This window comes from Humiphilus diazotrophicus (genome assembly GCF_059726315.1).
Window position 1 is genome coordinate 5921957 of sequence record NZ_AP040870.1, and the last position, 115343, is coordinate 6037299.

At 50.7% G+C, this 115343-nt stretch carries 76 protein-coding genes and 1 riboswitch (2 of these 77 running past the window's edge); of the genes, 41 read left to right on the plus strand and 35 right to left on the minus strand.

What is annotated here, in order from left to right; translation table 11 throughout:
• Both AC6I7T_RS24305 and AC6I7T_RS24310 read left to right on the plus strand, forming a co-directional pair.
• On the plus strand, positions 1–405 hold the 3' portion of the coding sequence (locus tag AC6I7T_RS24305; RefSeq protein WP_497790349.1) for a metallophosphatase domain-containing protein. Its footprint begins 240 nt before the window's first position; only the last 405 of its 645 coding nucleotides appear in the window; its start codon lies off the left edge, out of view; the stop codon is at positions 403–405.
• A 341-nt stretch (positions 406–746) separates the two neighbouring features.
• Positions 747–4361, plus strand: coding sequence for a carboxypeptidase-like regulatory domain-containing protein (locus AC6I7T_RS24310; RefSeq protein ID WP_497790350.1), 3615 nt, complete (start codon positions 747–749; stop codon positions 4359–4361).
• Positions 4362–4446: 85 nt separating this feature from the next.
• Here the strand turns inward: AC6I7T_RS24310 and AC6I7T_RS24315 are convergent, their stop codons facing one another.
• Both AC6I7T_RS24315 and AC6I7T_RS24320 read right to left on the minus strand, forming a co-directional pair.
• Complete coding sequence (locus tag AC6I7T_RS24315) at positions 4447–6174, minus strand: alpha-amylase family protein (protein WP_497790351.1); 1728 nt, start codon at positions 6172–6174, stop codon at positions 4447–4449.
• Positions 6175–6177: 3 nt separating this feature from the next.
• Positions 6178–7647, minus strand: coding sequence for a glycoside hydrolase family 125 protein (locus AC6I7T_RS24320; RefSeq protein ID WP_497790352.1), 1470 nt, complete (start codon positions 7645–7647; stop codon positions 6178–6180).
• A 297-nt stretch (positions 7648–7944) separates the two neighbouring features.
• Between AC6I7T_RS24320 and AC6I7T_RS24325 the strand changes: the two genes are divergently transcribed.
• The 5 genes from AC6I7T_RS24325 to AC6I7T_RS24345 all read left to right on the plus strand — a co-directional run bounded on the left by AC6I7T_RS24325 (position 7945) and on the right by AC6I7T_RS24345 (position 16490).
• Positions 7945–9090 carry a glycoside hydrolase family 76 protein gene (locus tag AC6I7T_RS24325; RefSeq protein WP_497790353.1) on the plus strand — a complete coding sequence of 382 codons (1146 nt, stop codon included), beginning with the start codon at positions 7945–7947 and terminating at the stop codon, positions 9088–9090.
• A 62-nt stretch (positions 9091–9152) separates the two neighbouring features.
• The gene (locus AC6I7T_RS24330; RefSeq protein ID WP_497790354.1) at positions 9153–10538 is read left to right on the plus strand and encodes a sugar porter family MFS transporter; all 1386 of its coding nucleotides are present in this window, start codon (positions 9153–9155) and stop codon (positions 10536–10538) included.
• Between the two features lie 29 nt (positions 10539–10567).
• Positions 10568–11581, plus strand: a complete 1014-nt coding sequence (locus AC6I7T_RS24335; protein WP_497790355.1) for a LacI family DNA-binding transcriptional regulator — start codon at positions 10568–10570, stop codon at positions 11579–11581.
• A gap of 1304 nt (positions 11582–12885) precedes the next feature.
• Positions 12886–15201: a TonB-dependent receptor gene (locus tag AC6I7T_RS24340; RefSeq protein ID WP_497790356.1), complete on the plus strand. Its 2316-nt coding sequence runs from the start codon at positions 12886–12888 to the stop codon at positions 15199–15201.
• A gap of 719 nt (positions 15202–15920) precedes the next feature.
• Positions 15921–16490, plus strand: a complete 570-nt coding sequence (locus tag AC6I7T_RS24345; RefSeq protein ID WP_497790357.1) for a hypothetical protein — start codon at positions 15921–15923, stop codon at positions 16488–16490.
• A 366-nt stretch (positions 16491–16856) separates the two neighbouring features.
• On the opposite strand, the gene AC6I7T_RS24350 is transcribed toward AC6I7T_RS24345, so the two are convergent.
• Together AC6I7T_RS24350 and AC6I7T_RS24355 are read right to left on the minus strand one after the other, a co-directional pair.
• Positions 16857–17030 (minus strand): hypothetical protein, encoded by a 174-nt coding sequence (locus AC6I7T_RS24350; protein WP_497790358.1) that lies wholly within the window; start codon positions 17028–17030, stop codon positions 16857–16859.
• Positions 17031–17211: 181 nt separating this feature from the next.
• Positions 17212–17619 carry a DUF8485 domain-containing protein gene (locus AC6I7T_RS24355; protein ID WP_497790359.1) on the minus strand — a complete coding sequence of 136 codons (408 nt, stop codon included), beginning with the start codon at positions 17617–17619 and terminating at the stop codon, positions 17212–17214.
• 292 nt (positions 17620–17911) lie between these two features.
• Between AC6I7T_RS24355 and AC6I7T_RS24360 the strand changes: the two genes are divergently transcribed.
• The 8 genes from AC6I7T_RS24360 to AC6I7T_RS24395 all read left to right on the plus strand — a co-directional run bounded on the left by AC6I7T_RS24360 (position 17912) and on the right by AC6I7T_RS24395 (position 33958).
• Positions 17912–18958, plus strand: coding sequence for a ComEC/Rec2 family competence protein (locus AC6I7T_RS24360; RefSeq protein WP_497790360.1), 1047 nt, complete (start codon positions 17912–17914; stop codon positions 18956–18958).
• A 431-nt stretch (positions 18959–19389) separates the two neighbouring features.
• The gene (locus tag AC6I7T_RS24365; protein WP_497790361.1) at positions 19390–20919 is read left to right on the plus strand and encodes an FAD-binding oxidoreductase; all 1530 of its coding nucleotides are present in this window, start codon (positions 19390–19392) and stop codon (positions 20917–20919) included.
• 18 nt (positions 20920–20937) lie between these two features.
• Positions 20938–22113 carry a lactonase family protein gene (locus AC6I7T_RS24370; RefSeq protein WP_497790362.1) on the plus strand — a complete coding sequence of 392 codons (1176 nt, stop codon included), beginning with the start codon at positions 20938–20940 and terminating at the stop codon, positions 22111–22113.
• A gap of 30 nt (positions 22114–22143) precedes the next feature.
• Complete coding sequence (locus AC6I7T_RS24375) at positions 22144–23160, plus strand: hypothetical protein (RefSeq protein ID WP_497790363.1); 1017 nt, start codon at positions 22144–22146, stop codon at positions 23158–23160.
• A gap of 387 nt (positions 23161–23547) precedes the next feature.
• Entirely contained in the window at positions 23548–29919 is a 6372-nt protein-coding gene (locus AC6I7T_RS24380; protein ID WP_497790364.1) for a HAMP domain-containing protein, read from the plus strand.
• A 59-nt stretch (positions 29920–29978) separates the two neighbouring features.
• Positions 29979–31523, plus strand: a complete 1545-nt coding sequence (locus AC6I7T_RS24385; protein ID WP_497790365.1) for a sensor histidine kinase — start codon at positions 29979–29981, stop codon at positions 31521–31523.
• Positions 31513–31962, plus strand: coding sequence for a response regulator (locus tag AC6I7T_RS24390; protein WP_497790366.1), 450 nt, complete (start codon positions 31513–31515; stop codon positions 31960–31962). The genes AC6I7T_RS24385 and AC6I7T_RS24390 overlap by 11 nt, the downstream gene beginning before the upstream one ends.
• Before the next feature lies 1 nt (position 31963).
• Positions 31964–33958, plus strand: coding sequence for a PAS domain S-box protein (locus AC6I7T_RS24395; RefSeq protein WP_497790367.1), 1995 nt, complete (start codon positions 31964–31966; stop codon positions 33956–33958).
• 87 nt (positions 33959–34045) lie between these two features.
• On the opposite strand, the gene AC6I7T_RS24400 is transcribed toward AC6I7T_RS24395, so the two are convergent.
• Complete coding sequence (locus AC6I7T_RS24400) at positions 34046–35257, minus strand: threonine synthase (protein WP_497790368.1); 1212 nt, start codon at positions 35255–35257, stop codon at positions 34046–34048.
• 216 nt (positions 35258–35473) lie between these two features.
• On the opposite strand from AC6I7T_RS24400, the gene AC6I7T_RS24405 reads away from it, so the two are divergent.
• From AC6I7T_RS24405 to AC6I7T_RS24420, 4 genes are all read left to right on the plus strand, one after another.
• Positions 35474–36604 carry a trans-sulfuration enzyme family protein gene (locus AC6I7T_RS24405; RefSeq protein ID WP_497790369.1) on the plus strand — a complete coding sequence of 377 codons (1131 nt, stop codon included), beginning with the start codon at positions 35474–35476 and terminating at the stop codon, positions 36602–36604.
• 170 nt (positions 36605–36774) lie between these two features.
• Positions 36775–39405: an MGH1-like glycoside hydrolase domain-containing protein gene (locus tag AC6I7T_RS24410; RefSeq protein ID WP_497790370.1), complete on the plus strand. Its 2631-nt coding sequence runs from the start codon at positions 36775–36777 to the stop codon at positions 39403–39405.
• Entirely contained in the window at positions 39360–41387 is a 2028-nt protein-coding gene (locus AC6I7T_RS24415; RefSeq protein ID WP_497790371.1) for an amylo-alpha-1,6-glucosidase, read from the plus strand. Before AC6I7T_RS24410 ends, AC6I7T_RS24415 begins: the two co-directional genes overlap by 46 nt.
• Positions 41388–41413: 26 nt before the next feature.
• Positions 41414–41917, plus strand: a complete 504-nt coding sequence (locus AC6I7T_RS24420) for an O-acetyl-ADP-ribose deacetylase (protein WP_497790372.1) — start codon at positions 41414–41416, stop codon at positions 41915–41917.
• A gap of 72 nt (positions 41918–41989) precedes the next feature.
• Here the strand turns inward: AC6I7T_RS24420 and AC6I7T_RS24425 are convergent, their stop codons facing one another.
• On the minus strand, positions 41990–42478 hold the full coding sequence (locus AC6I7T_RS24425) for a hypothetical protein (RefSeq protein WP_497790373.1): 489 nt from the start codon (positions 42476–42478) through the stop codon (positions 41990–41992).
• A gap of 357 nt (positions 42479–42835) precedes the next feature.
• Here AC6I7T_RS24425 and AC6I7T_RS24430 point away from each other — a divergent pair, with 357 nt between their 5' ends.
• Positions 42836–43930 (plus strand): glycoside hydrolase family 88/105 protein, encoded by a 1095-nt coding sequence (locus tag AC6I7T_RS24430; RefSeq protein ID WP_497790374.1) that lies wholly within the window; start codon positions 42836–42838, stop codon positions 43928–43930.
• Between the two features lie 200 nt (positions 43931–44130).
• Here AC6I7T_RS24430 and AC6I7T_RS24435 read toward each other — a convergent pair whose 3' ends face one another.
• A complete protein-coding gene (locus AC6I7T_RS24435) occupies positions 44131–45384 on the minus strand; it encodes an allantoate amidohydrolase (RefSeq protein ID WP_497790375.1) in 1254 nt (417 codons plus the stop codon).
• A 506-nt stretch (positions 45385–45890) separates the two neighbouring features.
• On the opposite strand from AC6I7T_RS24435, the gene AC6I7T_RS24440 reads away from it, so the two are divergent.
• Both AC6I7T_RS24440 and lepB read left to right on the plus strand, forming a co-directional pair.
• Positions 45891–46364, plus strand: a complete 474-nt coding sequence (locus tag AC6I7T_RS24440) for a nucleoside deaminase (RefSeq protein ID WP_497790376.1) — start codon at positions 45891–45893, stop codon at positions 46362–46364.
• Between the two features lie 41 nt (positions 46365–46405).
• Positions 46406–47161 (plus strand): signal peptidase I, encoded by a 756-nt coding sequence (gene lepB / locus AC6I7T_RS24445; protein WP_497790377.1) that lies wholly within the window; start codon positions 46406–46408, stop codon positions 47159–47161.
• Positions 47162–47165: 4 nt separating this feature from the next.
• On the opposite strand, the gene AC6I7T_RS24450 is transcribed toward lepB, so the two are convergent.
• Positions 47166–47477: a hypothetical protein gene (locus AC6I7T_RS24450; RefSeq protein WP_497790378.1), complete on the minus strand. Its 312-nt coding sequence runs from the start codon at positions 47475–47477 to the stop codon at positions 47166–47168.
• A 426-nt stretch (positions 47478–47903) separates the two neighbouring features.
• On the opposite strand from AC6I7T_RS24450, the gene AC6I7T_RS24455 reads away from it, so the two are divergent.
• Entirely contained in the window at positions 47904–49661 is a 1758-nt protein-coding gene (locus tag AC6I7T_RS24455; protein WP_497790379.1) for a M28 family peptidase, read from the plus strand.
• Between the two features lie 73 nt (positions 49662–49734).
• Here the strand turns inward: AC6I7T_RS24455 and AC6I7T_RS24460 are convergent, their stop codons facing one another.
• The 3 genes from AC6I7T_RS24460 to AC6I7T_RS24470 all read right to left on the minus strand — a co-directional run bounded on the left by AC6I7T_RS24460 (position 49735) and on the right by AC6I7T_RS24470 (position 54146).
• Entirely contained in the window at positions 49735–52200 is a 2466-nt protein-coding gene (locus AC6I7T_RS24460) for an ABC transporter permease (protein WP_497790380.1), read from the minus strand.
• A gap of 261 nt (positions 52201–52461) precedes the next feature.
• Positions 52462–53115, minus strand: coding sequence for a DJ-1/PfpI family protein (locus AC6I7T_RS24465; RefSeq protein WP_497790381.1), 654 nt, complete (start codon positions 53113–53115; stop codon positions 52462–52464).
• Between the two features lie 122 nt (positions 53116–53237).
• Positions 53238–54146 (minus strand): dihydrodipicolinate synthase family protein, encoded by a 909-nt coding sequence (locus AC6I7T_RS24470; RefSeq protein WP_497790382.1) that lies wholly within the window; start codon positions 54144–54146, stop codon positions 53238–53240.
• Between the two features lie 247 nt (positions 54147–54393).
• Here AC6I7T_RS24470 and AC6I7T_RS24475 point away from each other — a divergent pair, with 247 nt between their 5' ends.
• Together AC6I7T_RS24475 and AC6I7T_RS24480 are read left to right on the plus strand one after the other, a co-directional pair.
• The gene (locus AC6I7T_RS24475) at positions 54394–55176 is read left to right on the plus strand and encodes a GntR family transcriptional regulator (protein WP_497790383.1); all 783 of its coding nucleotides are present in this window, start codon (positions 54394–54396) and stop codon (positions 55174–55176) included.
• Positions 55173–56453 carry an MFS transporter gene (locus tag AC6I7T_RS24480; RefSeq protein WP_497790384.1) on the plus strand — a complete coding sequence of 427 codons (1281 nt, stop codon included), beginning with the start codon at positions 55173–55175 and terminating at the stop codon, positions 56451–56453. Before AC6I7T_RS24475 ends, AC6I7T_RS24480 begins: the two co-directional genes overlap by 4 nt.
• A 131-nt stretch (positions 56454–56584) precedes the next feature.
• Here the strand turns inward: AC6I7T_RS24480 and AC6I7T_RS24485 are convergent, their stop codons facing one another.
• Complete coding sequence (locus tag AC6I7T_RS24485) at positions 56585–58759, minus strand: hypothetical protein (protein ID WP_497790385.1); 2175 nt, start codon at positions 58757–58759, stop codon at positions 56585–56587.
• Between the two features lie 589 nt (positions 58760–59348).
• On the opposite strand from AC6I7T_RS24485, the gene AC6I7T_RS24490 reads away from it, so the two are divergent.
• The 6 genes from AC6I7T_RS24490 to AC6I7T_RS24515 all read left to right on the plus strand — a co-directional run bounded on the left by AC6I7T_RS24490 (position 59349) and on the right by AC6I7T_RS24515 (position 68497).
• The gene (locus AC6I7T_RS24490; protein ID WP_497790386.1) at positions 59349–62747 is read left to right on the plus strand and encodes a TonB-dependent receptor; all 3399 of its coding nucleotides are present in this window, start codon (positions 59349–59351) and stop codon (positions 62745–62747) included.
• 208 nt (positions 62748–62955) lie between these two features.
• Positions 62956–63339: a BlaI/MecI/CopY family transcriptional regulator gene (locus AC6I7T_RS24495; protein ID WP_497790387.1), complete on the plus strand. Its 384-nt coding sequence runs from the start codon at positions 62956–62958 to the stop codon at positions 63337–63339.
• 13 nt (positions 63340–63352) lie between these two features.
• Positions 63353–64714 carry a M56 family metallopeptidase gene (locus AC6I7T_RS24500; protein WP_497790388.1) on the plus strand — a complete coding sequence of 454 codons (1362 nt, stop codon included), beginning with the start codon at positions 63353–63355 and terminating at the stop codon, positions 64712–64714.
• A 34-nt stretch (positions 64715–64748) separates the two neighbouring features.
• Positions 64749–66275, plus strand: coding sequence for a Do family serine endopeptidase (locus AC6I7T_RS24505; RefSeq protein ID WP_497790389.1), 1527 nt, complete (start codon positions 64749–64751; stop codon positions 66273–66275).
• A gap of 170 nt (positions 66276–66445) precedes the next feature.
• Positions 66446–67075 carry a hypothetical protein gene (locus AC6I7T_RS24510; RefSeq protein ID WP_497790390.1) on the plus strand — a complete coding sequence of 210 codons (630 nt, stop codon included), beginning with the start codon at positions 66446–66448 and terminating at the stop codon, positions 67073–67075.
• A 450-nt stretch (positions 67076–67525) separates the two neighbouring features.
• Positions 67526–68497: an aldo/keto reductase gene (locus AC6I7T_RS24515; protein ID WP_497790391.1), complete on the plus strand. Its 972-nt coding sequence runs from the start codon at positions 67526–67528 to the stop codon at positions 68495–68497.
• A gap of 91 nt (positions 68498–68588) precedes the next feature.
• Here AC6I7T_RS24515 and AC6I7T_RS24520 read toward each other — a convergent pair whose 3' ends face one another.
• A complete protein-coding gene (locus AC6I7T_RS24520) occupies positions 68589–69791 on the minus strand; it encodes a hypothetical protein (RefSeq protein WP_497790392.1) in 1203 nt (400 codons plus the stop codon).
• Between the two features lie 535 nt (positions 69792–70326).
• Between AC6I7T_RS24520 and AC6I7T_RS24525 the strand changes: the two genes are divergently transcribed.
• The 4 genes from AC6I7T_RS24525 to AC6I7T_RS24540 all read left to right on the plus strand — a co-directional run bounded on the left by AC6I7T_RS24525 (position 70327) and on the right by AC6I7T_RS24540 (position 76252).
• On the plus strand, positions 70327–73695 hold the full coding sequence (locus AC6I7T_RS24525; RefSeq protein WP_497790393.1) for an outer membrane beta-barrel protein: 3369 nt from the start codon (positions 70327–70329) through the stop codon (positions 73693–73695).
• A gap of 151 nt (positions 73696–73846) precedes the next feature.
• Positions 73847–74986, plus strand: coding sequence for a phosphatidylinositol-specific phospholipase C1-like protein (locus AC6I7T_RS24530; protein WP_497790394.1), 1140 nt, complete (start codon positions 73847–73849; stop codon positions 74984–74986).
• A gap of 435 nt (positions 74987–75421) precedes the next feature.
• On the plus strand, positions 75422–75844 hold the full coding sequence (locus tag AC6I7T_RS24535) for a DUF3788 family protein (protein WP_497790395.1): 423 nt from the start codon (positions 75422–75424) through the stop codon (positions 75842–75844).
• Between the two features lie 96 nt (positions 75845–75940).
• Positions 75941–76252, plus strand: a complete 312-nt coding sequence (locus AC6I7T_RS24540; RefSeq protein ID WP_497790396.1) for a hypothetical protein — start codon at positions 75941–75943, stop codon at positions 76250–76252.
• A 163-nt stretch (positions 76253–76415) separates the two neighbouring features.
• Here the strand turns inward: AC6I7T_RS24540 and AC6I7T_RS24545 are convergent, their stop codons facing one another.
• Positions 76416–78179, minus strand: a complete 1764-nt coding sequence (locus tag AC6I7T_RS24545; RefSeq protein WP_497790397.1) for a secretin GspD/PilQ domain-containing protein — start codon at positions 78177–78179, stop codon at positions 76416–76418.
• 356 nt (positions 78180–78535) lie between these two features.
• On the opposite strand from AC6I7T_RS24545, the gene AC6I7T_RS24550 reads away from it, so the two are divergent.
• Complete coding sequence (locus AC6I7T_RS24550) at positions 78536–80053, plus strand: type II secretion system protein GspD (protein ID WP_497790398.1); 1518 nt, start codon at positions 78536–78538, stop codon at positions 80051–80053.
• 24 nt (positions 80054–80077) lie between these two features.
• On the opposite strand, the gene AC6I7T_RS24555 is transcribed toward AC6I7T_RS24550, so the two are convergent.
• The 11 genes from AC6I7T_RS24555 to AC6I7T_RS24605 all read right to left on the minus strand — a co-directional run bounded on the left by AC6I7T_RS24555 (position 80078) and on the right by AC6I7T_RS24605 (position 92962).
• Positions 80078–82000 (minus strand): tetratricopeptide repeat protein, encoded by a 1923-nt coding sequence (locus AC6I7T_RS24555; protein ID WP_497790399.1) that lies wholly within the window; start codon positions 81998–82000, stop codon positions 80078–80080.
• A gap of 70 nt (positions 82001–82070) precedes the next feature.
• Positions 82071–82532 (minus strand): methylmalonyl-CoA epimerase, encoded by a 462-nt coding sequence (gene mce, locus AC6I7T_RS24560; protein WP_497790400.1) that lies wholly within the window; start codon positions 82530–82532, stop codon positions 82071–82073.
• Positions 82533–82540: 8 nt separating this feature from the next.
• Entirely contained in the window at positions 82541–83134 is a 594-nt protein-coding gene (locus tag AC6I7T_RS24565; RefSeq protein ID WP_497790401.1) for a YceI family protein, read from the minus strand.
• A gap of 14 nt (positions 83135–83148) precedes the next feature.
• Positions 83149–84234 (minus strand): NAD(P)/FAD-dependent oxidoreductase, encoded by a 1086-nt coding sequence (locus tag AC6I7T_RS24570; protein WP_497790402.1) that lies wholly within the window; start codon positions 84232–84234, stop codon positions 83149–83151.
• Positions 84235–84249: 15 nt separating this feature from the next.
• A complete protein-coding gene (locus AC6I7T_RS24575) occupies positions 84250–85299 on the minus strand; it encodes a type III polyketide synthase (RefSeq protein WP_497790403.1) in 1050 nt (349 codons plus the stop codon).
• Between the two features lie 112 nt (positions 85300–85411).
• Positions 85412–86278: a hypothetical protein gene (locus AC6I7T_RS24580; protein WP_497790404.1), complete on the minus strand. Its 867-nt coding sequence runs from the start codon at positions 86276–86278 to the stop codon at positions 85412–85414.
• A complete protein-coding gene (locus tag AC6I7T_RS24585) occupies positions 86268–87740 on the minus strand; it encodes a HAMP domain-containing sensor histidine kinase (protein ID WP_497790405.1) in 1473 nt (490 codons plus the stop codon). Before AC6I7T_RS24585 ends, AC6I7T_RS24580 begins: the two co-directional genes overlap by 11 nt.
• The gene (locus AC6I7T_RS24590) at positions 87721–88398 is read right to left on the minus strand and encodes a winged helix-turn-helix domain-containing protein (RefSeq protein WP_497790406.1); all 678 of its coding nucleotides are present in this window, start codon (positions 88396–88398) and stop codon (positions 87721–87723) included. The genes AC6I7T_RS24585 and AC6I7T_RS24590 overlap by 20 nt, the downstream gene beginning before the upstream one ends.
• A gap of 23 nt (positions 88399–88421) precedes the next feature.
• Complete coding sequence (locus tag AC6I7T_RS24595; RefSeq protein WP_497790407.1) at positions 88422–89789, minus strand: aspartate aminotransferase family protein; 1368 nt, start codon at positions 89787–89789, stop codon at positions 88422–88424.
• A gap of 132 nt (positions 89790–89921) precedes the next feature.
• Positions 89922–90431 carry a DUF3455 domain-containing protein gene (locus AC6I7T_RS24600; RefSeq protein ID WP_497790408.1) on the minus strand — a complete coding sequence of 170 codons (510 nt, stop codon included), beginning with the start codon at positions 90429–90431 and terminating at the stop codon, positions 89922–89924.
• Positions 90432–90514: 83 nt separating this feature from the next.
• Positions 90515–92962 (minus strand): M1 family aminopeptidase, encoded by a 2448-nt coding sequence (locus AC6I7T_RS24605; protein ID WP_497790409.1) that lies wholly within the window; start codon positions 92960–92962, stop codon positions 90515–90517.
• A 766-nt stretch (positions 92963–93728) separates the two neighbouring features.
• Here AC6I7T_RS24605 and AC6I7T_RS24610 point away from each other — a divergent pair.
• Both AC6I7T_RS24610 and AC6I7T_RS24615 read left to right on the plus strand, forming a co-directional pair.
• Positions 93729–94463 carry a response regulator transcription factor gene (locus tag AC6I7T_RS24610; RefSeq protein WP_497790410.1) on the plus strand — a complete coding sequence of 245 codons (735 nt, stop codon included), beginning with the start codon at positions 93729–93731 and terminating at the stop codon, positions 94461–94463.
• On the plus strand, positions 94460–95920 hold the full coding sequence (locus tag AC6I7T_RS24615; protein ID WP_497790411.1) for a sensor histidine kinase: 1461 nt from the start codon (positions 94460–94462) through the stop codon (positions 95918–95920). The genes AC6I7T_RS24610 and AC6I7T_RS24615 overlap by 4 nt, the downstream gene beginning before the upstream one ends.
• 24 nt (positions 95921–95944) lie before the next feature.
• Here AC6I7T_RS24615 and AC6I7T_RS24620 read toward each other — a convergent pair whose 3' ends face one another.
• The 3 genes from AC6I7T_RS24620 to AC6I7T_RS24630 are packed head-to-tail and all read right to left on the minus strand — an operon-like array spanning position 95945 to position 101814.
• Entirely contained in the window at positions 95945–99124 is a 3180-nt protein-coding gene (locus AC6I7T_RS24620; RefSeq protein WP_497790412.1) for an efflux RND transporter permease subunit, read from the minus strand.
• On the minus strand, positions 99121–100410 hold the full coding sequence (locus AC6I7T_RS24625) for an efflux RND transporter periplasmic adaptor subunit (protein ID WP_497790413.1): 1290 nt from the start codon (positions 100408–100410) through the stop codon (positions 99121–99123). The genes AC6I7T_RS24620 and AC6I7T_RS24625 overlap by 4 nt, the downstream gene beginning before the upstream one ends.
• A 6-nt stretch (positions 100411–100416) precedes the next feature.
• The gene (locus AC6I7T_RS24630) at positions 100417–101814 is read right to left on the minus strand and encodes a TolC family protein (protein ID WP_497790414.1); all 1398 of its coding nucleotides are present in this window, start codon (positions 101812–101814) and stop codon (positions 100417–100419) included.
• A 124-nt stretch (positions 101815–101938) separates the two neighbouring features.
• Here AC6I7T_RS24630 and AC6I7T_RS24635 point away from each other — a divergent pair, with 124 nt between their 5' ends.
• Complete coding sequence (locus tag AC6I7T_RS24635) at positions 101939–102691, plus strand: TIGR00266 family protein (protein WP_497790415.1); 753 nt, start codon at positions 101939–101941, stop codon at positions 102689–102691.
• Between the two features lie 62 nt (positions 102692–102753).
• Here the strand turns inward: AC6I7T_RS24635 and AC6I7T_RS24640 are convergent, their stop codons facing one another.
• The 3 genes from AC6I7T_RS24640 to AC6I7T_RS24650 are packed head-to-tail and all read right to left on the minus strand — an operon-like array spanning position 102754 to position 108573.
• The gene (locus AC6I7T_RS24640) at positions 102754–103935 is read right to left on the minus strand and encodes an efflux RND transporter periplasmic adaptor subunit (RefSeq protein ID WP_497790416.1); all 1182 of its coding nucleotides are present in this window, start codon (positions 103933–103935) and stop codon (positions 102754–102756) included.
• A 3-nt stretch (positions 103936–103938) separates the two neighbouring features.
• Positions 103939–107106: an efflux RND transporter permease subunit gene (locus AC6I7T_RS24645; protein ID WP_497790417.1), complete on the minus strand. Its 3168-nt coding sequence runs from the start codon at positions 107104–107106 to the stop codon at positions 103939–103941.
• Between the two features lie 3 nt (positions 107107–107109).
• Positions 107110–108573, minus strand: a complete 1464-nt coding sequence (locus AC6I7T_RS24650; protein WP_497790418.1) for a TolC family protein — start codon at positions 108571–108573, stop codon at positions 107110–107112.
• A gap of 116 nt (positions 108574–108689) precedes the next feature.
• Between AC6I7T_RS24650 and AC6I7T_RS24655 the strand changes: the two genes are divergently transcribed.
• Positions 108690–109583, plus strand: a complete 894-nt coding sequence (locus AC6I7T_RS24655) for a chromate resistance protein ChrB domain-containing protein (protein WP_497790419.1) — start codon at positions 108690–108692, stop codon at positions 109581–109583.
• Between the two features lie 41 nt (positions 109584–109624).
• Here the strand turns inward: AC6I7T_RS24655 and AC6I7T_RS24660 are convergent, their stop codons facing one another.
• The 4 genes from AC6I7T_RS24660 to AC6I7T_RS24675 all read right to left on the minus strand — a co-directional run bounded on the left by AC6I7T_RS24660 (position 109625) and on the right by AC6I7T_RS24675 (position 112537).
• On the minus strand, positions 109625–109969 hold the full coding sequence (locus tag AC6I7T_RS24660; RefSeq protein ID WP_497790420.1) for a DUF190 domain-containing protein: 345 nt from the start codon (positions 109967–109969) through the stop codon (positions 109625–109627).
• 30 nt (positions 109970–109999) lie between these two features.
• A complete protein-coding gene (locus AC6I7T_RS24665) occupies positions 110000–110725 on the minus strand; it encodes a DUF190 domain-containing protein (RefSeq protein ID WP_497790421.1) in 726 nt (241 codons plus the stop codon).
• A gap of 219 nt (positions 110726–110944) precedes the next feature.
• The gene (gene crcB, locus AC6I7T_RS24670) at positions 110945–111319 is read right to left on the minus strand and encodes a fluoride efflux transporter CrcB (protein ID WP_497790422.1); all 375 of its coding nucleotides are present in this window, start codon (positions 111317–111319) and stop codon (positions 110945–110947) included.
• Positions 111320–111436: 117 nt separating this feature from the next.
• Positions 111437–111531, minus strand: a riboswitch (Fluoride riboswitch).
• Positions 111532–111586: 55 nt separating this feature from the next.
• Complete coding sequence (locus AC6I7T_RS24675; RefSeq protein ID WP_497790423.1) at positions 111587–112537, minus strand: LysR substrate-binding domain-containing protein; 951 nt, start codon at positions 112535–112537, stop codon at positions 111587–111589.
• A gap of 135 nt (positions 112538–112672) precedes the next feature.
• Between AC6I7T_RS24675 and AC6I7T_RS24680 the strand changes: the two genes are divergently transcribed.
• On the plus strand, positions 112673–115343 hold the 5' portion of the coding sequence (locus tag AC6I7T_RS24680) for an efflux RND transporter permease subunit (protein WP_497790424.1). Its footprint extends 509 nt past the window's final position; the window shows 2671 of its 3180 coding nt (coding positions 1–2671); its start codon is at positions 112673–112675; the stop codon falls past the right edge of the window.

Sequence of the window (115343 nt, forward strand, 5' to 3'; positions counted from 1 at the left end):
TCCAACGCCATTTATCTGGAGAACTCTGGTATCGAATTGGATGGACTGAGGATCTGGGGCTCTCCGATGCAGCCGCAGGCTATGGGCTGGTCTTTCTTCGCGGAACGCGGTGCTGCGATACGTCCTTATTGGAATCGTATGCCTGCAAATATCGATATCCTGGTGACGCACACACCTCCCTTTGGAACCCTGGACCAGGCGTACGTTATTACCCCACATCTGGGGTGCGAAGAGCTTATTAAAGCTGTTATTCGCGTAAAGCCGAAGCTCCACATCTTTGGCCATGTTCATGGTGGGTATGGTCAGGTTGCCGGAATGAATCGTACCGTTTTTGTGAACGGTGCTGTTGTGGATGAGGATTACAAACTGGCGAATGATCCCTGGCTAATCGAGCTTGATCTATAAGTACCTGCTGCAATTGCATTTGTGTGCAGCAAGCATAGCCAGTCCGATGACATCTGCATGCACAGATAGGGTCGCTTCCGTTTGAGCTTAGGCCTGAAAACGATGAACGATTCTTCGCGAAATCCGCAAGTGCTTTCGTGCCTATAAGTTTGGTCTGAATCGCAAATCCCGAACTTCTTCTCCAGGATTTTTTATTGACAACGACATTGCAGCCAGACTAATCTGCGTGGCGCTGTTGAGTGTAGACAACGTTGTCATTATGAAATTCGCCAACCTTACCCAAATCCCCGGAAGGCGAGAGAAAACGTGAATCCACAGTATGCCCAGATTGGAGAGTCCAAGTGAACCATCATCGGATTGCTGTTCTGCAAGTACGAGGAGGCCGCAAGAGTCATGTGTATGTACTTCTGGCTCTGTTCTGTATTCTGGCTGTTATATACCCAACACTTCTTTCCGCACAAGAATTTCGTGGCACGATCTCCGGACAGGTCGCTGATTCGAAGGGAGCGGTAGTTCCCAGCGCCAATGTAGAGGCTGTCGGGCCACAACAGACTTACAAAACTACAACCAGTTCCAAAGGCGATTTCACCATTCCGCTTGTTCAACCCGGCACCTACCAATTGTCGGTTGAAGCTCCAGGTTTTAAGAAGATTTTTCAATCAGGCGTTGTCGTAAATATTTCGGATAAGTTGAATCTTACCTTTGTGTTGGAGGTGGGATCGGTTACTCAGACTGTTTCTGTTTCTGCAGATCAGGCACAATTGAATACCGCAGATGCCTCCGGTGGCACGGTGATTGATCCTAAGCAGATTCAAAACTTGCCGATGAATGGCCGCCAGATGTATTCGTTGCTCTCGCTGACGCCGGGTGTAAAGACCCCTACTCTAGGCAACTCGGCGCGCGCCTGGGATGAGTCCAATGCGTATTCCATCAATGGTCAATGGGGAAACTACAATCAGTTCTCACTGAATGGAGCCCCTGTTTCTCAACAGAATGGAGGCGCTTCCGGTACCTGGAATATCTCTCCCGCAGTCGATGCGGTCGAGGAATTTAAAGTAATGACCAACACCTACGACGCCCAGTATGGGCGCACGAATGGTGGAACGGTCAACACCATTCTGAAGAGCGGAACCTCGGAATTTCATGGGACCGTTTTCGATTTCTGGCGCAACTCCGTTCTCGATGCCAATCGTTACGACCTGAACCAGTCAGGGACCAGAAAGCCGTTTCACAATCAACATCAATTTGGAGGAACGGTTGGCGGTCCGGTACTTGGGCTAAAGAAGAATACCTTTTTCTTTTTCAGCTTTGAAGGCTGGCGGGAAGTTCAACCCAACAGCGTTACAACTACCACCATCACTCCCGATATTCTGCCCGGTACGGATGGCAGCGTAAATTTGACGAACTATCTGCAGGGAATGGGGAAGACTGCGATTTACGACCCAGCAACGACACGCTGTGCTGTTACCGGGCAGAATCCGTGCGAGCAGTATCTTCGCGACCCCTTTCCGGGGAACATTATTTCTGCGAATCAGATCAGCAAGATCGGCGTAAATCTGCTTAAGCTGTTGCCGTTAGCCAACCAGCCGGGATATCGAAACAACTATGTGACTAATAACCCTGGTCGATATCACTATAATCAGCCAATTGTGCGCATCGATCATGCCTTTAGCGATGCTACTCGCGTTTATGGAATGTTTGCCTGGTGGTCCGGGTTGGAATACAACAACACCTCCGGATTTCCAGGTGCTGCAGCCAGAGGAAATATCAATCATTACAAATCAAGTCTTACTCAGGTGATCGATATTACTCATGCCTTTCGGCCGAGTCTCTTTGCCGATGTTCGGCTCTCTTACAACCGTGCATACAACATGTCTCCGAACGGGGCACAGTCAGCAGGGCTTTCCGATGTCACGGCTTCGAGTATTGGCTTGTCGATGCCGTCTCTTCCCACCACGACGCACAATTATCTTCCCGAAATACATACGGACGATGGAGTTTTGCCGGATTATGTGGGCAACGTAGTAGATCCTTCAGTCTTTGAGACCTATGACATTGCTCCGTCCGTGACTCATGTTCTTGGCAAACACAATCTGCATTATGGAGCGGAAATTTCCTGGTACCACGATGTTGCTAACGGTGTAAGAAGGCCAAACGGTGGCTTCAACTTCGGGCCGGACTTTACACAGCAAGATCCCAAGGTGAACAACAACGATGGTTCCAGTATTGCCGGTTTCTTGCTGGGATATCCCACGTGGGGCGGTGTCGAGTACAACTACCCGACCTACGAGTCATACCAGTACTATGCGGCGTATCTGCAGGATGATTGGAAGGTCACTCATCGTCTGGCTTTGAACCTCGGCCTTCGTTATGAGAATGAGCTTTCACCAACGGATCGTTGGAGACGCTTACAGGCGGGATTGTGTTTAACTTGCCAAAATCCGATTAGCAGTGGCGTCAATTTTGGACTGTTTCCAGGAAATAAACTGCCCAACGGAACTTCGATTGCCAATCCGATCATTGGCGGCATGATGTTTCAGAAAGATCGCTCTCCATACGAGAATACTTGGGGCATTCTGTTACCCAAGATTGGTGCTTCTTTCAGCATTACGAACAGGTTGGTTATGCGTGGCGGTTGGGGTATAAGCCGTGCTCTGGGGTTTGAGCTTGGTGGTACTTCTACTTGGGATGCGACGACCAGTTATGTGACGTCTCTGGATGATGGGCTGACGCCGACCCAGACCTTCCGCGGCGGTACTCCATTTCCGAATGGAGTTACAGTTCCCGCAGGCGATTCTCAGGGCCTGATGTCCGGTGTCGGAGATGGTATCTGGTACGACGGCTGGAATCGCAAGATTCCATACACTCACCAGTTTTCTTTCGGCTTCCAGGGTGAGGCTCCGGGACATATTATCTGGGATATTGAGTATGTTGGTGCCCGTACGAAAGACCTTCGTGCAGGAATGCAGCATAATCATTTGGCCCCAGGACAATTTGCTCAAGGACACGCTACTCCAGCGTATTTGAACCAGATGGTGCAGAATCCCTTCTATGGTGTTCAAGGGATTCCGGCGTCATCATACCTCGGCTCCTATAGCACGTTGCCGATTCGGGATTTGATGGTTCCGTATCCGCAATACATAACCGATTCAGGCCCGCAGGTCTGGGAATGGAATACTCCTCAGGGCTATAGTCATTACGACTCCTTAATCGCCAAAGCGGAAAAGCGAATCACTGGAGGAGGGCTTCTCAGCAATGGCCTGAGCTTTACAACGGCTTTTACCTGGTCGAAGGCAATGACGGCTACCGATCGTTTGAACAACGGCCTGCTGACCGATTCTGAGCCGTTCTATGGTATAGACAGCAGTGATCGTTCTTTTCTATTTAGTTTTGCCGGCGTATACCAACTTCCTTTGGGGAAAGGTGGAATTGTTGCGAAAGATGCGCACGGACTCCTTGGCCAGGTGGTGAACGATTGGCAGCTAAATTGGATTGTGAGCGATCAGAGCGGAAATCCCGTCAAGTACCCCAATCAATATCTGTACACGTGCGGTGGTTCTTTCAATGTCCGCCCGGCTCATAAAAGCTGGGGCAGCTATTTGAATAACACTAGTCCTAACTGTTTCTCTGGATTTCCGGAGTACACTGCCGTAACCCGGAGACCGTATACGATTGCGGTTCGCACTCCTTGGGCTGAGCAATCGCAGGTTGCGATGCAAAAACAGTTTGCGATTCGCGAACAGACAAAACTGCAGTTCAGGGTAGAGGCCTTCAATCTGACCAATACTCCCATCTTCAATGGTCCCGATACGGATAGCAGTCCCAATTCGCCGATTCAGCGTCATAGCAATATATCGATTGATCAGCCAGGGGCCTACACCGGCTATGGGACCATTGGACCTTCAACGCAGAACAGTCCTAGACAATTACAGTTGTCGCTGAAGATTTTGTTCTAGGGCATAACAATAACTGGGGATACTTCATCAGAGTATCCCCAGTTGCTTTTCTCTCAAATCGTACTGGCCTTTGCTCTTTGCCCGTCTAGATATCAAATGGCCAGGACCCGGATTGTCCATACCAGTCGTACTTCTTTTCTCTTCCGTTGAACTTCCAATGACTGGGAGTAGTGTCCTGAAGCCAATCCACAGCCTCGGCTTCTATTGCTCCTGTGGCTGCAATCGAAAAGGCTTCCGTAATGGCTGCTTTCTGATTCCTGCCTATGGATGAAGGTTCCGGAGAGATCAATAAGGCTGTTCCACTACGGGCTACGAGATCAAGCCACTGTTTGGTGTTTTCCCACGGGATGTCTTGAGTTATCGGAACGCAATCGGCGTCTTGCACGAAGAAGCTGCGGTTCTGCGGGAGCCGATAGGCAAGAGTGTTGATGCCCATGCGCCGCGTTCTTTCCCACGATCTTCCGCTTACATCATCTCCTGTGCGCTGTGCTTCGAAGAGTCCGGCTGAAAGATGTCCAATCGTGTTGCAGCCGATAACAAGTGTCTTTTCGCCTGCTTCTTTTCGGATTGCCTTATAGAGGCCAAAAATGATTTCCGCCGTGGTCCTGCTTTGATCGTGGAAGTGCCAGCCTGGAGCCGTCGGTTGCGCACTCATCTCCGAACCCCAGCGCCCCAGTAACTCGTAGGTGGTGAAGTCATGCTTCACCAGATCGTACCCCCAATCGACCACTTGCCGGACCTTGGCTAACGCTGCTTCCAGTCCTTCCGGTGTTGTCGGATCGTATGCTCTCTCGTTATAGCGGCTTGTTTCCCGTCCATAGCGGGTGGAAGGCAATAGGCAATTCGAATTGATATCGGCAGAGGACTGCAAAGGTCGTATCCATATTCCGGGTCTGACATTGCGATCTCGTATCTGTTCAGCCAACCTCTGCATGTCAGGAAAGGCTGCTTTGCGTTTCCAGCCATCATCTATGACTGTGAAAGGGCGGGGGGCCTGTGCGGGAGAGCACGCAGCTATCAAATCGGCGTCACGCAAAGTTTGTTCTGCAGAGTTCTGTCCATAGGCGTAATACCAATCATTACTGCCATAGATAGCGGTTGCAGGCAATTTAGGCTTTTCGCACATGCGAGAACAGAACTGGCGGGCAGCGGAGAGGAACGGTTCTCCTTTTTCTCCCCTTCTGCTTACTACTGTTGCAGCCAGCAGCCGCCTGCTTCCGAGTGCTACGCCTTCTCCCCCATTGGCTACGTTGAGCCATAGAGAAACGCCATTAGGATCAATCTGCCAGAAGCAGAGTGCTCCAGCGCCGGTCTTTACTCCATATCCGTGGATAGAGCTGTTATCGAAGGTGAGAAAGTACCAGGGCAATACCCGTTCCGGAGTGATAGATCGCCAGCAGAGATCTCCGTAACTGCGCTCCCAATGGTCTCCCAGGATCTTTATCTGCCCGCTCACCGGAACCTGCCAGCGGATGCGTAGATGTGTCAGGCGGGTCGTGGGTGCCGAAAGATAGAGTGCAACATTATCGATATGAGCCGATGTTTCGAGATGGATATCATTGTCCGTCCACTCGGAGCCGGAACGCTGAAGATGTATCGGTCTTCTGAGATCCGCAAAAGCATCGATACTGTCCGGTACACGAAGAAGATCCAGAAACGTCGATGCTTCGCGATGCGTGCCGCTCTTAGGCGGACGAAAGCTTTCTGCTGCCCGGGTATACGTGCTTGCACAGGCCAGCGAAGCGGCGCTTCCGAGAAGAAGTTGTCTCCTCGTCCAGGCGCGCTCCGGTGTGGACTTCGGGCCATCTTTCATGAACTAGGCCTTTCTCATATCTGCAAAGGTAGTCTGTAACAGCTTCGGACGCTCAGCATCGATTTTCAGCAATAGCTCGCCGAAAAGCGTATTCGCCCAGGCGAACCATGACCGGGTAAAGTTCTTGGGATCGTTGACGTTGAAAGATTCGTGCATGAAGCCGGTGCCTCCTGTTGTATTGCGAAGCAGCGTCAAGCAGGCAAGAATCTCCTTATCGTCGGTCGATGTGAATGCTCGCATGATGATGGACATAGGCCATACATAGCCTAAGCCGATATGCGGTCCGCCAACACCTTCTCCTGCCGGTCCCTGAAAGAAATAAGGATTGTCCTTGCTTAGTACAAATGAGCGTGTTCTCCGGTAGAGCGGATCATTCATACTGCAACACTCAAGATAGGGCAGGCTCAGAAGACTGGGAGCATTGGCATCATCCATGCACAGCGAATTGCCGTATCCATCGATCTCGTAGGGCAGAATTTCGCCATATACCGAATGGTTGACCTTACAGTATGCCTTGAGTGCGGCTGTCACCTCTCCGGCCAAGGCACGGCACTCTCCAGCCAGATTTTGATCCGAAAAGATCTGTGCTGCCATCTGTTCCAATTGACCGAGTGCTGTTACGGCAAAAAGGTTCGCCGGGACGAACAATGGGTAAATACACGAATCGTCCGAAGGCCGAAACATTGAAAAGATCATTCCATTCGGACGAGCCGGATTACCGTAACCACTCAAAGGCAGAGAATCGGTCGGAGCAAGACTGGCTCGTTGGAAGTGGTACGGGCCGCTGGAGTTCTTCCTTTGCTGTTCGCGGAAGGTTCGGACGATTCGTACTGCGGCGGCATGCCATTGATCGTCAAAGGGGCTAGTACTTCCGGTGGTCTTCCAATAACCGTGGGCCAGCCGGACGGGGTAGCAGAGTGAATCGATCTCCCACTTCCGCTCGGCAACACTTGGCCTCATATCGGTCTTGTCCTCTTCGGCCCAACCGGGCTTCCGGCCGTCTTTTGAGCGTAGAAAGGCATTGGCATAAGGATCGAGCAGGATCTGGCTTGCTTGCCTGCGAATGACTCCTTCAATCAGGCGATTGAGCTTCGGATCTTCTTTGGCGAAGGGCAAATATGGCCATACTTGTGCCGAGGAATCGCGTAGCCACATGGCGTCAATATCCCCGGTGATGACAAAGGTATCTGGCTTGCCATCTCTTTCTCCGGGGAAGACCGTTGTATCCAGCGTGTTGGGGAAACACTGTTCGAACATGGCTCCCAGTTTCGGATCGGCAATGCTCCGCTTCATGCGCAGGATTGTTGCCTCAATTGCTGGACTGGAGAACTTGCGTGCGGAAAGACTTGGACGTTCGTGCATCGCCTCCGGTTTCGGTGCTGCATGAACGTGTTTTTCTAGTGCTAGCCAACCGCAGAGCATCGCGCTGCTCTGAAGGAAATTACGCCGGCTTACCCCTATACTCTGTTTCATCTGGTCCCATCTTTGTGTTTGAAGGTGGTATTTGCCCTTTATGTCTCACCGATGTTTCCGGAGTCGGAATGGCGGCGAATGAGTTATCTCGGCGTCCGGTTTGCATTAAGGTGTGACTCCTGCTTTGACAACGTTGTCTTTAAGAGATTAAAAGTATTTCGACACTTCAGCAAGGATTCCTGATAGGAATACGTCATTGAGCGAGTCAAAAAGAACGGGCCTCCTACGAGGGTGTGCTGTCCGAACCCCCTCTGCCTCAAAAGCAGTACTATGGCCGTTCAAGGAAGAGGAGCGAGTATGCGGCAGGGAAGAAGGCACCACGCCATTCAATTTGTTGGATTTGGCTTAGTTTTCGTCTTTGGATTGATTGGGGCGGTTTCTGCAAAAGGTGAGGCCAGGGAGGATAATGTGCCGGAGAAGGCGGATTACACCCGGCAGGCCAAACTGGGAATCGCGACGCTACAGGGGTGGTATGACCAGGGTTCCGGCCTATATAAAACCACTGGATGGTGGAATTCTGCCAACGCCGTTACTGTTCTGGGGGATTACTCGAAGATTACAGGATCGCGAGAGTATGATGCTGCCTTTGATAACACCTTTCAGGCTGCCCAGAAGACATTTCAGGGATTTGTCAATCAATACTATGACGATGAAGGCTGGTGGGCCTTGGCCTGGATCGGCGCCTATGATCTCAGCCGGGATCCCCGCTATCTGAGTGTGGCCAAATCGCTCTTTACCGATATGGCTGGGGGCTGGGACGATACCTGCGGCGGTGGTGTCTGGTGGAGCAAAGAGAAGAAGGACAAGAACGCCATCGAGAATGAGCTTTTCCTCTCTGTTGCGGCACATCTAGCCGCCCGTTCAGATTCCGCCAAGGAGAAGGCCCAATATCTCTCTTGGGCAGACAAGGAATGGCAATGGTTCCTCCACTCAGGCATGATCAATTCCGAGAACCTTATCAACGATGGGTTGGACATGGGCTCCTGCAAAAATAATGGCAAGACAACCTGGACCTATAACCAGGGCGTGATTGTCGGAGCCTTAGCAGAGCTCTATCGTGTCGAGCATCACTCAAACCTTTTAGCAAAGGCGAATCTCATTGCAGGTGCCGCTGTGGAAAAGCTGGTTGATAAGCAGGGAATTCTCCATGACACCTGCGAACCAGATTGCGGCGCGGATGGTATTCAATTCAAGGGAATCTTCGTCCGGAATTTGAGAGCTCTTGAGGAAACGGCTCCGAATCCTCGCTATGAGCAGTTCATCTTCAGGAATGCCGATAGCATTTGGAATAACGATCGAGGACCGGATAATCAATTAGGAACGGTCTGGTCGGGTCCCTATGCCCCTACAAATGCCGGCAGCCAGACGTCAGCCATCGACGCGCTGCTTGCTGCCGCTCGGATCCAACAGCAGCAAAAGCACAATAAAACAGCCAGGCATTGATTGCGGTGAGACCATCTTGGGGACGGAAACGTACTGCTCGATATAGCAGAACTCTATAAAGGGTGGTTTCCGTCTCCATTCTTACCTATAATCGCCCGGTGCTTCTTAATAAAACCCTGGTAAAAGCAACCTCTTTCAGTGCGTTGGGAGGTTTGCTCTTTGGTTTCGATACCGTTGTGATTGCCGGTACGACCCACTCTCTCACTCTGGAGTACGGGTTGTCGGCTGCTGCTTTAGGTTTTACCGTTTCGATTGCTCTTTGGGGAACGGTCGTCGGAGCTCTTGTAGCTGGCGCTTTTGGTCAAAAGATCGATCGCCGGTACGTTTTGCGGCTGATCGCCCTCTTGTATGTTGTCTCCTCACTGGGATGTTTCTTTGCCTGGAACTGGGGGGCACTCATCTTTTTCCGCTTTGTCGCTGGCTTGGCCATTGGCGGCTCTTCTGTACTTGTCCCTGTATATCTTGCGGAGATTGCTCCCAGCGCCTGGAGGGGACGGCTAGTTACCTTTTTTCAGGTGAACATCGGAGTCGGGGTTCTATTGGCCTTTACCGCCATCTTTGCCCTCGACTACTTCTCGGTTCCGAACACCTATCTCTGGCGGTGGGAACTGGGGTTGGCGGCGGCTCCCGCAACACTATTTCTGCTTTTGCTCTTCTTTATTCCTCCTAGTGCCCGCTGGCTTGCTTCTCAAGGGCGTTTGGAAGAAGCACAGGAGGCGTTACGTAAAATCGGCGCCTACGATCAACACTCGCAGGAGGCTGAAATCGGAATGATTGTCCGGTCCGGGACAGCAGATGGAGCAAAGTCCGAGCGCCTCTTCTCCAGGAAATACCTCAAGCCGATTCTTCTGGCTGTGGGCATTGCTGCTTTCAACCAACTCTCCGGGATCAATGCCATTCTTTACTACCTGAATGACATTTTTGTGGCCTCTGGCTTAAGCCGGAATAGCGGGAATCTGCATGCAATCCTTGTGGGGGCAACAAACCTTATGTTCAGCCTCGGATCGATGGCCTTGATCGATACTGTCGGGAGGCGCGTACTTCTGATGGCCGGCTCCTGGGGGATGATTGCCTGCCTGATTGGGATGGCCGTGGGGCTGTCCGGTCAACAGCATACCGGGTTGCTTTTTGTCTCCATTGTGGCCTTTAACTTCTTTTTCTCTGCTTCCCAGGGGGCGATACTTTGGGTCTATATGAGTGAGATCTTCCCTACAAGTATTCGCGTCAAAGGACAGAGCCTGGGGAGTACTGTTCACTGGATTATGAACGCACTTATTGCAGCAGGCTTTCCGATTGTAGTAAAACGATCTACCATGTATCCCTTTGCTTTTTTTGCCACAATGATGCTGGCTCAGTTCTTTCTGGTGTGGCTTGTATATCCTGAGACAAAGGGCGTCAGCCTGGAATGGCTGGAACATAAGTTGGTTCGCAGCTCAGGGCGAGAATGACTATGATTCTGGTGAAAGCGAGAGAATAGGTGTTACGCAAAACCGGCAGTCCCACACTCGTTGATGTTGCCCGCGAGGCAGGTGTTTCCCTCAAAACAGCTTCCCGGGTTTTGAATTCATCTCCTCAACTTTCCGCGGAAACGGAAAAACGTGTTCGTGCCGTAATGACGCGTCTGGGATACCAGCCCAACGAGATGGCTCGAGGGTTGAAGGTACGACGGTCTGCCACTATTGGTATGGTCGTTCCCAACCTGGCTGATCCTTTCACTGCCTCCTCAATCAAAGCAGTTCAGGATGTTGCCAGGGCACATGAGCATGTGGTGATTCTGGCCAGTTCCGGTGGTGATGAGGGGCTTGAACGTGAGGAAGTCGAAATTCTCATGCGCCGCCAGGTAGACGGCCTTATTCTGGCGCCTGCTGACGGCAGGAAGAATACACTGCAATCGATTATTCCTGAGCGGGTGCCGGTAGTTACCTTTGACCAGCCTATGCGTGGTTCTTCCTGGGATTGCATCCTGGTTCCGAACCGTGAAGCTGCCAAAGAGGCAACGGAGCATCTTATAGGGCATGGCTACAAGAACATTCTTGCAATAGGAGCCCGTCCCTATCTCTACACCTGCGCCGAGCGTGTTGCTGGTTATCGTGAAGCGGTAACTCGTGCCAGATTAAAGGAGCAGACACTCCTTGTGGATCACGAAAACGAGCTTACAGCGGAAACCCTCAAGAAGGCGCTCAGCGGTCCGAAGCCGATACAGGCAATCTTTACCCTGAATTGGGTAACAACAATGCTCGTTTTGCATGCATTGCGGGATCTGAAGAAGAAAATTGTCAAAGATGTGGCTTTGATTTCTTTTGATGACTTCGATTTAGCCGACATTTTGACACCCAGCTTGACTGTGGTTCGGCAGCCTCCGAGTGAGCTTGGCCGTCAAGCTGCAGAATTGCTGTTTCAACGGATGGCTGGCAATCAGGCTAAAAAGAGGAAGACGATTTCGCTGCCAACTATATTCGAGGTGCGTGAATCCTGCGGATGCAAGAGATAGCAAAAGAGTTCTGAAGCATTTTCCGCACAGATGCAGATCGAGTCACAGAAGCTTACGCGGCTTTCCGCCAAAGAAAGCCGCTTCGCTGTCTTCAGCGGTCTATATCTATGCGGGATATGCTCTTTCACTCGCATCCACAAGCGATAAGTTAGCCAGTTATTTGCTTGCGTTGTAGCAGGCTTGATCGCGTCGGCGGTTTCCTTTAGCTCATAAATGGCGTTTGTGTCCAGTTCGTAGAGAGTAGAGCTACTCGCGTTGGAAACCATTACTGCTTTTGAGATAGAAAATCTCTCGTTATGCTTATCGTCGTTGGTGTATATCTGGGCGGGAATGCTCTGGAGCAAAACCAGCGTTACTATGTCTTATCCAAATTCGGCGATGTGCAGGTTTTCTCGACGGAAAACCTGCGTAGGGAGTTGTGGTTCGGGATACACCTACGCTGGTTTTGCTCTAACTTGTGTGCCCAACACGATTTACCCTGTGCTGGTCAAACCGTTTGGGGATCCCACTTTGGATCCTGTTATATCTTCTCCGGATTACATGCTATCGCTTGAAATCGCACTGCCTTTCCCGAGTTATTTACGGCTGTAGTACTAACCCAAGTTCGTCATGATAGTACTTGGCTTGCTATCCGTCTTAGTCGATATGAATTTCATTTGTTGAAGGTTGTTAGCAGCAACCATGATTCATATCTAGGCGAAGATTGTGCAGTCACTCGTATGCTAAAAATTTGACTCGTATGCAATTCGCTGTACATGCTTCATTCGAAATCTGGCTTGTAAGAAGAATCCGATTAGGTTTCCTGTTTTGAAGAGGTGGCACTATAAATCTGGTAGTGGGAAAAAGCGCCGCTTTCAGCAGATACAGAGTGCATTCTGTTGATTGGCTGGATTTGAGAAGCCAGACAAAACAAGGAACCTGCATGTCCAAAATTGGACAAAGATGCTCGTAGCAATCTCTTCAGAGAGATGAATAAAAAGATGTTCAGTCCTCATTCAATCAAGAAGGCTTATCTCAAATATCCCGCATCGAATTTACAGAGTAGAACGATAGAGTTCCAGGCGGAGATCCTGGGAAAGTTTGCCCATAGGGGAAAAGCCGCCAAAGCAAACACCCTCCGGTGATTAAAGACGATTACCGGCTACGGGAGAGTTTTGTCGCTCCCTATCTCTCATAAAAATTAATTGTCTGTGTAATTTGGATAGCTGCGTTTCTTCGTGGGGACCTTCGTTGCAGTATGCGGTAGATGTAAAATGGCAACATTCTGTCAGCATGTCAGCAGAGTTTAGTTCTTAGGGGTAATCATGGTTAGAAGAGGATACGTTCCCTTTGTACTAGTATGCGCATCAGCCATAAGCCTTCCAGCCCAGCAGTCCTACCAGAGTGCATCCTTAGGCGGAAGGGTAACCGACCCAACAGGAGAGGGAATAGCCGGAGCGACAGTTACATTATTTCAGCGCTCAACGTTTACCTCTCAATCTGCTTCCAGTGATTCAAATGGAATGTATCGCTTTACCCACCTGGCAAATGGTCAATATGAATTGACCGTACAGAAACCCGATTTTAGAGCAACGACACGAAGTATAACGCTGCATTCGGATGAGACTGCAGACCTTTCAGTTTCGCTGTCGAATGAAGAGAAGAAGTCGGCAAGGCTTCAGCAGAACCTAATCTTCGAAGCTCCAAGCATCTCTGCAACTCCCACCCTTTCGATCTCAAAGCTTTCTCCATCTCCAGCTACATCGGAGGATGCTGACGAGCCTGCTGCCGTACTGGAAGGATTGAGCGGGATACAGCAGTTCCGGATTTTGAACAATCAGCCAAGTTCCTCGGGATGGATGCAGGTTCCTGACCCCACCGGCTTGAGTGCCGTTCACGGAACGCTTTATGGAATGCTAGGCAGTCAGTTGATTGGGTATAACCGCCTGCAATCACCATTTCAGCTGCCGCTGATGACGTATGGTGCTTCTTTGGGCGGTTCTTTCAATAACAACCGAACTGCGTACTCCATCGGCTTTGATCGAGACTCTTTGGACCAACGTAGGCTTCTCGCCATGTTTCCTTCCAGTCTGCATCAGGTAGGAAGCGCTGACGGAGCTTCTGCTCTTCGAGATCCTGTAGGAAGTTCAGTTACCTCGAGCCAATTTCTTGCTCGGTTGAGCCACCGCCTGGACAATCGCAATTCGATGGACATCGCCTATAAGGGCTCGGAAATGGCAGGGAACTCTCTGCAGAACAACGGGATGAGGCCGTCGCTAGGGCTGAACACATCTCACCAGAGCGGCAGTGTGAGCGATACCTTTACGGTCTCACCGAATACGCTGAATGAGGTACGTGGACAATTCACTTCAGGGAGTGTACAGGTGCCGGCAGGGCAGAGTGGCGATGCAATTCAGGCCGATGCCGCCACCATGAGGCGATTCAGAGTGTACGAAGCTGCCGACAATGTTTATCACCAGATGGGCAAGCAGATCTTCCGTGCAGGCGGTAACTTTTTGTACAACCAGATGAGCGTCTCTTTCCTTGAGGGGCGCTGGGGAAATCCTCAATTAGGTCAATCATCCCGCGGTGCGGGTGGCTATGTTCTGAATCAATGGAAGGTGACTCCTGATCTCGTGTTTACGGCTGGGGCCCGGTATGACCTTCAACTCCTCAAGAAGGTCCGAACAGACACGAATAATTTCGGACCTCAAGTGGGATTCGCATGGTCCCCGGCTGGTTCGCGGAGCACCGTGATTCGTGGAGGGTATGGCGTGATCTATGAACGGATTCCGCTGCCCGCCATCTCTGGTGCCTTTGATTCCGGAAGCGCGGCGGTTAATTTGCTGGGTTCGGCCAGCTTTACTCCCGGACTGAATTCCTCCTCTCTCCACACTCTGGGGAGTTCTTCGACGATCAGTCCTTCTATGCAGAACTCCTACATGGAAGATGCAAGCCTGGAAATTGAACAGCAAATAGGATCCCGAAGCTCGGTTACGGCAGCCTTCCAGCACGTCAATGGAGTACAGCTAGCCAGGCCGACTTCTATCGGCGCTGATCTTTGTGCCGGTACCAATGCAAATGGCGGGTGCGATGTGACTTCCGTATTCCAGGGCGGGCTGGAGTATGACTCGGGAGCACATTCCTCCTATGACGGTTTCTCTCTGGCCTTTGCGCAACATCCAGTACGCTGGGGCGACTATCGGATTGCCTATACCTATGCAACTGCCAGAAGTTCAATGGGGCAATCGTACGAGTCTATGGCTGGGGATCAAATGAAGCGAGTGTCGGGGGGCGGCAGTCTCCATACTTCCATGGAGCCGGGAGCGAACTTGTGGCAGCATTTCAGCCGCGGCATTTCCTTTACGGGTTACGGCGATATCATTCGTCGTAATGACCTTCCAGGACTGGATCTCATCAATTTGCGCGCCCGTCTGGTGAAGAACTATCAACTCGGTGCACGGACACACCTTGAATGCTTTGCGGAGACTTTCAATATGCTGAAACGCCGCAACTACTCACTCAGCCAAGCCAGAGAAGATCTGGGCGAGTACGGTGCGACGATTCTGCAATCCTACGAACGCTTCGCAACACTCACAAATCCTAGCGGAAGCCAGCTTGGCCTCCGTCTGAAGTTCTAGATTGGTGCGAGCGGTTTAGAATCCGGAAACTACAACAGGAGAAGGGAACGGCTTCCTGCTTGTGTTCCCATAGAACAACGAGACCGATGATCCATTCCAGGATCATCGGTCTCATTGTTTTGTGATATTTCAATTCACATTTTGTGAAATGTCTCTCAATTGTCTCGCAGTGTCCGGTTTCTTGATAACATCAAAATGTCACAATCTGGTGAAGGGGCTGAATGGCGTTGATTATCCTTTCCACTGTGTAATCAGCTTCCTGGGGCTGCCAGAAGAATGCTTGTGATTCATTTGTTCGGGTAGAAGATTTATTTTTTCCAGAGTCCATTTATGGAATGGATAACCCTCTGACTTGTCTACCAAAAGATAAGTTTGAAACGTTCTTTTATCTGCTTACGAATTCAAGCGGGCATTGTCTGTTATTAGTGTTGCCTGAAAAAGCACACCTTCGTGGGATGTGAATACCCCCAGATGGTGCCGAGGGGAGAGTAATATTTTCCTCTGGAATTTCGGAAGGCGGCGCCGATATTAGAGAAAGAGGGCTTTTCTCGATCAGTTCTCAACGCGTTGCATCCGTAACACGGGTGCTCAGATTTACTTTTGATGCCATGTTCCAAAATTGCAAAACTGGCATCTCAGTAGGAAATAAGTGCTCCTTCCTTAGCTACTCTATGCGATAAGCTCAAGGAAGGTTATAATGTAAGGTAAAATAAAACAAAATGTCTGTCGCAGATATTATTTCTCTGATTGATGCCCAGATATTGCGCCTCCAGCAGGCCCGCAGTATCCTCGTCGATGCACCGGCGCCTGCCAAACGGCATGGTGAACGGAGAACTTCACAAAAGGCAAAGCCTGTAAAGAAGGCTGCGCCGGCTCCAGCGCCAGTTCAAGCTAAGCCAGTTGAAACTGCGCAGGTAGCGCCAGCTCCGGCCCCCATTACCAAAAAGAGAGCTTTATCTCCTGAAGGACGGAGGCGGATACAAGAGGCACAGCGCCAACGTTGGGCCGAACGGCGGAAAGAAGCTGTTCCGTCCGCGCCTCCCAAGCCTGTTGCGCCTACTCCCACAGCACTTAGTGGTGCTGTCCCCAATGGACCTGTGGCTGTTTCAGCCGAGGAGGTTCGCAAAGCGGAAGCTCGTCGAGCTCAAGCTGAATCTGCTCATCACGTTGAAACTCTTGCTTCTGATTGGGTTGTTCCTAAGCCGGCTCCGGAACTTACGATTGACATGCTCTTTAAAGACTTGTCCGATAATCCTAAGCCCGCTGAAGAAACCACTAATGTGAATTAACTGCAGGTTACTTTAGTTTTAAGTATCCTCATAAGTAACCCGCGACAAGAACTCTGGTTGTATTACCTTACTGTGATCTTGCAATAAGCCACAGAAGCGAGAGCGCGATCTGTGGCTTATTTGCCTGTTTCCCAGTTCTTTTGTTTTACAATAATTGCACTAACGTATTCTGAGCTGGGTAAGCGGCTACAACAAAAAGCTCACAGGCAGGATCAATGTTGGTGTGTCTTCCTGGAGGCTAACTGAGCATTTCTTCTCGCAGCTTGGGGTACTCTCCTAATTACGAGACAATTGGACATTTAATCCAGAAGGTGCTTCGAATCCTATAGCTCCGCATGGAACTAAAAGTAACTTTTGCTGGAAGATTCACGATCGATCTGTTCCCGCACGAACAGAGGCTTGAGCTGTGCCGTATTCTTTTCCTTTTGCAGGTCTGTCCGGGCGAATCGTATATGCTCCAACAGCGGCCGGTACGATAAAAGTTTCGGCATAGTGAATTTCCATTGGACCAAAGGCGTTTGTCAGGCTTTCCACTCTCACCTGCTCTCCCTTCTACTAAATTGAGCACATGCATGCCACCATCGGTATTATGCGGTACCGTGGATGTGAACCAATGTCTGCGAGTTTCAAAGAATTCCAGCTTGTGGAGTCCGGTACTCTCTTCTCTCCACTCGTCGCCTGCAGGTATCAGAAATGGTCATGCTTCTTTGCCACGAAAGAGCTATGATCGGGAGCTCCGTTCAAAGGAAGATTGCAGACTATTTCCATCCAGTGCCCTCCCACGGACCAGGAACGAGGAGCGGAACAACACGGAACGCACCTTCAGGTGGTTCTGTACTGCGGTTTGTGCCTCCTTCAGTTTTTCCCGAGTCAGGAAATTGGAGATCTCGATAGAACTCATCTCCGCAAAGACCGGATCGTCTCCTGGATAGGGAGCAAGCATGCGATCAATCTTTTCTGATGATGTCTTGATCGCTTCCTGCATATCGAGAACGGAAGAGAGGGATGGAGCTCGATGTGCAGATTCCTTTTGATGTCGGAATTGAATGTTTCCGGATCGCATTCCAGGCAGAGGACAGTGTGATCTGCACGCAGAGAATTCCGGAGCTCTCTTGCGATTGCGGTCCATCTTACGACACATTCCGAATCGGACCCGACAGGAATGTAAGGGAATCTCTCGTACATGGGATAGTCTTCCTGTGATCAAGGGACTGGACTCCAAGCAGAGCACTTTTCTCAATCAAGGTGTCTTGCACGGTTCCAAATAGTATTTACCTGCAGAAGCCGTCATTTGAAGTGACGATGATTTTCCGAGCGGAAGTTTAAAGCCGAGGTACACAGACACGGCAAAAATGCTCTAAAGTAAGGGGGCTGGCTCCAGTACGATCTTCTCATGCCTGAATCCGAGGTGATTCATCAAGATGCGCTCCGCTTCCACTCTCGCTCTCTTTGTCTTGGCAAGTTTATTCAGTTTTCTTCCCGTCGCAAAGTCAGAGAACTTGTCTGTACTGCAGATTTATTTCATTGATGTGGAGGGAGGGCAAGCGACTCTCTTTGTGACCCCCGAGCACCAGTCTCTGCTTATTGATACAGGATGGCCGGGCAATCCCAAAGAGAATGATACGAGCGCAGCCCGCATCGCTTCGGTTGCTCATCAGGCAGGTTTAAGCAAGATTGACTATGTCCTGGTGACTCATTATCACGTCGATCATGTTGGCGGGGTGCCTTCGCTCCTGGAGCGTATTCCCGTCGGAGCCTTCATTGATCATGGTCCGAATCGAGAGAACGATCCAGTAACGCAGAAAGGCTTTGAGGCGTATCAGAAGATACTTGCATCAGGCTCCTATGGTCACATTACAGCTAAGGCCGGTGATTCGCTGCCTCTGCGTGGTATTGAAAGCAAGGTCATCAGTGCAGATGGACGGCTGATCGAATCCTCATTAAACGGTGCCGGTAAAGCCAATTCCTTGTGCGCCGCTGCTCCTAAAATCACAGCGGATCAAACTGAAAACGCGCGCTCTTTAGGGGTTCTTTTCACTTTCGACAAATTACGCATTCTCGATTTGGGGGATCTCACTTCCGATAAGGAACTGGAGCTAGCGTGTCCGGTCAACAAGCTGGGGAAAGTCGATATCTATATTGTTTCGCATCACGGCTGGTATCAGAGTAATAGCGCACCTTTCGTTCAGGCTATTGCTCCACGTGTGGCAATCATGGACAACGGCGCCAAAAAGGGTGGCTCTCCCTCGGCTTGGCAGAACATCCATGACACTTCCGGACTGGAAGACCTTTGGCAGCTCCATTATTCAGATGAGGGTGGACGTCAGCATAATGTAGCGGACAACTTGATAGCTAATCTTCCTGGAGCCGATGCGGGGAATTGGATTCGATTGACGGCACATCCGGACGGAAGCTTCGATGTCTTCAATTCGCGAACACAATCCAGTAAGCACTATTCGTCGAAATAGGTATAGGGATCGGTCGCAACGCTTTTGGGGAGGAGCGGTCTTTCTGTACATTCTCTACAGCAGCCTTCAGCGGATGATGCAACAATCGAATTGACCAGCGAAATTGGCCATTGTCACAAGACCTTAGGGCAATTGTCTTAGCGTAATTGCCTTTACTTCTGCTATTGTTGCGGACAATTCAGTGTAGAATCCGAGTCCTGTCGTGAAGACATACGACGGGTAGACCAATTGTATTTATTGTCCTCCTTTTCACGGATGCCCCGGGGAGAGGCTTCTATTTTGCCGTAAGCAAGGCGTAATGAGAGCATTCTTACTTTCGAATTGAGACGAGAATCTAGCTCCCTATGATGATTCGTTTTGCAAAGCGAAAGTACAAGAACTCTAGCAGGTTTGCGCCAGCTGTCTGATGACCCTCGAAATCGGAGAGCAACATGGCGGTTACTGTTACACAGCAAGACCCACGTTACAAGACTCTTTGCCGAGGCCATAATCTGCGATGGCCCAGATCTGAGGCCGATGCCGTTCAACAGATCGAATTATGCGAAACAGCAGAAGAAGTAGCCGAGACTCTTCAGCGGATTGTGAATGCCGGCATGCGCCCAACGATTCGTAGTGGCGGACATTGCTATGAAGACTTTGTCTCAAATAATCCTGGCGGATCTTTGTTGGACTTGAGTCTCCTGACCGCACCGCGTTTGAGTGGAGACGGGCGGAGATATCGGATCAGCGCGGGGCAACAACTCGGGGAAGTTTACCTCAATCTTTATCGGCGCTATGGCGTTACGATTCCAGCGGGTTCCTGCTACAGCGTTGGGGCTGGTGGTCATATCAGCGGTGGAGGCTACGGTCTTCTTTCTCGCCTCCATGGATTAACCGTCGATTGGCTCTCGGCGGTTGACATCCTTACAGTGGATGGCGCGGGGAAGGTGGCTCTTCGGCGTGTCGATGCGAGCCACGATCCTGATTTGTTCCGTGCTTGTCGTGGTGCAGGCGGAGGAACTTTTGGCGTGATTACCGGATTCCTTTTCGATAAGCTGCCTCCGGCTCCACAAGAAGTTGCTCATGCCCTCCTTTCCTTCGACTGGAAGACGATGACCGAGGATCGTTTTGCCACAATTGTGAAAACATTCGGCAACTATTGGGAGACGAGAGGAAAAGATCCTGAGACTTGGGGCCTTTTCGCAGTAATGGGGCTTTCTCATTCATCCACCCAACACTTCGGCATTTCTCTGCAGTTCTGTAATCCCGACGGTACGGTAAAAGATCTGACCGTATTGAATGAGTTTCTCGATCTCTTCCATCTTTGTAGCCCCAGTTATCAATCCGTGCCCGTACCGGGAGAGCGAAGATTTCCGCATCGCGATACCGATCAGCAAGTGTGTTTAGGGCAGCACCAGATTGTCATGAGGCCTTGGCTGGATATGACGGTCGCGGGTGGGGGCAGTGGCGGTGGAATTCGAGCAAAATACAAATCCGCATACATGAAGCACAACTTTACTACTGCTGAAGTAAAGTGCCTGTACAAGTTCCTTACTCAAGAGCCAGCAGGAGCCGATCTGAAAGGATTGGTAGTGCTTGTCGATTCCTATGGCGGAGCGATTAATAAAGCCCCGTTGGCCGATGCAACTGCAATCTGGCAGCGTAGCTCCATCATGAAACTCCAGTACATCTCAAATTGGACGAGACCTGAAGAAGACACTGAGCGGGTGAAATGGCTGGGAGAATTCTATCGGGAGATGTACTCCAATCCTGACGATAATCCTTTGCATGCGGCGACTCCATATCCCGGAGAGCAATACGAGGGATGCTATATCAACTACCCTGACTGCGATATGTTGGCCTATTCCTTCTGGCCTCAGCTTTATTACGGTGAGAATGGTCTTTATCCCTTTCTGCAGAGCGTGAAGCGCAGATACGATCCCCATAACATCTTTCATCACGCGATGTCAGTTCGTGTATAGATATCGCTGGAGCGAGATATGACGAAACATACTCAGTTCAGCCGCCGTCGATTTGTTCAGGGAATTGGATATGCAACGGCACTCAGCTCCTGGAGAGGTGTTGTTCCTTTGGCTGGTGCCTTGTCATCGGGTGCGCAGTTGCGCTACGCCTACGTGGGATCTACCTCCAATGGAAAGCATGGTCTTTACACCTTTGCGGTGGATGGGAATAGATGGGAGCAGGTGCAGTTTCTTTCCAGCCCCTCTCCTTTCCACCTGGTATTACATCCGAGTCGAAATCTCCTGTACGTCTCGAATGAAATAAGTGAGCATGAAGGGCTTCCGGCAGGGACCATTGAAAGCTATTCGGTCGATCCGGACAAGGGAACTTTGACTCTTCTGCATACACAAAGATTGTCTCTCTCTGCCGTTGGTCCGCGCCGTTTTGCTCTCTCTCCTGATAGCCGCTATCTTGTCGTTGCAGTATACGGAGGAGGGGCTTATAACCTTTTGCCTCTTGGGGATGATGGATTGCCAAAGGGTGTATCTGGAATCCTGAAAGAGATTGGCCAGGGTAATTGCCGTTTGCAATTATCAGCAAATCCGAGTTCGTTGTGTTTCGATCCCGTGAATGGGCATGTGCTGAGTGCCGATCTTGGCGCAAACCGTTTGAATGTTCTTGCTGTCGGGAATGGACGGCTTGTTCGCAAACAGCAGTTCTCCGTCGCCGAAGGTGCGGGCCCAGGACAGGTTGCGCTGCATCCTTCCGGAAATTTCCTGTATGTAACAAATGATCTTGAAGGGACAATCTCTTGCTATCGCTATTCGTCTCACTCCGGATGGATTGAAGATCGAATCCACCAGGTTGAAGGAACGGGCTGTGATCGTGACGTTAACGAAGTGTTTCAAAGTTCTTTGGGCGTTCATCACTCAGGGCGTCTTCTTTATTCTTCCTTTTGGATGGATTCTAGGAATGAAGAGAGAAAAAGTATCCGGGCCTGGAGGGTGGATCCGTATTCCGGAGAATTGACGCATATTTCATATCTGGAGGGGCAAATGGCTGTGCTCACTCCCTCAGAGGACAAGCTGTATGTCCTCGATCAGAGGACTTCCTCTGTGAGTGCCTATGCGATCGATTCAACTACTGGAAGTCCATTGCGCCCCAATTACCTGGCGCAGATTGAATCTCCAAAATGTATAGCATTGAAATATTAGGCATGTAGGGCGATCATTTGGAAGAAGACAATGGATTTCAAGTTTCTGCGCAATCTACTACCTGTTTGTGCTCTTGGCTTGGCGACAATGCCGATGTTTGGGGCCTCTTCCAGCTGCCATGACATTTCTCATGCAGATCATCCCAAGGCCGTCCTCTCAAAGGATCATCTAGAGCTGGTAGCTTTTCTTCCTGATCCTCAGAACGGCTATTATCGTGGGCCGAGGTTTGACTGGTCAGGCGTTGTTGGATGTTTATCGTATCGGGGGCACACCTTCTGGGGTGAATGGTTCCAAAAATACGATCCATTGCTGCATGATTCCATTACCGGGCCCGTCGAAGAGTTTCGCTCTGAAGGCGGAGCCCTTGGATACGCGGATGCTCGACCCGGCGATCTATTTGTGAAAATCGGAGTTGGCGTACTTCGCAAGTTGGACGAATCGGTCTACAACTTCGGCACGTCCTATCCGTTGGTTGATTCTGGGAAGTGGAAGGTTAGTACGCGGCGAGACGCTATTGTCTTTCAACAAGTTCTGAAATCTTCACTTGGAATTAATTACCGCTATACAAAGACGTTGCGGATCGATGGTCGGGGAGATGCTATTGTCCTTGAGCATCGCTTGGAGAACTTAGGTCCCAAGCCCATAGAGACCGATGTTTATGACCATGACTTCTTGATGCTTGATAATCGTCCCACGGGGCCTGGCATGCAGATCCGCCTGGACTTTGCTCCCAAAGCCAGCGAGGCTTTCGATCCTGAGGTTGTGAAGATAGAGGGGAAGGAAATTACCTATCTCAAGGAATTGCAACCCCGGCAAACAGCAGCTGGCTACATAACGGGATATTCCGACAAACTATCTGACTATGACATTCAGGTAATAGATCATGCTTCCGGAATCGGTGTAGAGCAGACTGCGGACAGACCAATCTCGAAATTCTACCTTTGGTCAATTCGGAGCACTATATCCCCTGAGGCCTATATTCACTTGAATATCAAGCCGGGTGAAACCCAAGCCTGGAACATTCGATATCGTTTTTGGGTTGAATAAACTATCAGGATTCGACGAACAGAATGGCCGTTTCTGGACACCATTCCATGGCGGCCCCTGTTTGGGATTATTTTTTGAAGGCACCTTCTGCAGTGTTTCCGGCAAATCCCTTCTTGCCAATATTCGAATTGTAAAGATAACCTTGATACTCTCAAGTCCAATAGCTGCATTCTGTGAATGCTATGAATGCGAATGCTACTATTGGACGGACATTTGGATTGTCATGTTTGGGGCCAGGTCTTTGCAAGGAAAGCCTTTCCCCTGGGATAGGCTCAACTCTAGAGCGCAATATTTAAAAAAATAAAATCTAAAGCAGCGCGGAAGCAGTATGACCAAGATGCCATTAGAGCATCTATCTAAAAGACTTTACTGCCTCCAGGAGTATTCATGCGTCAGCAGGTATCCCCCGACGTGCTTGATACGACCCAGCTCCTCTCGACGTTGATCGCCTTCAAAAAAGGCGATTTTTCTGTGCGTCTTCCAGAGGATCAGACCGGGGTGGTCGGAAAGATCTACGACACACTGAACGATGTCTTTGAACAAAATGAGCTATTGGTTCAAGAGTTTTCCCGAGTTAGTAGAGCGGTCGGTAAAGACGGCCGAATTAATCACCGCGCAACCTTGAAGGTCGGCGGTGCTTATGCGGAATGCATTGAGTCGGTTAACAGTTTGATCAGCGATCTTGTGCAACCTTCTACCGAAGTTGCGCGCGTCATCGGTGCTGTGGCCAAAGGCGACCTCACCCAGAGAATGGCACTTGAGGTCGATGGGCGCTCCCTAAAGGGCGAGTTCATGCATACTGCCGTCGTGGTGAACACGATGGTAGACCGGCTAAACACCTTTGCCGGAGAAGTGACCCGTGTTGCTCGCGAGGTCGGGACAGAAGGCAAGCTTGGCGGTCAGGCGGATGTGAAAGGCGTAGCTGGTACCTGGAAAGACTTGACTGATTCGGTCAACAACATGGCCAGCAACCTGACGAATCAGGTCCGCAATATTGCCGGAGTGACCACTGCAGTAGCTCGAGGCGACTTAACAACCAAGATCACGGTCGATGCCCGAGGGGAAATTCTTGAACTTAAAAACACCATTAACACAATGGTGGACCAGCTATCGTCATTTGCATCCGAGGTAACCCGCGTGGCGCGCGAGGTCGGAACCGAGGGCAAGCTTGGCGGTCAGGCGGATGTGAAGGGTGTGGCGGGTGTTTGGAAGGATCTCACCGACTCCGTAAATTCAATGGCAGGCAACCTGACTGCCCAGGTCAGAAATATTGCTGAAGTAACGACCGCTGTTGCAAATGGGGATTTGAGCCGCAAGATCACCGTAGATGTTCGTGGAGAAATTCTTGAGCTAAAAAACACCATGAATACCATGGTGGACCAACTCAATGCTTTTGCGTCTGAGGTAACCCGCGTGGCACGCGAGGTTGGAACCGAAGGCAAGCTTGGCGGACAAGCAGATGTAAAGGGTGTTGGCGGAGTTTGGAAAGATCTGACCGAATCGGTCAACTCGATGACCGGCAACCTCACAGCCCAGGTCAGAAACATTGCTGAAGTTACCACTGCTGTTGCCCGTGGAGATCTTGGCCGCAAGATCACGGTAGATGTCCGCGGTGAGATTCTGGAGCTAAAGAACACGATCAACACGATGGTGGATCAGCTGAACGCTTTTGGTTCGGAGGTGACCCGTGTTGCGCGTGAAGTTGGAACCGAAGGCAGGCTCGGTGGCCAAGCGGATGTGAAGGGAGTTGCCGGAGTCTGGAAAGATCTGACCGATTCGGTGAACTTTATGGCTGGTAACCTGACCAGTCAGGTCAGAAATATCGCCGATGTTGCAACCGCGGTGGCTCGTGGTGATCTGAGCCGCAAGATCACGGTGGATGTTCGTGGCGAGATTCTGGAGCTAAAGAACACGATTAACACGATGGTGGATCAGCTGAATGCCTTCGGTTCGGAGGTAACTCGTGTTGCCCGTGAAGTAGGAACAGAGGGAAAGCTTGGTGGCCAAGCCGATGTGAAAGGTGTCGGTGGAGTCTGGAAAGATCTTACAGAGTCGGTCAACTCAATGGCCGGAAACCTGACGGCCCAGGTAAGAAATATTGCAGAAGTAACGACTGCTGTAGCTCGTGGCGACCTGGGACGCAAAATTACAGTAGACGTGCGTGGCGAGATTCTGGAGCTGAAAAACACCATGAACACAATGGTGGATCAGCTGAACGCCTTCGCTTCGGAAGTCACCCGTGTTGCGCGTGAAGTTGGAACTGAAGGAAAACTTGGCGGCCAGGCAGAGGTAAAGGGTGTTGCCGGAGTCTGGAAGGATCTGACCGAATCGGTCAATTCCATGGCTGGCAACCTGACAGCCCAGGTGAGAAATATTGCCGAGGTTACTACAGCAGTCGCTAATGGTGACCTGAGTCGCAAGATTACGGTCGATGTACGCGGCGAAATTCTGGAACTGAAGAACACGATCAACACAATGGTGGATCAGCTGAATGCCTTTGCTTCGGAAGTCACCCGTGTTGCTCGTGAGGTAGGAACCGAAGGGAAACTCGGCGGGCAGGCGGTTGTAAGAGGTGTCGGTGGTACCTGGAAGGATCTGACGGAGTCAGTGAATTCAATGGCAGGGAACCTCACCAGTCAGGTGAGAAACATTGCTCAAGTTACTACCGCTGTTGCTAAGGGCGACCTTTCAACAAAGATTACCGTTGATGCTCGCGGTGAGATTCAAGAGCTAAAGAACACGATTAACACGATGGTGGATCAGCTGAATTCTTTTGGTTCGGAAGTTACGCGCGTTGCGCGTGAAGTAGGAACCGAAGGGAAACTCGGCGGCCAGGCAGAGGTAAAGGGAGTTGCCGGAGTCTGGAAAGATCTGACCGAATCGGTCAACTCCATGGCTGGCAACCTGACAGCCCAGGTGAGGAATATTGCCGAGGTTACGACGGCCGTTGCACGTGGTGATCTTGGCCGCAAAATCACGGTCGATGTACGCGGCGAGATTCTGGAGCTGAAGAACACGATCAACACAATGGTGGATCAGCTGAACGCCTTCGCCTCGGAAGTCACCCGTGTTGCTCGTGAGGTAGGAACTGAAGGGAAGCTCGGTGGACAGGCGGTTGTAAGAGGTGTCGGAGGTACTTGGAAGGACCTGACGGAATCGGTCAACTCCATGGCCAGCAATTTGACGGCTCAGGTTCGAAATATTGCTCAGGTGACCACGGCTGTTGCGAATGGAGATTTGAGTCGCAAGATTACTGTCGATGTTCGGGGCGAGATTCTGGAGCTGAAGAACACCATCAACACGATGGTGGATCAGCTGAACGCCTTTGCCTCGGAAGTCACGCGTGTTGCTCGTGAGGTAGGAACTGAAGGGAAGCTCGGCGGGCAGGCGGAAGTTCGGGGCGTAGCCGGTACATGGAAGGATCTTACCGACAACGTGAACCTGATGGCTGCAAACCTGACTACCCAGGTTCGCGGTATCGCTAAGGTGGTGACTGCCGTAGCGAATGGCGATCTTAAGAGAAAGCTGGTGCTGGAAACCAAAGGTGAGATTGCGGAGCTGGCCGACACCATCAACGCCATGATCGACACCTTAGCTGTTTTTGCTGACCAGGTGACCTCGGTAGCTCGCGAGGTAGGAATCGAAGGGAAACTCGGCGGTCAGGCTCGCGTGCCGGGTGCTGCTGGTATCTGGCGCGATCTCACGGACAATGTGAATCAGCTTGCAGCTAATCTGACGACCCAGGTGCGAGCGATTGCCGATGTCGCGATTGCTGTCACCAAAGGCGATTTGACTCGTTCGATTGCCGTAGAGGCCCAGGGAGAAGTTGAAACGCTCAAGGACACGATCAACCAGATGATTGCCAATCTTGCTGAGACGACGCGCAAGAATACCGATCAGGACTGGTTGAAGACCAACATCGCAAAATTTACTGGGATGATGCAGGGGCAGCGCGACCTGCTTGCTGTCGCTAAGTTGTTGCTCTCGGAACTCACTCCCCTGGTTGGTGCACAGCGAGGTGCCTTTTATCTGGCCGATAGTGTCGAGAGCGATTCAACGACGCTGAAATTTCTCTCCGGGTATGCCATTAGCGAGCAAGAAGAAATTCGGCGACAATTCAGGGTCGGAGAAGGACTAGTTGGCCAATGCGCATTCGAGAAACAGCGCATCGTGGTGAAAGAAGTACCAAAAGACTATATCCGCATTGAGTCGAGTCTGGGAGGATCGGCACCCGCAAGCATCGTTGTTCTGCCTGTGCTCTTTGAAGGAGAAGCGAAAGCTGTTATTGAGCTGGCATCTTTCTATCAGTTCAGCGAAGTTCATCTGGCCTTCCTCGATCTGCTGACAGAATCCATCGGTATTGTGTTGAACACGATTGCCGCAACGATGAGGACTGAAGAGCTCCTGAAGCAATCGCAAGCTTTGGCTGAAGAATTACAGAGCCAGCAGTTGCAATTGCAAAAGACGAATGCGGAGCTGCAAGAGAAGGCCCAATTGCTTGCCGAACAGAAGACGGAAGTTGAAACCAAGAATCGTGAAGTGGAGCAGGCAAAGGCGCAGCTTGAAGAGAAGGCTGAGCAACTGGCCCTTACTTCGAAGTACAAGAGCGAGTTTCTGGCAAATATGAGTCATGAACTCCGCACTCCGCTGAACAATCTTCTGATTTTGGCGAAGATGCTTGCCGAGAATTCGGAGAAGAATCTTCTGCCCAAGCAAGTGAAATTTGCCGAGACTATTCATTCCTCCGGTACGGACCTGCTTGCCCTTATTAACGACATCCTCGATCTTTCAAAGATCGAGTCCGGAAAGATGGACGTTGAGCTTGGTCCGGTTCGTTTTGCTGAATTGCAGGATTATTGCTCCCGTACCTTCCGTCATGTTGCGGATGGTAAGGGGCTCGACTTTACCATTGAGCTTGATGCCACGCTCGGCGATAGTATGCATACCGATACGAAGCGTTTGCAGCAGGTTCTCAAGAATCTGATCTCCAACGCTCTGAAGTTTACCGAGCACGGATCCGTTAATCTCTCGATTGGAAGACCTGATTTGAAGTGGCGTCCGGAGAATCCGGTACTCAGCCGGATGAAGAGTGTCATTGCATTTTCGGTAACAGATACCGGTATAGGCATTCCACAGGACAAGCAGAAGATCATCTTCGAAGCCTTCCAGCAGGCAGATGGCACCACCAGCAGAAAATACGGTGGCACCGGACTTGGGTTATCTATCAGCCGTGAACTGGCCCGTCTGCTTGGCGGAGAGATTCGTCTGGAGAGTATTCCCGGTGTGGGGAGTACGTTCACTCTTTATTTGCCGCAGATGTATGCCCCCGCTGTTCTTCCTCCAGGAGGCGAATCTTCCCGTTTCGCGGTTTTCCCCGCGTTAGCGTCTGCAGAGAACGCCGAAACGGCAACAACAATCATGGCGCCAATACGGACGAATCTACCCGAGTCCCTGGTAGAAGATCTTGTGGTGGAGGACGATCGTAATGTCATTCATCCCGGAGATCAGGTGGTCCTGATTGTTGAAGACGATGTAACCTTTGCGCGAATTTTAGTAGATATGGCACACGAACAGGGACTGAAATCCTTGGTCGCACTGCGCGGTGCTACTGCACTATCGTTGGCTCGGGAATTCATTCCAGGCGCAGTGACACTGGATATCTCTCTTCCGGATATGGTGGGCTGGACCTTCCTTGATCGCCTGAAACACGATCCGCAAATTCGCCATATCCCAGTGCACATTATCAGCGGAGATGAAAACCGTCGTCGTGGACTTGCTTTGGGCGCAATGACTTATCTTCAGAAGACTGTCGGCAAGGAATTGCTGGAGCAGGCCTTTGGACACATCCACAAATCGATGCAGCCTCGTATCAAGAAGTTACTGCTTGTAACCTCGAGTGCCGAGACACAGCGAATTTGCGAAATGATTGGAGGCCCTGATCTAGAGATATTTGCAGCTTCTACAGGCGGTGAGGCCTTGGCTATCGTTGGTGAGCAGTATTTGGATGCCATCGTAGTGGATTCTCAATTATCCGATATTGCCGCGCCACATTTCGTAGAAGAGGTGCATGCACATATTGCTCCTGAGGTGCCACCGATTTTGTTGTTGGGAACCCAGCCGGAGAGTGATGAGAACAATCTTGGTCTGCTTTTTCAATCCACGGTGATCCGGTATGTGCCATCGGTTGAGCGTCTGTTGGATCAAACGGTTCTTCTGCTTCATCGCAGCGAAACAGTGCTTTCCGAGACACAACGGGAAATTCTTTTTGAAGTACGCCAGAGTGACGCAACTCTGACAGGCAAGAAGGTCCTGGTGATCGATGATGATCTGAGAAACATCTTTGCCTTGACTAGTCTGCTGGAGCATCACGATATTGAAGTCTTGCACGCAGAAAACGGTCGTGCCGGAATTGAGTTACTGCGGAAGACTCCCGATGTAGATGTGATTCTAATGGACATTATGATGCCGGAGATGGATGGGTATCAGACGACACAGGCCATCCGCCGGATACCGCAGTTTCATAATCTTCCGATTATTGCTCTTACCGCGAAGGCTATGAAAGGGGATCGCGATAAGTGCCTGGAGGCTGGGGCCACAGACTATGTAACCAAGCCTGTGGATCTGGAGCAGCTTTTTTCTGTCATGCGAGTTTGGCTTTCCAGACGAAATGAAACAGGGATTCATTCAAGTATTGCTGTACACAAAAATGGTAGTTCCATGGACAGTCATTTCTATTCCGATGCCAGTGTTCAGGATTGAGTCGGATTTGTATTGCTAATCATCAGCGGTCTAGCAGCAAACGGGGACGAAAGATAAAGATGAGTTATGCACCACACTTGTCGACGAAGGGATTCGGACAAGAGGTTTCTGTCGCGTCCGCACGAGGCACAAAGGTGCCAGAAGAGCGGGTCAAGCTTCTCCTTGTGGATGACAATGCCGATAATCTTCTCTCGCTGGCTGCTGCACTCGAGTCATTAAATCAAGAGCTGGTTCTTGCCCGCTCCGGACGTGAGGCGTTGCGCCATCTGCTGGATAATGATTTTGCTGCAGTTCTGCTCGATGTAAAGATGCCGGATATGGATGGCTTTGAGACTGCTGAACTGATCCGCTCCAGAAAACGGAGTGCTCATACTCCTATCCTGTTCCTGACCGGGTATCGCAATGAGGAGCATCTCTTCCGGGGATATCATCTTGGAGCCGTAGACTTTTTGTTTAAGCCAATTGTCCCCGAGGTGCTTCGCTCCAAGGTGGGGGTTTTTGTCGAGTTGAGCCGTAGCGCCCGGCGGCAACAGCTTCACTCGGAGGTTCTGGCAAAGGCCGAGCAGAAGTTTCGTTCTCTGTTGGAGGCTGCTCCAGATGCCATTCTCATTACCAACGAAGATGGTTTCATTACGCTTGCGAATTCCAGAACCGATTCTTTATTCGGATATAGCAGGCAGGAGTTGCTCGGTCACAATGTTCGCGAGTTGTTGCCGGAATGGAGTTTTGTTGAAGGCAACGATGTTCGGGAGTGCGTTGCCCAACGTCGTAATGGAATACAGTTCCCATCTGAGGTCAGCTTCAGCCCTCTGCAAACGCAGGAAGGGCTGCTTCTATCTTGTGCGATTCGAGATATCTCGGAGAGAAAACGCGCCGAAGAGAGAATCTCTGAGAGAAATACCGAGCTGGCCTCTTTGAATCGCGAGCTTGAAGCCTTTAGTTACTCTGTTTCTCATGACTTGCGAGCTCCTCTTCGGACGATCGAGGGTTTTGCTAGGATTTTACTGCGGGACTATTCGGGAAAGACACTTGACGGTACGGCTGTAGAACATCTCGAACGTATGCGTGCTGCTTCTAGCCGCATGTCTCAATTAATAGAAGATCTGCTTGAACTGTCACGTGTTTCCAGAGCTGAGATTCGCGTTGAGCCTGTGGACTTAAGCGCGATTGCAGAAGAGATTATTCGGGATCTGAGGAATCGCGATCCTGAGAGAAAAGTGGAAATACACTTACAGACTGGGATGTGCGACAATGGCGATCCTCGCTTGCTTGGTGTGGTGTTAAGCAACCTGCTAAGCAATGCTTGGAAATTTACAGGGAAACAGCCTTCGCCGAAAATTGAGTTTTGCAGAGAGGTGAAGGATGGGATTCCGGTTTACACCGTTCTCGATAATGGTGCTGGCTTCGATTCTCAATATGCCGACAAGCTCTTTGCACCTTTTCAACGATTGCATCGTGCCAGCGAGTTTGAAGGTACAGGTGTAGGTCTGGCAATTGTTCAACGGGTTATTCACAGGCACAATGGAAGTATTTGGGCTGAAAGCGCGGTAGGCGAGGGCGCAACTTTTCACTTTACTCTTGGAGGGATGGTAAGTGAAAGATAGAGTCGGTAGGCCGATTATCCTTGTCGAGGACAACGAAGACGATGAATTATTGACGGTCGATGCCGTGCGTGCCAGCGGCGTTCAAAATGACGTTATCGTAGCGCGCGATGGCGCAGAAGCTTTGGATTTGCTGTTTGGGACAGGTAAGTATAAAGACCGAAGGACGGGATTTGGGCCGGATCTGGTGTTGCTGGATCTCAAGTTGCCGAAGGTAAGCGGGCTTGAGATTCTAACTCGTGTACGGCAGGACCCTAGGACACGCTATATCCCCATTGTCGTCTTGAGCTCATCGAACCGGGAGGAAGATATTGTGACCAGCTATGAGTCGGGTGCAAACAGTTATGTCCGTAAGGCAATGGATTTCTCCAGATATATGGAAGTCATGCGTTGCCTATCTCAATACTGGCTGAATTGCAATGAATCGGGCAGACGAGGATAAAGTGGAAAGCGCAAGCCGCAAGTTGCACGTATTGCTATCGGAAGACCGCGAGGATGATGCTTTACTCATCATCGATGAGTTGCGCCAATGCGGCTACTCTGTTGAGTGGAGTAGAGTAGAAACTCCTGAAGAGATGCGCGAGTATCTCTCTCAAAAGCCCTGCGATCTTATCATCGCCGACTATGATCTTCCCCGTTTCAGCGCAATGGGCGCGTTGAAGCTTTTGAAGGAGAGTGGGCGTGATATCCCTTTCCTTATCGTATCTGGTGCGATGCGTGAAATAGACGCAGTAGAAGGTATGCGCGCCGGAGTACACGATTATCTATCGAAGGACAACTTGACTCGCTTGGGGGCGGTTGTTGAGCGTGAACTGAGGGAAGCCGTGGTCCGTGCTGAGCGACGCAATGCGGAACTCCTGTTACGACGTCAAGCCCAAGTTCTAGATCAAGTTCATGATGCCGTAATCCAGATGGACCTGGCTGGAAATATCCTGAAGTGGAATGCCGGTGCGAGCCGGCTGTTCGGCTATAGCGAGTCCGAGATTCTTGGCAAATCAATAGGATTCTTGTATCCGGAAATGGATTCCCAGGCGATTATCTCCAGCATCTTCCATGAAGTGCATTCCTCCGGGCGTTTTGAAGGTGAATTGCAGAGCGCTCATCGTTCTGGAAAAGAGTGCTGGACTCGTCTCTCTCTCTCTTTATTACGCGATGAAGATGGTAAGCCCTATGGCGTGGTTGGCTATGCGCAGGATATAACCGAGCGACGCAGTGCCGAAATTGCTTTACGTGAAAGTGAGGAGCGCTATCGCCGTCTCATGGAATCTGTGCCGCAAATGATATGGGTGGCACGCAGAGAAGGGGATGGGCTCAGGATTGAATTCTGCAACAAAAGAGTGCTCGAATATCTGGGGATCTCGATGGAGCAGCTCTATAACGGACTTTGGCGATCTCTTATTCATCCGGATGATAGAGAGAAGGTCTCACACGCTATGCAGGAGGCTTTCATTTCAAATTCGTCTTTCGAGGTTCAGTACAGATTGCAGAGATCGTCGGATCGAAGCTGGCGTTGGCATCTGGCTCGTTACATGCCGTTTTGGGAGTCCGAACATGAGCAATCGTGGATTAGCACCGTTATAGATATTGAAGACAAAACTCGTGCTGAGGATGCCATGCGTAAGGCGGAAAAGCTTGCAGTTGTAGGACGCTTGGCATCGAGCATTGCACATGAGATCAACAATCCTCTAGAAGCTGTAGTGAATCTGGTTTATCTGCTGCAGTCGACACCTCTCTCAGCGGTGCAGGAAGAGTATCTCAGAATGGCGGCTGGGGAGTTGGCCCGGGTAAGTCACATTGCCAATCACACGCTCCGCTTCCATCGTCAATCCAGTTACGCTTCGGACGTAAATATGGCCGAGGTCATGGAGTCGGTACTCGCCTTATATCGTGCCCGGATGTCAAACTCTGGGATTACGGTTTATCAGCAATACGATTCTGCGCCTTGCATCATAACGGGTTATTCAAGTGAGTTGAGGCAGGTTTTTGCGAATTTGCTGAGCAACGCTTTCGATGCTACGCGCAATGGCGGCCAGATCCGGATCAGTATTAGGCAGTCGCGGCATAGAAGGACCGAGTCGGAAGGTGTGCGAGTGTGTGTTTCCGATAATGGACACGGGATGGACAGAGAGGTGCGGCAACGTATGTTCGAACCTTTCTTTACGACTAAGGGAATTAACGGCACGGGGCTCGGTATGTGGGTCAGTTCGGAAATTGTCGAGAAGCATGGGGGAAGCTTCCACATTCGTAGTAGCTGTAGCTCCGTCCATCGGGGAACGACTATTAGTATCTTTTTCCCGAAGAAGATTCCAAATGACCTTTCGGTAATCAACGGTTCCGGGAAGTTGCATGAGGGGATTGCGAATACCCGCCAACCCCTCTGGCAACATGATGTGCAGGAATCGGCGCATACCGAGGGCAGAACATCGTTCCATGCATAGATCCAGAGGTGATGAGGCGTGACCCTCCCCTAAGCGGATGGGTCACGCGGATTCCGGCCTTTTCGTCTGCACCGGTACTGAGCGCTCCTAGATCTCGGATGGAGAAGCGTCCTGTGTGGGACGTGCCAGCTTCATCGCTTCCGCAATCATGTCAGTGTATTTCAGCCCTGAGCCGGTATTAAAGAGGACAACCCGGTCCTGAGAGCGCAAAAAACCCGTTTGCAGTAGATGGTCATAGGCTGCTGTCGCTGCAGCTCCTTCGGGGGAGAGAAGAATGCCTTCATGGCGCGACCAGTCAAGAAGCGATTTCAGAATGACATTATCCGACACATCGACCACGGTTCCCCCCGAGGAGCGTACCGCGTCGAGAATGATGTAGTCCCCATAAGGTTTAGGTACCCGTAATCCGGCAGCAAAGGTGGAAGCGTTTTTGACCGCCTGCGAGGTCTCGGCTCCTTCCCGGTACGCCTGTGCAATCGGTGCGCAGCCTGAGGCTTGAACCGCGATCATCTTGGGACGCTTGCCAGGAGCCACCCAGCCGAGCTGTTCGAGCTCTTCAAATGCCTTCCACATGCCAATGAGTCCGACTCCACCACCAGTTGGATAGAAGACCGCATCCGGATACTCCCAACCCAGTTGCTCGACAAGCTCGTAGCCCATCGTCTTTTTCCCTTCTATGCGAAAGGGCTCTTTCAGCGTCGAGATGTCGAACCATCCCTCCTGAGCTTTGCGTTCGTTCACGATGCGGGCACAGTCGGAAATAAGGCCGTCAACGAGGGTGACATTGGCGCCGTAGGCCACTCCCTCGAGATAATTGGCAAAGGGCACATCTTTGGGCATAAAGATGTGAGCTTCGATCTGCGCTGCAGCGGCATAAGCGGCGAGAGCCCCTGCAGCGTTACCGGCGGAGGGGACAGCCAATTTCTTGATTCCGTAGTGCCGGGCTAACGATACCGCCATGGAAAGGCCGCGTGCTTTGAATGTTCCTGTTGGATTGGCCGCTTCTTCCTTGAGGAAGAGGTTCGGATGGCGGCGGCTGCGCAGCATCGGAGTAAATCCTTCTCCGAGCGTTACCGGCTCGACCTCAGGAAGAACCTCTGCGTATCGCCACATCCCAAGGCTAGTCGGTGAAGTTTCTGCTCGCCTGGCAATGTTTTCACGATTGGCCGACGCCTTAATGGCGTTCATATCGTAGCGGACGTAAAGTGCGCCAGCACAATTGGGGCATACCGTCGATGGTTTCTCGGCAGAAAGCTTGCTCCCACAGCGGGAGCATTCAAGATGAGCAATTTTCGGCATAAGGATAAAGATATCGGAAAGCTTCAGGAATTTTGGAACGATTGCATAGCCTGCTTAGCTGGCAGTTCCAAATATAGAAATTCTTTTTAAAGGTGGCTCGCAATTCGCTCCAAGGACGGAAGCCTCGCGTAACGTTGAGGTTTCGGATGCAGTGCGAAAAGGTATGTAATTTGAAAATGCTCTAGAATGCGACTGATAACGTCATGTGAGGTCCGGATGACGAAGAATATTGAAACCTTGGCGGTACATGCCGGTCGTAAGATTGATCCCGTTACTGGTGCCGTGGTTGCACCTATTCATCTTTCAACCACATTCGAGCGGGATATTGATGGAGAGTACCGCCGCGGGTATTCCTATTCACGGGAGCTAAACCCGACAAGACAGTCGCTAGAAGCTTGTTTGGCGGCTTTGGAAGGTGGAAAGGCCGCGTTAGCTTTTTCTTCTGGATTGGCGGCGGCTACGGCTGTAGTTCATACCCTCTCTCCTGGCGATCACATCATTGCTCCCGATGACATGTATCACGGCTTTCGCAGGCTGCTGAACGGAGTCTTCTCGAACTGGGGAATCTTTGTCGATTATGTCGATATGACGAATCCGGAGATTCTTCGTAAAGTGCTGCGGAAATCGACGCGTCTTGTCTGGACCGAGACACCCTCCAATCCATTGCTGAAGATCACTGATCTGGCGGGGATTGCAGCGATTACAAAAGAAGCCGGGGTGCTCCTAGCGTGTGACTCGACCTTTGCAACTCCTGTTTTGCAGAATCCATTTGATTGGGGCGCGGATCTTGTACTTCATTCCACGACGAAGTACATTTCCGGGCACAGTGATGTTACCGGTGGTGCGCTAGTTTTGCGGGAACCGGATGAGCTTTATCAGAGTCTAAGGCATGTGCAAAGTTCAACCGGTGCCGTTCCCTCTCCCTTCGATTGTTTCATGACACTTCGTGGAATTGAGACCCTGCCGTGCCGAGTACGTTCGTTGAGTACGACGGCATCGCTCATCGCCGATTTCCTGACGAAGCATCGCAATGTAGTTAAGGTCCTATATCCCGGGCTTTCCGATCATCCCGGGCATGAAATAGCCAAGCGTCAAATGTCTGGTTTTGGAGGCATGCTCTCATTTGAGGTGAAAGGGGGAGCTCCCGAGGCCATGCGCGTTGCTGCAGGGATGCAACTCTTTACACGCGCTACGAGTTTGGGAGGTACACATAGCCTGGTCGAACATCGTGCGTCAATCGAAGGACCTGAAAGCCAAACTCCTCAGAATCTCTTGCGCCTTTCAGTCGGGTTGGAGCATCCCAACGATCTCATTTCAGACCTTGATCAAAGTCTGAACCGACTTTAGACTTACAGATTCCTTTGCAGAGATGCGATCTTTCCAAAATCGATTCGTAAAGAACTCCCCTATGTGTATGAAGCATAGACGATTGATATCGCATCTCTTATATGTCAACAGAGTGTGCTTGCATATGTGCACACTCAACTTTCGATAAGATCGGGCATAGGAGGCCTTTGATGACCGCCGAAGAACGCCGTCTTGAAGATTCGAAAGACCGTAAATCTCATTGGAAGCGTTGGGGCCCTTATCTCAGCGAACGCTCTTGGGGCACGGTACGTGAAGACTATAGCGGTGATGGGACAGCTTGGGAGTATTTCCCTCATGATGCTGCCCGTTCCAGAGCCTACCGATGGACTGAAGACGGTATTGCCGGAATCTGCGATCGGCACCAGAAGATATGTTTTTCTGTTGCTCTCTGGAACGGCAAAGATTCTATCCTGAAAGAGCGGCTCTTTGGGCTTACGGGAAATGAAGGTAACCACGGAGAAGATGTAAAAGAGTGCTACTACTACTTGGACAATACTCCGACGCACTCGTACATGAAGTATCTATACAAGTATCCGCAGGCTGCTTTCCCTTATACCCAGCTGGTAGAAGAAAATCGTAGGCGTGGCCGTTACGATTATGAATTCGAGCTCACGGATACCGGCATCTTCGAAGAGAATCGCTATTTCGATGTCTTTGTGGAGTACGCGAAGCAGTCCCCGGAAGACATTCTAGTTCGCATCACGATTGAAAATCGTGGACCGGAAACGGCAGAGCTTCATGTCCTGCCGACGGTGTGGTTTCGCAACACCTGGGCTTGGGGCAGGGAAGAGATCCGTCCGGAGCTTAGAGCTGCTTCTCCTTGTTCCATTGAGCTTGATGAACCTTATTACGGGAAGCGCTGGTTATCGACTCCTGGACCGTGTACGGTTCTCTACACCGAGAATGAAACAAACTTCCGCAGACTCTATGGAGGAAGCAATCCAACACGCTTCGCGAAAGATGGGATAAACAACTATGTTGTCGAGAGTGAGCATAATGCGGTTAATCCCGGCAATCGTGGAACAAAGGCCGCGATGCATTACCAGTTGCAGGTCGAGCCCGGAAAAGCTGCAGTCCTTCGTCTTCGCTTAAGCGACATTGCCCCCTCGGGAAATTCCTTCGGGGCAGAATTTGACGATATCTTTGCACAGCGAATTGCAGAGGCCGATGTCTTCTATTCACAGGTCATTCCTTCGAAGCTTGGTGACGATGCGAAGAATGTGATGCGACAATCTTTTGCCGGGCTGTTGTGGTCAAAGCAGTTCTATCACTACATCGTGAAGGATTGGCTGGAAGGCGATCCTAATTATTATCCTCCTCCTTCTTCTCGCAAAAACGGCAGAAACCATGACTGGCAGCACTTGTATAACGCAGATGTTATTTCGATGCCGGACAAGTGGGAGTATCCATGGTATGCCGCTTGGGATTTAGCCTTCCACTGTGTGCCTCTCGCCCTTGTAGATCCAGATTATGCGAAAGAGCAACTCGTTTTGATGACGCGTGAGTGGTATCAACATCCGAATGGACAACTGCCTGCCTACGAATGGGCTTTGGGAGATGTAAATCCGCCTGTGCAGGCCTGGGCGACTTGGCGTGTCTACAAAATCGAGAAGAAACGATGCGGAGTAGGAGATATAGCCTTTCTCGAACGCATGTTTCACAAGCTCATGTTGAACTTTACCTGGTGGGTGAATCGCAAAGACCCCGAAGGCCACAATGTCTTCCAAGGCGGATTCCTGGGGCTCGACAATATCGGCGTCTTTAATCGCGATGCTCCTTTGCCCACAGGCGGTTTTCTCGGACAAGCCGATGGTACCGGGTGGATGGGAATGTTCAGCCTGAACCTGTTAGCCATCGCGCTCGAACTGGCGAATGCCGATCCGGCTTATGAAGATGTTGCAAGTAAGTTCTGGGAACACTTCCTCTATATTGCGAATGCGATTACCCACCTCGGTAACGATGGGGCTTGCATGTGGAGTGAAGAGGATGGATTTTTCTATGACGTGTTGCTTCGGGTCGATGGTTCGCGAGAGCAATTGAGAGTCCGCTCCATCGTTGGTTTAATTCCGCTCTTTGCCGTGCAGACGCTTGAGCCGTCAATGGTAGATCGTTTTCCTGGTTTCAAACGCCGGCTGGAATGGTTTATCGAGAATCGTAAAGATCTTGCCGCTAATGTGGCGTGCATGAGGACTCCCGGTGAAGGAGAGCGGCGTTTGATGGCTATTGTCGACAGGGATCGACTACGCCGGGTTCTGCGTTATCTTTTCGATGAAAAGGAATTTCTTTCTCCGTATGGAATTCGAGCTTTGTCACGAATGCACCATGAACACCCCTTTGTTATGAGCGTCGATGGCACAGACTATCGTGTCGACTATGAGCCTGCAGATTCTCGAAGTGGAATCTTCGGCGGTAATTCGAACTGGCGCGGTCCTATATGGTTTCCGGTGAATTACCTGATCATTGAATCTTTGCAAAAGTTCCATCATTACTTCGGCTCCTGCTATACCGTGGAATATCCGACAGGCTCGGGGAACTATCTGCCGCTTTGCGATATTGCCGCGGATCTGTCACGTCGCCTGACCAGCCTCTTCCTTCGCGATCCATCCGGGGCGCGGCCGTCGAATGGATCGGATAAGGCCTATCAATTCGATCCACATTGGAAAGATCTAGTCTTGTTCTACGAGTTTTTTGATGGTGATAGCGGAAAAGGACATGGAGCAAGCCACCAGACCGGATGGACAGGATTGCTCTCGAAGCTCATGCAGCAGAGTGGAGTGTAGGGATGTGTCTGATCCGATGCGGTCGCGAGCGTCTCTCCGATCCAGACCAGTCTCTTTCTTTGGAGTGGCTGGAGACAAATGGCTTGGGCGGTTTTGCTTCTTCGACTGTTATTGGTGGAAACACGCGACGGTATCATGGCCTTCTCGTTGCAGCGACCGCCCCTCCTGTGGGGCGAATGGTCTTGCTCTCGAAGTTTGAAGAGATAGCTACCATAGCAGGGCAAAAATATGAGCTATCTGTAAATCGATATCCGGGGGTAATTCATCCTCGGGGCTATCAATACCTTCGTGAGTTTCGCATCGATCCTTTTCCGACGTTTGTTTATGAGCTCGAGGGTCTTCTTTTGGAAAAGAAGATCTTCATGGTGCATGGGGAAAATACCACGGTTGTGGAATACAAAATAAACCAGGGAGAATGTGAACTCGAACTTCGTCCACTGATAGCCTTTCGTGATTACCATGCGACCACTCACAGAAATAGTGCTTTGAATCCGACGTATGTAGCCTGCGAGGGGATAATCTCTATATCACCTTATTCGGATTTGCCGACTCTGTATCTTTCCCATAATGCCGATTCCGTTGGAGATGGTTTTGGCTGGTATCTCGATTTTGAGTTTGATCGGGAAAGAGAGCGCGGCTTGGATTACCGGGAGGATCTGTTTCAGCCCTTTTCCTTGAATTTCAAACTGACAGTGGATCGCCCTGCAACAACGCTGGCCTCTAGCGAAGCTCATAAAGTATCGGACGTTGCATCCTTATGTGAAGCGGAAGTGCATCGAAGGCAATCTATTCTAGCTTCGGTGCCGGTTGATGATGAGTTAGTGAGACGGCTTACGGTGGCAGCAGATCAGTTTCTTGTTCGTCGCGACAGCTATAAGAGTGTCATTGCCGGGTATCACTGGTTCAGTGATTGGGGACGGGATACGATGATCTCTTTCCCTGGCCTTGTACTCGTTCCGGGCCGCTTTTCTGAGGCTCGCGAAATTTTGCGGGCATTTGCTGCGAATCTGAGCGAAGGAATGCTTCCTAATCGCTTTCCCGACAGAGGAGAAAAACCCGAGTACAACACTGTCGATGCAACGTTGTGGTTTTTTGAGGCGATACGGAAATATCTTGTCTACACCAATGACTTTGAATTTGTTCGTGAACACCTCTATCAGCATTTAAAAGAATCGATTGAATGGCATGTACGAGGTACACGCTATGGTATCCATGTTGATGATGATGGGTTGCTGTCGTGTGGAGTCGAGGGCGTTCAGCTAACGTGGATGGATGCAAAGGTAGGAGATTATGTTGTTACGCCTCGAATTGGCAAGCCTGTAGAGATCCAGGCCCTTTGGTATAACGCTTTGCAGGTGATGAGCGATTTGGCAGATTCCTTTGAGGAGACAGACTTTGCCGCTTCTCTTCGATGTAGAGCCGCCCTTGCGAAGAAGAGCTTCAATAAGCTGTTTTGGAATGAAGCAGCGGGCTGCCTTTACGATGTGGTAGACGGTGAGTCCCTGGATTCATCGATTCGCCCGAACCAGATTTTTGCGGTGAGCCTGCATCATGGAATGCTCGACTATAGCCGTGCGAAACAGGTAGTCGAGGTTGTGGATCGCGAGCTCTGTACTTCGGTTGGATTAAGAACTCTTTCACGATGGGATCCAAGATATCAGCCCACATATGACGGAGATTTTCGCTCCCGCGATATGGCTTATCATCAAGGTACTGTCTGGCCGTGGCTGATGGGCCCATTCCTTTCTGCATATGTGAAGGTACACAATGGCGAAAAGGAAGCTCTGGCCGAGGCCAAACGAAGGTTGAGAGCTTTTCTCGATCAGACGGAAGTAGCCTGTTTGGGCCAGATCCCCGAAATTGCCGATGGAGACACGCCTCATCTTCCCCGAGGTGCTGTGGCTCAGGCATGGAGTGTGGCTGAATTGCTGCGGGCCACCGTAGAAGATGTTTATGGAATAACGCCGCAGCGCCGGAAGTGATTTGTATAACAGGTTTGGAGGGGAAGATGCATTTAGAGGCAATCCGTGGAGATATAACAAAGCTGCAGGTAGATGCAATTGTGAATGCAGCAAATACATCGCTGCTTGGCGGTGGCGGGGTCGATGGAGCAATTCACCGCGCAGCCGGTCCGGAGCTACTGGAGGCGTGCCGCAAACTCCATGGTTGTTCGACTGGAGATGCTAAGGCGACGCCAGGTTTCCGTCTGCCTGCAAAATGGGTCTTTCATGCAGTTGGTCCTGTGTGGCATGGAGGAAATCATCAGGAAGACGAACTGCTTGCCGGCTGTTACCGTCGCGGCCTTGAGTTGGCAAAAGAACATCGAGTGAAGTCTATTGCCTTTCCGGCGATCAGTACGGGTATCTATGGATTCCCTTCAGAAAGGGCTGCGAAGATTGCTGTTGAAACGGTCCGTAAGCATTTAGCTGAGACTGGAGTAGAAGAGGTCTCGTTTGTGTGCTTCGATGAGCACACCTATTCGCTTTACCAACAACTACTCCAGACATCCTAAGTGCATTTCCCGAAAAGATGTAGATCGAAAGAAATGCTTTAAGTGCTTTGCTCTTTTGGCCCGGGCAAAGCATTACATAGGAGGAGGTGGCCCGCCAGCCCCGTCCGGCGGCGGCGGTGGCGGGCCGTTCTGGTCCTCTCCTTGCTGGTTACGTGCCTCCATCTTCGCCTGATCTTGCTCAAACTTTTCAAATTGCTCTTTGGTCAATATCTCGGCAATCCTGGCACTGGTTTCTTGATGCGTAAGCTTGATCCTCTTTTTGCGCTCGGTAAGTGCAAGAGCCGTGTCCTGCTGGAGGGCTGAGATCTTGTTCCACTCGTCGATCAGCACGGGTTTCAATAGCGTTTGCTGCTCGGCAGTTAGCTTGTATCTCTTGGACATTTGCGAGATAACGTGGTCTACGTCGGGTCTCTTGGATGATGTCGTACCCTCCGATTGCGGTGGCGGTCCGTCAGGAGGAGGTGGTGGCCCTTCTTCCTGTGAATGGGCAAGTGTCCCGGCTAGTAAGACCAGAAGACAGCCAGTTTTGAGTGCGGCTTTTGTAAAGCTAAGGACTTGCATCGAGTAGATCTCTCCTTATTTCAACCGATATAGACGATCACCGGAGAAATCCGATTACGCAGGTACAGCTCATTCGGGAATAGAAATAAGGATCAAAAGGCCAATGGCATGTAAGGATCGCTGTACCACTCCGTGAAACCTGCTCTTTTCAATTGACATTGAAATCGTTTACAGCTTAAAAATTGGTGGACTCAGACAGACTCCTAAGGGCGCTGAGACCGCTGTTCTTTTGGGCTTCACTGATCCCATGATCGCGTATTTTGTTAAATCTACCGGTTGGGAGTGTTTGCAGCATTGATGGAATATTGTTGCCCGCTTTTACAAAGGACGGGAGTTGGGGAGATGGAAGTGAGGAAAATGCAGACATATTTCAGAAAAGCAGTTTGTCTTTTGGCGATAGGAATTTCATTCCTGGCTCTGGATCGCCAGAGTACGGCACAGATTAAGGATTTCACCAACTGGCCTCCAGGAACTTCGCCCGTGGAAGTGGGGAAACGTGTCGCCGAACATTTCGTCGGTAGCCCGCATCAGTCGATGAAGCAGATTATTTATCCCGAAGTGTGCACCTGGTATGGGTCTTTGACCTTTGCACGACTGACGAACGATAAGGAGCTAGAACAAGAATTGGTCAAGCGTTTCGATCCTCTCCTCTCCGGCGGGACTGAAACGAAACTTGTTCCTGTACCGAACCACGTCGACAACTCTGTTTTTGGAGCAATCCCGTTCGAACTTTATATCCATACAAAAGACAAGAAATATTTGGATATGGCGAAAGAGATAGCCGATCACCAGTGGGAGAATCCCACTCCCGAGGGTCTGACGAATCAAACCCGCTTCTGGATCGATGACATGTATATGATCACGATTCTGCAGGTTCAGGCCTATCGTGCTACCGGAGATAGCAAGTATCTCGATCGGGCTGCAGTCGAGATGGCTGCTTATTTGGACAAGCTGCAACAACCGAATGGGCTGTTCTATCACGCTCCGGATGTTCCGTTTTATTGGGGGCGTGGTGATGGCTGGGTGGCTGTCGGCATGGCTGAATTGCTTTCCTCTTTGCCGAAGGATCATCCCAAGCGGGCGCGCATCATGGACGGCTACAAGAAGATGATGAAGGCTCTACTTGAATACCAGGGCAAAGATGGGATGTGGAGACAGCTGATCGATCATCCCGAGGCCTGGCCGGAGACTTCCTCCACCGGAATGTTCACCTTTGCCATGATTACCGGTGTAAAGAACGGATGGCTGGATGAAAGCACCTATGCACCAGCAGCACGTAAAGGCTGGATAGGGCTGGTTGGCTATGTCGACCAGAATGCAAATGTAACCAGCATCTGCGAGGGAACAAACAAGAAAAACGATCTCGACTATTACCTTCGCCGGCCAAGACGTACAGGTGACTTCCACGGACAAGCACCGGTCCTGTGGTGTGCCTCGGCATTACTACGTTAGCCACAAAGGGTAAGAAGAATACAGATCTGAATGAGTACAAAAGCGGAGCTTGAGAGCTCCGCTTTTATCTGTCTACGTCGCTGGAGTATTTCTCGCACAGATGTATGTCGAAGCACAAAGGTAATAGCAGCTTTCCGCTAAAGGAAGCTGCGCTTCACCACTCTTGGCGAGTGTATACCTATGCGGAAAATGCCCTAGTGCTAAAACTGTGCAGGGTCGAGAGCCCTGAGGAATCGAAGGCCAACCGCAAGCGCAGCTTGTACATCGAGTACCTGAACGGTCTCTTCCGGTTGATGACTAATGCCTCCCGGACTGCGTACAAATAGCATCGCAGATGGAACCTTACTTGCCATCGCCATAGCATCGTGTCCGGCACCGCTCGTAACGGGTACGAGGGGAAATCCTTCTGCGATAACGGCTGCTCCCAACTGACGAATGAGACTCTGATTCATAGGGACTGCCGGTTGGTCGAGACGGTGCGCATAATCAAAGCTCACACCCCGCTCGGCGGCAATACGTAGGGCCTCGTCGACGAGTGCTTTTGTAGTGGAATGACGAATTGCATCCTTTGCGTGGCGAAGGTCCAAGCTGAATAGAACTTCATCGGGAATAACATTGGATGCACCTGGAGAAACCTGCATCTTGCCTACAGTAGCTACGAGCCCGACAGTATTGCGTGCAGTCTTTTCTATTGTGGTGATTAGTTCTGCTGCGGCAGCGAGGGCATCTTTGCGAAGAAACATCGGGGTTGTTCCGGCATGGTTGGCCTTCCCCCGAAAGGTGCATTCCAGCCGTGTTTGTCCAACGATGGTTTCTACTACTCCCAAGGCTGCACCGATTTGATCCAGGATAGGTCCTTGTTCAATATGAAACTCGAGGTAACCGAGTGCTTCTTCGCCCAGAATAGCTTCCTTAAGACGGGCCGGATCGAGTCCGAAATTACGTATTGCTTGTTCTACTGAGATACCCTCGGCATCTTTTCTAGACAGTAGTTCGGAATCGAGTGTGCCAACCAAAGCACGGCTGCCCAGACACGGTACTCCAAATCGCACACCCTCCTCTTCGATGAAAGCGACGATTTGAATGGCATAGGGAAGCCGTCGGCCCTGCAATGCCTCAATCAGCGCTATTCCTAGTGCAACCCCTAGAACCCCGTCGAAAGCTCCAGCGTTTGGAACTGTATCGATGTGCGACCCGATCAGGAGATGACGAGTAGCACCACTCTCTCCTGCATAGATTCCATGCAGATTCCCGACCGCATCTATGTGGACCTGCATCCCAAGTTGTTCCATCCAGATGCATAGCTGATGATGAACATCTTTCGTAGATGGAGAAAGGCAGGGACGCGTGGTTGCGTTGCTTCGCTCGCTATAGCGAGCTATTTGATAGCAGAACTCAACGATACGTTCCGCTAATCGTTGGTGAAGAAACTTTCCTCCCTCGATGAGCTTCATCGCTGAAATTCCTCTCTCGTCTGGCTATTCGATGCTTTGCTTTGCCCTGACAATCTTTCTCGATCTATGAAAGGAAAGGGAGCAATCGAAAAGGTTATGAGTCCGCAGATGAAGGTTATCGAAATAACATATTCCGGCATTGAACAGATCCCTATACAGAGGTTGAACGGGATGCGTGCGGACTCCTGCTTTCGGCTTGGAAGTGTATTTGCGTAAAGTGTTGCTCGCCGGGGTACTTTTTCGGTTGGGGGAGAAGAAACAGGCTTTACATAATTGAAAGAGGAGCGCTTTGGGCGATTTCCAGTGAGTTGGTCCAAAATTGTGGTTGCGGACCGTTCCCTTCCTTGGATGCCCTGAGCAAAAGGAGTATGGCAACACATGAGGATCTGGAAGTTCATAAAGAGTAGATCACTTAAGGTACAACGGAAACAGCCGGATAGAATACCTATATCCGGTTATTTTTTCTGGAACCGAATACTTTCAGATGTCGTACTACAGGATTGCCGATGCCCATTGACGCTGCTTTTATGGATTTAGCTATTCAGCTTGCAACGGAAAACGTACTCAGCGGGGCTGGTGGCCCATTTGGAGCTGTGATCGTTCGTAACGGTGAAGTTATTGCGACCGGTGCAAACTCCGTAACCGAATCATGTGATCCCACCGCACATGCCGAAGTTCTGGCCATTCGAAATGCTTGCAGGGAATTGAAGAGTTTTCAGCTCAAAGATTGCGAAATCTATACAAGTTGTGAACCGTGCCCCATGTGCATGGGAGCTATCTATTGGGCACGACTGTCTGCTGTCTATTATGCAAATACCAAAACCGATGCGGCAGAAGCAGGCTTTGACGACGCTTTTATCTACCGGGAATTTGCCGTATCTCCTGAACAACGTAGTTTGGCCATGATTCATCTGCCTCGTACAAATGCTACTCAGAGCTTCGAGTGCTGGAAGCAGAGCGGCAACAAGACCGATTACTAGAAACGGGTTGGTAGTGTCTACCCATGGAGGGGAGGAGCAATTTGTCAGAAGAGATAAGAGACCAGGATAAAGAAACGCCGCTGGAGTTTCTGTCCTCTACCTGCGCGCTCTTTGTGGTCTGGGTATTCCTCATAACTTTTCTTGTTCAGAACTTCGAGATACCCTCGGGATCCATGATGCAGACCCTCCTTATCGGGGACCACGTTATCGTTGACAAAACTGGGTTCGCTCCTCATTCCTCCCAGTTTCACCTTCTCCCCTATCGGGCAGTGAGCCGTGGAGACGTCGTCGTTTTTATCAAGCCCCGCGAAACAGACACAATTCTGGTGAAGCGGGTCATCGGTATCCCGGGAGATCGTATTCATCTTCATGAAGGAGTGGTGTATCGAAACGGCCAAAAATTGCAGGAACCGCAGGCAGCAATGCCGACCTTGGCCAACTATCAGCCCTATCGGGATGAGTTTCCAATGATTCCTGCTTCGGAAGAGAGTCGTGCTACTGCAATGTGGGCCATTGAGATGCCCACTCATATAGATGGGCAGGATTTGGTTGTCCCGCCGGGTAAGTACTTTGTGATGGGTGATAACCGGACAAACAGCTTGGATAGCCGATTCTGGGGATTCGTTCCTCAGGAGAATATTCTCGGCTATCCGCTAGTTGTCTACTGGTCTTTCAATACGCCTGCGGATCAAATCTACAAGACACAGGTGAATGATCGCATCGCTTTTGGAGTTCATACCGCGTTACATTTTTTTGACCAGACGCGCTGGAGGCGAACTCTGTTGCCTATTCGTTAACCTTTCACTTGGCTTGGCTGCTCTGATTTGCACTGGAGGCTACTAGAGCAGCTAATTCCTGAGTGAGGTCTTCGCCTAAGTAACTTTGTACTTCTTTTACTGTGATACCGAGTTGACTGGAAATTTCCTTGGTGCTGTAGCCCTGCTGATTCATCTGATGGACTTGAGCTCCCGTGGAAAGCTTTACTGTGTCGCTCTGGTCACCTTTGGAACCTACCGTGTAATCGGAGCCTTTAGGCGTTCCTGGCGGGACTGCACCTTGGGTTTGTGTTTGACTAACGTCTTGCCAGCTGATGCTGTCGACAGAGCTGCTCATCTCTTACTTGCTCCTCCTTTGAACATGCACCTCTATATACATTCATCGGAAGAACGGACTCATTCTTGAGCCTTGAAATTGCGGTTTCGCCAATTTGGGAATCACAAAAGTACTAGAATTTTTTCGTATAGCTGTAAACCAAAACTCGGAAACTGGAGCGCTTTTCCATGGAACCGGTACGCCCGGAGCATTTTTCTCATAAGTTTTGAAAAGATGCTCCAGTGACAGCTGCTGAAGATCGAGAAGAACCACTTTTCCCGTGAATGTAGATAAGGAGATTAATACGGCTTATATTGATCTTTTGAAGAAGCGATATCGCCTCAGCGCTCAGTAACTGCATTCATCGAATGCATGGACCAAGGCTTACCACTCCCAGGATTGCTGTTGTCCAGTACAAATTTTGCCTATGTGAGGTCAAAATCCACCGTGTTTGGAAAAATTCCGATCGCAATATGCCTTAGCGTTGCTCTGACACCGGTTCTGCTGCCAGCCGCAGACAAGAGCAAAACTCAAGAAGCGCCACCATCTTCCTATGAACAGCCTCAGCCGGAACGAGAAGCGCTCGATCTGACAATGTATCAACGGATTCGCGAGGAAGGTCTTTACCACTCCCACATCATGGAATATGCCTCGGCGCTGATGGATGATATTGGTCCACGCCTGACGGGCTCTCCGAATATGGCCAAAGCGAACGCCTGGACAAGGGATCAGCTGACGGCCATGGGCTGCAAGAACGCACACCTCGAAAGCTGGGGCGAGTTCGGCATGGGATGGCAGCAACTCAATGCCTGGTTGCGAATGACTGCTCCGGATACTGCTGTCTTTATCGCTCAAGCACTTCCCTGGTCACCTGCAAGCAGTGGGCCCATCAAGGCCCAAGCCATGTGGATCGATGTCAAAAATGAAAAAGACCTGGAGCAATACAAGGGCAAAGTCTCAGGCAAGATTGTTTTGCTGGGAGCGATGCGCGGAGTTGGCGTTGTCGACGAAGGGCTCTTTCGCCGCTACGATAATAAGGCCCTCGACAACATCGAGACCTATCCTCTTGACGATCCCAGTGCAAATTTTGATAAGGAAGTAAAAGAATTTATCGGTGAGATTTCACTTCGAGGCAAGATTGGTAAATTTTTGGCTGACGAGCATGCTGCAGCCATGATCCTGCCGAGTCGCGATGGCTCGATTCATGGCGGCTCCGGTGGGACGATCTTCGACGATACCGGTGCTGGTTTGGCCTGGGACGCGTACCGACGCGATCATATCGCTCCGTTGCCGATAGCCGTGGCTGCCATCGAAAATTATGGTCGAGTTTATCGACTGCTGAAGGCAAATGTCCCTGTCACCTTGGAACTTAATATCGAAACAAAGTTCATCGGAGATCACGAACAGGGCTACAACACGATTGCAGAGATTCCGGGGACCGATCCTAGGCTGAAGGACGAGGTCGTCATGGTTGGCGGGCATCTCGACTCCTGGGCCTCTGGTACAGGTGCTACAGATAATGGCGCGGGATCGATTGTCGCGATGGAAGTAATGCGCATTCTGAACAGCCTGGAAGTCAAACCCCGCAGAACAATTCGCATTGGGTTGTGGAGCGGGGAAGAGCAGGGCATATTCGGCTCCATAGGATATGCAAAGCAGCACCTCGGTTCTTATCCGTTGTCTACGGCTGAGGATCAGAAGGATCTGCCTGAATTTTTGCGGAAGCCCGTCGGTCCGGTGACGATTAAACCGGAACAAAAGCTGATTTCAGCGTATTTCAATGTCGACAATGGGAGTGGCAAGATTCGCGGTATCTACCTGCAGGGAAATGCCGCTATCGCGCCAATCTTTGCTCAGTGGATCGCTCCGCTGAAGGATCTAGGTGTCACGACAATTACAAACCGAAATACCGGCGGAACGGACCATTTGTCGTTCGATGCTGTCGGTGTTCCCGGCTTCCAATTTATTCAGGATCCTCTGGACTATGGAACTCGTACCCATCATTCAAATATGGATACGTATGAGCGCTTGCAGGAAGATGATCTAAAGCAAGCCGCGGTGGTGGAGGCCATCTTTGCTTACAACGCTGCGATGCGCGATCAGATGCTGCCACGTAAGCCATTCCCTCATCCTGAATTGGAAGATAAGAAGAAAGCTCCGCTCTCCGGCGTAATGCCCGATGCTGTGGCAACTCCCACGAAGTAGCTATGTATGAAGAACAGTTACGAAACGATACGGCCTTAGTCAGGTCGTATCGTTGTCATCAGCTGTCTGCTCTCTATTCTGTTCTAAGCGCTTGCATGGGCTCGATGGAAGCGGCTTTCTTTGCGGGAAGGAGAGCCGCAAGTAAGGATGCGGATAGGAAAATTCCGAGCACAGAGAGCGTGATTGCTATATCGCCATTTTGTACTCCATAGAGAGTACTGGTAATAACGCGGCCAGTGAGTAGGCTGACCAGCCATCCCGCTACTAACCCTATGGCTACCGGGGTGGAGACGTTGCCCATCGTCAGACGGTAGACGTTGCTCCGGCTAGCTCCCAAAGCAATGCGAACTCCGATCTCCTGTGTTCTGTTCGCAACGGTGTAGCTCAAGATGCCATAGATGCCCAGCATGGCGAGCAGGAGTGCTGCGCTGCCGAACGCAATAAGAAGCAATGTCTGCAATCGTTCCGTAGCGAGAGAGTCGTCCACTTGTGAGTCGAGGCTCTTGATTCTGGCAATGGTCACATCGGGGTTATAGCCCCAGATAGTCTTGCGGATATCTGCTATCAAAAGATCTGATTGTTTAGCGCTGCGCACCATGAAATAGGTAGTACGGGGCGGACGATCTCCATAGGGCAGATAAACCATATTGGCAGGCGGAAGCTTGAGTGAGTTATTGCGTGCATCGGCAACAACTCCCACGACCGTATAGTCGTCGCCATTTCTGCGCATTTGCCTTCCTACTGGATCCAGACCGGGCCATGCTGTTTTGGCAGCTTTTTCGGAGATGATGACGCTTTTGAGATTTTTGTCTCTTTCGTCGAAGAAGCGTCCTCTTACCAATGGTTGTTGCATGGTCTCAAAGTATCCACTGCTAATCCAGCGGAAGTTCGCCATCGGGGGGTCTTGCGTAGCTTGGCCCAGAGTGTCTTTCGCGATGATCTCATCGAACCAGGATTCTCCTTCCAAGGGCATCGCACTGACTAAACCGGCAGATTGCGCTCCAGGTAGAGCCCGAAGGCGACTCAGTACCGCATCGTCGAAGGCGATTCGTTGAGAGTTGTCAAAGTTGGTAGATGGAAGATCTACCTGGGTCGCAACAACGTGTTCCGGATGGAAGCCTTTGCTATTGGAGAGGAGATGAAGCAGGCTCTTGGCGAAGAGTCCTGTTACGAGCAGAAGGCTGGTACATCCGAATACCTGTGCTCCAATCAAAATGGAATGTATCCGTTTATGGCGCCCTATTCCCAGTGTGCGGGAGCTGCTTTGCTGCAATGTGCTTTGAGGCGCGATTCTGAGGAATCGAAGCGCAGGGAGCATTCCGAATAGAACGACCGATCCCATTGTTAAAGCAAGAGCAAATAGAAGTACTGGAAGGCTAAGCTGTACCTCCGCCAAACGCGGAATCGTGAGAGGCGCATGGTTACGTAAAGCCTCAATGGCTACCTTCGCCAGCAGAATTCCTGCTGCTCCTCCCGTTCCGGCCAGGACCACACTCTCAGCAAGCGAATGGAGAAGTAGCCGCCAGGAATCTGCTCCGAGAGCGCTGCGAATAGCGGTGTCACGTTGCCGCGAAGTAGCGCGAGCTAGTTGTGTGTTGGCAAGATTAACGCAGGCGATCAGCATAACTCCCAATACTGCTGCCAACAGCATCCATAGAGCTTTCGATGAGCTGTCTACAACTGCTTCGTGCATTGGCTGAATGTAGATATGGGGAATATCCGTCGGATCGTCGCGATGGGAATCTCCAGGCAGGTCCCGTACCGCTCGCTGTTCGATTGCGTTTATTTCTGTCTGGGCCTGTTGAATACTTACGCCCGGTTTCAATCTTGCAAGTGTGATCTGATTACCCCAATCACCCCACCAGCTGAGCTTCTGTAAATTCACTGCCAGCGGCGTAACAATCTGCGGTGTAGGTGCTTCATTCGCACGTTGCCCAGTTTGAAAACTGGTGAGGACATTGCTTTGAGGAAACTGGAATTTAGGTGGCAGTACTCCAATGATCTCAGTCGGAACGTTTGCCAACCGAATGGTTTTACCCAGAACATTGGGATCATCATGGAAGAAATTCTGCCAAAATTCGTAGGTGATGATCGCGACATTCTCCCGGCCTTGTATCGCATCGTTGGGTGTTAGATCTCGACCGAGCAGCGGCCTAACTCCCAGGACCTGAAGCATGTTGGGATATGCTGCAATGGTTCCGACTATCTTGGGATGATCCATTCCAAGAGAAACGCCCAGAGCACGGTGTTGCACGGCAGTCATATCGCTGAAGGCTGTGGCACGTTGCTTCCATATATCCTCGTGGCGAAGATTGGGACCGATAAAGCCGGAAATAATCTTCATCTGGGACCAAATCACGACAAGCTGCCCGCTCTGAGGGTAGGACAAAGGCTTGAGTAGCACCGAATCCACAACCGTAAAGATTGCTGTGCTCGCGCCAATTCCCAACGCAAGTGTCAATAAGGCCGTAAGCGTAAATCCCGGGCTCTTACGTAATTGCCTTATCGCGTACTTTAATTCTTGTATCAGGATGTGCATGACCGATCTCCCAGCGAAAGTTAACCCATGAAGGGATGCACTTGGCACGCCAAAATCGAATTCTTCAAATAGCTGAATTTTCAGGGCTTCGCAACTTTGGAGAGAAGGATGGATTCATAGAAACTGTCCATCCTTGAGAATGTTGTGTTCGGAAATGGACAAGATAATCAGCGCAAATTGAATTCAGTTTGGCTATAACTTGGATGGAATGGGGAAGAGGTCTCCCGGATGTCCGGAGTTATTCTTCCCCATTTTCAACTGCTATCGTGCGACCGGGATGCTGCGGGATTCTTCTTTTTCCGACTGACTCACTAGATAGTGGTTGAGTACCTGAAGGTATTTTGCGAGCCACTGCGGATGTGCCGGCCACGCTGGCGCTGTTACGAGGTTTCCATCGATCACCGCATCGGTAACTTCAATGGCTGCATATTTGCCTCCCGCGTTTTCTATCTCGGGAGAACAGGCTGGATAGGCGCTGACTCGCTTGCCAGCCACGGCTTTGGCTGCAGCCAGGAGTTGAGGCCCATGGCATATTGCCGCGATCGGTTTGTCTGCGTCATGGAAGTGACGAACTACTGCTATCACTGCCGGATTCAAGCGCAGATATTCGGGAGCGCGACCGCCAGGAATCACCAACCCATCGTAGTTTTCGGCATGAATGTCGGAGAAGGTGGCATTCAATACGAAGTTATGACCTGGTTTCTCGGAGTAGGTCTGATCTCCCTCGAAATCATGGATTGCAGTGCGGACGAATTGGCCGGCTTTCTTGTCGGGGCAAACAGCGTGAACAGTATGACCTACCATCTGTAGCGCCTGGAAAGGCACCATCACTTCGTAATCTTCAACGTAATCTCCGACAATCATTAGTAGTTGTGCTGTTTTCACCTCTACCTCCTCATTCGACTTGAGCATCATTCTACGGCTTTCCTTCACTTCAGTGCGGGCTCAGGAGTACTTAAATGACCGGAAAGAACTTGGCCTCTGCAAAAGAAGAGAGCCCGGCGAATGCCGGGCTCTCTTTTCGACTTTTTCCAGCTTTACTGTGCAACCGGGATGGTCTTGGTGTACCAGCTCTTAAACCACTGCATTAACTGCTCCCCTTGACTCGTTCTTCTGTCGGAGAGCGGCTGTGAGAAGGAAGCACTTAAAATTCCGCGTGCTTCGGCTGTCCACTTGAGCCCCCAAGGGGTGGGTAGTGGTCCTAGCTGTTCAAGGAAGCTCTTGAGCAAATCGACTGCCGATTTGAACTCGGAAGAATTGGTATTCTGTCCAGCTTTATATAGGTCCTGGATGAGTTCCGGTAATACACAAGCAACTCCTGACACAACGCCATCGCAAACTTTCTCCTCGAGCGCGGGGGCCAGAGCTCCATCGTTGCCGACGATCCGGCAGGCCTCGATTCCTTTTTGCGTAAGGTAACGCATGATGTCGAGCGAGCCGCTGGAGTCCTTAATTCCGATAATATTCGGAACTTCAATAATCAAGCGAGCAGCCGTTTCGGCGCGGAGTCCTGAGGTGAATTGCGGAAGGTTGTAGAGCAGAATGGGCAGGTCTACGGCGGCTGCTACCGAACGGCAGAATACTTCCAGATCGTCCTGTTCATAAGGGAAGAAATAAGGCATGGGGAGCAACAGGCCATTGACGCGATTCTTTTCGGCCACTTTGGCCAAGGCTATTGTCTCTGCTACTCCCGCGGCGCCTACTCCGCAGAGGATCTTTGTTTTCTCTCCGCTGATCTTGCGAGCTTCTGCCAAAACAGTTTGAAGCTGTTCCGGGGTGGTGAGACAAAACTCGCCAGTTGCTCCATTGAGGGCAAAAGCTGAGATTCCTTTGCTCTGAAGGAACTCAAGGACCTTCTGAAAGCCAGACAGGTGAATTGCGCCGGAAGCCTCACGAGGAGTAAGAGCCGCTGCATACACTCCGTTAAATTGTTTTTCTTTCATCATGAGTCTCTCCTTGCTGTTTGAACCTTGTCTACTTGCCTTCGCACCGTATTGCGGAAGGAAACATGCCTTACAAATTGAAATATACATGGACTGTCGCCATTATGTCGACATATATTAATCATTCGCGATGTTTATCGACTCTGCACAATTCGCTCCAGAGAAACTTCCTCCGGGACCTCTTCCGATGGCTGCTATCTCGTGCTTAGAAAAAGAGTTAAAAGGCAATGCTTTCGTGTATTCTTTGCGCATGAGTCGACGCTCTAAAAACACCCATGGTACGCGGGACCTGTCTGTACGCGAAAAAGCATATCTCCATATCCAACAGTTGATTGCGACCGGGAAACTTCCTTCCGGAAGCAGTGTTTCGGAGCTGCTACTGGCAAAAGAGCTGGGAAGCAGCCGGACCCCGATCCGGGAAGCAATGAATCAACTGGTGGCGGAAGGACTCCTGGAGCAGGGCGTAAACGGAGGCATGGTCGTCTCCCAGCTCAAAAGAGAAGACATTATCGAGCTCTACGAACTGCGGGAGGCTTTGGAAACCTATTCCGTCGGCAAAGTCGCCAGCATCCCGATTCGTCCCGCAGACAGGGATCGTCTTCAGTACATGGTGGATATGATTCCGGCATTGAAAAAGGAGCTGGAGGAATCCGGGCAACCTGAGCTGAACGAGGAGCAGATGCAGCGCTTCATTGCCTGCGACCTTGGCTTTCATGCTCTGTTGGTGAGCATGACGAATAACTCCAGAATCCAGAAATTGATCAACGATACGCGTCTACTGATCCGTATTTTCGCGATTCATCGTAGTGGACACTCGCCAGCCCTGCTGGAAAGCATCTATGCGCATCATCAAAGAATTCTCGATGCCGTAGCCAGACAGGATAAAGCCGCAGCTATGGAAGCGGTGGCAGAACATATTCAGGCGAGTCAGCGAGAGAGACTGAACGAATACGATCAGTGGCGGCGTGAGGCAGCATTGCGGCAGAATATGCCCGCCTTTTTTGCCTTGCAAAAGTTGACTCCGGGTTTATGAGCATTACTCGACGTTCTTCTTATAAATGGCTTGTTGTAGCCATGCTGTGGTGGGTCTGTTTTTTTAACTATGCAGATCGTCAGGCAATTTTTTCTGTCTTCCCGCTTTTGAAGTTACAGCTGCGCCTGAGCGATGTTCAGCTGGGTGTGGTTGGCTCAGCGTTTATGTGGATGTACGCCATCTCCGGTCCCTTTGCTGGATGGCTCTGCGATCGCCTGCCACGTAAGACTCTAATTCTTGGTGGGCTTTTCTTTTGGTCTTTGGTAACCGCCGCCACAGCAATTTCGCACAATTATGTAGAGCTCACTATCTGCCGTTTGCTTGGGGGACTCGGAGAAGCTTTCTACTTTCCGGCATCGATGTCGTTGATCAGCGACTATCATGGTTCGGCAACTCGCTCCCGCGCCATGTCATTTCACCAATCGAGTGTATATGCCGGCAGTATTGCGGGGGGCGCGATATCCGGTTTCGTTGGCCAGTACTATGGCTGGCGAATCAGCTTTGTATTCTTTGGCGCTCTTGGGATCGGGCTGAGTCTGATCTTGTGGTGGCTTCTTGCAGAACCTGTCCGGGGAATGGATGGGCAGCAGGTTCGTGCAGCAGCTAGTGCCGGATCGAAGCGGGATCTTTTCGGTGCGCTGTTTAGTACCCTGGGCAATTTGCGGGTCATCTTCTTAATTGCAGTTTTTATCGGCGCTAACTTTGTTGCCGTTGTCTTCCTCACCTGGATGCCGACTTTCCTCTATCAGAAATTCCATATGAGTCTTTCTATGGCAGGGCTGAATGGAACCGCTTATCTGCAGATTGCTTCTGTGCTGGGCGTCCTTTCTGGAGGCTTCTTAGCCGATATTGCAGTAAAGAAAGGGTGGAGAGGCGGACGCATGATCATGCAAGCCGTTGGCCTGCTCTTTGGCGTTCCGTTTCTATTTCTCGTAGGTTGGACAGCCACCATTCCCGTTGTCATTGTTGCCATGACGGGCTTTGGATTTTTCAAGGGCATCTACGATGCAAATATCTGGGCGTCTCTCTATGACGTGGTTCCTACAGAACGAAGAGGCACGGCTGTTGGCGTAATGAATTCTCTCGGATGGCTTGGAGGCGGTGGAGCTCCGATCCTGATCGCTCTGGCTTCACACCGGTATGGGATGAGTGCCTGCATCAGTGCGACAGCCGTCATCTATTTGTTCTGTGGTCTGTTACTTTTCTGGTGTTCCCGAATGAAGAAGGCTAACGAGTTGAAGGGAATCAAGCCTTCAGCAGAAGCCGCTCTCTCGTAGATCCTTTGTAGCTAAAGCCGTAGCAAAGAGCGTTCCATCACCCTCTACTTTTGAAGTTATCGGCTGTTGGGTCCTTCTCCATTCTTCCTACCAGATGTAGGTCGGAAGAATGGAGCGCCCGAGTTATGCATTTATCGTTGTGGAATCAGCCAGACTTCGGACACCTGATGACCTCGCCCGCTCCCACCCATAGCTGGAGGCCGTGTCCATTTCAGGTCGAGACTTCCTGACCGTGTGGCTTCTCTGGGAATTGGGAATTCGACGATCTTTGGATTTGTATCTCGTGGCAATGGCGGATGGATTTCAATTGTGTCATTCGCAACCAGTCGGATCGGCAAGGCATAATCTTCACCTGCATACGTGATTCGAAGCGAATAGCTGATTCCGGGATCTAGATCGTGGTACACCAATTCGATTGGGTCGTCATAGAGGCTCTCCGCATAGGTGATCCATGAAAGCCGCCATCCATTTTCAGGAGTCCTGTCTGCAATACCGTCGATAGCACTGTGGTAAAGCTCCGGGTCTTGCTGAAACCCCTTGCCAAGTACGAGATGTTGCTCCTGCTTTGAATTGCCCAGGTCATCGTAAAGAGCTCCCGGCTGCGGGTTCGTCCAATGTGTTAGTGCCTGAATGCGCGCCAGCCGTTCAACTTCTGTAGGCAGCTTTTCAATCTCTGCAAATTGCTTTCTTAACCATGGACCATTGTTGAGTGCAGTGTCGATGCGATCGAGATTAGCGCCTCTCTCGACATTGGAAGCTCCATATTTCTTCACGCTAAGTTGAATGCGGCAATGGCGGAAGAGAGAGTCTGCAAGTGCGAAGACGTGTTCTCGGAGACTGGATTCTTCGGGCGATAGATCCTGAAGAAGTGCTTGTGTGGCTCGCTGCATCGCAACTTGGCTGCCGATACCGTCAGCTTGCTCCAGAAGCTTTATTGCTGCGGATTCTTGCGCCGTCATGCTTTGTAGTCGTTTACGAAGGAAGGCGTCATAGTAGGCTCGGTAAAGTGCAGCTTCAAAACGCCAGTTTGCCTTCTGTTCTGGAGAGGCCTGCTGTTCCAGCGTTTGAAATTGCTGCAGCGTCTTGTCTATACCCTGGTTGTCGAGGATGGAGCCTGACCAGTTTTGCTCCAGTTCCATGAGCCCTTTAGCAAACTCCTTGCTCGATTCCTTTCCTATATGTGCTCCCAGGAAGAAACGGCTGTAATCGGTTAATGTTTCTTCCGGCTGGGTCTTTGTAGACCATCCCAACTCGGTCCAAAGGAATTTATTGACGTCGTCGTTGACTCCTTCCGAGTAAGTAATAAATCCGGTATGGAGATCGGCAAAGTGCCGGAAGATAGTGGTCTCATCCAGTGGTCGCGGATTGATAGGTTCGCGTCCCTCGGTTAATGCAAATGCGGAGTCCCAGTGGGGAACAGGAAATTGAGCATGCATCGCATGGCCGATATCGGGGTAGAAGACGATTGGATATTCGCGAGGGATACGAGTTCGCTGTGTTTCCAGACTGTCTCGTGACTGCGGACCAAAGAAGACACCTGTCAGCCAACGTGGATGTTGCTGTAGCAGGGCATAGAAATCCTCATACCAGGTTTTGTCGAATCCTTGTGCTGAGACCCACAAAGTAGCTTTGGGATGGTACTTGTGCAGGATTGCGGCCTGTTTCTCCAGGAGGGGGAAAAGAACCTTTGGCGGTGTGTGCCCGGGATCGCCACCAGGTACGTATACAGCATCTACTCGCGGCAGTTGGCGGAAGAGCTCATCAAAATCCTTTAGTTCCGCCTCTACGTCAGCGGCAGTAGAGTAGTCCTTTCTCAACTCCGGATAGAAGATGTCGCAGTCGAGTCCATATTGATCCAGGATGCGCGAGAGGCCAATGATTGTCTCTAATGGTGGCGCGGGCATAAGCGGACTTGTAGGTGCATCATCGGACTTAGGCACAATCAGCTGGATCGCATTGGTTCCAAACAGAGCCAGCTCCCGAATGTGTTGCTCTAACATCGGGAGTGTCCATGCGTCGTAAGTATTGTTCTTGAAACGATAGCCGATTTGATGGCCACGAATTGGAAATTGCGGAGCGGCATCGATATTGATGGGATGGGCGAGCACTGCATGATGAGGACTCATCTCCATCTTGCGCAGGACATAACCAATTCCGAAGAGAAGTCCTCGGTCGTCATTCCCAGCTATGACCAAGGCTGTAGTTTTGCCCTCCGTCAGGGTACGAATCGTAAAGCCTTCCGGGCGTGCGGAGGATACGTTCTGCGTTGAGCTCTGCCAGGCGGTCCGGAGGCTTTTAGGAAGCATCTCTGTGATCTGACTTTTTACCCCGATAATGATCAGTTTTCCAGGTAGGTCGCTCTCTCCTGCCGGTCTTCGAACACTCTGCCATCTTTCTTGAGATCTCTGTCGAGCTTCTTCTATGAATATCCGGAGAGCATTTTCCTCTACCCGGTTCAACTGCGATGGAGAGTAAACCGTACTCCTGGTGAAGTCTTGTGATCGGCAATATGTCGACAATATGCAAAATGATAGGCAAAAAAGAAAATTAAATGCCACTTTTGAAAGTGAACCTAGAAGTGGTTTAAAACGGAGTCCGTTATTTGCATGTATATGACTGAAAATAATATATTTATTTCTCAACATGAACCTTCCGTTTTGGCGCGTTTTGTCTCATGATTTCCGCCAAGAATGCTTGTTGTCGACATAATGTATTTATTTTATTCACGATTGTTGATTTTCTCTTGCAAACCGTTAGTGGGACGAGATAGTTTCTACACAATCTGTTCAATTAGGTCGAAAACGATCAGAACATGTTGCTCCTTTCTCTTTTCTCCCGGAGGGCGGAAAGGGGGAGGCAGACAAGGGTTGTACAGGTCCTTCGGGAGGACGAATTATGCGCCATAAACTCTTATTTCAGTGTGCGATAGCGCTTGCGCTCATTGTTACTGGATGTATCCCCGGTGCTGCTCAAACTATTACTGGAAGCATCACCGGCACCATATCGGACAACACGGGAGCGGCTATTCGGGGTGCCACTGTTACCGCTACCGAGACGGAAACCAATGTGTCGACAACTGCAATAACGAATGAGGAAGGCATCTATTCTCTGCGTTTTCTTCATATCGGTACCTACAAAGTTGTTGTAACGGCTCCGGGCTTCTCGTCTTATTCTGTTGGTCCCTTTGCCTTGGAAACCAACCAGCAATTGAAAGTTGATGGGCATCTTGCAGTAGCCGGAACCAGCACTTCCGTAAGCGTTACAGCGGATATGGTCCCTCTTCTGAATGCCGAGAATGGAACGATCAACAGTGTTGTCGACACGACGACGATCGAGAGCATTCCCGTCAATGGACGAAACTTCAATCAGCTGACCCAGTTCATGCCGGGTATTGCCTTGACGAACCAGAATCAATGGAACGGAGCTACCGGCAGCCCCAACAACTCTGGCGTGCGTCAGCAGAGTACCGCCACAGCACCAAGCATCAACGGCAATCGTACGGTTACCAATAATTACACCCTGGATGGCCTTCAATTCTTCGATACCGGGGCAAATTTTTCAAATGCATTCGGAATGCCTGGCTACAACCCCAGCCCAGATGCTATTGATCAAGTCACAGTCGTCAGTACCAATCCTGCTGCAGAATTCGGTTCCGGTAGCGGTGGTCAGATTCTGACAGTCTTGAAGAGCGGCACCAATACCTTCCATGGCAGTGTTTTCGATTATTTGCAGAACTGGCATCAGGACGCGAATACCTTTGGCAACAAGAGGACGACTCCTCACAATGTCCGGACGAAGTATACGCAACAGACCTTTGGCGGGACGTTCGGCGGTCCCATTCGCCATGACAAGCTCTTCTTCTTCATTGATTACAGCGGCTATCGACGCCCCAACTCATCCCGTGGTTCCACAAGCGTGGCGCCACAGTCCTTCCGTAGTGGCGACTTTTCCGTTTATTTAAGCGATGCGTATAAAGCTGCTACCGGGAAAAAGGTTCAGCTTTACGATTCACAGAACAACTTTGCTCCTTTTGCTAATAACAAGGTGCCGATCAATAATCCGGTGGCCAAGTATCTTTTTGCGCATCCGGAAATCTATCCTTTACCTAATCAGACATCCACTGCTCCCGATGGGATCATGAACAATTATCTTGCTGCTGTCAGCAAATCCTTGCAGAGAAACGATCAAGGAGATGCCAAGATCGATTGGAAAATCACCGATAATGACAGCGTTTTTGGTCGTGTGTCCGTAGGACGTGCCTGGGATGGAAGAAGCACGGTTGGCATTCCTGTTTCTTTCCCGCTAATTTCCGAGTTTCCGTTTACCAGTGCGGTCGGTAACTATATCCATAGTTTTTCTCCCGCTGTAATTAATGAATTCCGTGCAGGCTTCACACGCATGGCGTACAACAGCTACAACCACGATTACAGCGGAATCTTCGGAACGAAGGGAAACAGCCTGGTAGGCATTCCTCTCGCCTTTGCTCAGACGGCTCCCGGTTTTACTCTGCAGACAATGGGTGGTTCTGAAACTACAAACGGTCAGCAGGTTTCCGACGTGGGGACCACAGCGAATGGCCGTCTGGCTCTGGATAACAATCTTGAGTATGGCGATACGCTCTCAATCGTGCATGGACACCATCTTTTCAAGACCGGTGCGCAGTTTATCTGGTATCAGAACAACTTCCAGCCAAACACGAACGGCACACTGGGGTCGTTTTCTTACAGCGGATACTTTACTGGTAATCCAGCAGCCGGGCAGTCGGAAGGATATGATTATGCTGACTTCGTTTTAGGTTATGGCTATCAATCGGCCATTACTATTGGCGCTACAGGTCGAGTAGGAATGCGCCAGCTGCGTTCGTCCTATTTCTTCCAGGATGACTGGAAGGTAACTCCCTCTCTTACACTTAACGCCGGACTTCGGTATGAGTATGATCAGCCGGCTTATGAAGTTCACAACAAAATTGCCAAAGTCGATATCGCAAGCGGTTCGCTTGTCTATGCGGGTGTGAATGGGGCCAGCCGTGCTCTTTACAATCCCTTCCATGGGCAGGTTGATCCTCGCATCGGTTTTGCCTGGCAGCCAACGCCTCGTATGGTGGTTCGTGGAGGCTTTTCCAGCATCACGTTCATGGACTTCAATACTTTTGTAGGCCATGCAACAAATGCCCCTTTCAGTAGCCAAGCGAGAGCAACGGGCACCGTACCTACAAAGACCTCCGGCGGAAGCGCCGTCAATCCTGCGAATGGCTTTACTGGATCTGCCATAAATGCCACAAGCTACAACACCTGGCCTGATAAGCTTCGGCCGGCTTTCGTTCCTTCTTACGACATTGCAGTGGAATATCAGCTCAGCAATACTCAGTCGCTGATGTTGGCTTATGTCGGCAATATTGGAAACCATCTTCTGAACCTTCGGAACATTAACCAGCTCACCTCATCTTCGGCAGCAACAGCTCCTTATCAGAGTTTGGTGGGGAAAAACGGCTCCGTAAATCTATACGAGAGTGAAGGTACGCAAAACTACAATGCGGGCGAGATCATCTACCGCAAACGTGCCGGACACGGTATCACCTTCACGGCGAACTACACTTACGGTAAGAACCTGACAAATGCTCAGGGCTATGCCGCACCCTCGAACATTTCCGGTGGTGCAAATACTCCGCAGAGTGCTTATGACCTGAATGCAGAATACGGTCCTGCCGGCTTCGATATTCGACAGAACCTGACCTCCACTTGGGTTGTAGAGTTGCCTTTCGGGCGAGGCAAGCTGGTTGGCAACAACATGAACTCCTGGTTGGATGCCCTTGTAGGTGGATGGAAGCTGAGCGGTAACGCTACTTTGTATACGGGATTCCCTGTCACGATTCAGGCATCGAATGTGGCGGGCGTAAATCAGTCCACTGGTCGTGCTAACCACTATCGCAAGATGAAGATTGAGAATAGGAAGGTGACAAACTGGTGGGGCAACGATCCCTCTGCTAAGGTTTGTGCTCAGGGAGTGGATGATGGCGTTTGTGCATACGGTATTCCCGCCGCGGGTACTTTCGGAAATGCCCGCATCGGTTCCGAGCGTTCGGCAGGATTCCGTGGAGTCGATGCTGCCGGATTCAAGGCAATCAAATACCGCGAGCACGAACTGCAATTCCGCGTTGATGCTTATAACGTAGGCAATATCTCCAGCTATAACAATCCTGGACGTAGCGCTTCCGCAACTACGGGATGGGGACTCGTTCAGAGCACCCGTTCTCAGCAGCGTCAAATCCAATTCGCATTGAAGTACCGCTTCTAGCTAAAAGAGGGTGCGTAACATTTCTGTTACGCACTCTCTTTTTTATTCCCTCCTGAGATCTGCTTTTCTCCTTTTCACTTCATTTCCCAATTACAAATCCGCTGTTTTCATGGGCTTTTGTAATTATTAATTGATTAGTTGACGAAAATCGGGGGCGGCGTTAGGATCGGTTTGTGAGTCGGAGTTGGGCTCGCAAACAGGTTTTGCAATGCCACCAAAGAAATCACCTACGCTAACGGAAGCGGAATTACGGCTAATGAAGATCCTCTGGACGAGAGGAGAGTCGACCGTGAGCGAGATTACCGAGGCTCTTCCGAAAAAGAGCGCTTTGGCCTACACCTCTGTGCTTACAACGATTCGAATCCTGGAGCGGAAGGGCTACGTCAAACATAGGAAAGAGGGGCGAGCCTTCTACTATACCCCGGTTATTGCAGAGGACGAGGCGAGTCAATCCGAGGTTCGCCACATCTTAAACCGCTTCTTTGGAAATTCAAGAGAGCGGCTAGTGCTTTCGCTTTTAGGGGATAAGGATGTCACTCCCGAGGAGTTGGAACGTCTAAAAGAAGCGATCGCGCGTACGGAAGCGGAGTAGGCGAGGAACAAGCATGGCAATCAGTGGGATGGATGTGTTGCAGATCGTGGCTCCTTTGGCAGCCGAATCCTGGATTGCGAGTGTCTGGCAGGGAATGGCTCTGGCAACCGGTGTCTGGCTTAGCCTGAAGATGCTTCCAAAAATCAGTGCCAGCACTCGTTTCGTCGTCTGGACTATCTCCTTCTTTGCCATCTCTGTATTGCCCTTTCTACGGTTCCTCCCTGTTCCCTTGCATACGGAGCAGATCGGCGTTTCTCTGCAACAGCCTGTAGCGCCGCATTTTGTTCTTCACTTTGACTCCCGTTGGGCTATTGGAATTACTTTTGTTTGGATCGTGGCCTCCTTTTTTCATGCTGTCAGGTTGGTTCTGGATCTGCGTAGGTTGCAGCAGGTGCGCAGGACCTCAACAGCGGTTGCATCTGAGGCGCTGAGTGCAGATCTCCGTATGCTTCTTCACGAAACCGGCCGGAAGGTAGAGCTACATCTCTCCGATACTCTGGATACTCCCAGTGCAATCGGTTTTTTACGTCCTATGGTTGTATTGCCCCGGTGGCTGTGGGAGGAGTTTTCTGCAGTTCAGCTGAAGCAGGTTTTGCTTCACGAGCTTGCACATCTTCGCAGATACGATGACTGGACAAATCTGTTTCAGAAATTTCTTCGTGCGTTGCTTCCGCTCAATCCTGCCCTCTATTGGATCGAGAAGCATCTCTGTTTCGAACGTGAGATGGCATGTGACGATGCCGTACTAGGTGCTGAGATTACGGCACGCGAGTATGCTGCATGCCTTACAACTCTGGCGGGCAAAAGGCTTGCACAGCGGACGGCGGTTCTGGCTCCCGGAGCTGTAGAAAAGCAATCGGAATTGTCGCGCCGTGTTCATAGCCTGCTGAGCCGGGGACGTAATTCAAGTCTCCTGGTTGCCCGTGGTGTTGCTGCTGGATTCCTGGTAGCAATCCTCGGAGGTACAACAGCTCTTACTCAGTGTCCGCAATGGATTGCCTTTGCCGCACCGGAAAAGTTACAGATCTCTACCGGCCTGCAGGCAGTCAAGATACCAGGAGCAAGTCTGGAGCAGGCTGCTCTACATCTTCCATCTGCGTCTCCTGTTAAGACTGTTAAAGAAGTAAGAAAACAGAGAGATGTAGTTCCTGCTCGCAGAGCGTTAGGCCAGACCCCGGCTCCTGTTGTGCAAGAAGTAGCTGCTGTTACAGACGCGGCAAAGCCGAATAGCCAGGTTGTGATTGTTCTCTCTGTTTGGGAATCTTCCGCTACTGTCCAAGTACAACGGACGGCACTCATCCTCACAGAAGATTCTTCAACTAAGGCAAGCCCTGCCGCTCAGCTGCGCCAGGGCTGGTTCATCTTCCAGATTTAAGTGTGAATTCGAAATGCTTGAGAGGTTAAAAATTATGTCTCTATCAACTAATAAATTAATAGTAAGTCCGAAGCGGCTGGCTCTTCCTGCTATTGCGTTAGCGGGAATCCTGACGGGATCAGCATTTTTCTTCGGACATACGCCGGTACATGCAGCAGCTTCTCCTGCTGCGGCACCTATCGACGATGCCAGTGTGTCGTCCTTGACTGCTCTGGATCGCGCTGTAGAGTCGGTGGCAGCGCGCGTAACTCCTGCGGTTGTGAATGTCGCGGTTACAGCTCGCGCAACGGAGGAACCTGCTGATTCGGATCAGATGCCGCAGTTCTTTCGCTTCTTTGGACAAGATCCACGTATGGCGCATCCCCGGCAGCAGATAGAGCATGGCATTGGAAGCGGAGCCATCATCTCTCCTGACGGATATATTGTGACCAACGAACATGTTGTGCACGGAGCAACTGAGATTCGTGTGACCCTGAATGATCGAAGGAGTTTGCCTGCAAAGCTAATTGGAACAGATAAGCTTACCGATCTGGCTGTCATTAAGGTGAATGCCTCCAACTTGCCCAGCATTCCGTGGGGAGACTCCGCCCAATTGAAGCCGGGGCAGACTGTACTCGCCTTTGGCAGCCCCTTTGGCGTGTTTCAGTTCTCTGTAACAAGAGGCATCGTAAGTGCCGTAAATCGCCCAAACCCCTTTGCCGACGATCTTCGCAAGCCCGGTGGATTTATTCAGACTGATGCTGCAATCAACCGCGGAAACTCCGGCGGCCCATTGGTAAATGCCCATGGGGAGGTTGTGGGAATCAATACTTTCCTGGTCTCCGATACGGGTAGCTTTGCCGGTGCGGGATTTGCAATTCCAACGCAGATTGTTCGCCCGACAGTTGAGGCGCTGATTAAGGATGGAGCTGTTCATCACGGTTATCTTGGAATCAGCATCAACGATGTAACTCCGCAGAATGCCAAGTTCTTTGACCTGAAGGACTATAGCGGTGCCTTGATCTCGCAGATAACTCCCGATTCTCCGGCTGGACGAGCTGGTTTGAAGGCTGGAGATGTAATTACCGGAGTCGATGGAGACAAGGTTACGACCTCAACCGATCTTCAGATGAGTGTAAGTTCTCGTAAGCCTGGGACTGATGTTGCAATGCACATCATTCGTGATGGCAAGCCCCAGACTCTGCAGGTGAAACTGGGTGAGTTTCACAACAATCAACAGGTAGCCGATGCTTCGGACTCCAGCTCTGAGAAGGGCGTTCGGCTCGGGGTATCGGTCAGCGATCTAACTCCAGATCTCAAAAGTCAGCTGAGCCTTCCCGAGCGTGTCCATGGAGTTGTTGTGCAGGATGTACGCGACGCCAGTCCTGCGGAGGATGCCGGTTTAGCGAAGGGCGATGTGATTGAAGAAGTAAATCGCCGCCCTGTAGAGTCAGTCGACAACTTCAAACGTCAGGTACAGAACCTGCCTAAAGACCAGGATCTTCTATTGCTGGTCTGGTCGAATGGTGGTGCCAGCTATCGGGTTGTTCATCCTGCACCAAGCAGTAATGCTGGAATGTAAGGGTAAAGCTCGGAGTTCATCAATCTTAACCAGTGGCCTTATTCAACTCGCTACGATTCTGTAGTGAGTTGAATGAGGTTTCTGTTTTGCGCGTTCATTTGATAAGGGCTTAATGGTATTGCGTTCCAGCTATGGGAGAATCAAAATTACCCTACAACCGCAGGAGTGCCATGAACGTAAGGCGCAGTATTGCATTGCTTGTTATCTTTATGTCTATGGCTGCTTCCTTGGAATCTCCTCTAAATGCAAGTGCGGCAGCTCTGTCTGGAGTTGAAGAGCGGTCGGCATCTTCATCGCAAAATCAGAAGATGCCAAAGATGGTTCTCATTATTCGCCACGCTGAGAAGCCCCCGGCAGAGGCTGAGTCTCCCGATCTATCTGCAAGAGGAGTAGAACGTGCCAAGGCCATCCCATCTCTTTTTCTCACCTCAGATCCCCTGCCTTTGGGAAGGCCCGATGCATTGTTCGCAACACACGCTACCAAGAAGAGCAATCGGCCGGTAGAGACGATTGTTCCTTTATCGCAGATGTTGGGTATACCTATTGAGAATCGATATGGCCGGGGTGATGTCTCTGCATTAGTACAAGAGCTCAACTCGGGGAAGTATGCGGGTAAGGTTGTGCTGATTAGTTGGCACCATGCCGAGATGAGAGAACTCGCAACAACTTTGGGAGCTACAGAAGCTCCTGATTGGCCGGAAACACTCTTCGATCGCATCTGGAAGATCGACTGGGAGAGTGGTAAAGCACACTTGCTTTCTCTGCCTCAGAAGCTGTTGCCTGGAGATTCTGCGCAGTAGCTTGCTTTACCACAGGATGTCTTCCCATCCTCCGGAGCAGAGTTATCCACATCGCGCCTAAAACGCGACTGGCGTTTACCTTCCCCTGGCTTCTCTCTTGTTTTCTTGAGCATAACCATACCTCTTGAGAATGATTCAATTCAATAGCCTGCCGGAGTTATTTTCAGAAATTTTGCTTATTTTCATGCGTGTGGTGTTCTAGTGGTAACCGAGGTTCACTATGTGACTCGTGGCGTGTTCCGTTGTATACGAACGAATAGGTCATTCGTCCTAGATAGGCGCCTTTGGATTTGACCTTTGCTGTTCTCTCATGGAGTCTAGTTGCTAAAGCATTTCTCGCGGTGCTATGCCTTCTACCGGGATCGTGAAAAGGAGATCTTCCTAAGGCGAGGTACGGAATCTTTTCGGTCTTGCGTCTGGACTCGGGCGAGAACTGTTTCAGGAGATGAGATGAAGTATCGCAAGCTTGGTCGTACTGGTTTTGAGATTAGCGATATTGCCCATGGTCTTTGGGGCATGAGCGGTTGGTCGGGTTCGGAGAATGAGCAGTCCCTTGCTGCTCTGCAGTTAGCTGTGGATCTTGGCTGCAACTTTTTCGATAGTGCCTGGGCATATGGGGAAGGGAACAGTGATCGCCTTCTGGGCGAAATCATTGCGCGGAACAAGAAGAAGCGTCTTTATGCAGCCTCAAAAATTCCTCCCAAGAACCAGAAGTGGCCGGCATCTCCAAAGGACAAGTATCAGGACGTCTTCCCGGCAGAGCATGTTTTTCACTATGCGGATCAAATTCGCAAGAAGCTGGGAACCGATTCGATTGATCTACTTCAGTTCCATGTTTGGGATGACAGCTGGGCTGAAGAATCGGAATTTAAGGAGACCGTCGATAAGCTGAAATCGGACGGCATCATCAAAGCATTCGGACTTAGCTTGAATCGCTGGCAACCTGACAATGGGATTAAAGCACTCCATGGCGGGCTGGTCGACGTTGTGCAGGTAATCTATAACGTTTTCGATCAAGCTCCGGAAGATAATCTCTTTCCCGTATGTCAGGAATTGAATGTTGGCGTGATTGCCAGAGTTCCTCTGGATGAAGGAAGCTTGGGCGGCAAGATGACGATGGAGACGACATTCCCTGAAAGCGATTGGCGCGCCAAGTATTTTAATCCCGAAAATCTCGCTAAAACAGTGAAGCGTGTCGAGGCTCTTCGTGCTGACCTACCAGAAGGTATCTCTGTCCCTGAGGCGGCGTTGCGCTTCATCCTTACTCATCCTGCCGTGAGCACGATGATTGTGGGGATGAGAAAGTTGGAGCATGTTCGTCAAAATATTGCCTTGAGCGACGTAGGATCTGTGGATGCTTCGTTACTCAATGTTTTGAGGAAGCACCGGTGGGATCGCGCTCCGCAACGCTGGTCGGACTAGGATCATTTCAGAATTCGCTGTAGGTCTGGAGTGAAAATAGGGTGGCCGTTATTTGAGGGAAATGGCCACCCTTTGTGACTCGAAATATCTGCTACTCAATGCGTGAAGTTAAGATGCGCCAGCGGCCTGGCTGGGCGCCAAGACTGGTTGTTTCTATGAGTAACTCAAAGGGACGTAATCGAGCCCTGGATGCTGTGACTTTCTTCAGGAAATCCTGAATTGCCGGACTCTGAAACAGCGTATCTGCAGCTGCCTGCGTTCCGGCCATGTTCAACCCCTCAATGATCAAGACCCAGCCATTCCCTCCGAGATTAGGTCTCAGCGCCACAACTGCATAGGTGCGATGTGAGGGAAGATTCCATTCATTGATGTACTCCGCCTGCTCTCCTGGTTGGGGTCGTTTGTTTCTGATAAACGAATCGTCAACGTGAGCGCCGTAAACAAATTGAAAATTGAGTTCTTTCTCGAAAATCTCTACCCAAGGATTGGAATGGGAAGATCCCAGAAAGATGATATTGGACTGCTTCATATCATCGATTGTCAGGTCGCGGGCAAAGCGGACAAGAACGTGATCGGGTTTCAGTTCCGGAAGTCGGTAGAGCGAAAGAATGATATCCAGGTCTGTGACACTGGTGTAACGCTGGGTCCGTAAGTCGTCGAGTCCGTGTATCGAGGGTTGCGATCCGGCGTCTGTTGTATTGAAGTAGTTGCCCGTTTCGTACCTGTCAACGTGAATGGGGTGCTGCATCAGATTCTGAAGAATTCCAACTCCGCTGTCGGCGGGAACCAGCAAAGTATTTTGGCCACTCGCGAATATCTCTTTCCAGAGTGTGTGGGCGGGAGTCTTTGATCCTATTCGTTGATATCCCCAATAAACCGCACAACAGAGAATAAGTAGCAAACATGTGGCGGCAGCACCTGTTCCCCAGTAGCTCTTTCGGGAGGAGCTTGATGCAGGTAGCTGATCAGTGAGGGGTATCTTCTCGTGCGACTCTTCCTCGCCTTTGATCTCTCCTGCTGTTTCATATGCTGTTTCCAGGACATCATCGGGTGACAACAGAGACAAAACAGGTTCAATTTCTTTTGCTTCGCAGAGGCTGAAAACCGGAGTATATCCGCCGCGAGGAATGCTGATGCGCCAGATTTCGTTGTGCCCCTCCCCCTCAAAATATTCCTCAAGCCTGCGTCTTAACGTCCTTGCATAGTTGCGGACAATATTGTCTTCCCCGCAATCGTAGCCGAAAGGACGGCCAAAAACAGCGACTCCAATCTGCTGCTCTGTAATCTCCTGCACTCGATTCTGTAGCTTCCGGTCGCACACATAGAGCAAAAAGCGTGAAAGGAACTGAGACCTTGAAAAACTCTTGCTGCAGGCGATACGCTCTGTTAGTTGCCACTGTTCTTGTTCTGGACTTGGGGACGAGTCTGGTCTTTCTACTCTTTCTCCCATTTCCAGATGCATTTTGTACCTCGGCACAAGTAATATAGGGCGGGTTTTTGATCGTACAGGTTGTCGATAACCGATCTTTTTGAGTACGAGCCGTCCAAGAACAGCGTAGCGAAGCATGATGAAAAATGTGTGAATCTGTCAGAGAAAAATTCTTCTAAATAATTGAATCTACAAAGGCAACGAGAGGTGTAAAGGGAGGGGTATGAACAGTATTTACACCTTCATTGTCTTCTGATGAAGTGCGCAAAATAAAGCTACCCAGATCATTCCAGTCAGGAATAGAGGAAACAGCATAGATATGAAGTCCCCATGCGAATCACAAGTGAATAAGCCTTTCGCAAATCCGCACCGGTCTGTTTGGAGGATCGGCGTATTTGCGATGCTTATAGTCGCTTTTTTATTTCAGAGTCCAGCAGCGCAAGCGCAATTTGAGACAGCATCCGTACTTGGGTATATAAGGGATACCTCTGGAGCTGTTGTTCCAAATGTGAAAGTCACGTTAACGAATCTGGCGACCAATGTGAAACAGGTCGTCAAGACCGACGGTGAAGGCAAGTACGAATTTGGTAGTGTTCAGATTGGTCAATATCAGGTCTCGACAGAAGCTACTGGTTTTGACAGCGCACGCACGGAAACATTTACCGTCACCACCAACGCCCGCCAGCGTGTCGATGTAACCATACACGCAGGATCGACTGCTACGACAGTTGAAGTCGTGGCGGCTGCGCAAATGCTTGAATCGGAGACAAGCTCGCGGGGGCAGGTTGTCGGTACACGTGAGGTTGAGAACCTGCCATTAAATGGACGTTCCTACGCTGATCTGGTGCTTCTTGTTCCAGGTGCGCGTAAATCTGCACTGGAAAATAACGGAACCACGACAAGCCGCGAAGGCTCTTTTAATATCAATGGCCAGCGTTCGGCCTTCAATAACTTTCTCCTCGATGGTCTAGATAACAATAATTACGGTACCTCCAACCAGGGCTTCGCGAACGAGAATATCTCTCCTTCTCCGGATGCAGTGAGTGAGTTCAGGGTAGAGACGAACAACTATTCTGCGGAATACGGCCGTTCTTCAGGTGCTGTGATCAATGCTGCGATTCGTCGGGGCACGAATCAAGTTCACGGTCGCGCCTGGGATTACATGCGGAATACGGTTCTGAATGCCACTGGTCCATTCCTTGCGCCTGGAGCGCCAAAGCAGCCGAAGTTTATTCGTAATCAGTTCGGAGGAATGCTTGGGGGGCCAATCTGGAAGGACCACACTTTCGTATTTGGCGATTATGAGGGAATGCGCCAGATTTTTAATAATGCGGCCAGCACCTCAACTTTGCCATCGGCAAATCAGCGCAACGGCCTCTTCTATGTGAATGACGATCCGACGAATCCGAACAATGCAATTCCGCTCAAGAACCCTATTACCGGCAAAACGTATTTGGGCGTAATTCCGCAGAGCGATATGACGCAGTTTGCCAAAGCTGTGTTGAATGCACTGCCGGCTCCTACTGTAGCGGGATTATCGAATAACTTTTCCGTTACTCCACGTGGCACGATCAACGATGATAAGGGTGATGCCCGTGTCGACCATACCTTCAACCAGGCATGGACAGCCTTTGGCCGTTATAGCGAGCATCGTGAGCATATCTTTGATCCGCCAGCTATTCCCGGAAGAGCCGGTGGCAATTCCAACGGCAATGTCAGCATCTTGAATCGTGACATTGCGGTCGGAGCTACTTGGACAATTTCGGCTACAAAATTGCTGGATCTTCGCTTCGGATGGTCAAAGAACGAGGGTGGTAAGTTTCCTATCGGGCAAGGTCAGACATCGATGCTTGTAGAAAATGGCATCACAGATGGTCTGCCAACCGATCCGAAGGTGGTACGTTCTCTCAATGCGCAATCAGTAACGGGATACACCCAGTTCGGTGCACAATCCTCGAATCCTCAGTTCCAGAATCCAACGATATACAACCCCAAAGCTAACTTCACCTGGATAAAGGGAAAACACAGTCTAAAGCTTGGCTATGAGTACCAGGCCGTGAATACCCAGGTCAATGACTTTAACCCCAGTTATGGCCAGGATAACTATGCCGGGACATATGCCTCGAACGGAGATCCTTCAAAATCTGCTTCTCCTGCAACCGGTACGACATTGTCTGCACAATTGCAAGAGGCGCGTAACCTCGCCGACTTTATGTTCGGGAATCGTAGTGCTTACTCATTGACAAATTACGTAGTCGTCAATCTTCGTCAGCGCTTCAATTTTATGTATCTGCAGGATGATATCAAGGTACTGCCGAGTCTCACTATCAATGCCGGTCTCCGCTATGAACTGGCGACACCGCAGTGGGAGCGCGACAACAAGCTCGCGAACTTCGATCCCAGGACCAATACTCTGGTTCAGGCTACGAAGGGGGATATCTATGATCGTGCTCAAGTGAATCTTCCGGTCAAGAATATCGGACCTCGCTTCGGCTTCTCCTATTCGGTTACGCCAAAGACCGTATTTCGTGGTGGCTACGGTATCAGCTTTACCCAGTGGAATAGGGCCGGAGGCGAAAACAACTTAACCTACAATGGTCCTAATGTTGTAAACGCAAATATCAGCGCCCAAGTCGCTCCAAGTCCTACTTCGCTTTGTACCAACGATACTCAACTGCAGTCTGCCTGCTTCCGTCAAACACAGCAGGGATACTCTCAGTACCTGACTTCACCGGCTTATTTCAATCCTCTGAATGTCACGACCCGCTATATTCCGAGGAACTTCTCTACCGGATATGTGCAGAGCTACCATCTTGGTTTTCAACGAGAGCTGCCGGGTGGAGTCGTCGCCGAGTTGGCCTATGTAGGAAACAAGTCTACTCATTTGCAGATTCTCGGTGACTATAATCAAGCGACTCCTTGTACCGCCAATTGTGGCACGCTGCAATCTCGTCGTCCTGTATCGAATTTTGGATCCATCGAAATCGCTTGGGGCGGCGGAATTGCCAATTACAACTCGCTGCAGTTTAAGCTAGAAAAACGAGCCCAGGTGGGTCTATATCTTCTAAACTCCTTTACCTACAGCCGGGGATTTGATTACGCGAGTGGTCACTTGGAAACCGCAGGTGGTGATAATTCTCGTGTGAACTATGCCAATCCGAGACAGGATTACGGCCCATCAGGTTATGATCAGCCTCTGGCAGACACTGCTTCTATCGTGTATGACCTGCCCTATGGCCACGGCCGTCGTTTCGGTGCAAGTTCCGGGCGATTGATTAATACAGCTTTGGGGGGATGGCAGATAACCCTGGTCAATACGATGACCAGTGGTCTTCCGGTGAATATCACTTATTCACCAGCAACATCCTCGGGGCTGTATGTTTCCGATCTGGTGACTTATCGACCTTCACACGCAATTGGTGGTGGAGCCATTACGGCGCCATCGTCAAGTCATGTTAAGACAGCGACTCAGTTGAAGGGGTACTTCAATAACGCGAACCTTGCAAATCCGACAACTTACTCGTGGGGCAACGTATCACGTAACTCTGAGCGCTCCTTTGCCTTTTACCAGGCTGATCTCGGACTTCATAAGGCCTTTCCTCTCTGGAGCGAGAGTTCGAACCTGGACTTCCGCGCCGAAGCGTTCAATGTGCTAAACAAGGTGAACTATATGCAGCCGGGCAATACCTTTGGCAGCAGTACGTTCGGAACCATCACAAGCTCCTTCCCGGCCCGTCAGCTTCAATTGGCTGCCAAGATTATCTTCTAGGTGCGGTTAGAAGATGATCTTGAGTAATACAGCAGTTCCCCTCGGGAGAATTTTCGAGGGAATCAACTGATTGAAGATAGAGCAGGACGTGATTCACGCCCTGCTCTTCATCCTTTTGCGTTAGCAATAAGCAGATCACACTAGGGGACAAATGAGACTACTTGGTCGATTGTCTATATCTTGTGCGTTGTTCAGCTTGGGTTACGTAGCGTCCTTAGGTCAGGCACCCGATAAGATGGACGAAACGGTACGCTTGAATCAGATTCAGGTTATCGGAACCCACAATAGTTATCATGCTGGTTTCGCTCCCAGCGAAGCAAAGTTGTGGCAGGAAAAGAACCCCAAGATGTTCCATGGCTTGGATTACCGCCATGCTCCATTACAGGACCAGCTTTCTGCAGGTGTTCGCCAAATCGAACTGGATATCTTTGCCGATCAAAAGGGAGGGCTGTATTCAGATCCTGCCGGTCCTCGTCTCGTAAAACAAGCAGGTCTTCCTGCAGGGCCTGTCTATGATCCGGAAGGACTAATGAAGCGTCCAGGATTCAAGGTTCTTCACGTCCAGGATGTTGACTATCGCAGTACCTGCATGACCTTTGTGGCCTGCCTGCAAAACGTACGCGATTGGTCGCATGTTCATCCCCAGCATCTTCCCATCTTTATCCTGGTAGAAACGAAGGATGGAGAACTGCACAGCAAAATATCTACAGTTCGCCCCGAGTCCTTTACCCCAAAGGTCTTTGACCTTCTTGATCAGGAGATCTTGTCGGTCTTTTCTCCTCAGGAGATCATTACACCTGATTTTGTACGCGGATCTCACGCTACGTTGCCTGAAGCCATTCAGAGCAGTGGCTGGCCGACTCTTGTGCAATCGCGGGGGAAGGTCGTCTTCTTGATGGATCAGCGAAAGATGGAACCGGTATATCTTGAAGGCCATCCTTCGCTGAAAGGGAGGATCATTTTTACGAATGCAACTCCCGGTGCTCCGGATGCAGCGTTTACAGAAGAAAACGAAGGCTCCGTTGCGGAAATATCCGCGTTGGTGAAGAAGGGATATCTTGTTCGGACCCGAACGGATGAAAATACGGAAGAAGCGCGTACCAACGATACAAAGAAACGCGATATGGCCTTCGAGAGTGGTGCCCAAATGTTGAGCACCGATTATCCCACCTCAGAGCCTTCCTCCTGGACCGGATATTCGGTTAGTTTTCCGAACGCCGCTGTAGCTCGCTGTAATCCGGTACTCCTCCCTGTCGGCTGCAAAGATGAAAACCTTGACCGCAAATACTAGTCACGGTCTATCGTAAATACGATTTCGATATGCTCTAGAAGGCGTCTTCTCTGGTTTTACGGAGAGAAGACGCCTCAATCTTTTTCAGCCCTTCTATTCAAAAACAACTTCCATTATTCCTAAGGTCCAAGGTATCCTTCTTCCTTCTCTTCTTCGGCCATAAAAGAGAGACTCTGTGTCGCCGGGGTTTACTTCTATCACTCCTGAATGTGCTAATGATCTCTTTACTTGTTTCAACGGAGCAGTGAGAGTAAATTGATGCTTCTCGGTCGCAATTTGCCGAAATTGATTCGGGAGAAGCCTGTCCTGCGTTCTTTGCTTGCTTCGGGGATGTCCAGGCCGATCCAGATCCTGATCAAGTTTGTCTGAATCACTTTGGGTTGAAGCGTCATCGTGGGGCGTAAGTCTCCCATTGCTTCGTTGTATGGAGGAAGTATGTTGGCGAGTCCTTTCTTAGGCAAGAAGGAAAGACCGACGGAAGAAGAGCTGGCTATTGAGCTTGGCTCGGCTAAGGAGATATGGGATCGCTTCATTACAAACCTTGATAAGAGGGGCGTTATCAACATCCAGGAGTGGAAATCCTATTCGCCGGAGGCCGGGTGGTGGTCGCTGCAGTTGAAGAGAAAAGATCAGACAATCCTTTATCTGATTCCGGAGAGAAGACGCTTTCATGTTGCTTTTGTATTGCAAGATAAGGCTCTGCGAGTTGCCCGCAGCCGAGGCCTCTCGCAAAGAATAATGAGGATTATTGAAGAGCCTGCGCTCTATGCGAATGGTACGACTTGCGTGATTGATGTAGAAAAGTCTACCGATTTAGCACCGGTTATGAAGCTCACCTCGATTAAGCTTGAGAACTGATTTTTAGCGTTGAACTATGCTGTATTTCCACTCTGACCCTCCATCCCGCTGACAACGCTTTCGCCTTATGCTGTCGTCTCAGTCAATGGAGGATGTATGAGGGACCAGGGACAGAAACAGCAGAATACTTCAGCGGATATGCAGGTAGAAGACCTTCATGCAATAGACGAAGGAGCCCAGCAGGGTACAAATCGAGGGCCGCATGTTGTGCCAAACGCGCGCGGGAATCGCAATGTTGTTCCTGCACAGGCAGCATTCGAAGGGTCCAGCTCCACGCGCACTCCCGACGGAGATGGACAGGGAATCACCTCTCATTCTCAGAGGGAAGAGAACGCTCGGCAGGCGAAGGTTGTTAAAGATCGTCCCGATGCAGTTGCTTCTTTGAACCACGGCAAAGTAGCTGGATGATTGGTCCGTGCTGTCCAGGTTTTGGGTTTGAAGAAGCGTATCGCAATCTCAAAATAAAGGGGTGTTCTTTATGGGCATCCCTTTATTTTGGCCCGGCAGTAGTCCTTCGACAGAAAGTTCATGGCGATCCCCATCTCCTTCTCACGTCGAAATCCGAAGCACTCTAGTTGGGTTTATCTGCCGGGGCTGGTGAAGGTTCTGTAGGGCGTTGTGCAGTTCTGTCGCCAGGCTTGTCCGATGTCGGGGTAATGGTGGTGACACGGTTTATTCTGACAGTTCCTCCCGATCCGGTATGGATTTCCCTCGTGTAATCCTCGTAGTTTTCTACGGCACGCACCACATGTGGCGTTAGCATAAACACGATTTCATCGTCCTTGATCTCGTGCTTTTGCGTACTGAAGAGATATTTCAGCAGTGGAAGTTCTCCTAACCCTGGAGTGCCGCTCACCGAGACTGCATCTGATTTGGAAATCAGACCCGACAAGATACTCACTTCACCATCTTTCAACCGTATAACCTGCTCTGACTTCTCTTGACCGAAGATCGGCTCATCTACATTGTCGATGGTCCGGCTGCCGGCCTCGGAAGAAACTTCGACGGCAATCTTGAGCGTTACATCCCGGTCATTGTGGATTGTAGGCGTGAGATCGATGTTTACGCCTATATCTGCATATTGGAATTGTGTCTGTACGCCCGTCGTCGTGGTGGTAGAGGTGTAGCTTCCGGTTGCATAGGGGATTCGTTGTCCGATCTTGAGTGTAGCCTTTTGGCCATCCAGGGCACGGATCTTGGGGTTCTGCAGAATCTTGGTATCTGAATCTGTAAGCAGAAGCTGGGCAGATGCTGTTCCCATCGAATAGGTATATTTCGATGTTTTCCCGATGTCGCTGAGCGAAGCAGCGGAGGTTGAGGAAACACTAACAGAGGTCGGTGCGGAAATGCCGATGTTGCGAAGTTTATCCCTGTTCACCTCCATCACACAGACATCGACCAGAACCTCAGGCTTGGGTCTATCCAAAGCCTCAATCATCCTTTGGGCAAGATACAGCTCGTCGGGTGTTCCATGTACCACGATTGCATTCTGAGCAGACAAGGCGAATACCTTGGTGTTCGCCAGAACATTGCGCAACGCTGTTTGTAGATCATTGATATCGGTCTGCTGTGAAACATTCGACAGATAAAAAATCTGCATCGCCTGATCGTCAACTTCCTGCCGTTTGGGACGCGTATTCTGGGCGATGTAGATCGTGTTGTGGGTGACGGGCTTCCAAAAGCTGTTGGATAAATCGCCCACGATGCGCAATGCTTCCAGGAGTGTAACTTCCTTCAAGTCGAGTGTAATCCGCCTCGCTGTATACTCCGGGTCTATGATCACGTTGATTCCCGCTGTCTTACTAATTGTCTGATAAGCCACAGCACTGGTTTCCGTCATATGCAGGGTGATCGGTTCCATGTCTTTGATAACCAGCTCAGCCGGAGGCGCACCTTTTAGGGGAAGAGTGCTCTTGTTCTTTTCTTTGCTCTCGAGCTGGTCAATTTGCTTTTTTGTCTCGCGGATGTCCTGTTCTGCTAACTCACTACCAGGATCGATTGCCAGAGCGCGGAGAAACTCTACCAGAGATGCTGTGAGCTTATTGTCTGCCCGCAGTTTTTCCCCTTTGCGTATATGCGACTCGGCTGCGGCGAATCGCGATCTTTCGTATGCGACCTTGTATTTGATTTCCTTGGGTTCTTTTTTGAATGCTTTTTCGTAAAAGCTGAAAGCCCCTTCATAGTCATCGTGGGCTTCTGCAGATTTTCCGTGAGAGTACAGCTTGGATGCCGATTCTCCATACCCATAAGCTGCGGAGGTCAACAGGCCAATTCCCAGAAGGAGGGAAAGTGCTTTAGACAGCAGAGAGCGATGTAATAAAAATAGATGACACATATTTTGGCTATTTCCTAGGGAGTGGCAGCTTAATGGCAAGCTTGCTCTCAAGGGGGAAAACGGAGGCCAAGCTAGACATCGCCTTAACAGTAGATAGACGTAATTGAGATGAAATAGTAGACAGAAAAAATTCGTTGACCTTGTATTTGCTCTGCTTACTTTCTTCTCTCGTGAGTCTAGACGCAGAAGCTATGGTTTGTGCTCGTCCGGAATCGATACGTAAGAATTAGCGAGCGTAAATTGTAACCGTGCGTCTTATATATCGTGAGCTGCGTGAGTGATCCGAAAAGCACGGCAGATCTTGTTGGTGGGAACAAGGCGGCTTGCTGTGGGGCTGCATGGAGTGAGCAAAAGGCATGAGAGTTGTGAGCCCTTTCCTGCTACTCCTCCTCTTCATGGGCGAGGTGCTGCAGGCACAAAAGGTAGAGGAACACCGGTGGGATCTGCCGCTGAGTGCAGATGGCCTTTCCTTTCGAAATGCCTCAATAGCTCAGGAAGCAGGACTCGGAGTAAAAGATGGGAACCCTCTGTTGGTTTCCAAGCCTTCATCTGTGTCTTTATCTCCAGAGCCTGGCTTAAAGACTCTGCATCTTCGTGGTCCTTTACCTTCGGTTCTGCGCCAGGGATTTCAGATCTATGGACTCGATCTGGCATTTAGCTCTGCCCCCGAGCTAAAGTCGATTCGTATTGATCTCGGAGACGCCGACTACCTCACGGCAGCAAATCTTATGGGAAAGATGAGTCACCTCCTCTTTATTCCTGTGGAGGAAAAGAGAGTATTAGCCGTTCCCGATACAAAGGAGAACAGAGAGAAATACAATTACTGGCTTACAGAGACGATCCTGCTCCCGAATCTGGATGAGGAACAGAAGAAAGGTCTGACTGATTTTATGCAGACAGCACTTGCGGGGAACAAACCTCTATTGAGGAATGGCAGTCTCACGCTTCGAGGCGATCCAGTAACTTTGGCTCAGATTCATTCGGTAATCGATACACTTTTGCTCCCTCGGCCTCAAATCTCTTTGGACGTGAAGATCTACACCATTGACTACACCCATAACAGAGAGATTGGTGTGACCCTGCCGCAGCAAATAAAGATGTTCAATCTGAATTCGGAAGTAACAAGCCTGATCAACGAGAATCAATCGGTAGTACAGCAATTGATCTCTTCCGGCGTGGTCAATTCAGGAGACACTCTGGGCATTGCATTAGCGCTTCTCGCCTTGGGCTATGGAAGTGGAACTGATTTGAGTTCTCCTTTCTTCTACTTCGGCAATGGGATTAGCCTTTCAGGTCTCAGTATTGGCTCAGCATCGGCAGCGCTGTCGTACTCCAGTTCCACGACCAAGGAGATTAAGGCTGCGACCTTTCGACTCGACGATCTTCAACTTGCCAAACTTCTGATTGGTTCCCGTTATCCGGTGAAGACCTCATCGTATAGCTACGGCACCATTTCGAGTAGCGGAACCATTGGCACGGCTAGTGTGACTCCGGTAATTCAATATGAGGATCTTGGGCTGACTCTTGAGGTGAGTCCGCATATCTTGCGAAGTGGGGATGTACTTCTTCACCTCTATATAAAGGTTCAATCATTGGCTGGTAGTAGTCTTAATGACATTCCTATCCTCAATAAACAGGAATTCTCATCGGATCTTACCGTCCAAAATCATTGGAGCACGATGATTGTCAGCAATCTGAATGGGCAGCAGATAGGCGGTACTTCAGGATCGGGAGTTATACCGACCGATAAATCAAAAAAGACAACCGATCAGCAGTTGGTGATTATGGTGACCCCTCGTCTCACGAGAAGGTCGAATATTGGTGGTGAGGATGGAGCACGGCTGATGCCTGCCCAGGCGGAATCAATTCGCTAAAGCCTGCTCCGCACTGTCACTGGTTCAGCTGTATTGAATCAGTGATTTCAATTCCTGCCGCACTTGTTTCAGAACCTCATCCCAGTCACCCAAACGTGATTGCCGGAAGAGACGTGCTGTGGGATACCAGGGACTATCATCACGATTCAACAACCAACGCCAATCCGCAGCATGTGCTAAGAGTATCCAAACAGGTTTTCCCATGGCTCCCGCCAGATGAGCTACGGAAGTGTCGATAGAGATTACCAAGTCCAAGGTGCAGATCTCTTTTGCTGTCTCGGTGAAGTCTTCGAAGTGCCTCCATTGGACCGGCAGAACGGACTCCGCTTCTTTCTGCTGTTCTTTATTCAATCCCTGTTGCAGAGCGATAAACTCGATTCCCGGCACCTCTGATAAAGAGGCCAATAGCTGGTGTGGAATAGAACGTAACTGGTCGCCTCGATGCGCCGGATTTCCAATCCACACGAGACCAACGCGTAATTTCTCTTTTGGGCTTTTCGTTTCCTCACGCTCTTGTGGAAGCGGGACATACGGAACAGCATTCGGAATGCTGTCAACAGCGGTATCGAATGCCAACGGCAGACTCATCAGCGGACATTGCCACTGGAAATCAGGTAGAGGGTCACCGTGGGCAATTACCTGTTCGACGCCTGGAAGATTATTCAGCAAGCTTTTCAATGCGGGCTGAACTTCAAGAATGACTCGTCCACCTCTTTCGGCGACTAATGGTGCATAGCGCACAAACTGGAGTGTGTCACCGAGCCCTTGTTCCGCAAACAAAAGGATAGTTTCGCCGTGTAGCGGTTCTCCCTTCCATTGAGGCTGATGGAAACTATATTTTTCGGAAGGGAAGCGATTCCATTGCCAGCGCCATTCGAGTTCTTTCCAACCCTCTTTGTACTCACCTAAACGTAAAAGAGCTGCCGCCAAGTTCCAATGACCGGCTGCGTAATCCGGATTAATCTGCAATGCCTGTCTGAGGTACTCAAGTCCAGAAGCGTTGCGCTGCAATATTAGTACTGAGCCTAGCTCGCTAAGGGCTTCGAAGAAGCCGGGGCGAAGAGTTATCGCATTGCGATAACTCTCTTCTGCCGCAGGATAGTTTCCTTGGTCATGCAGGATGGTTCCGAGGTTCAAGTGAGCTTCTGGAGAATCGGGCCTTAGCTGTATCCCGATTTGAGCAGATGCTTTGGCGGCTTCCAGTTGTCTTTGATCTTTGAGCAGAGCTGCGGCATTTATGTAAGCTTCAGCACAATCGGGTTTAAGCTTTTGTACCTTCTGGAAGAGTTCTGCGGCTACTTCGTATTGTTCCTGCTGGTGGAGGATTGTTCCCAGGTTCAGATAAGCTTCGGTGCAATCAGGCGATTTCTTTACAATCTCCTGGAGCAATTCGATGGCGGCTTCCGGCTTATTTTGTTCCTGGTATACCGAGGCCAGATTCATCTTTGCTGGAAGGTAGTCTGGTTTGAGAGATAGCGAGTGGGAAAATGTCTGTGTCGCTTCGTCTAGTCTTCCCAGCCTTCTCAGGGCCGCACCGAGGTTGTTATATGCCTCTGCAATATTGGGGCGAAGCTCTAGTGCGCGCTTGAACGACGTGGCGGCCCGCTCATACTCGTGTTGATCCATCAGGACAACACCGAGATTCAGGTACGCTTCCGGATAGTCAGGCATAAGCGTAATCGCTTGGGTAAAAGCAATCTCTGCTCCTTGGAGGTCGTTTTGTGCACGAAGTGCTGCTCCAAGGTTGTTGTGAATAGCTGCTAAGAGTGCTGTATTCTGCTGCCCTTTCAGGTATGGCAGGGACTGGCGGTAAAGAGAGGTAGCTTCGTCGAGCTTACCAGCCCGGTGGGCATCAAAAGCAAGAGCCAACAGCTGAGAGGATTCGGAGGATATTGCCGTCGGGGCCATCCTCTTTAGCGTAGCGCGTAAACCAGAGACTTCGGGCAATGGTGTACGCTTCTGATTTATCGGGAGTTTGCTTTCAGAACCTAGTCCTGTTCTGGGAAGCTTTGAGTTGTTACCTGTCAGCTGGACTGGACACCGTTCTATGGGTTGCTTCCACAATTTCCAGCAGAATTCCTCCTGTACTGGCAGGATGAACAAAGAAACATCTGTATCCTTTTGCTCCGGTGCGAATGGTATCGTGGGTGAGCCGTATCCCTCTCTCTTTTAGCTGCTGTTGCATGACTTCTATATTCTGAACTTCTATGGCGATGTGGTGCAATCCCTCTCCACGCCGGTTAAGAAATCGCTCAAGGTGCGAACTGCTCTCCAGCGGTTCTAGAAATTCCAACAGACTGTCTCCGACCTGCAGGAACGCTACCTTCACTTGCTCTTGCTGAATATTTTCTTCATGGACAATGAAAATCCCCATAGCTTTATATGGCTCGCTCGCGCTCCGGATGTCACGGACGGCAATTCCAACGTGATGGACTCGGAGGGGCGCAGTATCCAAAGCTTTTAGCGTGATGGAATGCATAATTTTTGTTAGTTAATGGATCCGTGAATTTCTACGTCCATGTGGACGGTCTTTTCCATGTGAAAGAGGAAGTTGCTTGGATCCTTCATTCCCCACTGCACATAGGGAATACCAAAGCTCGTCTTGACCGTGATCTGATTCCCTTCGCGGTGGAGAAAGATGTCCAGTGCCATTGGGTGATCGGCTCCATGAAGATTGAGCTGACCGTTTACCTTGATATGAGAATCGCCGCTCTGAGAGAATTCACCTTCCATTGTCTCTGCTCGGAAAGTGCTGAGCGGGTAAAGCTCGCTTTGCAGAATCTCTTTATGCATTCTTTGATCGCGGGCATGGCTGCCACTACTGCCACTCTTTACGTCGATTACAAGATTTCCCGTGATCTTGTGTGTGCTTGGCTCGATTAAGATCTTGCTCTCTTTGAGCTGAAAACGGCCGTGTACGGTGTGGATATTGTCAGCGACTGTAAAGTTCGCCTGTGATTGTGCCGGATCGATCGCAACAGCCAATTCTTGTCCACGGCAAACGCCGGAACAGGCTGCTACGATGATCCCAAAGAGGACCGTTCGTAGAAGTGCGGCACGAAAATGAAGAAATGGCGTCATCGAAAGGATAACTCTTATAGAACTTCAAACTCCGGACTGGACTTCTGCATACATGTTGGGGCTGTTGAGCCGACATGAAAGGAGAGTGCAAACCGAAATAGCGATGGGAGAGACTGAAAAGTATGCAAAACTGCTTTTCTCAGCATTGCATGTTCACTCATCTGCAACATTAAATGTGACATGATTCTGGCGCGACGAAAAAGAAATGGGTGAGCCTGCTGATATAAAGACAGATCTTCCTTCCCGAGAGCTGCTCCCAGGATCATTGCTTGGCGAAACGCCAACATCATGCCCTCTCCCGTGATGGCGTCAACCGCACCGGAGGCTTCCCCAACAAGAGCAATATTCCCCTCTATGACACGAGGCAAGGCTCGGGTGAAGGTAATTCCACCACGATCTGTTGTGGAGTGGGGGGCGGATTTCAGGCGGTCAGCTAATTCCGGAAACAGGGCGAGCGCCGTGTCGAACCGGAGCTCTTTTTGACTGGTAATGAAGACGACGCATATTTCATCTGCGGCAATGGGCGTGATATAGGCCTGCACTCTTTCGGACCAATGTACTTCGACATGGGTGTTCCACGGTCGAACCTGATAGTGCCGTTGCAGGCCAATGCGCATCGAACTTGTGCGTGGTGTTATCCGTGTCCAACGGCGAATGGTGGAATGATTGCCGTCTGCGCCGATGATCCAGCGAGCCACTACACGTTCTCCTCCAACAACGACGTTTCCCCCATCCTTGTTATGCACGGGGGCGTTCCACAGCAGGCGTACTCCGGCTGCTTTTGCGGCTTGTGTCATCGCAGCGTGCAACTTAGTGCGACGTACTCCCAATCCTGTGCCTTCAGGAAAGTCTGCTTGTACTTTGTGTTTGCTATCGATGAAAGAGATCCCTCGGAATGGATATCCTTCCAGGAGATGACTTTCAATGCCAAGCCGGTCTAGGGCCGCCAGCCCATCGGGCATAATTCCCTCACCGCACGTTTTGTCGATAGGGAAGGTTCGGGCATCTGCCAGAATTACCGACAGCCCTTGTTGCCGTGCCGCCAGTGCCGAGGCGAGTCCTGCAGGACCGGCGCCGATGATGAGTACATCTGTCGTCACATGTCTCACGTCGGCTTACCATTGCAGAAGAATAAGTTGAGAACAGAAACCAGGACCAACTGCCGCGAGAATACCCCATGTCCCTGGCTTCGGACGCCGGTGCATCATGACATCTTCAAGTACCATAAGAACCGATGCGGAGGATAGGTTTCCCATCTTTCGCAGAGACTCCCAGGAGGCCTCGCATTCCTGGCGGGAAAGGCCAAGAGAATTGCTCATTGCATTCAGCACCTTGGGCCCTCCCGTATGAAGGACCCAACTGCCGATGTCAGCGCGAGTCAATTGGTGCTTGGCTAAAAGGGCATCGACATCTTCGGGAAGATGCCGATGGACGATATCGGGAACTTCAGGCGAGAGCACAATTTGGAATCCCTCTTCGGAGATGCTCCACCCCATAGCATCTTCTGTTTGGGGATAGAAATTTGTCGCCGAATCTACGATGGTTGGCCCCGAGGATTTCACCTCATCGCCAGTGACCACTACCGCTGCAGCTCCGTCTCCAAAGAGGCTGCATGCAATCAGGTTGGCTACTGAGAGATCGCTCCTCTGCCACGTTAGTGAGCATAATTCGACGGAGAGCAAAACTGCGACGCGGTTTGGATAAGCTCGAACATAGTCTGCAGCTTGTGCGATTCCTGTTGCGCCTGCAACACAGCCCAGCCCGAAGATTGGAGTTCTGCGGGTTGTATTTGGCAACCCCATCTTGTTGATGAGCTTGGCGTCGATGGAAGGGCTGGAGATTCCGGTAACGGAGACAAATAGAAGTGCGGATACAGCTGATCGATCCAGCCCCGCACGTGAGAGCGCGCAGTGAATGGCCTTTGCCCCAATCTCTTCCGCTACTTCGATCCACACATCGTTTGTTTTTCCAAAGGTATCGAGTGCGCGATAGTCTTCGAGCGGACGGGAAAAATATCGGCCCTCAACTCCAACGCGGCTGTGGAATCGTGCGATCAAGTCCGGATTGGGCAGGCTGCTCTCCCAGAACTTTTGTAATTCTTCAAAGACCTGCTGCTGAGTAAAGTAGTACTGAGGAAATGTGCCCGCTACACTTGCTACTTTCATATGCTCATTAGACCGGATTGCGAATCTATGGTGAGGAAATCGCAGTGAAGTTTCCGTAAAGTCGTAATGACAATTCGTTCATGCAATGGCGGAAGCGGAATGGTCGTGAAGATTAGTGAATACGTGCCAGCTGGCGTGCATAGAGTGTATTCCCGGGAAATTGATGGGAGAGTCCGGAAAGTAACTCTTTGGCGCGTGCCGTCTGATTCTCACGCAGGGCCGCGACTGCCAATAGCAGGCGGGCAAAGGGTGCCAGGTAATTTCCCTTTTCCGCTGTAATTTGTAACTGACGAATACCTTCGGACTTATTGGTTTCGGCTCCGGTCATACTGAGCAGCCAACGCACGGGAGCAGGCTTGAGCCCTAGCATATAGTTTTCGACTCCAACCCCCAGATAGGCGTCGTACAGGGTCGGATCGGCTGCTAATGTTTTCTTGGCAAGCTCTCCTGCTCGCTTGCTATAACTCAAAGCTGAAAGATCGCTTTTCTCGATCAATCCTTGATAGTCAGAACGGAGACCATTGATCATGGTCTTGGTGAAGAGCAGATGCGGATCGTTGGGTTGTGTCCTTAAGCCTGAATCTGTGAGTTTATCGGCCTGATCGAGTCTTTGTTGGAAGGCAGCTTTGATAGCACTGTCTGGTGTTGGGCGTTGCCGGTGTTCAAAGCGCGCATTATCTGCGAACAATTCAATATCCAGAATACCCAGGCGGTCGAACTCGCTGAAAAGATAAGCGGCGGCGTCAGCTGTAGGACCCAGGGGATCTTCCGGATGCTGTCGCATCCATTGATCGAATTCATTGTGTGCTTCCTGAAATGAGAGGTTATACATATCCTGAAAACCCAGATCGAGCGGATTTTGCTGGGCAGCTGTTGCATGTACTGCAGACAGAAGCAATACCAGGGGAAGCACATACTGGTATTTGCGTAGAAAGGTTTTTCTTGAAGGAAGATTGCGCAGTGTGGCTCTAGACAGCATGATTCGATATCTCGGTTTGAGGGGGCAAACTGGGGTCGGGGGTAGGAATGAGTGGAAGATGCATGATGAGGTGAATACCGGGATGTGTTCCGTGTACTACATTGATTTCTCCTCCGTGTGCGCGGATTACGGCTGCAACAAACGCGAGGCCTAAGCCATGCCCCTGGGAATCGTGTCCTTTAGAAAAGCGACGGAATAACCGGTCACGCAGCTCTTTGGGGAATCCTGGACCATTGTCGCGAAGCTCGAAGCACAATAGCCCCTCTTCCTCTTGCAGGGACAACGAAACCGCCGTGTTTGACGGAACATGTTTGACTTCATTGTCGAAGAGGTTGGTAAGCATCCTTTGCATCAAGGTTTTGTCTGCATTTATCCAGAAGCTTCCCGTGCCACTAAGCTCTAAGGTCAGTCCTCTCTCACTCATCGAGGGAAGGAAGAGTTCCATCATCGTTTCTAACAGCGCTCGAAACTCCATCGGTTCCGGACTTAAGCGCAAGGCATTGGCCTTGGCTTCGGAAACGTCCAGGTATCTATTCAAAAATTCGGTAAGTCGGTCTACCTCTTCAAGCGCCGAGGCGACGGGATCAGACCAGGCGCCATATTCATTCTGTAGAAGAGTTAATTCCAGCTTCCCGCGCAGGGAGGTGAGCGGACTCTTGATGTCGTGCGCTAAGGCTCCCGTGATCGTGTGAAGCTGCCCGACAACAGTTTCGATGCGGTCAAGCATGCGATTGAAGGTGATGGCCAGAAGCGTGATTTCATCGTTACGCTTATTGACGGGAACACGTTGCGAGAGATTGCTTTGATCGATACTGGCGGCTGTCTCGGTGATCTGCTGTACTCTCGAGAGCATACGCCGGGTAATAAAAAAGATTACACAGAAGCCGGTGATGACAATGCCACACCAGAGGATAAGGAACCGCATTTGCAGAGAGGTAAGGAAACGGTGCTCTGTGTGTTCGGAGAAACCCAGAAAGACCGAGCTTCCATCCGGGAGACTCTGCCTGACAACGCGAAAGCTTTCGGTTGTGCCGCTAATCCGTAAAGTTCTGGGTTTCCTGGACTCTAGTTCCGCCTTCTTCAATACCGTCAAATATGGGCCCTTGTCGGAGGGGCCGACCCACAATTCCGGATTATTAACCGGTGATAATTGAGCGAAGAATACGGAGTTATTGAGATCTTTGGTGTCTCCCGGATCGTGAGGAACTTCAGTTGAGGCCAATTCGGCCACTTCTCCAACGATGCGGTCGTAGAGATCGTTCTTCGGCGTTTTCTGTGCAACTTCGGCCAGAACTTCGACTTCTCCGGAAAGCCAACGATCTCCGCGTTCCCTTAAGCTATTCAAAACGATCGTATAAAAATACCCGCAAACGAGAGCCATCCCGACGGCAAAGGCCAACGTCGCCCAGGATGCGATTCTCCAGGCAGCTGTTCCATAGGACTTATTTGTCCTTAAGAACATAGCCGACTCCTCTCATCGTCTTGATCAATGGGGTAGAGAAACCCTGATCGACTTTTGCGCGCAGGCGATAAATATGTACATCGACGACATTGGTTTCCGGGTCAATCCGCATCTTCCAGACCTGGTCGAGAATCATACTTCGGGTTACGACTCGGCCTGCATTGCGGCAGAGATACTCCAGAAGAACAAATTCCTGTGGCGTCAGCTGCAGTTGCACTCCTGAACGTATCGCTTCGCGCCTGATCAGATCTAGCTCCAGATCCAGGACCCGGAGCTTTGTTGCCGTTTGAGAAGCAGGAGCTGAGCGGCGTAATAAGTTACGTAACCGGGCTATTAGCTCAGCCATGGCAAAGGGTTTGGTCAAATAGTCATCGCCACCCTGTTCGAGGCCGAGGACACGCTCATCAACCGACCGTCTGGCAGAGAGGATAAGCACCGGTTCGCAAAACCCTTGCCGGCGGCAACGTGCAAGCATGTCCAGCCCGTCCCCATCAGGGAGTCCCAGATCGAGGACCATTGCTGCATATTCACCTTCCAAAGCCCGAGCCTCAGCATCCTTGGCTGTTGAGGCAACATCGACGTTATAACCGACCTCGGTCAGGGAGCGGCAAATGAAGTCCTGAATTCCTTGTTCGTCTTCAACGAGAAGAAGCTTCATAGTTTCGAAGTTTACTTTCAACTTCAGATATTCACCGCTCTCCGTGCGATGTTCAGTGCCTCTGTCCAGAATGATGCCGAGTGATGAATGCCATTCATCATGCTGGCAAAAGCCTGCAGGAACTGTTCAATGTCACCCGCAGTCGCCGTAAGTGGTGGAGCGGCTTTCAATACCATGAAATTGTTGCCGCATATCTGTGTAAGGATATGCTCGCGCAAAAACATGTGGCGCACAAGCATCTGTCCGAAAAGAGCTGGATGGATCTTTTGGAAGGCCTCAAACGAGCCACGGCGCAAGATCCCGGTGGGGGCTTGGAATTGGATTCCACAAAGCAGTCCCATGCCGCGAACATCGGCTATCATTTCGTATTCTCTGCTGATTTCCTTGAGTCCCTGCTGAAGCTGTTGTCCCCGCTCGATTGCATTTTGTCCCAGCTTCTCGCGCTTCAAGACGTGTAGAGTCGCAAGTCCTGCCCTCATCGCCAGATTATTTTCCCCGAAGGTCGAGGTATGGATGATGGCTTTCCTGAGAGATTTGTAAACGGATTTATAGACCTCCTCTGTCATGAGGACCGCACCTACCGGAACAAGTCCTCCACTGAGAGCTTTGGCCAGAATGACCATATCTGGGTCCAGCTTCCAGTGCTGAAAAGCGAGGAAGGGACCTGTACGATACATCCCGGTCTGAACTTCATCGAGGACAAACAACGTGCCGTATTTGCGGCAGAGCTGTTGTGCTTCTTGCAGGTAGTTCTCTTGCGGTACACAGATTCCGGCTTCCGCCTGGATTGGCTCAACCACAAAGGCCGCAGTCTTTTTGGATCGGAGAACGGTTTCCAGTGCCTCCAGGTCATTGAATGGTACCTGGTGAACGTCAGGTAGGAGCGGACCGAAGCCCTCGCTCCAGAAAGAGCCCTCCATTAACGAGAGTGCTCCACAGGTCAGCCCGTGGAAGGCGCCCTTGGCTGCAACAAGACCATTGCGTCCAGTGGTAGCACGGGCAAACTTAATGGCTGCTTCAACTCCCTCACTTCCCGAGCTTGCGAAAAACGCCTTAGTCAGCGACGCTCCTGCCAGATTGCATAATGCCGAGGCCAATTCTCCAGCCAGTCCCGGGACATGGCTCTGGAGCATGGCTGGACCATTGCTTTCCAACTCCTCCCGCAAGGAAGAGATTACCTCTGGATGATTATGTCCGACATTATGAACGCAATAGCCGGAAAGAAAATCCTTGAGGATGGTGCCTTCGCTCGTGGTCAGATGGATACCTTGGCAGTTACGGTATTGGACATTCATGCCCAGCACGTCAAGAAGGCGGGCCCATTGCGGGTTAACAAATTGCCGGTAAGCATTCGTGGAGTTTTCTATGGTGCTTACTGTTGCAGTTCCCATCCATTAGCGTCCTTAATAAAAGTTGTCTATTGGACGCTCCAGCTTTGGTATCCACTCTAAGATGACGAAATCTTCATTTCTTCGCCATCTGTGGCGTCTTCGAGATGCCTGTCGACGGGGCAGCCTGCCTCTCTATTTGCCATAGAAGCTATACTTCGCCGTGTAAGGAACTTGAGTAACCGTGCCGCTTTGGGCTGAATTGTTACAACCTGTGGCCGGAGCAGCGCCTCCATGGGTCTCCGTGCGTTGGATAAGACTTATTCCTGCAAATTTGCCTTTAGCGGTACCTGTCTTTGCACGAAGTAGCAACCACGGAATAGTGTTTGCCTCGGAAGATGGCTGGGTTGCGACCAACTCGCCTTGGACTTGACTTCCATCCTTAAGACTCCAGGTTGGGCCTGCGAAATGGCTCCCAACTATTTTTCCGGAGTTATCGAATAATTTGGCATCGGGTGCCTTAAGTATCCACTTCCAACCCTCCGACGTATTGGAGCATGTATAAACCTGCACTCCCTCTCCCTTAGCTTGGAAGGCCAGTTTTGCTCCACTGGGAGGATCAATTGGATGTGGCGCAGTTTGGGCATTTATGGAGAGGAAAGGAACGATTGTAGCGAGGAGAAAATGATGGGGAAGCATGCGCATAACGAGGAGAGGATAACAGAAGCTGTGAACTTCAGTATGAATCTCCGTCTATACGCATGCCAGGATGCATTTGAGTCCTTCAGCTATTGCCCATCAATTGCCAGTACATCGTAAAAGTGGTTGATACCGAGTTTCTTGATGGGGGTCGGCGTAGGGGGAATATGGAGAGTCTTTTCGGAGGTGCTATTTCCTATCATCCCGATCCTTCCTATGCGAAGAGACTTTCCCTCGGCCAGGAATAGATCTATTGGAATTGACATCTTGAAGTTTGCATCGACATTCGATTGTGTCAATTTGAAGTGTATGTCTGTTCCATTCGCTGTCGGCTGAAGATCGCTCTGTATGGTGTATATCGGCAGAGCTGTTCCATAGACATATTCATTGAAGAACCAATCCATTTTATGGGTACCGTCCATGTCCATGGTAGGCAGCATGTGCTTTTCGACCATTGCCTTAAAGTCTTCGGTGCTGGCCGGTTTGTTTCGGTACGTTTCCATAAAGTCCTTCATGGTCTCGATGAAGTGAGTGTCCCCATCTTTGGGGTTCCACATCATCATTCGAATCATGTGGAGGATATATGCCCCTTTGGGATAGACGAGGTCGCGGTAGATATTCGATCCTGCGCGATTACTATTCAAGCGATATCCCATTGTTACCGGGCCAACGTCGATAGGTCTGAAGCCCAGAGAATTCTTGTCGATCAGCATCTTTCTTTCTGTCCGCCAAAAGTTCAGGAATTGTCCATTGCTCTTGTCCGATGCCTGCAAAAAGATGGATGCGGACATATCGGCGAAACCCTCACTCATCCATTGATCACGATAACTATTGAAGCTTACTGTTTGTCCCCACCATTGGTGAGCTACTTCGTGAGGTGTTACGACCTTCCAGTATGTGGTGTCGGAATCCAGTCCCAGTGCATGCTGTATTGTTGAATCCCAAAAACTGCAGATAGGAAGATAGACCAACATTGGCCAACTCTGACCATAATTGCAGGCCGCTTGTTGCGTGACTGCAAGGTTATTGAAGGAGAGCTTCCCAAAGTATGTCTGATATATATTCACAGCAGTTGTTGCCTGCGACAAAGCAACCTTGAGCATTCCTGTGGTGTTCAGGTTTCCTAAAGGAATGCCGCCTCCATGCAGAGTTCCGGGCGTGGTCTGCTGAGGAATTCCACCACCATTGGCGGCCTGCAAGATGGAAGCAACCATGTCGGAGGCCTCAGTATTTGCATAAGCATCCACTGTAAAGTTGTCCCCAAGCCTGGCTTCTTCTTTTTTGAAGTGCCCGAGGTTGAACCCAGCCACTGGAATTGGAACATCGCTCTTCCACTCTGAAGTGACTTGTCCTCCTTCTTCTTTCTCTCCTAGCTTTTGCCCTGTGGCTATCAATTCAAGTCCCTTAGGCGTGTGGAATTTCATGTGGTAAGTAGCGTATTTGTTGGAAGAGGTGAGGTTAGGGAACCAGGTTTGGCGGGCACCTTGAATCGGATAATAGTTTGCTCCCCCTTCATTCCGCACGGTGTCCTTGCCTGCATACGTTACTGTAAATCGGTAATTCTGACCTTTTTTCAAGAGAGTTGGCAGAATGATGGCGAAGTCGGGGTCGTCGTCTTTATTCTCTTGAATGAATTGAAGGGGCGTTCCCGTGGAATCCACGACTTTCGATACCCGCAATGTGGGATACAAATCCAGGGGCAGAACTGCTAATCCGTCTGCAAGTGCCTGAATATCGGTTGTAGCTGTTCCTGAGAGGAATCCGGACTTGTTGATGCTTGTATCCAGTTCCTGATGGTCGATAGTGAAGAGCCCATTAGCCTCCGTTCCACTGACAGAATGAGTAGCGTATTCCTGCTCACGATGAGAGGCCATCCATATATCCTGAGAGTCAGTAGTAATCGTTCTCAGCTCAACCTCTTCAGGCTTAACATCTGTTGCTCCGTAAGGATCGACTATGTAGATAGCTTGACGGGATATCTTCTTGCCATGAAATGAGGCCAGGAAGAATTCTCCTTTTTGCGGACTCAGCACATCGCCCAGAAGACGTATATGGAGGTTGTACTGCATCTTTTTGCGCAGAAGGTCATTGAGGCTTCGAGCCGCATTCACGGCCGAAGCGTCTGTCGTAGCCGTTCCCTTTTTTGCTTTCCGTATTTCATCCGCTGTTGAATCGGTAAATCGCAAAACGGCAGTATCGAATTCATCATCAAGTTGCGGGGCATGAGTTAGCAGCTGGATACTATGCTGTTCTTGTGTCGTCGGGGGTGTCAGGTGGATAGCACCGTCGCCACGGAATACCGCTCCAGTTACTTTTCCGTTAACTTCTCCGTATAAGGTGAATGTACCGGACCGAAACTGGAAGATTGCAGCGTCACGTTTCAGGGAAAAGTCGGAAACGGATACCGTTTCTCCTCCTGGATAAAGAGTTCTTAATTGCTGATATAAAGCGCTGCCATTGGGAGCGGATTGTGCAACGCTGTATGTGCTAGGAATGGCAAGAAAGGCAGCAATGAAACATAAGTATTTGCGGAACACGATCCATACCTCTGGTATTTTTCGAACGTACAGCTTTATGAGGGGTGATACTGAGAATAAACGATTTGACTCAGGGATTTTGGTCTCGTGATTAATAATTGTCAACTGATTTAAATGTAGCTAATGCCAAAAATGGTATTTCATCATTACTATGGTTAGCCCAAGGATTAGAGCGAACCAAGAAATCTCGAGTATCCAGGTTGTGAGAATCTGGCCCAGGTTTAGGGGTACCTTTGAGAGCACTTTGCAGTTCTCATAGTCTGTAAAGAATCGCTTGCAGCCTTTTCCCAGAGCAACATGGTATGAACCAAGAGGCACGATTGCAATTCCTCGCAAGCAAAACCATTCGGTGACTACCGCAACACCCTCTTCCCGATCCTTCCGTGACAGAAACATCTTGCCTTTGAATTCTTTTCCCATGGTGGGATATGGGAAAAAGCCTAGCAATGCTTGTGTGCGTCTTTGGGAGATTATCTTTTCATGGCGAAGCTTCTTGTTTGTATAAGATCGATGCCGCTGGACGTCTTGGTGTGTAAGCCCTCGTCTTTCTATCTCAGTATGTAGTGCTCGGCTTGCTTCGTTTGAAAGTGGTCCTGCTATAGCAATCTGTAACAGTTCTTCGTCCGATGATTGTTTGTAGCGGCTTTCGAGTTCGGAGAGAGCGACCCTGGTTCTGTTAAGGAAGAATATAGAAGGAGCAGGGGAGACGTCGAGTTATTTGTAGTCGGTTTAGGGATGCTCCGGTACATGGAGCAAACTTCCCGGCTTGTTCCTGTACGGAGAAGATTTTCAGCATTATCTTGTATCTATGCGGGTTCTGATTATCGAGGATGAAATACGGTTAGCCGAAAATCTTGCCAAAGCTTTACGCGAGGGGCCTGGGTATGCGGTCGATTTGGCGGAAGATGGAGCAATTGGCTTACAGCTTGCCACGGACGGCGTATACGACCTGATTATTCTCGATCTCATGTTGCCTGTCCTGAATGGGATGGAAGTTCTTGCCCGTTTGCGGCGCTCTGGAGAACCTACTCCAGTACTTGTGCTTACGGCGCAGAGCGAAAAGGCCTCCGTTATCGAACTTCTTAATGCCGGGGCAGACGATTACCTGGGTAAGCCTTTCGATCTAGGTGAACTGCTTGCCAGGGTTAAGGCCCTGATCCGCCGTGGAAAAGGCGTCGCCCGGCCGCAGATTCACGTTGGCGAACTCAGCGTCGATACCCTTGCAATGGCTGCCTGGCGTGGGGGTAAGCCAATCGAGCTTTCTCCTATGGAATATCGCATACTGGAATACCTGATGCATCATCCCGGCATCGTCGTTTCCAAAAAGGAGCTTCTGGAGCATCTCTACGATTACAACTGGGAACGGCATTCCAACGTAATTGAAGCACACATCTCCAATTTGCGGCGTAAGCTTGATGCCGGGTTCGAAGAGCCTGCCGTGGAAACGTTGCGCGGACGAGGCTACCGCTTGAGCTTCTCCGGAAGGGAGCGTAGGGTATGAAGCCCTATTCGTTCGTCCATCGGATTGTTGCCCTGGTTCTCCTCTGCGAGCTGGTTCTAACGAGTGCCATGGCCGTAACCGCAGTCCTCTATGTGCGGCATCAGGAGCTAAATACCTTTGCTGTAATGTTACGTGGCCGGGCAGATTCCGTTTTTGGAGCGGTAATCGATGCCGATGATGCCCAAGACAATCTGATTCTCGATACCCTCGCATTTGAATTGCCCAAGAACGATGTCTACGAAGTACGCGAGGAACGAGGGATTCTTTTAGGGCGCTCCAAAAACTGGCAAGGTGCTCCCGCGTCGCTGGCGATCGGAAAGAAAGGAGATTTCTCTCTCCGGGTAAATGGGCGGCCTTATAGGGGAATAGTTTTGCACGGCGTGAGGACGATTGATGCTCCTGCACCGGGAAAAGGGATTCAGCGTCGTGTGACCGTATATTATGCCTCTCCCACGAAGCCGGTTGAGGAGGCAATCTGGAGAAGCGTTCGCTTCTTCGGTGTTGTAGATCTGCTTCTGTTATTCGGAACTGGAATCGCGTTGATATGGCTATTGCGCCGGATTTCTCAGCCATTGCGGATACTTGCTTCGCGCGCTGCACTAGTCAACGCGCAATCACTTTCCTTTGCTGCGCCACTTGAAGCCTATCGCGTTGAGGAGCTGGTTCCTTTAGCCTCGGCACTTGATACAGCCATGCAGGGGATAGCGCGAGCATTCCTTCAGCAACGGGATTTTCTGAGTGATGCTGCGCATGAACTGAAGACAGCAGTGACCCTGATCAAGTCTTCGTTGCAATTGCTTGGTTCCCGGGAGAGAACTGCACACGAGTATGCAGAGGGTCTGGATCTTTGTCTGGGGGATTGCGAGCGTATGGAAGAACTGGTTATGAAGATGCTTACGCTTGCCCGCTTACAGCGCATCGGCCCGGAAGGGGTACAGCAGGCGCATACTTCCATTGCTGAGTGTATAGCCGATGTAGTGGTACAGATTGAGCCTCTCGCTACTCTGAGGTCTGTGCGCATGGATGTTGCCGTGCCTGACTCCCTTGCTGTCAGTCTGAGTATGGAAGACGCCGAATGCCTGATGAAGAATCTGATTCTGAATGCAGTTCAGCACAGCAATCCCTCAGGCATGGTCTGGATTAGCTGCATGGATGATGGAACTGGAAGTGTATGTATTACGGTTGCAGACGAAGGGAAAGGCATCCCTCCGGAACATCTGCCTCGAATCTTTGATCGTTTTTATCGTGGTGATGCGTCTCGTTCCCGCAGCACGGGAGGAACCGGACTAGGACTGGCAATCTGCAAAGCTATTGCCGAGGTCTATCACGGCTCCATCCATATTGAAAACCGCACACCGAAAGGGACGATAGCGATACTCCATCTACCCAAGGCCGTTAGTCCGGCCTGTGGGAAAGAACCGGTTGGCATGTCAGATCGTCAAATTATCCGTTCCTGATGTTGTGCTTGCAGTGTTCTCTCTTTATGCGTAGTCCGAAGCCCTTCTTCTTGTTAGCAGGTAATATACCGTCGGAGTTACTACGAGAGAGAGCACGATGGAAACTAGCAGTCCTCCGATGACAGCGATTGCAAGCGGTTGCAGCATTTGCGAGCCGGCACCAAAAGCAAATGCCAAAGGAAGCATTCCGGTCATGGCCGCTAAGGCTGTCATAAGAATAGGACGTAAACGCCGGCGGGCAGCTTGAGCCATAGCATCTCTTGCATTCAAGCCCAATTTGCGGAAGCGTTGCTCAGCGTCAAGCAAAAGGATTCCGTTCTTTGCCACAATCCCAATTACCATGATCAAGCCCATAAACGAGGTGACATTGAAGGTCGTCCTCGTTATCAGCAGGGCAAAGATAACGCCAGCGCTTGAAAGTACAGAGGAGATCAGAATGGCTATCGGTGCTGAGAAGTTATGAAATTCAGTCAACAAGACGCCGAACAACAGAACTAAAGCTATAAGTAAAACCTTCAGCAATTCTCGAAACGATTTTTGCTGCTCTTCATAGGTGCCGCCATATTCAATGTGTATGAATTGGGAAAAGTGCAATTGAGCTATTGTCTGTTGAACTCTCCTGATGGCCGATCCCAAGTCGGAACCTTCAAGTCTTGCCGTTACAGCGACCATCCGCTGGAGATTCTCCCTACGAATCTCGTTTTGAGGTGGAAGTTGTTCAACTGTTGCCAATGAGCCAAGTGTAGCCGTATGGCCGCTGCTGCTGTTGAGGATGGTATTGGCTATAGTGTCGAGAGAGGAACGATGCGAAGCATTATACCGGATTCGAATCGAGTACGGGCGACCGTTTTGGATGAGAGGATTTACCGTGGAAACCCCGTCCAGAATTGCAGTTGCGTCAGTCGAGACCTCCTCTGGAGTGAATCCCATACGGGTCGCAAGATAAGGAAGAACCTGAAAGTTTGTTGCCGGTCCGCTGATCGTGTTTTCGATTCCATTCTGCACATCGACTACACCGGGAATCTTTCCGATAGCTTCTCCCATTTGAGGACCGATTTGATTAAGTGTCTCCTGGTTTGGCGAGAAGATCTTGATCTGGATGGGTTCAGGCGCATTGGAGAGGTCCCCGATCATGTCCTGCAGAACTTGGGTAAACTCGATATCGAGTTCGGGTTCCGATGTTTTGATCCTCGATCTGATATCCGAGATAACCTCGTCAATAGCTCGCTTCCTGTCGTCCCTGAGCTTTACGGTTATGTCTCCGGAATTTGCTTCGGTTACTGCAGCAAGTCCCATCTGTAATCCTGTTCTACGGGAGATTGCCTCAACTTCGGGTGTTTGCTGCAGTATTTGCTCTACGTGATGAATGACGCGATCGGTTTCCGTCAAGGAACTGCCAGCCGGCATAATGTAATCCAGAATGAAGCCGCCTTCGTCCATCTCGGGAAGTAAGTCCGAGCCCAGACCTTGATAGGCAGCTAGTGTTACAGCTACGAGGATCAGGCAAACAAGGCCGAGACCTAGAGGGCGAGCCAATGACAAATCCAGAAGTTTACGATGAGCGCCAACAATGCGCCGCATCCAGCTGCCCTCTCCGGCTTCTTCCTGCCGCATCAGCTTTACGGTCTCGTCTTCGCTATCGTCGGAAATGTTTGGCGAAGTGTTGGAACCCGGTGTCCGTTCCTTCAGAAATAGCAAGCTGAGGCTTGGCGTCCAGGTGAGAGCGAGAATGAGCGAGGTCAGCAGGGCGACGGTCATCGTAATGGCCAGGGCCCGAAAGAAGCTGCCTGTAACTCCCGTAACGGCAATCAGCGGAAGGAATACTACAATTGGCGTAATTGTCGATCCGATGAGTGGCGCCGTGATTTCATGCAATGCCAGGCGAATAGCCTCGACGCGGGTTTCTCCCGAGTCGCGATGGAGAATGATATTTTCAACAACCACGATTGCATCGTCGATAACCAAACCAACAGCCGCGGCAAGGCCGCCAAGAGTCATCAAGTTAAAGCTTTGACCGGTTATTTTGAGAAAGAGAATCGTAACCAGGATCGTAACCGGAATGACGAGTCCGGCAATCAGGCAGGAAGTCCAGTCACGCAGAAAGAGTACCAGGATGATGCAGGCAAAAATCAGGCCGAGAAGGATTGCATCCCGCACGCTGCTAATGCTGGCACGTACTAATTGTGACTGATCGTAGTATGGCTTCAGCTCGACCCCTGGCGGCAGATTTTTCCGTAATTGCTCGATCTCATGATTGACTGCATCGGTTACCGAGACGGTATTGCTTGTGATCTGCCGAGTAATGTTAATTAGGACCGAGGGCTTGCCATCAGCTGTGACTCTCGTATAGACCGGCATTGTAGCCGGTTTTACTTCAGCAATGTCTCCGATGCGTATGGGGATTCCGGCGGTAGTTGTTTTGACCGAGATCTGTGATAGCTGTGCAACGTCATGTACCTGAGCCCCTACCAGTCCAAGGATCAGTTGATGGTTCTCTTCGTAAAGCCCCGGTGAATCGACCAGGTTGGTGAGCTGAATGGCATTCACCAAGTCCGTGATGGTGATATTGGTTGCCTGCAGCTTGGCTGGATTGGGAATGATATGAAATTCTGGTATCTCGCCACCTTGTACCGTTACCGTACTTACTCCGTCTACGCGGTTTAGAGGCGGCTTGAGATCATAGGTCGCAATTTCCCAGAGGCGTGTTTGTGGAAGCATATTAGATGTGAGGCTGTAGCCGAGAATCGGGAAAGTCGCGAAGGTCAGACGGTTTGTGGTGACGTGTACTGTAGGCGGAAGCGTTTGTTCAACCCGGGCCAGGGCGGCGTCTACCAGTTGCAAGGTGTGGAACATGTCCACATCCCAATCGAAGAAGAGGCTTACCTCTGCTGAACCGCGACTTGTAATAGAACGAACCGTCTTTAATCCGGGAACACTATTCACCGCTTCTTCAATCGGTTTTGTAATCGTGACCTGCATCTGTTCTACGGGCATAACGCCGTTATCGATGCTGATTACCACGCGAGGGAAATTGGTCTCGGGAAAGACCGAGATGGGCATCTGAAACGCCAGATAGATTCCGGCTATGGCCAGGACAATTGAGAAGAAATAAATCGTTCGACGGAGCCGAACCAGCCAGAAAGATCTTTGACCGGCGGATGCAGGAAGAGAACGGACTTCAGCGCTGGAGGTATTGGAACTCATTGTTCTTCTGCCGCCTTCTTCGCAGCTGGTTTCTTTTCTTCGCCCTCAACAATTTTGACTTTGGTTCCGTCTTCGAGCGCATAAGCTCCCGCTATGGCGACTTGTTGCCCCGCCGTGACTCCGCTGACAATTTGGAGATTCTTGCCATCGTCGATTCCCGTTTGTACTGAGGTAGTGTGTGCAGCACCATCCTGGCCGATCACCATCAAAACAGATTGTCCTGCTGAGTCTTTGACCAGAGCGTTTCTAGGAACTAGAAGTACCTTAGGAAGGGTCCGGATCTGGATGGAGAGATGAACGGGGGTGCCGGGCTTAAGTAGCCTTTTGGTGTTTTCGATCTTTACCCAGACCTCAACAGTTGTGCTACCAGGATCAAGTGCGGGACTGACTAAGCTTACTACTCCGTGTGCGGGAGCTTCCAGCCCTGGAACGAGGACGGATGCTGATGTTCCTACCGTAAGCATTTGTGCCTGGGACTGTGCCAGATGTACCTTGGCCAACATAGTGGAGGTATCCATGACCGTAAGCAGTGTCTGTCCTGCCGGAGCTGTTTCTCCGGAGTAGAGAGGCCGGTCAGTCACAACTCCATTGATAGGACTGCGAATTTCGGAATAGCTAAGCTGTGCATTTGCTCCATGGTATTTTCCTTGGGCAGATTCCAATTGTCCCTGGGCATTCTTGATTGCAGCCTCGTGTGCTACGGCCTTCATCGAATCGAGATGCTTTTTTGCGGAGTTAAAGGAGGCTTGTGCCTGTACTAGTGCCGCTTGTGCGGTATCCAGATCCCGCCCGGCAATTGCTCCCTGGGAGAAGAGTTGTTTGCGGCTATCTACGATCTTTTGATTCAACGAGAGATTCGCCTGTGCCTGTTCAAGATCCAGTTCGGCCTTCTGGTACTCTTCGGGAATCTGTGCCTTGATCGTTGCTTCATAGGTCGCAGCTGCGGAGTGATAAGTTCCGCGGTTGTCTTCACGAGCAGCCTCAAGATCTCTGTTTTCCAGAATCGCGAGCAATTGTCCCGCGTGGACCGCGCTTCCGCGTTGTACGAGAAATTTGCGGACAGGCGCTGAGATCTTTGGCGCAATTGCGGCTTGAGCAATTGGGGACAGGGTGGCATCTGCATCTACGGTTGCAGTGATGCTTCCGTTGACGATTGTGGCAGCTTGAACCTCTACAATCGGTTTGGGGGCTGCTTCTTTTTTCTCGCATCCGCAGAGGAAGAGGGAAGCCATCCCGATAGAAACAGGCATCCATTTTAGGATCGTAATAATTCTGCTGGTTCTCATGACGATCTAAAGAACTCCAGTCAATGTTTGCAGGTCGGCAAGTGCAAGACGATAGCGGACAATTCCGTCTGCATCGGCTTGTTCCGCCGTGGTGAGCGCGTTTTGTGCATCGACTACTTCCAGCGCCGTAGCCTCTCCAGCCCGATAGCGGAGATTCGTGAGCCGCAGACTTTCTCTTGCAGTGTCGATGCTTTGTGTTAGAGATGTGAGCTGGTTATAGGAAGCAGAGACTTCGCTATAAAACTGTTGCAAATTCGCGATGAGCAGTCGTTGGGTTGTCGTGAGTTCCACCTTGGCGATGTTTTTGCGAATCTCACTCTGCTTAACACGGTTGTGTGTTGTCAGCCAATCCCAAACGGGGATATCCAGTGTGACCGAGGCAGCATAACCAAGGTTGCGGAGATGGTCGGGACTATTTGCAGCGAATTGTGAGGCGTCAATACCGTAACTGTAGTTGAGTGAGAGATCGGGGAGATAGGCTGCTCGCGCTGCCCGTACCTCTTTTTCACTGGCATGTAGAGCTGCTAGTGCCCGGGCCAGATCGGGATTGTGTTTTTGCGCGGCAATTTCGATCTCACTGAAAGAAGCAGGCGGCGTGGGCTGGGCGGCATCCTGAAGGCGATATCGGGTTCGAGGATCGGGGAAGAGGAGAACTCCTAATCCCAATCTCGACTTTTCTTCCGCCAGTTGGGCGTCCTGCAGCTCTCGTTGGCGTTGTTGTTCCTGTAGCGTGGCCTTTACAACATCGGCATGAGCGACTTCACGACCGCCTTCAAGTGTTTGGGTGAGATGTACAAAGCGGGAGGCCTCTTCTGCCGCTCGTTCTGCCGTAAGTAACTTCGCCTGATTTGCTTGCAGGGTGAAATAGGAGGAAACGACGGTAGCTACGAGCCCCCGGCGTGCAATCTCCATCCTGGCCTTTGCTTCCAGAGCTGCGAAACCGGCTCTCTGGGCATCGGCAACTTTAGCTAATCCTACGGTTTCATTTACAGTTCCCTGGCTGACGTATTCGTGAATTGAATTATTGGCAATGAATTTAGGGGTATCAGATCGATTCCTGAGCGTTCCATTGGGCTGTGTATAGAGGAATTGATTGTGATAGACCACATTGGGGAGAAGTGCTGCCTGTGCAATTCGCTTATCGAGATGTGCTGCACGACTATCTCCCATGGCTGCTGCATATCCAGGATCATTGGTTTGTGCCCTACGGATTGCTTCGTCCAGCGTAATCAGAGGCATATCTTGGGAGGCTGGCGAAGTGGAGACCTCGGATTGAGCCACGAGGCGAGGGACGACGGAAGATGTGAAGACGATCAAAAAGACTGCTGCCCAGGAACTGATAGCGAATCCACGGGTCGTTCTGTGCAGAGTAATGCTTGACAGGCTGGGCAGTTTGGAAATCATATTTTGAGCGTAAGTTTACTGGCTGGACCTTAAGAATGAATGAAGGTTCCGGTGGAAAAATCTAACGAAATCATGGGGATCAAGGTAAACTGAAGTCCCCTTTGTCCCTGGTCAGGAGTGAATTGTGCAAAGTCGTATCACGGGTACCACGATGCCCGTTCTTGAGCTTTTGCTTGAGCCGAATGAAGGAGTTATTTCCGAGGCGGGTGAACTTTCCTGGATGAGCAGTTCTATTCAGATGACAACTCATACCCAGTTCGGCGGTGGCGGCGGGCTTTTCGGCGTAATCCGAAGAGTTGCTGGTGGTGGAACCTTGTTCATGACCGAGTATCGGGCGGTGGGCGCTCAAGGAGAAATTGCCTTTGCCACGAAGGTGCCCGGGCACATCGTTCCTGTTGATGTCGGCCCTGGAAGTGAATATCTGATTCATCGGCATGGCTTCCTTTGTGCAACTTCACAGATTGAGATTGGCGTTGGATTTCAGCAGTCACTTGGCGCAGGTATCTTCGGCGGCGATGGATTTCTCTTACAGAAGGTTAGTGGGCAGGGTGTTGCCTGGCTGGAACTTTCCGGAGAGCTGATTGTTAAGGATCTTCGCCCCGGAGAAACGCTTCGTGTGCATCCGGGACATGTCGGTGCATTTCAGTCGAGTGTTGCTTTCCAAATCACCGTGGTTCGTGGCATCAAAAACATGATCTTCGGTGGCGATGGTATCTTCCTGGCGGCTCTTACCGGACCAGGACGTGTCTGGTTGCAAACCCTGCCAATCTCAAAGCTTGCCCATCAGATTCTGGAGTATATGCCTAGAGAAGGAGAGCCCAACCGCGACGGAAGCATAGGTGGGATTGTCGGCTCAATTCTCAACGGAATGAAATAGCAATTCCAGTGTTTCAGCCTTTGAGCTGAAACACTGGATTCCTGCTTTGGCGCTGACCCAATCTACTTTTGCAGAACCGGCTTAACTGGAGTGTCGGGGCGTATCTCGTCCGAACCGCGAACTAACGTTAAGTCTCCCGGATGGAGATCGCCAAAGACCTCTACCAAATCGTCTTTCGCTATGCCCGTTTGTACATTGATCCACTTGGTACGGCCATCACGCACAGCGATGACAAAGCTATGATCCAGATCGGTAGCGATTGCAGTTCGGGGGACGAGAAAGGTTGTGCCCTCCCGTACGACGGGCCACTGCACTTGAACATACGTTCCAGGGGGAAGTATCCCGTCACGATTCCAGACATCTAGTTCCACTGGCATGGTACGTGTTTTTTGATCAATCGCTGCTGAAACCCGCGCAATGGCCCCGGTGAATTTACGTCCAGGGAATGCAGGAACAGTAAAGTCGACTTTCTGGCCAGTTGGAATTTTTCCCACATAGGCTTCAGGAACGGGAACAATGAGCCTGAGATGGTTCAACGTTTCTACTCTGAGCAGAGGAACAGATGTTGGAGAGTTTGTTGAAGGTCCCACTAATGCTCCAGGATGAACATTCCGTTCGGTAACAACTCCGTCGAAAGGAGCTGTGATCGTTAAGTATTGCTGGAGTGTGTTGACCGCTCTGAGGGTTTCACGTAGCGAATCGACGGTGTGTTTTGCGGCAAGGACGTTGGCATTGTCTGCCTGAACGAGCTGTTCCGCTACCGTCAAATCATTGCCCGCAACTACTCCCGGGGTTTTGGCTGCGTCGTGGAGATGGTTGCTGGTTGCTTCCTCTGAGGCGAGTTTTGCCTGGGCAGCGGCTAGTTGAGCCTTGGCCCCTTCGAACTGTGCCTGTGCTTGCGCGCGTCGTGCATCGATCTCTGGGGCAACAAGGTGGGCGAGTACTTGACCTTTGCGGACGGTGGAGCCACGATCAACGGAAATCGATTGCAGAAAACCTGTCTCCTTGGGATAGATAGAGACGGTTTCGAAAGGAACGAGTTCTGACGGTTGCGACAAAGTAGTCTGCAAGTTGTGCTCTACTGTAACCGGTCGTACGATGACTTCTCTGGTTGCCGGTTGTTGTGCAGCTTGCGCGTGTTCCTTCTTCGAACATCCGGAGAGCATCAATACCGCTGCAAGTCCAAATCCAAAAACCCGATAAACAACCAGATCTTTCAATGCGCGTGAATTCAGGCGATGCATAAGCTATTTCTCCGAAGAATAAAGAGAGGCGAAGGAGCTACCCGGATCTTCGGGATCCAGAGAGACCGATTCGCGGGTGGCCTTGGACTGTAGCAAGGTGAAGATCAGAGGTAAGAAGAGAAGAGTAGCCAAGGTGGCTGCAAGCAGACCCCCGATGACGGCTCGACCGAGCGGGGCAGTCGCTTCGGCTCCGGTGCCAAGCGCGAATGCCATCGGAATCATGCCTGCAGTCATTGCCATGCTGGTCATCAGTACCGGGCGCATGCGTGTTCTGGCGGCTTGCCTGGCTGCGTCCATTGCCGACATTCCACTACGCCGATACTCTTCTGCAAAAGTAACAAGAAGTATTGCATTAGCAACCGCAACGCCCAGGGCCATGATTGTTCCCATAAACGACTGAACGTTCAGAGTAGTTCCCGTAAGCCAGAGCGCCAATACTACACCGGCCAGGACAGCAGGTGTAGAGCACATGACGACCAAGGCCAATCGCAGAGATTGGAAGTTAGCCATTAACAGAAGAAGGATGGCCAAAACCGCACAGCCTAGACCTATACTTAGGTTTACTAAGGTCTGGCGCATTGGAAGGATCTGTCCGCGTATCTCTACAGTTAGTCCCTTGGGAACCGGGCTGATGCTTTCAAGGGCCTGATCCAGCGATCTGCTGACATTCCCTAGATCTCTTCCCGATGTATTGGCGGAGAGAAGTACCATACGACGGCCGTTTCGTCTGTCATATTCACCGATTACCTTGCTGTCGTTTACCTGGGCCAGATCACCAACCAGAGGATGTGCTCCTTCTTTTCCTACGGGAATATTGGCCACATCCTGAGCCGAGTGAATCTGAGTTTGCGGAATCTGAACTTGCACCTGGTAGCCAACGCCTGTTTTAGGATCCGCCCAATAGTTCGGAATTGCAAAACGGCTGGAGGAGGTGCCAATGAGAATCGATCGTCCAACCTGATCGACTGTCAAACCTAATTGTCCTGTAAGCGAGCGATTGATGTTTACGTTAATGCTCGGATAATCGAGAGGTTCTTCATATTGCAGATCGCGCAGTGTTGCAACCTTCTCCATTGCATCGTGAACTTGTGCGGCATAGGCCCGAACCTGTTGTAGATCGGCTCCTTCAACAGCGACCTCGACCGGAGTTTGGGCACCCAGATTCATGATCTGCGAAACAATATCTCCAGGCTGGAAGGAGAAGGTGCTGCCGGGGAACTCCGACACAAATTCTTTTCTTAATCTTTCCTCCAGGTGTGGAATATCGATCTTCGCATCCGGACGAAAGGCAATCCGGAAGACCGCTTCTTGCGGGCCGCTTGTCCAAAGATAGACGGTGTTGATCGGATAACTTGCACCTTGAAGTCCGACGTAGCCAAGCGTGCTCTCAATATTCCCATCGCCAGCCTCTTTTTGAATCGCATCGAGGACTTTATGGATGATTTGTTCCGTAGCGGGGACGCGTGTTCCTGCGGGAGCGTTGAATCGTAACTGAATTTGATTGGAGCCGGAAGAGGGGAACAGCTCTCTACCCAGATGAAGGCCCACAAGAATGATGATTAGAACCGTTCCCGCTCCATAGAGCAAGATGGCAAATCCTCTCCTGGGCATAAGCTTCTCTAGTGCCTTGTCAAACCAGAGGTGCATCTTGAGTAGAAAACGAGGCTGTGAATTCTCCGCGTCACGATGCGTCCACTGGGCTGGGAGGAGCCAATTGCTGAGTACCGGAACGAGCGATCCGGAAAGCAGGTACGACGCCATCATGGCAAACCCTACAGCTAAGGACAGAGGAATAAAAAGAGCTTGGGTTACTCCCGTCATGAAGAAGGAAGGCACGAATACCGCCAGGATTGAGAGCATGGCTAAAAATCGTGGCGTAACAACTTCTCGGCTTGCTTCCAGAACAGCAATTGCTCTGTGGGTTCCACGTTCGAGATGGGCGTGAATATTCTCGATAACTACCGTTCCTTCATCGACCAAGACACCTACAGCTAGAGCTAGTCCTCCTAGCGTCATAATGTTGATTGTTTGTCCGCTGATCCAAAGCAGAACCACGGCGGTAAGCAGTGCGAAGGGAATCGTGATGACGACGATCAGAGAGCTTCTCCAATCGCGCAAGAATAGAAGGACCATCAACCCGGTGAGCAACGCGCCAAGCAGTCCTTCGCGCACGACGGTCCAAAGAGAATCACGTACGTAAGAAGATTGATCGAAGCGGTAGTCAATCTGGATGTCGGAAGGAATCAGTGAGCGGAAGCGGTCCAGGTTCTGTCTCACCTCGTTGACTACGGTAATCGTTGAGGCATCGGGTCGTTTCGTGACGGGGATATAAACTGCACGTTTCCCGTCAATCTCAGCGTAGCCTGCCAGAATATCGCTGGCATCTTGGATCTGAGCAATGTCACGCAGGTATACGGACGGTCCGGATCCAGGATGTAATGGTAGCTCCCCCAGTTCCTGAATGTTGCGGACTACCGAGTTGGTAGGAACAATTGGCTGAAGGTCGCCTTCTTGAACTGTTCCTGCCGGAATGATGATGTTGCCGCTGGAGACTGTCTGCGTAACGGCTTCCGGTGAGATTCCGTAAGCGCGAAGCTTGGCTGCATCGACACTGATCACGATGGTTCGTTGATTTCCTCCGAAGGGAGGCGGCGCCGATACTCCCGGCAGCGTAGCAAACTGAGGACGGATGCGGTTTAGCGCAAGATCCTGAATTTCTCCAAGCGTTCGTGTCTGTGAGGTGAAAGTCAGATAGCCAACGGGCACTGTCCCCGCGTCGTAGCGGATGATGAAGGGCGGGACCGATCCGTAAGGCATAAATGCGTGTGCCCGATTTGCATAGGCAATTACTTGCGCCAATGCCTGGCTCATATCTGTGCCGGGATGGAAGGTGAGCTTGAGAAGCGCCGCTCCCTGGATCGATTTGGATTCAACGCTCTCGATTCCATTGACGTAAAGGAAGTGATACTCGTAGTAGTAGGTGAGAAAACCCTCCATCTGCGCAGGACTCATGCCGCCATAAGGCTGTGCAACATAAATGACAGGCAGATTCAAATTCGGAAAGATATCGATGCGCATCCGCGTGAGCGCAAGGATGCAGCAAAGTGCGATTGCTGTTACAGCAACCAGGACAGTCCAGGGACGGCGGAGTGCGTGGCGGATGATCCACATCGATCAATGGCCTCCTGCATTGCTGTTGAGTTGATTGAGAAAGGGAGCTATGTCGCCCTGCGCGGCATTCAGGTCGAGGAGGGCCCGCCAGGTGTCGATGCGTGCAAGCGCGTCCTGTACTTCGCTCTGTTGCAAAAGCGCTTCGGCCTGAGTGACTTCTACTATATTGGTAAGACCTGCCTGATAACGTGCACGCGCCTGGCTTTCTGCCATACGAGCTGCTTGGAGCTGAACGGGCGTGTTTTGCGCAATCTGTAGAGCGCCGTTGTATCGGGCATCCGCTTGTTCAACTTGCCTGTTTACGAGTGCGAAAATCTTTTTGTAGTTCAATTCCTGCAAACGTTCTTTCGCAGCGGCAATCTTCCTTTGCTCTCGAATGGAAAAGTAATCCAGGGGAGCAAAGGTAGCCTGAACTCCTACGGCCCAATTCTCTCGTGTGGGAGCAAGACCATCCGTGCCACCATGCAGGGTGCCGTTAGGACTTACACCGCTGCCACGTCCGGAGATGAGTCCTTCCAAAGTCAAGCGAGGCAGATAGGCTCTGGAGATGACCTGCTCTTCCGCTTTCTGCTGTTGCTGCAAATGCTCTTGTTCCAGGACGAATGGATGAGTATTCACTGCTTGTTCTCTTGAACTCGAAGCCGGTGTCTGGAGAAACGGAGTGCCGTCTAGCTGCATCTGCATATTCGGAATCGCGAGAAGTTCCTTAAGCGCCGCCATCCCGATTTGTACTGCGGTTGTCGCCTGAATCAGCCGAATCTGTGCCGCTGCAACCTCAGCATCTGCTTCGGAGGCATCGGCCCCGGGGCGAAGCTGGTTATCGACAAGTTTGTGGATAGTATTGGCAAAGCTCTTCCGCCGATCGAGATCGGCTTGCGCACTTCTGACCTGTTCTTGTGCTGCAGTGACGTTAAGGAAAGCCGTAGCTGCTGCCGTAGCAACAGCCAGCTTGGTCAAAGAGAGTTCGTCTTGAGTCGCATCCTTTGCTGCCCGCGCTGCAATTTCTTCGGCATGACGATAGCCAAATCGCGTCGGTTCCCATCCCACGAGGAGCCCTCCAGCGCTATTCCAGATCGAACGATTGGAAGTTGTGTTCAGCACCGTGCCAGAAAGAGAAGGCAATGTCCCCTGCGGCATCATCAGACCTGTGATGTTGTTATAAGTGCTGCGATTGGTCTGCCATAAGAGATTAGCCTGCGGAAGATTTTGTGTCTTGATTTGCAGGACGTTGGCGTCTGCCGCGAGAACTCTTTGTAGCGCAATCTGGACAGATGGATAGTTTGTCAAGGCAAGGTTGATGGCGGCCTGGAGCGTCAATGCTGACTGTTGTTGGACCGGACTATCCGCTGCTGCTATTTGCCTCGATGCTGTTATAGATATAACGGAAGAGTAGTCCTGCAGGAGAGATTGAGCCTGTAGGGGGAATGGGATCACCATAAGGGGAAGTACCCACGAAAAGCGGGACATCGTGACTCCAGGGGAAGCTTGTCTCGAACATGGGCTGGCGGATCTCTCCGTTGTTCGAGATTGTGTTACAGGTATAGCATAAAAGGGTGACTGGAGAGCAACAAGGAAATTGGCTGGTGCTTCTTTTCCGGCTTGCGGCGAAGCACGCCAGCGCCCGTGTGTCCGTATGGCGTCGTTTGAAGCGCTATGGAGCGTTGCCCCTCGAGACCTCCGGATATATCCTTCCCAACTCTGCGGGCAATCGTGAACGGCTGGAATGGATAGCAGCGGAAGTACGTTCCCATAAAGGTCAAGCCTCAATTGCGGAAGTGCTTTCGTTTGACGATCTCTCTTCGGAGGGATTGAAGTCCCGCTTTCTGGATGCACGCAAGCGAGATTATCTGGCTTTGGAACGGGAGCTGAAAAAACTACTCGGTGCGAAAAAACAGGCCGGTGGCGAAGTTTCTCTCCATCGGCTTCGGCGTCGCTTTGCAGAGATTAATGAGATTGATTTCTTTGTTTCCCCTGAGCGTAAGCACATTGAAGAATTGTTGCTTCAGATTACCTCTCCCAAGAAAAAGGAAAAGCGGGTACGGATTCTTTCGAAAGCTCGATATACAGGCAAGATATGGTTGACCCGTCCTCGTCCCGGTATTGATCGCGTGAGCTCCGCGTGGTTAATTCGCCGTTTTATCGATACTGAGGCTCAATTCCGCTTTGCTACTTCGCCCGCTGCATTTCCTGAGGCGATTCCTTTTGACATGTTTGGTGTGGCTGAAGGCTTTAGTCACGTAGGAGAGGACTGCACCTTCGAGACGCTTATGAAGAGCTTCGGTATCCAGGACCGCAGGATAATGCGGATAGCGGAGGCCATCCATGATGCCGATCTTGCGGATGGCAAATATGGTCGTTATGAAGCCATAGGCTTGGACTGCGTCCTGGAATCCTGGGCAGGGAAGAAACTAACAGATCAGGAGATTCTCGATCGTGGAGGGGAGTTGATTGAGGCTCTGTACAACACGATTAAGTAGTATCAATCTGATCCCCTGCCATAATAGATTTCCTTCTGTTATCAGGCCGCGTTTCTTGAGTAGCGGATAGCATCCACTCTTGAAATTGCAATCAGGCCATCTTGCACCATTGCATCCAGGTGTGGCAGAAGCCTTTCAATGTTTGGCTCCGTATCGATAATGCTCATCATGAGTGGGGCGTCTTTGCTAAAGGGAAGCGCACTCGCATGGTGGATTCGTGCGCTTGTGCCAAAGCCCTCGATACCTCGGTAAACAATTGCTTCATAGATGCCAAGCTCTTGGCATTTGGCCATAAGTGCTTCATGCAAGGGTTTGTTCTGCCAGCGATCACTTTCGCAGAAATGAATACGCAGCATCATTGCCGAGAAATCTTCTTTGATATGCATGCTGCCCTCCTTTCCTTCGCTGCACATGTCTCATGATGCTGCGCTAATGGCGGTTTCAGATGCGCGATAAGCGTACTTCACGATATCTACATCGGACAAAACCACCAGCCCCTCTTCGACCATTTCCTCCAGAACGGGCAGAAAGGACTGAATTTTGCTCTCAACATCTACGGCGGTAAGCATGATAGAGGCGTCATGGGAGAGACTCAGAGGCTTGTCTTTGTGCATACGTCCATGGGCACCATAGCCGAGGATGCCCTTGTATACGGTGACGCCTGCGAGATCATTTGCTCGCATAGCTTCTACGAGAGCTTCGTGCAAGGGTTTCCCCCGCCAGCGGTCGCTCTCCCCGATATAGACTCGCATGAGCTTTGCTTTGCCTTCCATTTTGATGTGTTCAGGCATATGGGTTGCCGGAGCTTTGGGAGCTTGTAATGCTTTGACAATGGTGGTTTCCTGAAGCTCAATCATTCCCGGTCCAACCATTTCCTCCAGCTTGCCTAGTAGCTCCTCTACTTTTGCCTGTGTTTCGGTGAATTCAATCTTGATGGGAAGATGATCGGAGACATCGAGGAAGTAGGAGGTGTGGAGGCGATGGTCGGCTCCAAATCCCGCAATGCCCTTGAGCACAGTTGCTCCCGCGACTCCACGGTAGTAGAGGTAATCGAGTATGGTGCTGAGCAAGGGGACTCCGTGGCGGGTGTCTCCCTCGCTCAGAAGAATAGAAACTCTAATAGCTTTGCCGGTTTGCAGCATGGGAGCTCCTTTCCTATGCGCTGGAACTTCTTGCCGGAGAGGTCGGCCTGGCGCGAGTCGTTCCGGATAGGTCGGCCCCGGCGTATCGCTTTGAGAAACCAGCGTTTAGCGTTAATACCGCTACTCTTTCTTTGAAGCGGTATAGCGAGAGCAGGCAGTATCCCAACTGGAGGCTGCTTTTGCCGGACAGAATGATAGCCCTGTAAGGAAGCACTTTCACTACAAAACTTTGGCTATAGCTATACCCGCCCAAACTGCAACAAAGCCGAGAATAAGGCTCGTCAGTATATAGACGAGGGCTATCGGAAAGCCTCCAGCTTGAATGGTGGTTACTGTTTCCCATTCGAAGGTAGAGAAGGTACTGTATGCTCCGATAAAGCCGATTGGTACCAGATATCTCCAGGCGGGGTGAATCTCCGATCTGCTATTGAGAACGGCTAAGCAAAAGCCGATCAAGAAACAGGCCGAGATGTTGACAATCAGCGTTCCATAAGGAAATCGGGTACCTGAACGGTTTGTTATGGACGACGTAACCCAGTATCTGGCAACTGAGCCAAAGGCTCCGCCAACAGCAATCAGCAGATATTTTTGCAAGACTTGCCCCTTTCTTTCCGCAGAGCTGTTGTCGCTCGGAAGAGGAGCGCTTGGCCCTGGTATATCGGTTTTCACTTTTAAGGGGAATCTCGCTAAAGACATGACTCCGTAACGGGATTCCCGTTAGGAGTCATCATCTGTCCAGCTTATGAGGGACAGCGGTTAAGGCATTTTTTGAAATGCCTGTGGTGAACTCCTTCACCACAAACAACTTCTTTTAAGATATCGCTTGGCTGGTGGACTGTCTACCGCTCTCTCTTCTGTTGCTCAACAACCAGGCCGGTCGATTCCGCAAGATTTCTCTCTCGATAATTCACGGATGGAATCTCGGATTTGAGGCCTGAATTCGCGAACCAGGTCAAGGAATGCTTTTTGAATGATGCTGTCAGCGTTAGGTCTCCAGGCAAGTACCAAGCCTACGCTTGCCGTACTGTCTTGAAGCGGGCAGAACATCAGCTTGCTTGACATCAAATGCCTCAGTCCAAGAGGTACCAGACCGATGCCTTCCCCGGCTTCTACCAACGTAAGTACTCCCGACCAGACGGTAGAGGTGTTAGTGATTCTGGGGGAGAAGCCTGCTTTTCGACAAAGAGAGATGATGACGTCAAAAAGAGTTGGCGAAGTTAAGCGGTCACACAGGACAAATGTTTCGCTTGCCAGGTCATGAATCGATACCGGACCCCTCGCCAAGGGGTGAGTCTTAGGCAATACCGCCACAATCGGGTCTTCATAAAGAAGTTCGGATTTTAGGGTGCGGTCGAAGGGCGGCTCCAGAGGACGCGTGAATCCCACGTCGATCTTTCCGGTCAGAAATGCTTCAATTTGATAGGACGGAGTTAATTCATGAAGTGAAAGGCGCACATTAGGGTGGCGTCTACGGAATTCACTAATCAGGCTTGGGAAAAAACTGCCTGTTCCCCATACAAAAAAGCCAATAGAAAGTGTCCCGATCTCTCCGCGCATCGAACTTCTGGTGAGTTCGACCGCTTTCTCGGATTCCAGGAGGATCCTTTTCGCTTCTCGAAGAAAGACCTCTCCATGCACTGTTAAACTTATCTGGCGCTTATCCCGATGCAGCAATTGAACACCAATTTCATTTTCAAGATCGCCGATTTGCTCGCTGATTGCCGATTGGGAAACGTGCAGCTTCCTTGCCGCCTGGCTGAAACCTTGCCACTCTGCTACTGCGCAAAAGTATCGAAGATGACGTAGCTCCATAAGAATAATAGTGTATCGGTTTTTCCGATAATAGCTATCTGAAGGAACTTTGCGACCTGCTCAACTACTGGCGAATCAATAACGACGTCGATACTCCGCGCCCGGAACCGTCAGGGCAATAAGGATACAGGTTGCATGTGGATAGTTAGAGTCGCCCTCAATAGGCCCTACACCTTTATTGTTTTGGCTCTATTGGTGCTGATTGTCAGCCCGATAGTGATTCTCCGGACGCCGACGGATATTTTCCCGAGCATTAATATCCCTGTCATTGCTGTCTCCTGGACTTATACAGGTCTGAATCCTGAGGAAGTCGAAGGACGCATCACGACTGTCTATGAGCGGGTATTGACGACAACTGTCGATAATATCGAGCATATCGAATCAACGACGGTGAATGGCACGTCAATCGTCAAGGTTTATCTTCAGCCTAATGCGAGTATCGATCGAGCGAATGCACAGATAACCGCTGTTTCCCAGACAATTCTGCGTCAGTTGCCTGCTGGAGCTCTGCCACCGCTGATCATTAATTACAATGCTTCGACGGTTCCGATCTTGCAGCTTAGTTTGTCCGGTAAGAACCTGACAGAACCTCAGCTCAACGACATTGCGCTGAACTTTCTGCGCACGCAATTGGTGACTGTTCCCGGGGCTTCCGTACCATTTCCCTTTGGCGGTAAACAGCGCCAGATCATGGTCAGCCTGAATCCCGGGTTAATGCAGGCGAGGGGGCTTTCGGCTACCGATGTATTGAACGCCATCAATCAACAGAATCTGATTCTTCCTGGGGGTACGGCGAAAATTGGCGAATTCGAATACGACGTCGATTTGAATGCCGACCCCAAGACAGTTGAAGAGTTGAATAACCTGCCTATCAAGACTGTAGGCAGCACCACGACTTACGTTCACGACGTAGCCACGGTAAGCGATGGATTTGCTCCGCAGCAGAACGTTGTGCGCCAAGACGGACATCGTGGCGTGCTGGTAACGGTTTTGAAGGCCGGCGATGCTTCCACAATCGATGTCGTCAAGGGAATTCGCCAGATACTGCCGCGAGTTGAACAGACCCTCCCCCCAGAGCTCAAGATTCAACCGCTTTCAGATCAGTCGATCTTTGTACGTGGGGCGGTGAATGGCGTAATCCGCGAGGCCATTATTGCAGCTGCTCTTACCGGGATCATGATTCTTGTGTTCTTGGGAAGCTGGCGCAGCACATTGATTATCGCCATTTCTATTCCTTTATCCATCCTGACTTCAATCATGGTTCTTAGCGCCTTGCACGAGACCATCAACATTATGACTCTGGGTGGATTGGCGCTGGCGGTCGGCATCCTTGTCGACGATGCAACGGTGACTATCGAGAATATTGAGCGTCATTTGGAAGAGGGAGAACCGCTACATGACGCAATCATGAACGGTGCGGCGCAGATTGCTGTACCGGCCCTGGTTTCGACACTTTGTATTTGCATCGTGTTCTTGCCGATGTTTTTCCTGAGTGGTGTGGCTCGCTATCTGTTTGTTCCTCTCGCAGAGGCTGTTATCTTTGCCATGCTGGCTTCTTACATCCTGTCGAGAACCCTGGTTCCGACGCTGGCGATGTATCTGCTCAGGCACAAGGATCATAACCGGGCAACATCGCGTAACCCCTTTACCCGTTTCCAGCATGGCTTTGAGCGTGTCTTTGAGCGCGTAAGGCTTTCCTACCAGCGGACGCTGATTGGCTTGGTTCATCGGCGGAAGATGTTTGTTCCGGCGGCTCTGGTAGTTTTCCTTTCGGGATTCGCTCTCGTCCCGTGGCTGGGGCAGGACTTCTTCCCGGACACCGATAGCGGACAGTTCATTCTCCACATACGCGCCAAGACTGGCACCCGCATTGAAGAAACGGCGAGACTCTGCGATCAGGTAGAGAATGCCATTCGACAGACGGTCCCCGCCCGGGAGATGGACAACATCCTGGATAATATGGGACTGCCCTATAGCAATATCAACTATGTCTATAGCCGGTCTGGACTAATCGGTGCGGCCGACGCGGACATACTGGTATCTCTCAATGAGAAGCATCATCCCACGGCCGATTATGTCCGCCGTCTGCGTGAATCGTTGCCGCGTCAATATCCCGGTATCACCTTCTACTTCTTGCCTGCGGATATCGTGACGCAGACGCTGAACTTCGGTCTCCCTGCTCCTCTTGATATTCAGATTGATGGCGCGAATATCGAAGGGAACCGGCAGGTTGCCGATCGGATACTGCAGCAGATTCAGCATGTACCGGGTGTAGCCGATGCTCGTATTCAGCAAAAGTTCGATTATCCGAAACTTCATGTCGAAGTCGATCGTACTAAAGCTCAACAAGCAGGCTTTACCGAACGCGATATCGCCAGCAGCATGTTGATCTCCCTAAATGGCAGCTTTCAAACAGCACCGATGTTCTTCCTGAATCCGAAGAATGGTGTGTCATACAACCTGGTTGTGCAGACACCGCAGTATGACATCCAATCGGGGAAGGATTTGCAGGCTCTGCCGATCAGCGGACCCAATATGGTTCGGCCTGGCATTCTTGCCGATGTGGCTTCGATCCAGCGTACGAATGAGATGGCTGTCGTGAATCACTACAACATCCGTCGTGTCGTCGATATCTATGCTTCGGTTCAGGGTCGGGATCTGGGAGCTGTGGGGCGGGAAGTTTCGAAAATCGTTGATGCCAACAGGAAGTCTCTTCCCCGCGGCAGTTTCATGACGATTCGCGGACAGTATGGAACGATGAGGAGTTCCTATATCGGACTGCTGGCAGGCTTGGGTTTTGCCATCA

Excerpts from the sequence above, each read along its gene's own strand:
- AC6I7T_RS24630 (WP_497790414.1), bottom strand. The coding sequence starts at position 101,814 with ATGATTTCCAAACTGCCCAGCCTGTCAAGCATTACTCTGCACAGAACG.
- AC6I7T_RS24585 (WP_497790405.1), bottom strand. The coding sequence starts at position 87,740 with ATGTTCTTAAGGACAAATAAGTCCTATGGAACAGCTGCCTGGAGAATC.
- AC6I7T_RS24340 (WP_497790356.1), top strand. The coding sequence starts at position 12,886 with ATGGTTAGAAGAGGATACGTTCCCTTTGTACTAGTATGCGCATCAGCC.
- AC6I7T_RS24400 (WP_497790368.1), bottom strand. The coding sequence starts at position 35,257 with ATGCCGAAAATTGCTCATCTTGAATGCTCCCGCTGTGGGAGCAAGCTT.
- AC6I7T_RS24595 (WP_497790407.1), bottom strand. The coding sequence starts at position 89,789 with ATGGGAACTGCAACAGTAAGCACCATAGAAAACTCCACGAATGCTTAC.
- AC6I7T_RS24320 (WP_497790352.1), bottom strand. The coding sequence starts at position 7,647 with ATGAAACAGAGTATAGGGGTAAGCCGGCGTAATTTCCTTCAGAGCAGC.
- AC6I7T_RS24365 (WP_497790361.1), top strand. The coding sequence starts at position 19,390 with ATGGCGGTTACTGTTACACAGCAAGACCCACGTTACAAGACTCTTTGC.
- AC6I7T_RS24575 (WP_497790403.1), bottom strand. The coding sequence starts at position 85,299 with ATGAAAGTAGCAAGTGTAGCGGGCACATTTCCTCAGTACTACTTTACT.
- AC6I7T_RS24370 (WP_497790362.1), top strand. The coding sequence starts at position 20,938 with ATGACGAAACATACTCAGTTCAGCCGCCGTCGATTTGTTCAGGGAATT.
- AC6I7T_RS24470 (WP_497790382.1), bottom strand. The coding sequence starts at position 54,146 with ATGATGAAAGAAAAACAATTTAACGGAGTGTATGCAGCGGCTCTTACT.
- AC6I7T_RS24505 (WP_497790389.1), top strand. The coding sequence starts at position 64,749 with ATGTCTCTATCAACTAATAAATTAATAGTAAGTCCGAAGCGGCTGGCT.
- AC6I7T_RS24535 (WP_497790395.1), top strand. The coding sequence starts at position 75,422 with ATGTTGGCGAGTCCTTTCTTAGGCAAGAAGGAAAGACCGACGGAAGAA.
- AC6I7T_RS24620 (WP_497790412.1), bottom strand. The coding sequence starts at position 99,124 with ATGAGTTCCAATACCTCCAGCGCTGAAGTCCGTTCTCTTCCTGCATCC.
- AC6I7T_RS24650 (WP_497790418.1), bottom strand. The coding sequence starts at position 108,573 with ATGTCCCGCTTTTCGTGGGTACTTCCCCTTATGGTGATCCCATTCCCC.
- AC6I7T_RS24490 (WP_497790386.1), top strand. The coding sequence starts at position 59,349 with ATGCGCCATAAACTCTTATTTCAGTGTGCGATAGCGCTTGCGCTCATT.
- AC6I7T_RS24500 (WP_497790388.1), top strand. The coding sequence starts at position 63,353 with ATGGCAATCAGTGGGATGGATGTGTTGCAGATCGTGGCTCCTTTGGCA.
- AC6I7T_RS24675 (WP_497790423.1), bottom strand. The coding sequence starts at position 112,537 with ATGGAGCTACGTCATCTTCGATACTTTTGCGCAGTAGCAGAGTGGCAA.
- AC6I7T_RS24540 (WP_497790396.1), top strand. The coding sequence starts at position 75,941 with ATGAGGGACCAGGGACAGAAACAGCAGAATACTTCAGCGGATATGCAG.
- AC6I7T_RS24355 (WP_497790359.1), bottom strand. The coding sequence starts at position 17,619 with ATGGACCGCAATCGCAAGAGAGCTCCGGAATTCTCTGCGTGCAGATCA.
- AC6I7T_RS24375 (WP_497790363.1), top strand. The coding sequence starts at position 22,144 with ATGGATTTCAAGTTTCTGCGCAATCTACTACCTGTTTGTGCTCTTGGC.
- AC6I7T_RS24640 (WP_497790416.1), bottom strand. The coding sequence starts at position 103,935 with ATGCATCGCCTGAATTCACGCGCATTGAAAGATCTGGTTGTTTATCGG.
- AC6I7T_RS24580 (WP_497790404.1), bottom strand. The coding sequence starts at position 86,278 with ATGCTGTCTAGAGCCACACTGCGCAATCTTCCTTCAAGAAAAACCTTT.
- AC6I7T_RS24625 (WP_497790413.1), bottom strand. The coding sequence starts at position 100,410 with ATGAGAACCAGCAGAATTATTACGATCCTAAAATGGATGCCTGTTTCT.
- AC6I7T_RS24475 (WP_497790383.1), top strand. The coding sequence starts at position 54,394 with ATGAGTCGACGCTCTAAAAACACCCATGGTACGCGGGACCTGTCTGTA.
- AC6I7T_RS24495 (WP_497790387.1), top strand. The coding sequence starts at position 62,956 with ATGCCACCAAAGAAATCACCTACGCTAACGGAAGCGGAATTACGGCTA.
- AC6I7T_RS24405 (WP_497790369.1), top strand. The coding sequence starts at position 35,474 with ATGACGAAGAATATTGAAACCTTGGCGGTACATGCCGGTCGTAAGATT.
- AC6I7T_RS24660 (WP_497790420.1), bottom strand. The coding sequence starts at position 109,969 with ATGCATATCAAAGAAGATTTCTCGGCAATGATGCTGCGTATTCATTTC.
- AC6I7T_RS24345 (WP_497790357.1), top strand. The coding sequence starts at position 15,921 with ATGTCTGTCGCAGATATTATTTCTCTGATTGATGCCCAGATATTGCGC.
- AC6I7T_RS24515 (WP_497790391.1), top strand. The coding sequence starts at position 67,526 with ATGAAGTATCGCAAGCTTGGTCGTACTGGTTTTGAGATTAGCGATATT.
- AC6I7T_RS24380 (WP_497790364.1), top strand. The coding sequence starts at position 23,548 with ATGCGTCAGCAGGTATCCCCCGACGTGCTTGATACGACCCAGCTCCTC.
- AC6I7T_RS24360 (WP_497790360.1), top strand. The coding sequence starts at position 17,912 with ATGCGCTCCGCTTCCACTCTCGCTCTCTTTGTCTTGGCAAGTTTATTC.
- AC6I7T_RS24425 (WP_497790373.1), bottom strand. The coding sequence starts at position 42,478 with ATGCAAGTCCTTAGCTTTACAAAAGCCGCACTCAAAACTGGCTGTCTT.
- AC6I7T_RS24480 (WP_497790384.1), top strand. The coding sequence starts at position 55,173 with ATGAGCATTACTCGACGTTCTTCTTATAAATGGCTTGTTGTAGCCATG.
- AC6I7T_RS24460 (WP_497790380.1), bottom strand. The coding sequence starts at position 52,200 with ATGCACATCCTGATACAAGAATTAAAGTACGCGATAAGGCAATTACGT.
- AC6I7T_RS24440 (WP_497790376.1), top strand. The coding sequence starts at position 45,891 with ATGCCCATTGACGCTGCTTTTATGGATTTAGCTATTCAGCTTGCAACG.
- AC6I7T_RS24615 (WP_497790411.1), top strand. The coding sequence starts at position 94,460 with ATGAAGCCCTATTCGTTCGTCCATCGGATTGTTGCCCTGGTTCTCCTC.
- AC6I7T_RS24315 (WP_497790351.1), bottom strand. The coding sequence starts at position 6,174 with ATGAAAGATGGCCCGAAGTCCACACCGGAGCGCGCCTGGACGAGGAGA.
- AC6I7T_RS24665 (WP_497790421.1), bottom strand. The coding sequence starts at position 110,725 with ATGCTGCAAACCGGCAAAGCTATTAGAGTTTCTATTCTTCTGAGCGAG.
- AC6I7T_RS24465 (WP_497790381.1), bottom strand. The coding sequence starts at position 53,115 with ATGATGCTCAAGTCGAATGAGGAGGTAGAGGTGAAAACAGCACAACTA.
- AC6I7T_RS24450 (WP_497790378.1), bottom strand. The coding sequence starts at position 47,477 with ATGAGCAGCTCTGTCGACAGCATCAGCTGGCAAGACGTTAGTCAAACA.
- AC6I7T_RS24550 (WP_497790398.1), top strand. The coding sequence starts at position 78,536 with ATGAGAGTTGTGAGCCCTTTCCTGCTACTCCTCCTCTTCATGGGCGAG.
- AC6I7T_RS24325 (WP_497790353.1), top strand. The coding sequence starts at position 7,945 with ATGCGGCAGGGAAGAAGGCACCACGCCATTCAATTTGTTGGATTTGGC.
- AC6I7T_RS24530 (WP_497790394.1), top strand. The coding sequence starts at position 73,847 with ATGAGACTACTTGGTCGATTGTCTATATCTTGTGCGTTGTTCAGCTTG.
- AC6I7T_RS24385 (WP_497790365.1), top strand. The coding sequence starts at position 29,979 with ATGAGTTATGCACCACACTTGTCGACGAAGGGATTCGGACAAGAGGTT.
- AC6I7T_RS24485 (WP_497790385.1), bottom strand. The coding sequence starts at position 58,759 with ATGCTTCCTAAAAGCCTCCGGACCGCCTGGCAGAGCTCAACGCAGAAC.
- AC6I7T_RS24645 (WP_497790417.1), bottom strand. The coding sequence starts at position 107,106 with ATGTGGATCATCCGCCACGCACTCCGCCGTCCCTGGACTGTCCTGGTT.
- AC6I7T_RS24430 (WP_497790374.1), top strand. The coding sequence starts at position 42,836 with ATGCAGACATATTTCAGAAAAGCAGTTTGTCTTTTGGCGATAGGAATT.
- AC6I7T_RS24590 (WP_497790406.1), bottom strand. The coding sequence starts at position 88,398 with ATGAAGCTTCTTCTCGTTGAAGACGAACAAGGAATTCAGGACTTCATT.
- AC6I7T_RS24410 (WP_497790370.1), top strand. The coding sequence starts at position 36,775 with ATGACCGCCGAAGAACGCCGTCTTGAAGATTCGAAAGACCGTAAATCT.
- mce (WP_497790400.1), bottom strand. The coding sequence starts at position 82,532 with ATGCATTCCATCACGCTAAAAGCTTTGGATACTGCGCCCCTCCGAGTC.
- AC6I7T_RS24435 (WP_497790375.1), bottom strand. The coding sequence starts at position 45,384 with ATGAAGCTCATCGAGGGAGGAAAGTTTCTTCACCAACGATTAGCGGAA.
- AC6I7T_RS24415 (WP_497790371.1), top strand. The coding sequence starts at position 39,360 with ATGGACAGGATTGCTCTCGAAGCTCATGCAGCAGAGTGGAGTGTAGGG.
- AC6I7T_RS24600 (WP_497790408.1), bottom strand. The coding sequence starts at position 90,431 with ATGCGCATGCTTCCCCATCATTTTCTCCTCGCTACAATCGTTCCTTTC.
- AC6I7T_RS24525 (WP_497790393.1), top strand. The coding sequence starts at position 70,327 with ATGCTTATAGTCGCTTTTTTATTTCAGAGTCCAGCAGCGCAAGCGCAA.
- AC6I7T_RS24510 (WP_497790390.1), top strand. The coding sequence starts at position 66,446 with ATGAACGTAAGGCGCAGTATTGCATTGCTTGTTATCTTTATGTCTATG.
- AC6I7T_RS24545 (WP_497790397.1), bottom strand. The coding sequence starts at position 78,179 with ATGTGTCATCTATTTTTATTACATCGCTCTCTGCTGTCTAAAGCACTT.
- AC6I7T_RS24420 (WP_497790372.1), top strand. The coding sequence starts at position 41,414 with ATGCATTTAGAGGCAATCCGTGGAGATATAACAAAGCTGCAGGTAGAT.
- AC6I7T_RS24565 (WP_497790401.1), bottom strand. The coding sequence starts at position 83,134 with ATGACGCCATTTCTTCATTTTCGTGCCGCACTTCTACGAACGGTCCTC.